The sequence below is a fragment of the Pseudomonas fragi genome, from assembly GCF_025426255.1.
Classification (GTDB): domain Bacteria; phylum Pseudomonadota; class Gammaproteobacteria; order Pseudomonadales; family Pseudomonadaceae; genus Aquipseudomonas; species Aquipseudomonas kulmbachensis.
Genome location: NZ_CP104861.1, coordinates 4,460,266 through 4,575,608, shown reverse-complemented (window position 1 = coordinate 4,575,608; position 115,343 = coordinate 4,460,266). Strand labels below are relative to the sequence as shown.

The window sequence follows — 115,343 nt, the reverse complement described above, 5'->3', positions numbered from 1 at the left end:
AGGCTTGAGCCCGGAGTAGGCACCGGTGATGGTGCCGTAGTTGATTACAGTGCCATCACCGTCCGAGCCGAAGCCCGAGCCGTTACGCCCGGTCACTTCGCCATGGTTGATCAGCGTTGCACCCAGGTCGGTGGTGATCCCGTGGCGCCCGCCCGTAATGGTGCCGTAGTTGGTCACCGTCACGCCGGTGGCCGAGTCGATGTCGATGCCGTCGAATTTGTTGTCGTCGCTCAGTGCATCGCCCGATGAGATCTCGCCGTAGTTGACAATCGTGGCGTTGGAGCCGGTTTTCATACCGTCGCTGAACTCGCCGCGAATCAACCCGCCTGCACGGTTGATCAGGGAGATGTTGACGTCATCGTTGCGCACCGCGTCGAGGTCGATGGCCTGGCCGCTGTCGGTTGAGCGAATGGTGCCGCTGTTGTCGATCAGCACACTGCCACTGCTGAAGTGGGTGTCGATGCGCAGGGCATCGTTGCTGCCCTGGATCGTCGCGCCGCTGCGGTTAAGAATGCTGTAGTTACGCTCGCCAGTTGCGCTGCCACTGCTGTCGATAGCGCGCCCGCCCGTCGAGATCAGGCTGCCCGCGTTGTCGATCACCACGCCTGTACCGCTGGTACTGCCCTTGAGCGTGACAGCCACTTTGGCAGTGGTCAGGCTCCCGGCTGGGGTCACGGTCAACGAGTCGCTGGCGCCCAGGTTGAGGGCGCTGGTGCTGGGAGCGCTCAAAATGGTGTCACTGGCGAGTGCCAACGGGGTAAACCCGTTTGAGCTTAAAAGCGCGATGGCAAGTGCGAGGCGTTGGGGAGAGGGGGGCATGGGGAGCGACCTTATCGGGAATATCCGGGCCGTCTTTTATAGCGAGAAGTTTTTACAGAATGATGTATCTGAATACCACCTGAACCTCTGTATTGTGTCGGCCATTGTAGGATTTTTCGCTTTCTTCCGGCGCCTTCAGGCTTTCTCGATGCGCCCCCTTATCAAAGTGGTTCAGCTCAAACATGGATACATTACGCGCACGTCTCGCTGGTCTGATTGAATTTGTAAAACAGACGGCACTCATGCAAAAGCGGCCCGCGTTGACCGTCAGCCAGCACAACGCATTCAGCGCCAGCGAAGAAAAGCTGCGCGCATTGCCAGGTGTCGGCCTGGATGTACTGGAAGGCGACGATGATGAAATCTGGCTGCGGCTTGAGCGTTTGCACGAGACCCGTCCGCCCGCGCCATTGAGCCCGCTGCTGGCGCTGTGGATCGAGCTTAAAGGCACCCCGCAAACCGAGCCGGCGCTAAAACTGCGGGTAGCGCGTGAAGCGCTGATCAACAGCGGCGTACTGTCCGAGGCCGAGCTTGCGCGCCTGACCCTGGTGGGGATCAATGTCAGCGAAGACGCACCGGTCGATGAGTGGGTGAATCTGGAAGACTGCCTGGATGCAGGCGAGATCAAGGCCCAGTTCAAGTCCTACAGCCAGACTGCCTGGCGCCTGTGGGCGGTAGAGGAAAAGCAGCGGCGCAAAAGTATCGAGCTGTATGCCGAGCTGTTTCTGCTGGTGCAGCAGATGCAGGGCAATCTGGGGGATGCGCAGCTGGAACTGGTCTGGGGGCTAGGGGTTTCGACGTGGGAACATCCCGTGGTCGGTGTCATCCATTACCCGTTGATTAGCCAGTTGGTCGAGATCGCCATCAACCCGGACACCATGGCGCTGGAAGTACGTCCGCGTGCCGCTGAGCCGCGGTTGGAAGTGGATGCTTATGTCGCGGCAGATATTGCCGGTGTCGGGCCATTGGCGACGCTGGCCAAGGATTTTTTCAACAAGGACCAAGGTGGGATCAGCCCGTTCAATCCGGGCAGTCATGAGCCGGTGATTCGCTCGGCGTCGTCATTGCTCGATGCCCAGGGGCAGTTTGTGCCGGTGACGGTTGCCGAAGGCGATCGCAGCGTGCCCAAGGCCGGTGAGCACCTGTGCGTGACAGATACCTGGTGCCTGTTTGCCCGTGTTCGCGACAGCAACATGTTTATTGAAGACCTGGCCCGTTTTGAAGGCGAGATAGAGGCAATCGGCGATTTGCCGCCAGCCTTGCAGTCGATCTTGACCGAGCCTTCCAGCGTGTTGGAAGACGTAGTCCTGCCACCGTTTCGCGGTTTGTCCTACGTCAGTGGCTCCCAAGGCGGTGATGCGCCAGCGGCTAAAGTCCACGAACTGTATTTCCCCAAGCCCTACAACGACGAGCAGGTGCAAATCATCCAACTGCTGGAAGTGCACGATGGTGTGGTGGTGCAGGGCCCGCCCGGCACCGGCAAGACCCACACCATTGCCAACGTCATCAGCCATTACCTGGCCAATGGCAAGCGGGTGCTGGTGACGTCGATGAAAGACCCGGCGCTGGCTGTGTTGCAGGAAAAACTCCCGGAAGACATCCGCCCGCTGGCGATCAGCCTGCTGAGCAGCGAAGCGGACGGCATGAAGCAGTTCGAATTTGCCATTCAAAAGATTTCATCTGAGGTCCAGCGCATTGATCGGGCGCTGTACAAGCGCGAAATCGGCCAGATCGACGACGAAATCAATACGCTCCACGGTCAGATGGCCAGCGCCGACCGTGAAATCACGCAGTGGGCCGAGCGTAACCTGTCGGACCTGGAAATCGACGGTGAACGCCTCAGCCCCACCCATGCCGCATTGCAGGTCGCCGCGGCGCAAGATGAAATCAACGGCTTTGCCGATCAGATCGGTATTGGCGAGGAGCACCGCCCGCGCTTCACCCTGCAAGACATTATTGCCTTGCGCGAGGCACGGCTTGAACTCAAGGACTCGCTGTCTTATTTGGGCCTGAAAGTCCCGCAACTGGACGACTTTCCGGATGCGCAGACGCTGATTCAGGTCCATCAGGATCTGGCTCAGGAAAGCCAGTTGCAGCACAAGGAAAGCACCGGCGAGGTGCCGCGGTTGCTCGACGCCAGCGCGCAGACCCTTGAGCAGGCGCAGACGCTGGTCGAGCACCTGGGGCAATTGCAGGCACTGCGTACGCAGCTCAAAAGCGCGGAGCACAGCTGGGTGCCGGCCATGCAGGCCTATTTGATGCGTAACCCCAATGCCGATGTGCTGGCGCTTTTCGACAGCCTCAAGGGCGAAATCGAAGAGGCACTGGCCGGTCGCAAGGCGTTTGTCGCCCGGCCGGTGAGTTTGGCCTTCGAGCTGCAGGCACAGCCCGAGGTGGTCGCCGCCATCGATAACCTGGCCCAGGGGCGGCGCCCGTTCGGCTTGTCCGGCCTGATCGGCAAGGGCAGCCAGAAGCAGTTGCTGGACAACATTGTGGTGCTGGGCAGCAAGCCGCAAAGTGATCAGGACTGGGCCCACGTGCAGGCGTTTGTGCGCTTTCAGCAACTGGGCCGCACCCTGTTGTTGCGCTGGAATGCACTGGCCGCCGAGATGCCGTTGCCGACCCTTGAAACCGACGCCGAGCAACTGCTGGCGGCGGCCAGGGCGATTGAACAATACGGCGATATCATCCGCGCCGAACAGGGTGAAGTCCGCGCTCAAACCGAACTCAAACACCTGCTTCCGGACTGGGCTGAAGTCGCACAGTTGCGCAGTGACGAGGCGGTGATGGGCAAGGGTGAGGGCATTTTGCGCCATTACCTGATACGCCACCGATTGGCGGCCACCTGGGCGCTCAAGGAAGCCTTCAACAAGGCGTTGGCCGGTTGTAGCGGCGCAGTGAGCGAGCGCCTGCAAGGGTTTCTGGATTTGAGTCTGGGCCAGCCGCAGGTGACCACCGCCGAGGTTCAGGCGCAGTGGTCCGAGTTGATGGACGAGTTGCGCCGGGTGTTGGCGCTGACGAGTGCGCTGGCCACGGTGCAGCGGGTGACAGAGGTGATCGCGCAGAGTGGCGGCTTGCTCTGGGCTGCACGTTTACGCGACGAGCCGAGCACCGGCCCGGTGGATGGCCTGCTGGCGGACAACTGTCTGGACGTGTGGCGTCTGAGCCGTCTGGCACGCTACCTGGACAGCATCGACGGGCGCGAAGATCTCAAGCGTTTGTTCACATTGCGCGGAGAACTGGAACTGAGTCTATCGCGCCTTTATCAGGATGCTGTGGTCAAGCGAACCTGGCTGCGCCTTTCGGAAAACGCCACGCCAAGTGTCAGGGCGGCCCTTGAGCTGTATCGCACCGCGATCCGCAAGATCGGCAAGGGCACCGGCGTGCGTGCCGGGCGTTATCGACAGGATGCGCGACTGGCCGCCGATGTGGCGATTTCGGCGATCCCGTGCTGGATCATGCCGCATTACCGTATCTGCGAGAGCCTGCCGGCCCAGTACGGGGCCTTTGACCTGGTGATCATCGACGAAGCGTCACAGTCCGATCTGAGCGCCTTGCCTGCCTTGCTGCGCGCGAAAAAAGTGCTGGTGGTGGGCGATGACAAACAGGTTTCGCCGGACGGTATCGGCATGGAAGAAGAGCGCGTACAGAACATGATGGCGCGCTATCTGGGTAATCAGGTGGGGCTGTATCGGCCATTGATGTCTCCTGAGCGCTCGCTGTATGACCTGTTCAAAGTAGTGTTTGCCAAGAGCGGCACCATGTTGCGCGAGCATTTCCGCTGTGTGGCGCCGATCATCGAGTACTCCAAACGCGAGTTCTATAACCACGAACTCAAGCCGCTGCGCCTGCCGATGATGACCGAGCGCCTGGACCCGCCGCTGGTGGATCTGCTGGTGATGGACGGGGAGAAAAAGGGCAAGTTCAACCTCGGCGAAGCCAATGTGATTGTCGAGGAAATCCGTCGCCTGATCGCCCTGCCGCAGATTGCCGGGCGCAGCATCGGTGTGGTTTCGCTGCTGGGGGCGGAGCAGGCGCAAAAAGTCATGCAAATGCTGACTAAAGAGCTGGGCGAAGAGGTGATCACCCAATTCCAGATCAGCTGTGGTGATGCGCGCACGTTCCAGGGCAAGGAGCGGGACATCATGTTCCTGTCGATGGTCGCCAGCCCCGGTGATTGTTTTGCCAACAGCCGCGACTCGATAGCCCAGCGCTTCAACGTGGCCGCGTCCCGGGCGCGGGATCGCATGTACCTGGTGCGCAGCGTCGAACTGACCGACCTCAGTGCGGTCGATGGTTTGCGCCGTGGCTTGATCGAGCACTTTGAAACGCCCTTTACTCAGGATGCAGCGCAGGTCAGCGATCTGCGCGAGTTATGCGAGTCGGGCTTTGAACGCGATATGTACGATGAACTGACCCGGCGCGGCTATCGGGTGATCCCGCAGGTCGGTGTAGGGGCCTATCGCATCGATATGGTGGTTGAAGGTGACAATGACAGTCGCTTGGCAATCGAGTGTGACGGCGACCGTTTCCACGGGCCGGACCGCTGGGACAGCGACATGCGCCGCCAACGTATTCTGGAACGTGCCGGTTGGCGCTTCTGGCGCTGCTTTGCCTCGGCGTTCACTCTCAATCGACAGCAGATCATTGATGATTTGTTGGCGACTTTGAAGGCAATGAACATTGAACCTGCCAGTGGCGAAGGTGCGGCACCGAGCATTCATGTCGAGCGGCGCCAGGTATATGGCTTTCGACGCGCCGGTGCCGTGGATGAGGAGGGCCGTGTGCGGCCCTATGACAACCGTCCGGCCAAGGACCCGTTTTTGTTCTGGGTCCCTGACGACACGTTTGCCGTGAGCGATGTTGAGGAAGGTCAGTCTTCAGAACTCGAACTGATACTGCGCTGACACGCTGCGCTCGCGCGCGCGTTCACCGCGCTGATCACTCAGGTTCATGCTCAAGGCGCTGCTGTGGGTGAGCCGTGCAACAGCGCCAAGGTTCAGTTGCAGCGCCGTGCTGTTCAGCGGCGCTCCTGCGACGCGCATGCTGCTTGCGCCTTGCCAGGCGACATCGGTGGTTGGGCTCAGGTCGCCGCTGGCGCGGGTATAGGCCGCGCTGCCGTTGAGGCTGAGCCAGGAAGGCCCGGCTGAGGTTTTGTGCAAATCGACCTTGAAGCGCACGCCGCCGGTGGTCAGGTTAACCGCGCTGCTGGCAGCGCGTCCGCTCAGGGCACTCTTGGCGCCGCGTTCGCTGAACCCGTCAGTCTGGCTGCGCACGCTGGCCAGTTGCACAAAGGGTTGCCAGTCCCACGCGCCCTGACTCAAACGATAGTTGCCTTCAACAAATACCTGTTGGGTCCGGCTGCGGTAGTTGGCGGAAAGGTTTTCATCGATCCCGGCAATATTGATGTGGCGCTTGGTTTGTATCCTGTTGTGGCCATAGGCGAGCCCGCCGTAAAGCCCGAAGGCATCCCAGGCGTGCCCCGCATGCAGGCCGAACTGGTAACCGTCGAGGGTGGCCCGGTCTCCACCTGCGGTTTTTACGCGGGTTTGACCGCTGGAAAGCAGCAGCCCGGCGCTAGTGCCCTGTTCGAAGTCATGGTCAGCACCGACCAGTATGCCGCTGAGTTTGTGACTGGCAGACGCAGCATTGCCGTCACCGTTCAGGCGCCCGCCTTGCAGAAGCGACTGCACCCAGACGCCCTGACGGGAGGGGCTGTCGAGGACCTCACCCGCACGAACCAGCGCGGCGTTACGCAGCACCTGGGTGTTTTCGAGCAGTATTGATTGGGTGCTGGCGTGCAGTTCGCCGCTGAGCTGGCCCAGTGCGTGCCTCGCCTCGTCAGGGAACAGCGAGGTCAGGCGCTGGGCCAGCGGCTCGGACATGGCCAGGTTGTCGGCGGCGCTGGCCGTGGCGCGTTGGTTGGCGGTGCTGGCGGCCGAGAGCAGTGGCAACCCACGGGCGACATCAACCCCGATGGAGTGTGTGTCCTGGGTCTGGGTGAAGCTTAAAAATGGCGAGAACGCCCGGTGATCAAACGAGGTGAAATGGCCCTTGATTCCCGCATCGGCCTGCAACACGCGGTAGTGCTTACCAAGCGCAAATACACCGGGATTGCGGGCCAAACGCAGCGTGCTCGCTTCCAGTTCGGCCAGGCCTGTGACCTGCAGCGCCGGTACAGCGCCAAGTTGCCCCGCAGTGGCGATCAAAGCCGAACCTGCGCCCTGTAGATAATTACCGTTGACCGTCAATGGCCGGTGTTCGCTGCCGGGGGCAATGGTGCCCAGTACTTGGGTGTCAGCCAGTGTGCCGTCGCCACTGAGCCAACCGCCTGCACCTACTCGGGTAATGGCGCCGGTTTGTTGGCCGTTGATATGAGCGATGCCGCCGTTCACATTGAGCTCAGTGCCCTGCAAGGTGCCGTTAAGGCGTAGCAATCCGCCTGCAACGTTGATGTCGCTGGCCAAGCGGTTATTGCCATCGAGTTCGAGGATGCCGCCGCTGAGGGTCACACCGGCAAAACTGTTGTTGCCACTGAGCCGCAGCCAGCCATCACCGGTCTTGCCCAAGCGCCCAGGGCCACTTATGTCGTTACGCCAGTCATCCCAGGCGCCGCCTTGCCAGATCACGGCGCCACCGGCGCGGCGGTCCATTGCCACGGTGGTATCGACACGCAGCTGGCCTGGCCCGTCGATGGCTTTTTTCAGGTCGATCAGGCCCCAGCCGTACACGTCATCCACGCCGGGTGCACCCAGGTCTTGGGTCGTGGTCAGCAGTACATCGCGTACTTGCGGGTTGCTCAGATACGGGAAACGTTCCATCAAAAGCGCCAGCGCACCGGTTACATGGGGGGCGGCCATTGACGTGCCGGTATAGGTTGCATAGCCAAAGCGGGGACGGTCGGCGATGACATCAACGCCGTTGACTTCGCCATCCTCGGCATAGCGTTTTTTAACGTCGATCTCACCATCGACGACGGAGGAGGTGATTACGGTTCCCGGAGCGGCCACGCACCAATTCATGCTGTAGCCGCAGCGAAACGAATCCGAGTTCAGCAGCAGATTTTTATTCACATTGACCACGCTCAACCAGTACGGCTCAAGCTCTGGCATGGCGCGGGGCAAGGAGGCCAGCGTATCCGCGAAAGGGGACAGTTCGGGGGTAGGGTTGTTCTCGGAATTGCCGGCCGCCCACACCTGTAGTAAACCGCTGTCTTGGGACATTTTGGCAAACACATCGATCAGGCCCGAGCGATGCTTTTGCAGGGCTGCATCCAGTTGTTCAACGGTGGACAAGTCCTCGGGGATACCCCAGCTGTGATTGATGGCTCGCACGTTCTGTGCACGCAGTTGCTCATACGCCGGCAGATAGGCCTCGAGGGCAGGCATGACGGTCTTGTCTTGCCCCTGTGATTCGGGAGCATCGTTATAGACGTTACCGAACAAGCGTATCGAGCTCAGATTGGCCGCATAGGCCACGCCGTGCATGCCTTTGCCATCACGGTTGGCGAGCATCGTTCCCGCTACGTGAGTGCCATGGGGTTCGTATGCTGCGCCCAGCATGGCTTTGTACTCATCAAGCTCGTCTCTGGACAGTTCGCGGTTGGCGATCAATTGTTCCAGTCGGGCCAAGGTTTCTGGCGGTAAGTCGTTGTACTCGATGTTCGCGCGATCACCCTCGGAGAAGAAGCAGCCCCGATTGCCCTTTGTAGGTAGCATTTCTTTCTCGCATCCGAAGTCCGCGATGCGCACAGGGCGATTATCTTTTGCAGCGAATTCACTGTGACGTAAATCAACACCGGTATCGCCAAGGCTCAGGCGTACACCGTTGCCACTCAGCCCGCGGGCATAGGCCACATCCGCGCCAATTGCGGCCAACCCCCAATCCAGTTTGAACTCCGCGCTGTGCCAGCTGGCGGCGTCGTGCAAGCGTCCCTGTTCGCTATACGCCAATGCTTGAGTGGGGATCGTCCACATACCTGCAAGCAGGCTCAGGGTCAGGGGGGATACGCGTAATGAGGGATGGAAAGTGCAGGAAGCGAGCTGCCTGTCGCGTTTTTTTGAGTTGAGCATGCTTGAAAGTTCTTTGTCTGAAATGAGCTGTGAAGCGTGGGCAATTACCCACAGGCTGCGAATCAGACGTGGCGGGGTTATGTGCGAGAGGGCTCCGCTTAGGATGTAGGCAAATGCAATTTGTTGAGCAGCGTCTGTAGTGAACCCGCAGCAGGTGATCGTACAACCGGCTTAAGCTATGATGCGCCTATACGGGGGCGGGACAACACAGTGTCCAGATCCGCCAAGGCGATGGTTCAGCTGCTTTAATGATCAAAGTCCCCGATCCTTTTGATTTCGAGAAAAATGTTCACCATGGAAAACCAGAACGACGTACCCCGCCTCCCTCGCAAGCGCCGCAGCCTGGCGCAAGAGTTGGTGACGGTGCTGTCCGAGCAGATCCGCGACGGCATGCTCAAGCGTGGCGACAAGCTGCCTACCGAGTCAGCGATCATGGAGGCCCACGGCGTTAGCCGCACGGTGGTGCGCGAAGCGATTTCCCGGTTGCAGGCGGCAGGGCAGGTCGAGACCCGGCACGGCATCGGTACTTTTGTGCTGGACACGCCGAGCCCAAGCGGTTTTCGGATCGATCCGGCAACCGTCATTACTTTGCGCGATGTACTGGCGATTCTGGAACTGCGTATCAGCCTTGAAGTGGAGTCTGCCGGGTTGGCCGCTCAACGCCGCAGTGCCGAGCAATTGGCTGCAATGCGGGCGGCGCTGGATGCCCTGAACGAAAACACGGCCCGTAACGGTGATGCCGTGGCTTCGGATTTTCAGTTCCATTTGCAGATCGCGCTGTCGACTGGCAACCGTTACTTCACAGACATCATGACCCACCTGGGCACCAGCATCATTCCGCGTACCCGGCTGAATTCGGCGCGCCTGGCCCATGATGACCAGCAGCAATACATGAACCGACTGAACCGCGAGCACGAAGAAATCTACCAGGCCATTGCCCGCCAGGATTCCGAAGCGGCTCGTGCGGCCATGCGCCTGCACCTGACTAACAGCCGCGAACGCCTGCGCCATGCCCATGAAGAAGCCGAGGCGCAGCGCGGGTAGGGCACTGACGGACCGGTGTTGATTCTCTGTTCCAGGTCAAGCCCCCCAGTGGGAGCGAGCCTGCTCGCGAATGTTCTTCGCGAGCAGGCTCGCTCCCACGCTTGAAGTATCGCAGCCTTCGTTCCTCGTCAGCGGCTACAGTTTTGTACAGTTCTCAGACAACCTATGTCTATTCTGAAATTAAATTCTGATCTGGCTTAACACCATAAAGCCCGTCCTAGACGGTTTTTATGGTTTTTGCTGAGTGGAATTTGTCCCCTGGCAAGCACCGATTGAAGAAATGAGATTGACGTTACTTTTTTAAGTTGTACGATGACGTACGACGCAAAGAAGCATTAACTTACTTTTCATCACAACGTGCTCCCAGGGTGTTCGAATAATGAATCCACAAGAACTGAAGTCCATCCTCTCTTCCGGTCTGTTGTCCTTCCCGATAACCGACTTCAATGCTCAAGGTGATTTCCACCGTGAGGGCTACATCAAGCGGCTGGAATGGCTGGCCCCGTACGGCGCCTCGGCCCTGTTCGCCGCTGGCGGCACTGGTGAGTTCTTCTCCCTGGCGGCCAGCGAATATTCGCAAGTGATTAAAACCGCGGTCGATACCTGCGTTAACAGCGTGCCGATCCTCGCCGGTGTCGGCGGTTCGACTCGCCAGGCCATCGAATACGCTCAAGAAGCCGAGCGTCTGGGTGCCAAAGGTTTGCTGCTGCTGCCTCACTACCTGACCGAAGCCAGCCAGGACGGCGTTGCCGCCCACGTTGAGGCCGTGTGCAAGTCGGTGAAAATTGGCGTGATCGTCTACAACCGCAACGTCTGCCGTTTGACCGCACCACTGCTGGAACGTCTGGCCGAGCGCTGTCCGAACCTGATTGGTTACAAGGATGGCCTGGGTGACATCGAGTTGATGGTGTCGATCCGTCGCCGCCTTGGTGATCGGTTCAGCTACCTGGGCGGCTTGCCGACCGCAGAAGTCTACGCCGCCGCCTACAAGGCGCTGGGCGTGCCGGTTTATTCTTCGGCAGTGTTCAACTTCATCCCGAAAACGGCGATGGATTTTTACCAGGCCGTGGCCCGCGAAGATCACGCCACCGTGGGCAAGATCATTGATGATTTCTTCCTGCCGTACCTGGACATCCGCAACCGCAAAGCCGGTTACGCGGTAAGTATCGTCAAGGCCGGGGCAACCATTTCCGGTCACAGCGCAGGCCCGGTACGCACTCCGTTGACCGATCTGTTGCCAGAAGAATACGAAGCACTGGCCGCTTTGATCGACAAGCAAGGCCCGCAGTAAGTAAGCACCAAGGCCGCTGAGAAATCAGCGGCCTTTTGCGTAAGGGAATATGCTCGGCGGCTGTAAAAATTCTCCCAAGGAATCACACACAGCGTCACCCGTAAGTCCGCCACACCTAAAAATATTCACCCGCGCATAAAAATAATCAGTGGGAGTAGTACGACATGCAAGCGACCCAGCCTACGCGCGTCCGCTATTTGATTTTGCTCATGCTTTTTCTGGTGACAACGATCAACTATGCCGACCGTGCCACCATCGCCATCGCAGGCTCCAGCCTGCAAAAAGACCTCGGCATCGACGCTGTTACCTTGGGTTATATCTTCTCTGCATTTGGCTGGGCCTATGTGGCCGGACAAATCCCCGGTGGCTGGCTGCTCGACCGTTTCGGTTCGAAAAAAGTTTACGCCCTGAGTATCTTTACCTGGTCATTGTTCACCGTGCTGCAAGGCTTTGTCGGCGACTTCGGTATGTCTACAGCCGTGGTTGCGCTGTTTATGCTGCGCTTTCTGGTGGGTCTGGCCGAGGCTCCGTCCTTTCCCGGTAATGCCCGCATCGTAGCCGCCTGGTTTCCGACGGCAGAGCGTGGCACTGCATCGGCCATTTTCAACTCGGCGCAGTACTTCGCCACGGTACTGTTCGCGCCATTGATGGGCTGGATCGTCTATTCCTACGGCTGGGAACATGTGTTCATTGTTATGGGCCTGTTCGGCGTGGTGTTTTCGGGCATCTGGCTAAAAGTTATCTACAGCCCTCGCGAACACCCGAGCATTAACGAAGCCGAGTTCAAGTACATCGCTGAAAACGGCGGCATGGTCGACATGGACCAGAAAGGTAAAAAGGCTGATGGCCCTAAGTGGGATTACATACGTCAACTGTTGACCAATCGCATGATGCTCGGCGTTTATCTGGGCCAGTACTGCATCAACGGCATTACCTACTTTTTCCTGACCTGGTTTCCGGTGTATCTGGTGCAGGAACGCGGCATGACCATCCTCAAGGCCGGTTTTATCGCTTCGTTGCCCGCCATCTGCGGGTTTATCGGCGGGGTGCTGGGCGGGGTGATTTCTGATTACCTGCTGCGTAAAGGCCATTCCCTGACGTTCGCGCGCAAGGCGCCGATCATCGTTGGCCTGCTGGTATCGAGCAGTATCGTGGCGTGCAACTATGTGGATGTTGAATGGATGGTGGTTGGCTTTATGGCCCTGGCATTCTTCGGTAAAGGGGTGGGTGCACTGGGCTGGGCCGTTGTCTCCGACACGTCGCCCAAGCAGATCGCCGGGCTGAGCGGTGGCCTGTTCAATACCTTCGGCAACATCGCTTCGATCACTACCCCCATCGTCATCGGGTACATCATCAGCTCCACCGGTTCGTTCAAATGGGCGCTGGTGTTTGTCGGCTGCAATGCACTGGTAGCGGTATTCAGCTATCTGGTGATCGTAGGGCCGATCAAGCGAGTGGTACTCAAAGAGCCACCCACCAGCGGTCCTGAAACCGTTGAACTTTCACCTGCCCATCTTTGAGGAGCGGTGCCATGACGTTGATTGAACATTCCGATTCGCCGCGCTCGATCCGCTTGCACCCGCTGGATAACGTTGCGGTGGTGGTTAACGATCAAGGTGTGCCGGCCGGTACTGTCTTCGCGGACGGTCTGGTGACCCTGGACTTCGTGCCGCAGAGCCATAAAGTCACCCTGGAGGATATTCCTGAGGGGGGCGAAGTGATTCGCTACGGCCAGACCATCGGGTATGCCTTGCAAGCCATTCCACGGGGCAGTTGGGTCAACGAAGACCAACTGCGCATGCCCACGGCCCCGCCGCTGGACAGTCTGCCGCTGGCCACCGAAGTTCCGCCAGCGCAGGCGCCGCTTGAGGGTTATACCTTCGAGGGTTACCGCAACGCCGACGGTACCGTGGGTACGCGCAACATCCTGGGCATCACCACCACGGTGCAGTGCGTGACCGGGGTGCTGGACCATGCGGTCAAACGGATCAAGGATGAACTGCTGCCCCGTTACCCGCATGTTGATGATGTGGTGGCACTGACTCACAGCTACGGCTGCGGCGTGGCGATCAGCGCCACCGATGCATACATCCCGATCCGCACCGTGCGCAATCTGGCGCGCAACCCGAACCTGGGGGGCGAAGCACTGGTGGTTGGTTTGGGCTGCGAAAAATTGCAGGCCGGGCAAGTGATGCACGAGAACGACAGCTCGGTGGATCTGAGCGAGCCGTGGATGTACCGCTTGCAGGACTCCAGCCACGGCTTTACCGAGATGATCGAGCAGATCATGGCACTGGCTGAAATTCGCCTGAAGAAGCTCGATCAGCGCCGCCGCGAAACCGTGCCTGCGTCCGAGCTGATCCTGGGCATGCAATGCGGCGGCAGTGATGCGTTTTCCGGGATCACCGCCAACCCGGCCTTGGGTTACGCTTCGGACTTGCTGCTGCGCGCGGGAGCAACGGTGATGTTTTCCGAAGTGACTGAAGTGCGCGATGCGATTTACTTGCTGACCTCCCGTGCCGAGAGCGAAGCCGTTGCTCAAGAACTGGTGCGCGAAATGGACTGGTACGACCGCTATCTGGCCAAAGGCGAAGCGGACCGTAGCGCCAACACCACGCCGGGGAACAAGAAGGGCGGGTTGTCGAATATCGTCGAGAAATCCCTGGGTTCCATCGTCAAATCCGGCAGCAGCGCGATCAATGGCGTGCTTGGCCCTGGTGAACGCTTCAAGCGCAAAGGCCTGATTTTTTGTGCGACGCCCGCCAGTGACTTCGTCTGCGGCACTTTGCAACTGGCCGCCGGAATGAACCTGCACGTGTTCACCACCGGGCGCGGCACGCCGTATGGCTTGGCGATGGCCCCAGTGGTGAAAGTCTCGACCCGTACCGAACTGGCCCAGCGCTGGCCGGACCTGATCGATATCGATGCCGGGCGCATCGCCACCGGGCGGGCGACCATCGAAGACCTGGGCTGGGAACTGTTCCACTACTACCTGGATGTGGCCAGCGGCAAAAAACACACCTGGGCCGAGCAGCACAAACTGCACAACGACATCACCCTGTTCAACCCGGCGCCGATTACCTGATCGGCCATATTGTGAGAGCGAGCCTGCTCGCGAAGGTCTCAAGAGCGTCGCGCTATTGGTAACGACTTTCGCGAGCCGGCTCGCTCCCATGTTGGCTCTGCTCCTCCAGGTTCTGCTGCGCATGGGCCGCCACCCGGCCAATCACCAAAATCGCCGGGCTTTTCAGTTGGAAGGCTTCGGCATCGTGTTCCATCGCGCTCAGTTGGCTGCGGCATTCGCGCTGGTGGGGCAGGGAGGCATTTTCGATCATGGCCACCGGCATATCCGCCGCCATGCCCCCGGCCAGCAATTGCTCGCGGATCTCACTCAGCTTCGCCACACCCATATACACCACCAACGTGGTGCCGCTTTGCGCCAGTGCCGGCCAATTTACCTGGCTGTCATCCTGAGTGTGCGCCGTCACCAGCGTCACGCCCCGGGCGACGCCGCGCAGGGTCAGCGGGATAGCGCATTGCGTCGCCCCGGCCAGCCCGGCAGTAATGCCATTGACCAGTTCCACCTCAACCCCGTGCTCGCGTAACCACTGCGCTTCTTCACCGCCCCGGCCGAAGATGCACGGGTCGCCGCCCTTGAGCCGCACCACGCATTTGCCGTGACGGGCATAACGCAGCATCAGGCGATGAATAAACGCCTGCGGAGTCGAGCGACAGCCGCCGCGCTTGCCCACCGAAATTACCCGGGCAGCGGGGCAATGCTCCAGCACTGCGTCATTGACCAGATCGTCGATCATCACCACATCCGCTTCGCGCAGGGCGCGCACGGCCTTGAGCGTCAGCAGTTCCGGGTCACCCGGGCCAGCACCCACCAGCCAGACTTTTGCACTCATAGTGTTTTCCTCACGCGATAACGGCGATCGGCTGCGCTTGGGCAGCCAGCAAACGCTTGATTTCCGGGACGCAGGAACCGCATTGCGTCCCGCAGCCCAATGTATTTTTCAGCCCCTGCAAGTCCAGTCCCTGGCTGATACCGGTGCAGACCGCGCTTTGGCTGACGTTCTTGCAGTTGCACACAATTTTGTTGCCACCGGCCGGGGTGTCGACGTTGCCCGGCGGCACACTCAGCGGCGCCAGTAACCAGCGCCGCAGTTGTTCATCGGCCCGGCCTTCCAGCCACAGGCTTTGCAGCCAGTGCTGGGCGAGGGTTTCGCCAGCCAAGCGAATGGCGGTAATGCGCCCGCTTTCGATACGCACCCGCTTGCCAATGGAGCGGCGCGGGTCGTCGTAAGCCAGCACCGGCCCCTGGTTAAGGCCCAGGCATTGGTCGATATCACGCAGCAACTGCGGGTCCGGTGCGCTGGCGCTGGCCGCACGAATCAGCAGCGCAGGGCGCTCGCGGCCGGTCAGGCTGAAACTAACGTAAGAAAAGGCTTCGCAGAGTGGGCGCAGTGTCTCGAAGCTTTGTTGAACATCACCCTCAATCAGGGCGAAGAGATGCCAGGGCAATTGCACCGGCTCTAGCCGTACGGCGCTGTGTTTGAGTTCCGGCTGTTTGGACAGCGGGTCGAACGCTGGCAGGGTGAGGGTATTGACCCCGCCCTTGAGGAAGCGGTCGCCCCAGTGCATCGGTAAAAACGCCTGCCCAGGGCGCACGCTGTCGTCGCTGCTGACCGGCAGGATCACCGCTCCGCGCCGACTCTTGAGGCTGATCAGATCTCCGGGCTGCAGAAGATGGCGGCGCAGTTCGTCCGGGTGCAGGCTCAATACCGCTTCGCTGACATGACCGAACAACTGCGAGGCGGTACCGGTGCGGCTCATGCCATGCCATTGGTCACGCAGGCGGCCGGTGATCAGGGTCAGCGGGAAGCGTGCATCACGTTGCTCCTTGGCTGCCCGATAAGGGTCGGCCACAAACTGCGCCCGGCCGCTGGCAGTTGGGAAAATCCGGTCCAGATACAGCCGCGCAGTGCCTTTACGGGCACCCACCGGGAACGGCCATTGCTGCGGGCCGATGGCATCGAGCACGGCATGGCTGATACCCGACAAGTCCAGATCACGGCCTTGGGTCAGGTGCTTATATTCGTCGAACACCTGCGCTGCGCTTTGAAACGCAAACAGGCTGCTGTGCGCCGGGCGTAGTTGCTTCTCCAGTCGTTGTGCAAAATCAACCGTAATCGCCCAGTCGGAGCGCGCCTCACCCGGTGCAGCGATGGCTTTGCGCACGTGGGAAATACGCCGTTCGGAATTGGTCACCGTTCCGTCCTTTTCCCCCCAACTGGCGGCGGGCAACAGCAGGTCGGCGAAGGCGGCTGTTTCGGTGGTATGAAACGCCTCTTGCAGCACCACAAACGGGCAGGCCCGCAACGCGGCCCGCACAGCTGTCTGATCCGGCATGGACTGTGCGGGGTTGGTGCAGGCGATCCACACTGCTTTGATCTTGCCGTTGGCCATCTGCTCAAAAAGCTCGATAGCGCTCAGGCCGGTGTTCTGCGGCAGTTGCTCAACGCCCCAGTAGGTGGCGACCTCATCTCGATGCTCAGCATTGGCGGCGTCGCGATGGCCGGGCAACAAGTTGGATAGGCTGCCGGTTTCGCGCCCGCCCATGGCATTGGGCTGACCAGTCAGGGAGAACGGCCCGGCACCTGGACGGCCGATCTGCCCGGTGGCCAGATGCAGATTGATCAGCGCACTGTTTTTCGCGCTACCGGCAGTGGACTGGTTCAGGCCCATGCACCACAACGACAGAAAACTCGGCGACGTGCCGACCCATTCGGCGCATTGCTGCAGTTGCTCGAGGCTGATGCCGCACAACTGCGACACCATTTGCGGGGTGTAATCGCGCACCAGGTTTTTCAGTTCGGGCAGGCCCTGGGTATGGGCCTGGATAAAGTCGCGGTCGACCCAGTCTTCCCACAACAGCAAGTGCAATATCCCGTGAAACAATGCGACGTCGGTGCCGGGCAGAATCGCCAGATGCAGGTCGGCCAGATCGCAGGTATCGGTACGGCGCGGGTCGATCACAATGACTTTCATCTGCGGGCGCTGGGCTTTTGCCTCTTCCAACCGACGAAACAGCACCGGGTGGGCGTAGGCCATATTGCTGCCGACAATCATCACGCAGTCGCTCAGCTCCAGATCCTCATAGCTGCATGGTGGTGCATCGGCGCCCAGGCTGCGCTTGTAGCCGACCACGGCCGAAGACATGCACAGCCGCGAATTGCTGTCGATATTGTTGGTGCCCACCAGTGCCCGCGCCAGTTTGTTGAAGACGTAGTAGTCCTCGGTCAGCAACTGCCCGGAGATGTAAAACGCCACGCTGTCGGGTCCGTGTTCGGCGATGGTGGCGGCGAACACATTGGCGGCGTGATCGAGGGCGCTGTCCCAGTCAGTGCGGCCACGGGCCAGCTCCTTGCCCAGGCGCAGTTGTGGGTACAGCGCACGGGCGTTGAGGTCGCCGGTCAGATGCAGCGTCGAGCCCTTGCTGCACAGTTTGCCGAAGTTGGCCGGGTGCGCCGGATCGCCGCTGACGCCGAGAATGCGCTCGCCGTCATGCTCGATCAGCACGCCGCAGCCGACCCCGCAGTAGCAGCAGGTGGAGGCGGTGATCTGGCGGTTCATCAGCCTGCGTCCCGCAGGGCCAGCTGCACCCGGCCATTTTCGACCCGCGCCGGGTGGTGATGGGCGCAGCCGATGTCCGGGGCCAGAGCTTCGCCGCTTTGCAGGTCGATCTGCCAGTTGTGCAGCGGGCACGACACGCGCTTACCGTAGATCAAGCCCTGGGACAGCGGGCCGCCCTTGTGCGGGCAGCGGTCATCGAGGGCGAACACTTCGTCGTCGCTGGTGCGAAAAATCGCGATGTCACCCTTTGGCCCACTAATGATCCGCGAGCCCAGGGCGTTGATTTCCTCAAGTGAGCAGATATCCAGCCAGTTCATGCCAGCACCTCCAGGTTTTTCAGGGGGATAACGTCGAACTCTTTTTTCAGCTGGGGCTGAGCCAGACGCTCCTTCCACGGGTCCTGCTCGAACGACAGGGAGAATTGCAGGCGGTCATTGAGCGCCTTGCGCCGCTGCGGGTCCTCAAGCACGGCCTTTTTGATGTGCTCCATACCGACCCGCTGCAGGTAATGCACGGTGCGTTCGAGGTAGAAGGCTTCTTCGCGATACAGCTGCAAAAAGGCGCCGTTGTACTCGCGCACCTCTTCAGCGGTTTTGACTTTGACGAAGAACTCGGCAACCTCGGTCTTGATCCCGCCGTTACCGCCGATATACATCTCCCAACCGGAGTCCACACCGATAATCCCTACGTCCTTGATACCTGCTTCCGAGCAGTTACGCGGGCAACCGGATACCGCCAGTTTCACCTTGTGTGGCGACCACATATTGAACAGGTCGTGCTCCAGCTCAATGCCCAGTTGCGTCGAATTTTGCGTACCGAAGCGACAGAACTCGCTGCCCACGCAGGTCTTCACCGTGCGGATTGATTTGCCGTAGGCGTGGCCGGAAGGCATGTCCAGATCCTTCCATACGCCGGGCAGGTCGTGTTTCTTGATCCCCAGCAAGTCGATGCGCTGCCCGCCGGTGACCTTGACCATCGGCACGTTGTACTTGTCGGCCACGTCGGCAATGCGCCGCAGCTCTGACGGGTTGGTGACACCGCCCCACATCCGCGGGACCACCGAATAGGTACCGTCTTTTTGAATGTTGGCGTGGGCGCGCTCGTTGATCAGGCGCGATTGCGGGTCATCTTTTGCTTCGCCCGGCCAGGTGGAAATCAGGTAGTAGTTGAGTGCCGGGCGGCAGGTGGCGCAGCCGTTGGGCGTGCGCCAGTTCAGGTAGCTCTGGGTGCCGGCGATGGTCAGCAAGTGTTGATCGCGGATGGCCTGGCGGATTTGTCCGTGGTTCAGGTCGCTGCAACCGCAGATGGCTTTTTCGCTTTTGGGTTTGACGTCTGCCGCGCCGCCCACGGTGTTGATCAGAATCTGTTCCACCAAGCCTGCGCAGGAGCCGCAGGAGCTGGCGGCCTTGGTGTGTTTTTTGACATCGTCGACGCTGAACAGCCCGTGCTCCTGGATCGCCTTGACGATGGTGCCCTTGCACACCCCATTGCAGCCGCAGACTTCGGCGGTGTCGGCCATGCTCATGGCCTTGTCTTGGCCCTGATGGCCTACGTCGCCGATGGCATTTTCACCAAACATCAAATGATCGCGGATCTCACCGATGGCGTGATTCTCACGGATCTGCCGGAAATACCATCCGCCGTCGGCAGTGTCGCCGTACAGGCAAGCACCGACCAAAATATCGTCCTTGATCACCAGTTTTTTGTAGACCCCGCCAATCGGGTCGCTGAGGGTGATGGTTTCGGTGCCTTCGCCGCCCATAAAGTCGCCAGCGGAGAACAGGTCGATGCCGGTGACCTTCAACTTGGTCGAAGTCACCGAACCTTGATAACGGGCAAAGCCCAGTTGCGCGAGATGGTTGGCGCAGACCTTGGCCTGCTCGAACAATGGTGCCACCAGGCCGTAAGCGATGCCGCGATGGCTGGCGCACTCACCGATGGCGTAAATACGCGGGTCGTAGGTTTGCAGGGTGTCGTTGACCAGAATCCCGCGATTGCACGGGATGCCTGCCTGCTCGGCGAGTTCGGTATTGGGGCGAATGCCCGCGGCCATCACCACCAGGTCGGCGGGGATGATCTCGCCGTTCTTGAACTCGACCGAGCCGACCCGGCCATTACCCGCGTCATGCAGGGCGTTGGTCTGTTCGCGCAGGCGAAAATGCAGGCCGCGTGCTTCAAGGGCGGTTTGCAGCAATTGGCCGCTGATCGGGTCCAACTGGCGATCAAGCAGCCATTCACCGATATGCACCACGGTCACATGCATACCGCGCAGCATCAGGCCGTTGGCCGCCTCCAGACCGAGCAGGCCGCCACCGATAACCACCGCGTGCTTATGGGTTTTGGCGGTGTCGATCATTGCCTGGGTGTCGGCAATGTCGCGATAGCCGATAACACCGTTCAGGGTGTTGCCCGCAATTGGCAATATAAATGGGGTTGAGCCGGTGGCGATCAGCAGACGGTCGTATTCGGCTTCAGTGCCGTCTTCGGCGATGACTCGGCGCTTGACCCGGTCGATCTTCACTACTTTGCGGTTGAGCAGCAGCTTGATGTTGTTGTCCAGATACCAGTCCAGATCGTTGAGCACGATCTCTTCGAACGTCTGTTCACCGGCCAGCACTGGCGAGAGCAGAATGCGGTTGTAGTTGGCATGGGGTTCGGCGCCGAAGACCGTGATGTCGTACAGCTCATTGCTCAGCTTGAGCAATTCTTCCAGGGTGCGAACCCCGGCCATGCCGTTGCCGATCATCACCAACTTTAGTTTTTTCATCAGGTTCTCCGGGAGCTGGGGCCTGCCTTATGTGGGGCATTGCGGCCTTGCTCGACAAATTGTGCGCAAACAAAAAAAGGCGTCCCGCCAGTTACCTGGCGAGGACACCTTTGTCCTTGTCCCGTTCTCTCGGGAAACCCGTTCTTCGTCGTTGAAGGCCGGGTTTTATGATTGATGATTCAGCTAATGCAGCGGTTGTGCCAAGTCGTCAAAAGCCCATGTTTAAAGGGGGGGAGCTTTTTAGGGGCGGAGTTTTGTGCACCGAATAAAAGCGCCGCGCCCGATATTGGAGCGTTATTCCCGTAACCGCTGAGGAGCGTATTACCCTGATCGCAGCCTTCGTTCCTCCTCAGCGGCTACAGAGATACTTCAAGCGTGGGAGCGAGCCTGCTCGCGAAGATCATTCGCGAGCAGGCTCGCTCCCACTGGGGCTTGACCTGGAACAGAGTATCTACAGAGGTTTTCGAGCGTATGTCATGTGTGAAGCAGCAAAAACATCAGCACCAGATTGATCACCAACGACACCAAAGCCACCCCTCGCCACACCTTCAGCGGCTCTCGCTCCAGCAAAGGTCTGGGGCGGATGTTCAGGCTCTGGCGCTCGCCCTGTTCCAGTTGCAGCAACCACTCTTCGGCCGTTTCAAAACGCTGCTCGGGGTCGGCTGCAACGCCGCGCTCCAGGCTGTGGGCAATCCATTCCGGCAGGTCGGGCCGATAACGACTGGCACTCACCGGCACGCCAAACCGCGGGCGTTGGAAGGCTTCGATTTCACCGTAGGGATAATGCCCGGTCAGCAGGAAATACAAGGTCACACCCACTGCGTAAATATCCTGCTTAGGGCCAGGTTTTTCGCCTCGAAAGGCTTCCGGGGCGATGTAACTGGGTGTGCCGGGCAGCGCTGATGGCAGGTCTTCCGAGAGGCCCGGGCAGTAGGCTAGCCCGAAGTCCAGCAAGCGCAGTTCGCCGTCGTCACCCAACAACACATTGTGCGGCTTGATATCGCGGTGAAAGATCTGTCGTCGATGCAGCAGGCCCACGGCCCCCAGCAGACGCTCGGCCAGTTCCAGCCATTGCGCCAGAGGCAGCGGCCCGCCCTTGGCGTAGAGTTTTTCCAGGGTTGAACCTGAGTATTCACGCATCACGTAATACAGATGCTGACGCAGGTTGGCGGGGTGTACTTCAGGAAAATGTCGCCCGGCCACGCGCTTGAGAAACCACTCTTCCGATAGCAACGCTTGCCCGGCCAGATGATCGTCGTGCAGGCGGGCGGGAAGGGTTTTCAGCAGCCAAGGCTGTTGTTGCGCGTCGTGTACCCGGTAGAGCAACGACTGCTGACTCTGGCCAAGATGGCTTTCGACCTGCCAGCCCTCAAAGTGCTGCCCCGGCCTTAGCACGGGCGGCAGTGGCCATTGCTGCAACTGCATCAATGCATCGCCGATGCCGCTCTCGCCCAGGGCATCGACCCGTACCAGCAGGGCGCTGGCGTTGTCCTGGCTGCCTGCCCGGTGCGCGGCATTGACCAGTGTGCTGGCGGCGTCTTGCAGGTCGGGCAGGTCACGCAAAAGGGCGGCGATAGCGCTATCGCCCAAGGTCGACCAGACGCCATCGCTGAGCAGCACAAAGGTCTCGTCCTGGTGCATTTCACCGTCGAGAAAATCCACCACCAGATGCTGATCAAGCCCAAGCGCCCGTTTAAGCACATGCTGCATGCCCGGCTGATCCCAGACATGATCTTCGCTGATGCGCTGCAAGGCCCCGGCGTACCAGCGGTACACCCGGCAATCGCCGACATGGGCCAGGGTAAATCGCTTGCCACGCAGCACCAGTGCACTGACCGTGGTCAATAGCGGTTGCCCGCCGCCATTGGCCTGGAGCCAGCGGTTCTGCGCGAGTAATAAGCGCTCCAAGGCCTGCGCAACGCTCCAGGTTTCGGGCGTGGCGTAGTAGTCCAGCGCCAGAGCCTGCAAGGTCGAGCGGGCGGCCAGACCGCCGTCGGCGCATTGGCTGACACCGTCGGCGATGGCGAACAGATACCCCTTGCTCGCCGCCAGCATTGGCACTGGCGTGACTTCGCGCAGTGCGTCTTGATTCTCCGGGCGTGGCCCGGTCGCGCTGGCGTGGGCAAAGCTCAGTTGCAGGCTCATCGCGGCCTCACACTCGGGCAGCGGTCACGGCAGCGGAGCCCCAGGTGGTTCTCCAGCGACGTTTGACCCCATGCAGGCCGAACCAGGCCAGAACCCCAAGGCTGGCGAACAACCATAAGGCCAGTTGATAACTGCCGGTGCTTTGCTTGATTGCGCCCATACCTGCCGCCAAGGCGAAGCCGCCGATACCGCCAGCCATGCCGATCAGGCCGGTCATTACCCCGATTTCACGTCGAAAACGCTGCGGCACCAATTGGAAAACCGCACCGTTGCCAGCGCCCAGTCCCAGCATGGTGCAGACGAAAAGTGCCAATGCAGCGTAGGAACTTGGCAGGTTGAAACCTACGGCGGCGATGCTGATGGTCGCCACGGCATACATCCCCAGCAGTGTGCGAATCCCGCCGAAGCGATCCGCCAGTGCGCCGCCCAAAGGCCGCATCAAACTGCCGCCAAACACGCAGGCTGCGGTGTAGTAGCCCGCAGTCACCGGGCTCAGTCCGTATTGATCGTTGAAGTAGCCGGGCAGGGCGCTGGCCAGGCCGATAAAACCACCGAAGGTTACGCTGTAGAAAAACATGAACCACCAGCTGTCGCGATCACCCAGGGCCTTGAAATAGTCGCCCATGGATTTGGCTTTTGGTCGCTCGGGGGCATTTTTGGCCAGCCAGGCAAATACGAAAATGCACAGCACCAGCGGGATCAGGGCAAAGCCGAATACATTGCTCCAGCCATAGGCCGCAGCCAGCACCGGGGCCAGCAGGGCGGCGAATACCGTTCCCGAGTTGCCAGCACCGGCGATGCCCATCGCCTTGCCTTGGTGCTGCGGCGGATACCATTGCGAGGCCAGCGGCAGGGCCACCGCGAACGATGCACCGGCCATGCCCAGAAACAGCCCCAGCAGCAGGGCCTGTTCGTAGCTGTGAATCCCGTGTTTCCAGGCGACAAACAGCGCGCAGATCACAATGACCTGGCCGATCAGCCCGGCGGTTTTTGGTGACAGGCGATCCGCCAGCAGGCCCATCACAAAGCGCAGCAGGGCCCCGGCCAGAATCGGCGTGGCCACCACCAGCCCGCGCTGTTGGGTGGTCAGGTGCAGGTCGGCGGCGATTTGCACAGCCAGTGGGCCGAGCAGATACCAGACCATAAAGCTGAGGTCGAAATAGAGAAACGCCGCGAACAGGGTCGGGGTATGGCCGGATTTCCAGAAGCTTGAATTCATCGCGCACCTCAACGGTTAATCGTTTCGAGAAGGAGTCATGAGCGTGGATCTGTTGCCAAAACGAAAAAACGCCGCTACCTGATCCGCCATGGGCGAATGAGGTGAGCGACGTCTTTGTCGTAAGTAGGGCAACCGCCGTTGGTTACCGGTAGTGAGTGCTTAGCGAGAAGTGTGCCAACAGGTGAATAACTCACCTCTTGTGGGAGCGAGCCTGCTCGCTCCCACAGTTGAAGTATTTACAGGGAAGGGTGTCAGCCCAGCAACTCACTCATGGCTATGATCTGTTCCGCCACTTGAATCAACTTCTGCTGGCGGCTCATGGCTTGGCGTCGCATCAGGGTGTAGGCCTCTTCTTCGTTGCAGGTTTTCATTTTCATCAACAGGCCCTTGGCCAGTTCTATGCGCTTGCGCTCGGCCAGTTGCTGGTCGCGGGCGTGCAGTTGGGCGCGCAGAGCCTGGTCGCTTTCAAAGCGGGCCATGGCCACATCGAGAATCGGTTGCAGGCGCTGGGCATGAATACCTTCGACGATGTAAGCACTGACCCCGGACTTGATCGCCTGGCGCATCACGCCGGGGTCGTGCTCGTCGGTGAACATCACGATCGGCCGTGGCTGGTCCCGTGAGACCAGTACCACTTGCTCCATCACATCGCGGCTGGGTGACTCGGTATCGATCAGGATGACATCCGGGCGCACCGTTTCGACGCGCCCGGGCAGGTCGATGGTCAGGCCCGACTCGTCGATGACTTCAAATCCGGCTTCGGTCAGCGCAGCTTTAAGGCGGCCGACTTTTTTCGCCGTGTCGTTGATCAGCAAGATACGCAGCATGGGGCAGGTTCCAGTCAACGACGGGCGAGAAGAGGAGTGTTGGCGCTCATGGCATGCAGCGCAAAGCTTCGTGCATAAGCTGCAGGGTCCGTGCCGTCCCACACCTTGCCGTCGATCAGTTGGCTGCTGCGCATGTCCGTTGTACCAGCGGTCACGCCAACGGCGCTGGCGGCGTCGCGGTAAAGGGCCAGTTGCTGAACCTGCCGGGCTATGCCCAGGTAGTCCGGGTCTTCGCGCAACAAGCCCCAGCGGCGGAACTGGGTCATAAACCACATGCCGTCGGACAGGTACGGCAGGTTGACCGCGCCGTCGCCATGAAAGCGCAGCGCGTGGGGGTCTTGCCAGTGATTGCCCAGCCCGTCGTGGTAGTCGCCGAGCAGGCGCGGTTCAATGCACTCAACGGGGGCATTCAGGTACTCGGGGGCGCTCAACAACTGCGCGGTGCTGCGCCGGTTTTCGGCGCTTTGCTCGATAAAGCGGCTGGCTTCGAGAATCGCCATTACCAGCGCCCTGGCGGTATTGGGGTACTGCTCGACAAAAGCCTTGGTGCAGCCGAGGACTTTTTCCGGGTGGTCGGGCCACAGCGCTTGGGTGGTGCTCAGGGTGAAGCCCATGTTCTGTTTTACCGCACTGGCGGCCCACGGTTCGCCCACGCAGAACCCGTCAATCCGTCCTGCCTGCAAGTGCGCGACCATCTGTTGCGGTGGCACCACCACGCTGTCGACGTCTTGCAGCGGGTGGATACCCTGGCTCGCCAGCCAGTAATACAGCCACATGGCGTGGGTGCCGGTGGGAAAAGTCTGGGCGAAGGTCAGTTTTGAGCGACTTTGGTGCACGTGTTGTTGCAGCGCCTCAGGACGGGTCACGCCCAGGGCTTGCAAACCGTGGGAGAGGTTGATGCTCTGGCCATTCTGATTGAGCCCCATCAGCACGGCCATATCAGTGGCCGCCACGCCCCCAATGCCCAAGTGCACGGCGTAGATCAGGCCGTACAGGCTGTGGGCGGCGTCGATCTGGCCACTGACCAGGTTGTCCCGCAGGCTGGCCCAGGACGACTGGCGCTTGAGGTTCAGAGTCAGGCCATAAGGCTGGGCGAACCCTTGCGTGGCGGCGACCACCACCGAGGCGCAATCACTGAGGGCCATAAAACCGAGGTTGATTTCGGTTTTTTCCGGGGCATCGCTGCCGTTGACCCAGGCCAGAGGGCCTGTGTGTGGTTCGATCATGGGAGTTGCACCTTGGCGAAAAGCATACAGCGAGGGTGCAAGGCATATGCCAGGGGTAAACCCAGTTGAAATTCCGCTGTTAAAGGGCTTTGGATTAGCCGTTGCCTTTGATGGGCTGGTCTACTTCAAGCGGTCTTGCGCCTTGCGATACGCGGCCTGATGTTCGCGCTTGTCAACGGCGACGACGAACACCACAACCTCTTGATCAATGACCTGATAGATCAAGCGGTAACCCGCGCTGCGCAACTTGATTTTGTAACAATCGGGCAGCTTGCGCAGCCGGTTGGCTTCAACGCGGGGGTTGAGCAACACCTCTGACAATTTGCTCTTGAATTGCAGCCTGACCGTGTCAGCGAGTTTGTGCCATTCCTTGAGGGCGCGCTGGTCAAACTCAAGATCAAAGGTCATCCAGTGTCAACTTGACCCTTTGCGGCGCTGCCAGGCGTTCGCGCACGGTGTTGATGAGTGCTTCGTCTTCTTCTGTCACCAGCATGGGGCGAAAGGGCAGTTGACCGCGTTCGGCTACGTACTGCAATGCCTGGCGGACCAGTTCCGAGGGGGTGACACCCAAACGCTCAAGTTCCTTGTAGGCGCGGGCTTTGAGTTCATCGTCGATGCGGATATTGATGGAGGCCATGGTTTTGACTCGTGTAATGACATTTGTCATTACGTTGGCATCTGCTCGTTTCTTATTCAAGTGCCATTGGGCGGTTGAATGTTCTGCATTGTTCATATGTGCTCCTGAGTTTAAGCCGCCAAACCAAAGAAGGGCGGTCAGCTCTGTGAGCCTAGCTAGAGATAATCAGGTGATTCGTACGACGATTCGCTTTCATTCCCGTGAAACATCCGAGAAAATCCCGTTCGCTTGCGCCTGTCCAAATCGGGGAATAGTCTCGCTCCACCGCTGCAAAACAGCGGTCGGGTTTAGTCGCCCGGTGTTACTAGGCGCAATGCGCCACCTTAGCGAGGCGCTTTTTTTCGGCCTGCGTTTTATGGTGGCCGTGCGCAGGGCGCCTTCGGGTGCGCCGGGTTCCTAGTACACCGGTCGACTAACCTGCGCACGGCTGCCACCCATTCGTTTAGTCGCGATAAGTGACAGCTCCTTTTGATGTACTAGGAGTCTTCACGATGAAAAAAATCACTCCCGATCCCCCTGTTTCTCCCCTCGATGCTGCTGACAGTCACGACCCGTTGCTGGACCGTATCGCCACCGAGCGTGCGCTCAATTATTACCTGCAAAACCATAAGCCTTTTCGCCCTGTGGGCACGGCCCTGTATGCCATCCCGGACAGCGTCAATTCAGAAGCGGCTTTGGCCCAGGCGTCAGACTTGTTGCGCTGTGCGGGTGCCTGCGCGAATGAGGCGGGGAATGGCTTGAGCGGGCCCGCGCGCGACTTGGTGTTGTCGACCGTGCACTTGGTGGAGCTGGCCAAGGGTTATGTCGATAAATCGCTGGACACGCTGGCAACGCACTGAGGCAGCACGCGCCTGATTGGCGACAGGCGCGTTATATATTTATCAAAAGTACGATGGGCTAAATCCGTACCGGCACAAACCAGCCAACAAACCAGTCTACGGGTGCAATGTTGTTCACTTAAGAGCAACGCTCCCACAAGAGGCAGAAATCGCTTCAGAGAACAGCCTCTAGCTAATGGCGCTGGCCAGTCGCGCCATGGCGGTCTCGATTTCATGGGCGGTCAGGGATGAATAACCCAACAGCCAGCCTTGTTGCTTCTCTTTGCCTGCGTAAAGGCGGCTCAGGCCGGGCAGTTGGATACCGGCAGCGGCAGCTTGGCGAATGGTTGTTTGTTCTGACAGGCCTTCGGCCAGAAAACAGGGGATCTGTAACCCGCCTTGCGGACGCAGGGCGGTGACGATGCCCGGCAAATGTCGGTCGATAGCGTCGAGCATCGTGGCCCGACGCCCGGCGTAGAGTTTGCGCATGGCACGCACGTGGGCGTTGTAGTGACCATCTTCCATAAAGCGCGCCAGGGTCAGTTGCAGGACTTGGGGCGTGTGGCCGTCCATGATGCTGCGCGCATAGGTGAAAGGTTTGACCAACTCGTCAGGCAGCACCATGTAGGCCATGCGCAAGCCCGGATAGAGCGTCTTGCTGAAAGTGCCGATATAGAGCGTGCGTTGGTGTTTATCCAGCCCCTGCACGCAGGCGGTGGGCAAACCGTCGTAGTGGAATTCGCTGTCGTAGTCGTCCTCGATGATCCACTTGCTCTGCTCGAGCGCCCAGTTGATCAACTCCAGACGGCGCTGCAGTGGCAAGGTCGCCCCGGTGGGGTATTGATGAGACGGCGTGACATACACACAGTTTGCGCCGCTGCGGTCGGCGCGCAGCAGGTCGGTGCGGATGCCCAGGGCATCAACGTCTATCGGCACAATCTGGGCCTCGGCACTCTCAAAAGCTTTTTTTGCACCGAAGTAGCCGGGGTTTTCGAGCAGGATCGGTTTACCGGCGTCGACCAGTAACTGGGCACACAGGAACAGGGCCTGACGGGTGCTGCTCAGCACCAGAATCTGTTCGGGGACGCACTTGGCCCCGCGCTCAAGGTTCAAGTACGTTGCAATGGCTTTGCGCAGCGGCTCGGCGCCTTGCGGGTCGCCGTGCAACAAAATATGGGCGCGGTGTTCCTTCATGACCTGGCGCTGAAGGCGTTCCCAGACCGCTACGGGAAAAGAGCGGGTTTCCGGTAGGCCGGTGGCAAACGCCCTGATCATCTGTTGATCGTTTACGCCGCCGCTGTCGAGGATCATTTGCCCGCGTCGACTCAAGCCCGAACCGGGCAGCGCCTGGCTGCGCCGGGCCGCAGGTCGTTGATTGCGACTGCGCCTTACCCCGTGCAATTGGCTGCCGACACTCTGGCAGACATAACTGCCCGAACCTTCGCGGCGCACAATAAAACCGTCACGCTGCAATTGCACATAGGCGTTCTCCACCGTGTCGCGAGCTACCCCGAGCGACCGGGCCAGCACTCGCGTGGCGGGCAGTTTCAGGCCGGGGTCCAGAGCACCGTCGAGGATCAGGCTGCGCAGGGCTCGCTGAATTCGCTGGTGCAAATCCAACGGTTGAAACTCGACATCGTTGAGCCGGATTTTCAGGGTTTCAAGCTCAAAGGTTTTGCCCATGTGGTCTGCTCTGGATGGGTAAATTGGCCTGCAATGGCGGGCCATTCTATCCGTACACTTTGCCCGTCGCCACTTGCACGGAGCATCGCCATGTCATCCACCGCCTCAACTTCAACCCTGCGTTTACGCGATCTGCTTCACCCGGTTATCGCGGGTTTAATCTCGGTGATCGTCAATTATGGCGGTACGTTCATTCTGGTCTTTCAGGCGGCCAAGGTCGCCGGGTTGAGCCCTGAACTGACCGCCTCGTGGGTGTGGTCGGTATCGATTGGGGTAGGGGTGAGCGGGTTGTTTCTCAGTTGGAAATACCGTGCGCCGATCATCACTGCCTGGTCGACACCGGCTGCGGCGTTTCTGGTTGTGGCGCTGGCCACCACGCCCTATGCCGAAGCGATAGGTGCGTACATGATCTCGGCTGCGGCCTTCGTGCTGCTGGGTTTGTCCGGCTATTTCGAAAAGCTCATTCGCTTGATCCCGCCGGGTATAGCTGCCGGGTTGCTGGGCGGGATCCTGTTGCAGTTCGGTATCGGCGCGTTTGCCGGCATGAGCATTGACCCGCTGCTGGTCGGGCTGTTGATCGCCGCCTATCTGGTACTCAAACGCTTTAGTGCGCGCTACGCCGTGGTGGGCATTCTGGTGTTGGGGCTGGTATTTCTGCTGAGTCAGGGGCGTGTTGACCTGACGGGCCTGTCACTGCAATTGGCGACGCCGGTCTTCACCCGGCCCGAGTTCTCACTCAATGCTCTGCTCAGCGTGGCGCTGCCATTGTTTCTGATCACCCTGACCGGGCAGTACATGCCCGGCATGCTGGTGCTGCGTAACGACGGGTATAAAACCAGCGCCAATCCGATAGTCACGCTCACCGGGCTCGGTTCTTTGCTGATGGCGCCTTTTGGCTCCCACGCGTTCAACATCGCGGCGATCACAGCGGCTATTTGTACGGGCAAGGAAGCCTCGCAGGATCCGTCCAAACGCTGGGTCGCAGGCATTGCGGCGGGGGTGTTTTACATTCTGGTGGGGATTTTCGGCGTGACCCTGGCGGCAGTATTCATGGCATTCCCAGCCACTTTTATCACGACTCTGGCCGGGCTTGCGTTACTCGGCACCATCGGTGGCAGCCTGGCCAGCGCGATGGTAGACGCCAAATCCCGGGAAGCGGCGCTGATCACCTTTCTGGCATCCGCCGCCAACATCACGTTGCTGGGTATTGGCGGGGCATTCTGGGGGCTACTGATCGGGTTGGTGGCCTACGCGGTGCTCAATGGCCGCTTGCCAGGGCGTTCAGCGGTGGTGCAGGCGGCCAAGTAAACAGGTAAATAATTAAATTGGTTATTAACTTACAACCCTAGGATTTATAACTGTTTTTCGGCGTTCAAATAGTCTTTGTTCTATTAAAATGCCCATCTATCTTTAGATTAAATAGTGATTAGTCAGCGCTGCTTTTATGCCTTTATGATCTGTCCACAACAACTCGTGAGGCAGGAGTGGCGTAATGACTATTCAAGTAAAACCCGTGGCGGGTCGAATTGGTGCACAACTTGAAGGCGTTAAACTGGGCGGTGATATCAGTGCCCAAGCGTTCGAGTTTATTAATCAGGCCTTGTTGAAATATAAAGTCCTGTTCTTCCGTGACCAGCATCTGGATGACGCTGAGCACGAAGCGTTTTCCCGACGTTTCGGCGATCAAGTACCCCATCCAACCGTACGCTCTGCCGAGCAAAGTGCTGCCATCCTGAATCTGGATGCCAAGGAAACCCGAGCCAACTCCTGGCACACCGATGTGACCTTTGTTGCCAATTATCCAAAAATTTCGATCTTGCGCGGTGTGGTCATTCCCCCTTATGGCGGCGACACCGTGTGGGCCAATACGGCGTCAGCCTATGCCGACTTGCCACAACCTCTAAAGCAACTTGCCGACAGCCTGCGCGCCTTGCATACCAATGTTTATGACTATGCCGCGCCGCGCAATACCGATGAGTCTGGCCTTAAGCGTTATCGCGAACAATTCACCGCCCAAGTTTATGAAACCGAACATCCGTTAGTTCGCGTTCATCCGGAGTCTGGCGAAAGAAGTTTGTTGCTGGGGCACTTTGTCAAAGAGATCCAGGGTGTCAGCAGCAGCGACTCGAAGCAGCTGATTCGCCTGTTCCACGACCGCATTACCCATGTCGACAACACCGTGCGTTGGCGCTGGCAGGAAGGCGATGTGGTGATCTGGGACAACCGCGCCACCCAGCATATAGCGATCAACGACTACGGCGATGCCCAGCGCATCGTGCGCCGCACCACCATCGACGGCGATGTGCCGGTGGGTGTGGACGGCCGCCTGAGCCAGGCGCTCAAGCCGACCCCGGACACCCGCTCGCCGAAAACCGAAGCCGACAAAAAACACCTCGCCGCCTGACGGGCCGCACCTCATCGCTCCAAGGAAGATCTGCCCATGGCCTCATTCAAAGTAAATACCCTGCTGCGCAAGACCCGCATCGCTGCCGTGCTGGCTGTGGTCATGGCTGTACCGCTGGCCGAGGCCGATGTGTTGCGCATCGGCGTGGCGAGCGCCGGTGGCGGTGATCCGGTCACGTTCAGCGGCTCGCCCCTGGGCATAGTGCGCAACCAGCAACTGCTGGAAAAAGCCTTCGCCGGAACGGGCACCGAGGTGCAGTGGTTCTTCTTCAAAGGGGCTGGCCCTGCGGTTAACGAAGCCTTGTCCAATCAGCAGCTGGACTTCGCCTACCAGGGCGACTTGCCCGCAGTGGTCGGGCGCTCCAATGGGCTGGACACCAGGCTGCTGGCAGCACTGGGTGTGCGAGCCAATCTGTATCTGGCGGTGCCAAAAGGCTCTGAGATCAAGACTATCGAAGACCTTAAAGGCAAGAAGGTCGCAGTGTTTCGCGGTACCAACGGCCATCTGGTGTCGATCAACCTGTTGGCCGAGCACGGTCTGACCGAGCGCGATATCAAGGTCATCAACCTCGATACCGGCAGCACTCAGGCAGCGCTGGTTTCCAACGGTGTGGATGCCGCCTTTGGCGGTCGTGAACTGTTCAAGCTGCGTGACAAGGGCCTGATCGACATCGTTTACGACAACCCGGATCAGGATGTGCGCTATACCCGTCAAACCGCATTGGTGGTGCGTGGTGCTTATGAAAAAGAGCATCCGGCCAATGTGCAAAAAGTGGTCGATACGCTGGTGGATGCCGCGCATTGGACCTCTGAAGACAGCCACCGTGATGAGGTCTTCACCGAGTGGGCCAAAAGCAATGACCCTGTGGACTCACTGCGCGCCGATTTCACTGGGGTCAGCCTGCGGGACAGGGCTTCGCCGCTGATCGACACCTTTTTGGTCAGCCGCTATCAGGCGGTGGCGGATCAGGCCAAGGACGAAAAATTGATCCGCCGTCCGGTCAGCATCGATGGCTGGTTTGAGCCCGGCTACCTGCAGACCGCGCTCAAGGCCAAAGGCCTGGAGAACTTCTGGACGGCCTATGGCACGGATGGCAAGCAGCCTGAAGGCAATGCGGTAGCGGGCAAGTAACTGCATACCCCTATGGGAGCGGGCTTGCTCGCGATTGAATCGACGCGGTTATCCAGACAGACCATGTCGTCTGCATCGCGAGCAAGCCCGCTCCCACAAGGTCGCCAACAGGAACTCCGTTTTTTGTAGTAGCTAAGGAACCACGCATATGGCCAGGGCACAGACAGTTGCACCAGAGCAGTACGTACCGGCGCTACCGAAGGGCAACGTCCAGCGCTTGCCGCCAGCACCGACGCGCCCGGTACGCAAGGTCGAGGTGCCGCGCACTTGGGCCTGGTCTTCGCAGTTGGGTGACAGAGCCTTGCCTTGGCTGTTGCCGCTGGCCGTGTTGGGCCTGTGGTTTCTGGGGGTGGAGCAGGGCTGGCTGTCAGAGCAGGTCTTGCCGCCACCCGCCTATGTTTACGAAACCCTTTCGGACCTCTTTGCCTCCGGCGACCTGTGGATAAATGCCGCCGCCAGCCTGCAGCGGGTGGTGGTCGGTTTTGCTCTCGGGGCCTCCATTGGTGTGGTGTTGGGGCTGGCCATGGGGCTGTCGAAAACCATCGAGGATTATCTGCTGCCCACCTTCAACGCCATTGTGCAAATTCCGGTACTGGCCTGGCTGCCGTTTGCCTTGTTGCTGTTCGGCATCGGTGAGCCGCTCAAGTATGTGCTGATTGCCAAGGCGGCCCTGGTGCCGATCACGCTGTGTACCTTGCAGGCTTTCCATCAAGCGCCCAAGGGCTTGCTGGAAGCCGGGCGGGCATACGGTTTCAGTCGTTGGCAGAGCGTGATTTTTATCGTCTTGCCTGCGGCTGTTCCAACCCTGTTTACCGGCCTGCGTCTGGGCTTCACCAAGGCCTGGCTATCGCTGGTGGTGGTTGAGCTGGTGGCGTCGAGCGAAGGGCTGGGTTACCTGATTGTTTATGGTCGCCAACTGTTCCAGCTGGATCTGGTGATGGCTGCCGTGGTGGTGGTCGGCGGGATCGGCCTGTTGATCGATCGCGGTTTCGATTACGCCGAGCGGCGTCTCAATCGTGGTCGCACACCCGCAGCGGGGCGCCTGTCATGAGTAGCGCACTGGCAATCAGTCATGGCAGCAGCCGTCGCTATCGCGGTTGGGTGTTGCCGATTGGCGCCGTCGCCCTGTGGTGGCTGGCCTCGCACATGGGCTGGAGCCAGTCCGGTCTGCTGGTTTCACCGGAAAAAGTCGCAGCCACGGCCTGGGACCAGATTGCATCAGGCAAATTCTGGCGGGCCATCAGCGCCAGTCTGGCGCGCAACCTCAGTGGTTTTTTTATCGGCACCACGCTTGGGCTGGTGCTGGGCTGCCTGCTTGGCCTGTCGCACTACTTCGAGCGTCTGGTGGGCCCAAGTTTCAATACGTTCAAGCAGATTTCGCTGTTCGCCTGGATCCCGCTGATCTCGGTGTGGTTCGGCCTGGGGGATGTGGCCAAGGTGGTGTTTCTGTCGCTGGCGGCATTGGTGCCGGTGGTGGTCAACACCTGCGACGGGCTGCGCAACGTCCCGCCCAATCTGCTGGAAGTGGCGCGGGTATACCGCTTCAGCCGCTGGCAAACCATCGTCGGGGTCATGCTGCCCGCCGCCTTGCCGTCGATTTTCACCGGGCTGTATCTGGCGCTGGTGTACTCGTGGCTGGCAACTATCGGTGCCGAATACCTGCTCGTATCGGGGGAGGGCATTGGCAACACGCTGATCGATGGCAGTGAGCATTTCATGATGGACCTGGTGCTGTTCGGCATGGTGGTCATCGGCCTGGTGGGCTGGAGCCTCAATGCCCTGGCCCGGATTTTTGAGCGACGGATGCAGCGCCTGTACGGCATTGACCCGCGTTGATCGGCACTTTCAGAAGGATTGCAGCATGCTCAATAACAGCCTGACCCTGGAAAACATCAGCAAGCGCTTTGCTTCCCGACCGGGCAGCACCAGCCAATTGCAGGTCCTGGACAATATTCAGCTCAACATCGCCCCCGGCGAATTCATCAGCATCGTCGGCGCCAGCGGTTGCGGCAAATCCACCTTGTTGCGGTTGATCCTGGGACTGGACGAGGAATACGACGGGCGCATCCTGCTCGACGGCAAGCCCATCGACGGCACCGGTCTTGAGCGCGGCATCGTGTTTCAGGATCACCGTTTGTTCCCTTGGCTCAATGTTGAGCAGAACGTTGCAGTTGCCCTCAAGAATTCGCCGCTGAGCGCAAAGGAAAAGCGCGACACCGTGCGCGAGCACATTGAACTGGTGGGCCTGCAAGACTTTATCGATGCCTACCCGCACCAGATCTCCGGCGGCATGGCCCAGCGGGTGGCTATCGCTCGCGGCCTGGTCAATCGCCCCAGCGTGCTGTTGCTGGACGAGCCGCTGGGGGCCCTCGATGCCTTGACCCGTGCCCGCCTGCAAGGCGAGCTGCAAAACATCTGGGCCAAGGAAAAAATCACCATGATCCTGGTCACCCACGATGTGGATGAAGCGGTATTTCTGGGCGACCGCGTGGTCGTTATGCAGCCCAATCCAGGGCGTATCCGCCGCATCCTCGATATCGATTTGCCGCGCCCGCGCAACCGTAGTGACAGCCGCTTTATCGCCCTGCGCGACGATGTGCTGAGCGACTTCGCCGAATTGCACTGAACCCTTGCTACCTAAAATTCAGAGAACGGAAAATGTCCGAACGTCAGCTCAGCCTCAATCTGTTTATCTACCCCAATGGTCATCACGAAGCCGCCTGGCGCCACCCGCAGTCGGTGCCGGAATCGTCGATGGACATCGGTTATTACCAGCAGCTTGCATTGCGCGCTGAACGGGAAAAGCTCGATGCGATCTTCTTTGCCGACTCACCGTCACTGGCCGAAAGCGGCCGTGAAGGCCTGCGGATCCGCTTTGAACCGGTGACCTGGCTGGCGGCCATTGCTGCAGTTACCCAGCGCATTGGCCTGATCGCTACGGCCAGTACCACCTACAGCGAACCCTACAACCTGGCCCGCTCATTCAGCGCGCTCGACCACTTGAGTAAAGGTCGCGCCGGTTGGAATATCGTCACTACTTCAATGGCCGCCGCCGCTGCCAATTTTGGCCTCGACGCACACCCTTCGGCCCATGATCGTTACGCCCAGGCCGAAGAGTTCGTGCAAGTGGTCGGGGATTTATGGGACAGCTGGGAAGATGATGCACTGGTGCTGGACAAGAGCGCCGGAGTGTTTGCCGACAGTGGCAAGGTGCATGCGATCAACCATGTTGGCGCCTACTACAAGGTCAAGGGACCGCTGAATTCGCCGCGTTCGCCCCAGGGGCGGCCGGTGCAGGTGCAGGCCGGTTCTTCCGAGGATGGCCGTGATTTCGCCGCCAGGCATGCCGAAGCGATTTTTACTGCGCACCAGACCCTGCAAAGCGCCACCGAATTTGCCAATAACATTCGGGCCCGGGCCAAGGCCGTGGGCCGCGACCCGCGCCAGTTGAAAATCCTTCCGGGCATCAGTCCGTATATCGCGAGTACCGAAGCCGAGGCTCAGCGTAAATTCGACGAGCTCAACGAACTGGTGCTGCCCCACGTTTCCCTGGGCCAACTGCGGCGCATGTTGGGCGTGGACCTGACTGGACATGACCTGGATGCGCCATTCCCGCGCCACCTGATCGACTTTAGCGGTACTGAAAGCCAGTCCAGCCGTTTCAAATTGATCATCGATATCGTCGACCGTGAAAACGCCACCTTGCGCCAGTTGATCAACCGCCTGGCTGGAGCGCGTGGGCACTGGGTGCCGGTGGGTACCCCGGTGCAGATTGCCGATTTGATCGAGCAGTGGTTCCGCAGCGGCGCGGCCGATGGTTTCAACGTGATGCCTCCGGCATTTCCCGATGGCTTTGAAGTATTCCTGGATGAAGTGCTGCCGATTTTGCGCAAGCGCGGTTTGTTCCGCACCGAGTACGCGGGCAGCACCTTGCGCGAGCACTACGGCCTGACGCGCCCGGAGTCGCGCTACGCCCTTAAAACAGCCTGAGCATTAACTGATTACCTGTAGCAGCTGACGAGCTCCGAGAGGCTGCGTTCGAGGGCGCCGCCCTCGTAAACCCTCTGATCGCGGTGTATCTGATTAACAGTGGTGCATGGATTTGCGACTGCTTCGCAGCCGAACGCAGCCTCGCGGAGCTCGTCAGCTGCTACGGGGCTACTACAAGACCATAAGGAGCGGGCATGAACCCGATCAATAACAGAAGAGCTTTTCTCAGAAGTTGCGCCGTACTGGGCGCAGTTGGCGCTGCCGGCATTCTGCTGCCCGGCTGCGAAAAAAAGGACGCGGGCGCCGGTAAAAGCGCCGCCGTGATCAAGAGCCGCGCCGATCAAGTCGTGGACTTCAAGTACCCGGACAACCCGTCATTCGATCTGGTCTACGTCGCTGACTCCCTCGGCTATTTCGAGGGCACCCGCGCACGGCCCAAGTACATCGGGCGCATCGCCGCACCGCAGATCATTCCGTTGACCGGCACCGGCGAAATCGACTTCGGTGCGCGCATGGTGCCCCTGGTGATTTCAGCCATCGCCAGTGGCCTGGATCTCAAGGTGGTCGCCGCCGGTGGCAGGACGCTGCAGGAAGCCCCGCACATGAAATACTTCGTGCGCGACAATTCGGGCATCGTCAAACCCAAGGACCTTGAAGGTAAAACCGTCGGCTTCAACAGCTTCGGTGCGTGCGCCGAGTTCGTCACCAAGAAGTACCTGCGCGAGCAGGGCGTCAATGTCGACAAGATCAACTGGGTCGTGGTGCCGGACAATCAGGGCGAACAAACCCTGGCCACCGGCAATATCGACGTTGCCATCATCCACCCGCCATCGTCCGGTGGTGCCGAGAACAACCCGGCGCTGCGCAAGTTGTGGAGCGATTTCGACCTGGACGGCGGGCTGGGTGGCATGGCGCCGTACAGCGTGTATGGCAAGTTCAGTCGCGAGCACCCGGAGGCGACCCGCGACGTGGTCAACGCCATCGCCCGGGCGGCGAACTGGGTCAATGCCAACCCCGATGATGCGCGCAAGATCACCTCCGAGCGCATCGGCATGAAGCTTGAACTGGTGGAGCGCTTTGCCTATGTCGACGACCTGGTCGTCACCGAACCGCCGATTCAGTACTACATCGATATTTTGGAGAACGAAGGCAAGATCAAAAAAGGCTCGATTGCGGTCAAGGACGTCTACACCAACGAATTTAATCCGTTCGCCCAGGGGCACGCCTGATGACGGCCCACAAGATCGTCGCCCGAGACCTGAGCATGGAATTCCAGGCCCGCGATGAATCCGGGCGTGAGGAGCGGGTGCCCGTGCTGGAGGGGTTCGACCTGCAGGTACGCGAGGGCGAATTTCTCTCCATTCTCGGGCCGTCGGGCTGCGGCAAGTCGACCTTTATGAACATCCTCGCCGGGCTTGCGCACAAGACCGGCGGTGACCTGCTGGTGGACGGCAAACCCCTGCAAGGCATCAACCGCAATCAGGGGGTGGTGTTTCAGGGGTATGCACTCTTGCCCTGGCGCACGGTGCTCGACAACATCGCCGTGGGCCTGGAGATCCGCGGCGTGGGCAAGGCACAGCGACTGGAAACCGCCCGCGAATACCTAGAGCTGGTGGGACTCAACGGCTTTGCCTCGCGCTACCCCCACGAGTTGTCCGGCGGCATGCGCCAGCGCGTGGCCATTGCCCGTTCGCTGGCCTACGACCCGGACGTGCTGTTGATGGACGAGCCCTTCGCGGCCCTGGACGCGCAAACTCGCGAGACCTTGCAGAGCGAGTTACTGCGCATCTGGGACACCCATAAAAAAACCATCGTGTTCATCACCCACAGCCTGGACGAAGCGATCTTCCTGTCGGATCGGGTGGCGGTGATGACTCAGCGTCCGGGGAGGATCAAAGAGATTTTCGATATCGACCTGGCCCGCCCCCGACTTCCTGAACTGCGCAATACCCAAACCTTTGTTCACTATCGCCAGCGCGCCTGGGAGGCCCTGCGCGATGAAGTGAGCGACATAACCCGTGAGCCAGCAGCAGCGGCGACGCATCAGAACTGGCAGAGCATTGCGACTCTGGGTGGTTATCGGATTGGAGTATGACCATGGGCTTTAAATTGACTTCACGCCGGGTGTTCGACAGCACCGTGGGCATTGTGGCGTTCCTGGCCCTTTGGGAGGCGTTGCCGCAATTGGGGATCGTCAACCCCGGCTACCTGAGCCCGCCGTCGGCGGTGTTGGGTGCGGTGCTGGACCTGGCCAGCAGCGGTGACTTGCTCAAGCACGTGCAGGCCAGCCTGTTTCGCTCTTTTGCCGGGTTGCTGCTGGCCATCGCCTCGGGTGTCAGCCTGGGGTTGATGATGGGCTGGTTTGCACGGGTCGAAAGCGTGCTTGATCCGTTGTTGCAGTTCTTTCGCCAGACCTCGGCGCTGGCATTGTTCCCGGTGTTTATTCTGTTTTTGGGCATTGGTGAATTGTCCAAGATCGCGATCATTTTCTGGGCGTCGTTCTGGCCGATTCTGTTGAGTACCATCAGCGGGGTGAAGCAGGTCGATGGGTTGCTGATCAACTCGGCGCTGTCGATGGGGGCGAACCGCTGGTTTCTGTTTACCAAAATCGTACTGCCAGCGGCGTCGCCTTCGATCTTTACCGGGATTCGTCTGGCGGGTGCGTATTGCATCACCGCACTGGTGGCCGCCGAGATGATCGGTGCTCATTCCGGGTTGGGTTTTCTGACGCTCAATTCCCAGGAGGTGTTCCAGATCCCCAGCATGTACGCAGGCATTCTGCTGTTGGCGGTGGTGGGTTTGCTGCTGAACTTTTTGCTGGCCTTGTTGGAGCGACGTTTTACCTATTGGCGCCGGGGCTTGCGCCACGGTGGTTAGGTGGTTGGCGGCAGCGGTGATTGGCGCAGCGGCGCTGGTTGCCTGGCACTGGCCTGCGGCACCGGGCGATATGCCCCGGGGGCCGCTGTTGCAGGCAGCCGAACAGCGCCAGGTGTTGCGCGTGGGTGTACGCAGTTATCCGCGCCCGACCCTGGGACAGGAAGCGCTGGTTGCCGAGCCGGATGAACTGGACAGTCAGTTGGCCGAAGCCCTGGGGTCTTACCTTGGCTTGAAGGTGCAACTGCAGGCGTTGCCCGATATGACCAACTTGAACGATGGCAGCGTCGATCTGGTGATAGCCGGGAGCTTGAAGCTGCCTGTGACGGCTGATCGGGTGGCGAGTTTGCGCAAGTTGCCGGTGCAGTACCGGGAGGGGGCTTTGATTGGCTTGCGTAATGCACCTCGGCGCCCGATACAGGGGCAAAGCGTGTGCATTGCCGTTGGCAGTCCCTGGGCGCAAACCTTGACGCAACAGGGCGCCGAGTTGCGAACCTATGTGTCGTCGATTCGTGCCGCGGTGGCGTTTATGGCGGGCGAGTGCAACCTGTTGGCTGAAGAACGCAACAGCTTGCAGGCGCTTGCACAGGCGCCGGACTGGCGTTTCTACACGTTGTTGCCGCAGACATTAAAGGCGAGCAGTGATGTACGGGTTTACCTGAGCCGCACCGATAAACAGAGCCGGGCGCTGATCAATGCGGCGTTGCATGACTGGCAGGCCCGTGGCGGCCAGACCCGTGCCTGGGATTTGCGCAGTAATGCCTTGTTGGTGGACAGCCTGAAGATTGGGGATGGGCAGGTGTGTCATTGAGTCCAATGGCCTGCCCCTGTAGTCGCTGCCGAAGGAACGAGGCTGCGTCCGATTGCTAAGAAATCGTAAAACCTGAGTTTGCGGTCTAACTGATAAATCGTGATCTCAGGTTTTACGACGGCTGCGCCGGAGTGCCGCCCCACACCAACGCAGCCTCGTTCCTTCGGCAGCGACTACAGGTTTTTCGTGATTTTTATCCTACGCCACGCCAATGCGCCATTGCGCAGGCGGCGGTGTGCCGTTGACCGCGAAGTCACCCACGATGCGGCTCTTGTAGATACGCGGATTGTGGGACGACAACGTCCGCGCATTACGCCAGAAACGGTCCAGCCCCAATGGCTTGAGGGTGGCCGACGCACTCAGCGCATCGAACAAATCGCCACTGGCCTTGATGATCAGGTCCGAAACGATGGTTTGTGATTGCGCCACTTCCAGTTCCGCGATGTTCACCGCCAGGGTCAGGGCCTGTTCGTCGTCGCTCAAACTCGCTTCATGGGCGCGTTGCAGGGCCTGTGCGTTCAGTGCCGTGATGGCTCCCGCGGTGTAGGCCGCGCTGCGCAGGTTGCCCACGACTTGCAGCACTTGTGGGTCCTGAGCCACGCGCGGGGCATTGCCGCTGCTGAAGCTGCGGGTGCGCCTGGCCACGTGCCCGGCCGTCTCTGCGGCCAGCGCCCGGCCAATTCCGGCCAGGGTCGCGGTGTGCACGGTCTGGTAAAAAGCCGGTGAATAGCGAAAGCGGTTTTCAGCCAGGATGACGTTGATCGGATCGACCGGCACTTCGCGAAAATGGGTCGTGCCGCTGGCGGTCAGGGTCTGGCCGAAACCGTTCCAGTCATCAATGATTTCAACCCCGGGGTCGCTGGTGCGTACAGTCACCGAGACCCGCTGTTCATCAGGGTTGTTGGCGCTGACATCGACCCAGTCGGCATACAGCGCCCCCGTGGTGTAGAACTTGCTGCCGCTGAGTTGCCAATGGCCGCCGTGCAGGCTCAGGCGGGTGCCGAATTCAAGCTGTTTGGCGTTGCCCACTTCGCCGGACGCCGGGCTGACGGTCTCGCCACGGCCCAGTCGCTCCAGCCAAATGCCCTGATACTCACGGTCGCGGCTGTTGAGCAGGTTTTCGCAAAAACCAAAGTGCCCGCGCAATGACTGCACCAGATTCGAATCGGCCTCGGCCAGCTCGATCAGCAGGTTGAACAGCTCGGGCAGGCTGGCGCCCGCGCCGCCGTATGCCTTGGGTACGCGAACCGTGGTGAAACCTGCTTCCTTGAGCCATTGCAGTTCCTGGATCGGCAAGCGCCGCTCCAGTTCGCGATCCACTGCACCCTCGCGAATCCGGGCGAACAGGGGGCGAAAACGTTGCGCCAGGTCTTCGTATCCGGCCGACGGGACGGCGCCCCAGGCTGAGTCTATTTGCGACATGTGATGCTCCTTGGAATTACCAGCCAACGGCAAAGCGCAGGCCTGATACAGGCAGGGGTGGGGGGCTCGGCGCCGCAGCGCCCGGTATCGCCGCCAACAGGCGACGGGTGTAAGGGTGCTGGGGTGAGTGCCAGAGGGTGTGCGGGGTGGCTTGCTCGACAATCTGCCCTTGTTCCATCACCAGGATCCGGTCGGCGAAATAGCGCACCACCGACAGGTCGTGGGAGATAAACAGGTAGGACAGGCCCAGCTCTTCGCGCAGTTCCACCAGCAGGTTGAGAATCTGGGCCTGGGTCGAGACATCCAGTGCCGACACCGGCTCGTCGCAGATCACCAGCCGGGGCTTGAGGATCAGCGCTCGGGCAATGCCGATGCGCTGGCGCTGACCACCGGAGAACTGGTGGGGCAGACGCGCCAGACTGCTGCGCGCCAGGCCGACGGAGTCGAGCATTGCCAGGCGTGCCTGTTGGCGCTGCCCTGGGTCGTTCTGCCCGTGCAGGCGCTGCACGCGGTCGAGAATGGTCTCCACGCTGTGGCGCGGATTGAGCGCGGCATAGGGGTCCTGGAAAATCATTTGCACCTGACGTCGCCAGCCCAGCAGCTCCTCACCGGCGAGGCTGGCGATGTCGCGCCCGTCGAACTCGACAGTACCGCCGCGTGCAGGCAGCAAGCGCAGCAGGGTGCGGCTGAGGGTCGACTTGCCGCAGCCCGATTCGCCGACCAGCCCCACGCTTTCGCGCTCGCCCACTTCCAGGCTGATGCGGTTGAGCACAGTGCTGTCGCCGTAGCCTGTGGTCAGGTCGCTGACCTTGAGCAGCGCCGGGTTGCCCGCGGGTGCCCGTGGCTTGCGCCCCGGCCCGTAGTGGCTGCTGTTGACGCTGTAGCGCGTGGCCTGGCCGGGCTGGCGCTCGATGTTGATTTCGGCCAGGCGGTTGTTCAGGTAGTGCTGGTCATGTTCCGCTCCCAGCGAAGCCTGAAGCAGGCCGCGACTGTAGGGGTGTTGCGGGTGATCGATCAGGGCGCGGGTCGGTTGGCTTTCCAGCGCGTAACCGTCATGCATCACGATCACCCGGTCGGCGTGCTGGCCAACCACGCCCAGATCATGAGTGATCAACAGCAGGCCCATGCCCAGTTCACCGCGCAATCGCGCCAGCAATTCGAGGATCTGCGCTTGCACGCTCACATCCAGCGCGGTGGTCGGCTCGTCGGCGATCAACAGGCGCGGCTGGCAAGCAATCGCCATGGCAATCACAACCCGCTGGCGCTGGCCGCCGGACAAATGTTGCGGGTACTCGCGCAGGTGCGCCGCGGGGCGGGGCAGTTGCACCAGCGCAAAGAGTTCTTCGGCGCGCTTCCAGGCCTGGCGACGGGTGAGGTCGGTGTGCGCCAGCAGGTTTTCGGCCACCTGTTCGCCCAGGGTCAATACCGGGTTGAGGCTGGACAGCGGGTCCTGAAAAATCATCCCCAGCGCGTTGCCTTGCAACTGGCGCATCTGCCGGGGCGCGATGCTCAGCAGGTCCTGGCCTTCAAATAAGACCTCGCCGCCCAGCCGGGCGTTGTCCGGCAGCAGGCCCATCAGCGCCAGGGCCGTGGTGGACTTTCCGCAGCCGGATTCACCCACCAGTGCCAGGGTCTCGCCAGCCTGCAACGTGAAACTCAGGTCTTTTACCGCATCGGCGTTGTCGTAGCTCACGCGCAAACCGCGTACGTCCAGAAGGCTCATGGGATATACCGTCGCAGGCGAGGGTTGAGGGCGTCGTTAAGACCGTCGCCCAGAAGGTTGAGGGCCAGCACCACGAAGATGATTGCCAGCCCCGGCAGGGCGGTCAGGTACCAGCCGCTGGCGATCTGTTCGCGACCACTGCCGAGCATGGCGCCCCAGCTGGCTTGGTTCGGATCGCTCATGCCCAGAAAGGCCAGTCCGGCCTCCACCAGAATCGCCTGGGCGATCAGGATCGAGGTGGTGACCACCAGCGGCGCGAGGGCGTTGGGCAGAATTTCGCGCAGGATGATGGCTCTATCGCTGAAGCCCAGGCTGCGGGCGGCGGTGACGAAGTCGGCTTCGCGCAAGGTACGGAATTCGGCGCGCACCAGCCGTGCGACCGTTGGCCATGAGGAGATGCCGATCGCCAGCGCGATGATCCCCAGTGTCGGGTTGCCGATGGCCACGATGACGATCACCAGCAAAAACGACGGCACGGTCTGGAACACTTCGCAGATGCGCATCAGCACATCCCCCAGCTTGCCGCCGTGGTAGCCGGCCAAGGCACCGACCAGCCCGCCGATCAACACGCTGATCAGGGTGGCGCTGGCGGCAATCAATAAGGAGCCCCGGGCGCCGTGGGCGATACCGGCAGCCACGTCGCGGCCCAGTGAATCGCTGCCCAGAAAGTAGCCAGGATCGTCGCCGGGCCAGAGCATCGGCATGGCCACCATGTCCAGCGGATCGCCGGGGTAGAGCGTGCCGGCCAACAGCGCCAGGATGAGCACCAGCGCCAGCATCGTCGCGCCGATCAGTGCCGAGGGGTTACGCAGCAGGGCCGTCCAGACGCTTTCGCTGTATCCGGTTGGAGCGGTTTGCAGCACGGCAGAAGTCATGTGGCAGCTCCTTATCAGTCGGCCTGGAGACGGGGGTCGAGCCAGGCTTGCAGCAGGTCCACGGCGATGTTGATCAGCACCACCAGCATCGATGACAACAACAGGATGCCCAGCAGCAGGTTGTAGTCGCGGGACATCACCGCCTCCAGGGTGAGGCGGCCCAGCCCGGGCCAGCCAAACAGGGTTTCGGTGACGGCAGCACCGCCAAGCAGGGCGGCAAAATGCAGCCCGGCCAGGGTCGAGACGGGCAACAGGGCGTTGCGCAACACGTGCCGCGACACCACCCGCCAGGGCGTGAGCCCCTTGGCGCGAGCGGTGCGCACGTAGTCCTGACGTTGCACTTCAAGCATCGCGGCGCGGGTCAGGCGGGCATACAGGGCGATATAAAACGTGGCCAGGGCCAGTACGGGCAGCACAGCGTGTTGCAGCCGGTCGAGCAGCCAGGCCGGGCCATTGAGGTTCAGGCCCAGGGTCTGGAAACCGTTGTTGGGTAGCCAGCCCAGTTTGACCGAGAACAGCAGCACCGCCATGAGGCCGATCCAGAATCCCGGGGTGGAGTAGAGCAACAACACCGCCAGTGACAACACGCGGTCAGGCCAGCGCCCGACCCAGGTCGCCATTGCGGTCCCGGCAGCAATCCCGATAGCCAGTGCCAGCCCCAGTGCCCCGACCATCAGCAGCAGGGTGTTGGGCAGTCGATCCAGCACCAGTTGGCTGACCGGCAGGTTGAAGCGCGGCGACAGGCCCAGGTCCAGATGGGCCAGTTGGACGAGGTAGCGCTGCAGTTGGTCCATCAGGCTCAAGTCCAGGCCGAAATGGCTGCGCCACTGGATCAGCGTCTCGGCGCTGGCGCCCCCGGATTCACCGGCCAGCACGTCTACCGCGTCGCCAGGGATCAGCCGCAGCAGCAGAAAATTAAGTACCAGGATGCCGATCACGGTGGGGATGGCCTGCCACAAGGTACGCCGTGACAGGCGCCACATTCTGCGTCGCTCAAGCATGCTCGCCACCGCTGGCGGCCAGGCTGATATTGGCCAGGCTGCTGTCCAGACCGTTGGCGTCGTCTTCGAAGCCGCTGACCCGCGAGTTGTACACCGAGACCTGCTGCTGCATCACCAGGGTGATGGACGGCACCTCTTCGATAACGATTTTTTGGAACGCCTTGAACAGATCGCCGCGTTTTTGTTCATCGGTCTCCACGGCAGCGCTTTCCAGCAGGCGGTCGACTTCAGGGTTGTTGTAGTGGGTGCCGTTGGAGAAGGGCACGCCTTTGCGAAAGTTCTTTGACCAGTACAGGCGTTGAACACCGACGGTAGGGTCATACAGGGTGCCCATGCCGACCACGGCGAAATCAAAGTCGCGGTCGGTATAGATGCGCTTGATGTAGGTGGGGAAGTCCTGGGCGCGCAGCTTAACTTCGATGCCAATACGCGCCAGAGCGCTGCGCACATAGGTGGCGGTGCGGCTGTAGCTGTCGCCGTAGGGCAGCGGGTCGAGGGTCAGGCTGAAGCGCCAGGGGCCTTTTTTTGTCAGCCCGGCCTTGTCCAGCAGTGCGTTGGCGGCCTCGGTGTCGAACGGGTACGGGTTGGGGCCTTCGTAGACATAATTGGTGAAGCTTTTCGGGATAGGCGAGTAGCTGGCTTCGGCGTAGCCGTAGTACACCACTTTGCGGATGACTTCGCGGTCCAGTGCATGGGCAATCGCCTGGCGAACGTCGAGGCGTGACAGCAGCGGGTGGTCAAGGTTGAACTCAAGAATGGTCGGGGTAATGGTGTAGCGGTAGCCCCGGGTTGTGGCCTTCAGTCGGCCGGATTTGGTCAGGCGGTCCAGCTCGCTGAGGGGGACCGGGCTTTGCCCGCCGGCATCCAGCGTGCCGTTTTCGAAGGCTGCCATGCGTGCGGCGCCGTCCGGGATGACCTTGAGGATCAGGGTATCTACCACAGTTGCCGCCGGGTCCCAGTACTGCGGGTTGCGTTCGTATTCGATAAAGCTGCCACGTTCCCAACGCTTGAAACGGAAGGGGCCGGTGCCGACCGGGGCGTTGTTGTGCAGGTTGCTCAGAGGATCGCCTGAGGCGTAGAGATGCTTGGGCAGGATCGGCGTTTCTCCGCCGGCAAAGCCTCGGATCAGATAGGGCGCAGGCTTGCTCAAGTGGACGATGGCGGTGTGATCGTCGGGAGTGTCGACCCGTTCAAGGTTGGCAAAGGTGCTGGAACCACGAGGGTGGAAGCGTTTGATCAGGTCCAGGGAAAAGGCCACGTCGGCCGAGGTGAAGGGCTCGCCGTCATGCCATTTGACGCCTTCGCGCAGGGTGAAACGGTAGCTCAAGCCATCGGGTGCAGCCTCCCAGGCGGTCGCCAGTGCAGGGCGGGCGTTGAGGTTTTCGTCATAGGTGAGCAAACCCTCCAGCACCTTGCTGCTGGCCGTGACGCTGGTGCCCGCGGTGGTGTTGAACGAGCTCAGTGACGGTGGTTCAGGATTGATCAACAGGTTGAACACCCGTCGCCCGCTGACGGCTTCGCCCGTCGCGTCGGCCAGGGCTGAGGGCAGGAACGGAATGCTGGCGCCGAGTGCGGACAGGGCAGACAAGCCAACAATGAATTGACGACGGGTAAAGGGCATGGCGGTCATCCTGGGAGTGGGTTAGCGGCGCAAGCCGGCCTGGCGCAAAAGGGGCAACACTCGCTCTCCAAACTGCTCAAGGTCGGGGGCGAAATCGAAGAAACTCAGTTGCAGGCCATCGATGCCTGCTTCTTTCAGGCGAATGATGTCGCGCACCACAGTCTCGGGGCTGCCGACCAGCTGGATATTGCCGCCGACATAACGCTCTGCTGGTTGGTGGCCGCGCCAGGCATGGGCATCGCTGGCTTCACGGGCATGGCCTTCCAGCGCGCCAGGGTCGCCTGCGGCGGTAATCGCGGCGTGGACTTCCCAGGCTTCGGCATCGCTGTCGCGGCAAATCACCAGAGGGTTGATCAGGGTGCGCACCTGACGGCCATAGCCGCGGGCCGCATGTTTTATCCGCTGTAAATGCTCGGGCAGCTTGTCCAGCGCGTTCTCGATTTCGGCACTGCCGGGGCTGGTGGTAAACACGATGTCGGAGTGGCGGGCAGCGAAATCGATACCTGCGGGTGAGCCGGTGGCGTTGACCAGCACCGGGCGGCCGAAGCTCGGTTTGACGCTGATGTAGGCCTCTTCCAGGTTGTAATGATCGCCGCTGAAATCGACGTTGTCCTGACTGTGCCAAAGCTCCTGCACTACGCGGATAAACTCATCGGCCTGGCGATAACGCTGATCATGTTCGATGGGTGCCTGCCCAAAACGCCGGTGCTCGCGATGCCGGTGGCCGGTCACCAGGTTCAGGCCCCAACGGCCTTTGCTGATGTGGTCCAGGGTGGCGCCGAACTTGGCCAGATGCAGCGGATGCCAAGGGCCGTAAAGTACGTGCAGGGTGGAGATCAGCAGGATTCGTTCGGTCACCGACGCCAGTGCTGCCTGGGTGATAAAGGCGTCCAGCGACTCATCGTGATAACGAATATCGCCACCGTAGCCGCCCTTGCCCAACCATTCGGCCAGGGCGAACACCAGATCGAAACCCAGCGCTTCGGCGCGCAGGGTCAGCTGGCGGTTGTAGTCGAATGTCCAGGTGGTGCTGCGCGGCAGAGCCGAAGGGCTCCAGCCACCCGACTGCACCGGCAGGAACAGGCCCAGAAACAACGGTTGTTCGAAGGCACGGGACAGAGGGCTTTCAGGGAAATCCAGAGGGGATAGGTGACGTGACAAGGCGAACGCTCCTGGCAGTGGGTAGGCAAAAACGGGCTATTCCTGCACTTGCGCAGGGCTGGTCACCAGATAGGCGACGGCTTCGCTGTCTCTCGGGTTGTGGCAGGTGGGGGGCTGTTCGGTGTGGAACAGAATTGAATCGCCAGTGTTCAGGACGAAGTGTTCGTCATTGATGGTCAGCTCCACAGTGCCTTGAGCGACCACCAGGTTTTTTTGCCCGCTGTGCGGTTTGCCGGGCACGTTTTGCCTGGCCTGCGGGCTCAGGCGCAGCTCATGGAACTCCACCTTCGTTTCACCGTGCTCGGGGGGCAGGGCGCGGCGGACAATGGTGCCGGGGTCGAGAAACTCGGCGATCGATACCTTGAGTGCGCCAGCCACCTTGCACAGCACTTTGACCGAGGGAAAGCTGCGGCCTGCCTCTATTTGCGCAATCATCGAGCGGCGCACGCCGCTGGCATGCGCCAGTGCTTCCAGCGATACCTGGCGCTTGTCGCGCAGGCGCCGCAGGTTCAGGCTGATACGCTGGGCGATGGGGTCGTCGCCCTGGTGGTCGCGCTCGGGCAGGCTAAAAGGAATGCTGCCGCTGCTGTCGAGAAAACCGGTAGGGATATTCATGGGCGCGAGCCTGCAACGTGAGTGAGTGCAGGTGAATAGTCAGGGCCATGGGGGCGACGGCTCATGATGATTCCTTTTCATGCGGTCCGAAAAGTCATGAGATTACCGATGGTTTTTTAGATCCATAAATAATTAATTCCGACGTTTAAAGATCGTTTACGAATAAGAGAAATCCCGACAAAACCGCTCTATGGTTATGCCTCGTTGGGCGTTGACCGCCCTAGCCACGCTGACTAATGTTTGCGCCATTCGATTTCACGATCACCACGCAGGGAGTCATCATGAGCGACATTCAGTACCGCAACCTGGGCCGCAACGGTGTGAAGGTTTCGCCCATCACCCTGGGCACCATGATGTTCGGCGGGCAGACCCCGGACGACGTTGCGCGGCGTATCACCGACCGCGCGTTTGAGCAGGGCATCAACTCCATCGACACCGCCAACGGCTACAACGGCGGTGCTTCGGAAGAGGTGGTCGGCCGCTTGATCGGCGAGCGCCGTCAGCAATGGGTGCTGGCGACCAAGTTCGTCAATCCCGACCCGGGTGGTAGCGGGCCGAACAACAGCGGCGCATCGCGTCAGAACGTTATCGCCTCGGCCGAGGCCAGCCTCAAACGCCTGAACACCGACTATATCGACCTGTTTTACCTGCACCGCGAAGACCACGACACACCGGTAGATGAAACCCTGCGAGCCCTTGATGACCTGATCCGGGCAGGCAAGATTCGCGGTTACGGGTTGTCCAACCATCGCGGCTGGAAGCTTGCCGAATTCAGCCGCAGCGCCGACCTGTTGGGCATCCAGCGGCCCAGCGTGAGCCAGCCGCTGTACAACCTGGCCAACCGCCAGATCGAAGTCGAGCACCTGCCGGCTGCCGAGCACTATGGTATTGGCGTGATCTCTTACAGCCCGCTGGCGCGCGGCGTACTGACGGGCAAATACGACCCCGATCAGGCACCCGGCGAGGATACCCGTGCAGGCCGTAACGACCCGCGCCTGCAACAGACCGAATGGCGCCCCGAGTCTCTGAACCTGGCCCAGCGCATACGTGAATACGCCGAGGGGCAAGGCATCACCGCAGGCCAGTTCGCCTTGTCCTGGGTGCTGAACAACGCCCTGATCACCTCGGCCATTGCCGGTCCCCGTACCGAACAGCAATGGGAAGACTACGTACCGGCGTTGAACTACAGGTTCACTGCGCAGGACGAAGCGTTTATCAATGATCTGGTGGTGACCGGGCACTCATCGACACCGGGCTACAACGACCCGAGCCATCCGTTTTTTGGGCGCAGGTCGCGGGTGTAAATGAGCGACCGCGTCGCCTGCATCGCAGGCAAGCCAGCTCCCACAGGTCATGTGTTGAACACAAATCTTGGTGTGTCTGTGGGAGCGGACTTACTCGCGATGGCAACACCGCGAGTTACCTGGCAGACGGGGTAGTCAGGATCAGAAGTTGGCCGGTGTGTTGGCGCTGATGATCTCTGCCTCATCCGCGCCGATATTGCGAAACCGGTGCGGCAGGGTGGTCGGGAAGTAATAGCCGTCCCCGGCATTCAACACGCTGATTTGTCCGTCTACGGTGAGTTCAACCGTGCCCCTGGCAACCAGCCCGCATTCTTCGCCTTCGGCGTGCACAATCGGCTCTTCCCCGGAGCTGGCGCCCGGCGCGTATTGCTCGCGCAATAAGCGCATTTGCCGGCCCGGCACCGAAGCGCCAATCAACAGCAACCGCAAGCCATCACGTCCGAGGTCCGGCTGTTCATTCGCACGGAAGACGTACTGGTGTTCGCGGGGAGGCTGGTCGAAGGTAAAAAAATCAGCCAGAGACATGGGAATGCCTTCAAGCAATTTCTTGAGGGAACTGACAGAAGGACTGACGCGATTCTGTTCGATCAGGGAGATGGTGGCATTGGTGACGCCGCTACGCCGGGCCAGCTCGCGCTGGGACATTTTGTAGCTTTCGCGTACTAATTTGAGTCGTGAGCCCGTGTCCATGACAGCCTTATGTGAGAACTACTTAAGGGTGATGGGGGGAGATGGCGGTCGACGGATGCTGCAAATCACACCGTACCCCTGTCCCAGAAACGTGTAAGGCGACTATTAAATCACGTTTGTTCGTGTTGCTCAGCAGGTTCGGTAAATAGCGCTGGCCAACCCTGATTGCCTGATACCGGTCAGTCAAGGAGAGCGGTGGGAGCGAGCTTGCTCGCGATGCAGGCGCCGCGGTCAGCGGGTTAAACCGCGCTGCTCCAATCGCGAGCAAGCTCACTCCCACAAGGGTTACACAGCTAGATCCCGAAACGGTCGCGCATTGCGTAGTACGCAGCGCCCATGGCGGTAAGTGGTGCCTGGAAGGTCCGGCCACCGATCATGGGCATGTGCGGCAAGGACGCAAACGCATTAAAACGCTCGGCGTCACCGCGGATCATTTCCGAAATCAGTTTGCCAGCCAGGTGCGAGCAGGTGACTCCGTGGCCGCTGTAGCCTTGCATGTAATAGGCGTTTTTCTCGATGCGGCCAAATTGCGGCATGCGCGACATGGTCAGCAGGAAGTTGCCGGTCCAGCGGTAGTCGATTTTCACGTCCTTCAGTTGCGGGAAGGTTTTGAGAATTTTTGGTTTGATCAGTTGCTCGATGTCATCCGGCTCGCGGGCACCGTAAACCACACCGCCACCGTAGAGCAGGCGGTTATCGGCAGTCAGGCGGTAGTAGTCGAGCAGGTAGTTGCAGTCTTCAACGCAGTAGTTGTTGGTGATCAGGCTGCGGGCGACTTTTTCAGGCAGTTGCTCTGTCACGACAATTTGCGAACCGCAGGGCATGCTTTTGCTGGTCACGCGATTGTCCAGGCCCTGGGGCAGGTAGGCATTACCGGCGATCAGCAGGTATTTGGCCCGAACCACACCTTTGGCGGTACGCACGGTAATCGGCTCGCCGTAAGTGATTTCAACGGCGGCCGACTGTTCGAAAATCTTGCCCCCCAGGCCGATGATCGCCGAGGCTTCGCCGAGTGCCAGGTTCAGCGGGTGGATGTGTCCGCCCTGCATGTCTAACAGGCCGCCGACGTAGTTGTCGCACCCCACTTCACGCTTGATGTCTGTCGCATCGAGCATTCTCAGGTTCTTGTTGCCGTAACGCTCCCAGCTGTTTTTTTGCTCGGTCAGGCCTTTGAGCTGCTTCTTGTTCAGCGCCGCAAAGATGCCGCCCGGACGGTAATCACACTGGATATCGTAGTGTTGGATGCGCTGACGGATGATGTCGGCGCCTTCGAAAATCATGCTGCCAAGGACTTCGGCAGTTTTGTCGCCGTAGCGTGCTTCGATGACGTCAACGTCACGGCTGTAGGAGTTGACCAGTTGACCGCCGTTGCGACCGCTGGCCCCGAAGCCGACTTTGGCGGCTTCGAGCACGGTTACGCTGTAGCCTGCTTCGGCGAGGAACAGGGCTGAGGACAGGCCTGTGTAGCCAGCGCCGATCACGCAGACATCGCACTCCACCAGTTCTTCAAGTGTTGGGAAGTCGCCGGTGTGGTTGCGGGTTGCGGCGTAGTAACTGTCTATATGGGTTTGTTTCATAAATTTCTCCGATGGCTGTCGACACGTGCTGGCGACAGCCGTCGTAAAGGTGTTAGAGCTTGATCCAGGTGGCTTTGAGCTCGGTGTATTTGTCGAACGCATGCAGCGATTTGTCCCGACCGTTACCCGACTGTTTGAAGCCGCCAAACGGCGCAGTCATGTCGCCGCCGTCGTACTGGTTGACCCAGACGCTGCCAGCGCGCAAGCCGCGGGCAAAGGTATGCGCCTTGCTCAGGTTGCTGGTCCACACGCCTGCGGCCAGGCCGTAGATACAGTCATTGGCAATCGCCAGCGCTTCTTGTTCGGTATCGAAGGTGATCAGCGACAGCACCGAGCCGAAGATCTCTTCCCGAGCGATGGTCATGGCGTTGGTCACGCCGTCAAAAATGGTCGGCTCAACGTACAGGCCACCGGTGTCTTCGAGGGTGCGGTTGCCGCCAGTGATCAGCTGTGCGCCTTCGTCTTTGCCGATCTGGATGTAACGCAGGACCGACTCCAGCTGGCGCTGATCGACCACTGCGCCAACGGTGGTCGCCGGGTCCAGGGCATGCCCGGGTTTCCAGGCCTGCAGTGCTTCTACCAGGAGTGGGATGAATTGCTCGCGAATCGAGCGCTCCACCAGCAGGCGCGAGCCAGCAGTGCAGACTTCGCCTTGGTTAAAGGCAATGGCGCTGGCGGCTGCTTGCGCGGCCGCACGCAAATCAGGCGCGTCGGCAAACACCACGTTAGGGCTCTTGCCGCCAGCTTCGAGCCACACCCGTTTCATGTTGCTTTGACCTGCGTAGATCAGGAGTTGCTTGGCAATTGCCGTCGAGCCTGTGAAGGCCAGAACGTCGACGTCCATGTGCAAGGCAAGTGCTTTGCCGACGGTATGACCGAACCCTGGCAGCACGTTGAACACACCTTTCGGGATACCGGCATCCAGCGCCAATTGAGCGATGCGGATCGCCGTGAGTGGTGATTTCTCCGAAGGTTTGAGGATGAACGAGTTGCCTGCCGCCAAGGCCGGGGCGAATTTCCAGCTGGCCATGATCAGCGGGAAATTCCACGGCACGATGGCCGCCACAACCCCTGCAGGCTCACGGGTGATGAGGCCCAGTTGATCGTGTGGCGTGGGCGCAACTTCGTCGTAGAGCTTGTCGATGGCTTCGGCGCTCCAGCGGATCGCGTTGGCGGTCGCCGGGATATCGATGGTCATGGCGTTGCTGATGGGCTTGCCCATGTCCAGGGTTTCCAGCAACGCCAGTTCTTCCTGGTTTGCCAGAATCAAATCGGAAAAGCGAATCAGGATGCGCTTGCGCTCAGCCGGAGCGAGCCTGGCCCAGATGCCTGACTCGAATGCCTGGCGGGCGATGATCACCGCCGCATTGGCGTCGGCTTCGTCGGTGCTGGCGACGTTCGCCAGAAAGCGACCGTCTACCGGGCTTGTGCATTCGAAGGTTTCACCGCTGAGTGCCGAGCGGTATTGGCCATCAATAAATGCTCGGCCTTCTAGTGTCAAAGACTGAAAGCGTTGCTCCCAGTCACTGCGAGTGTTTGCCATTGAAGTGACTCGATGCAGGGGGAAATTGGGTCGCCGGATTTGAAGTCGATCCATTAACGATTCGAAAAACACAGGCACTGTGGGAGCGCGGTTGTCCGCGAAAGTGGTGTGTCAGGCGGCATCGATAGTGGATGGCTCCCACAGGGGGAGGTGGTGTACGCGCAACTGCGTACACCACTTGGCCAATCAGACGGTGTGCAAGTACCAGTTGTACTCAAGGTCCGAGATGGAGTTTTCAAACTCGGCGAGCTCGCTTTCCTTGCAGGCGACAAATACGTCGATGTACAGCGGGTCGATGTATTTGGCCATGACTTCGCTGTCGTCCAGCTCGCGCAGTGCGTCGCGCAGGTTGTTCGGCAGGCTCTGTTCGTTCTGCTCGTAGCTGTTGCCTTCCACCGGTGGGCCCGGTTCGATTTCGTTGGTCAGACCGTGGTGAATACCGGCCAGAACCGACGCCATCAGCAGGTAAGGGTTGGCATCGGCACCCGCGACGCGGTGTTCAATGCGCACGGAATCGGCAGAGCCGGTCGGTACACGCACCGCTACCGTACGGTTGTCGATACCCCAGCTCGGCGAGTTCGGCACGTAGAACTGTGCGCCGAAACGACGGTACGAGTTAACGTTGGGGCAAAGGAAGGCCATTTGCGCTGGCAGGGTCTCGAGCACACCGCCGATCGCGTGACGCAATGCGGCGTTCTGCTCGGGATCCTCGCTGGCAAAGATGTTGTTGCCTTCCTTGTCGAGAATCGAAATGTGCACATGCAGCCCGTTGCCCGCCTGGCCCGGATATGGCTTGGCCATGAACGTGGTGTCCATCTCATGGTCGTAGGCGATGTTTTTCACCAGGCGCTTGAGCAGCACGGCGTAATCGCAGGCTTTGATCGGATCGGCAACGTGATGCAGGTTGACTTCGAACTGTGCTGGGGCGCTTTCCTTGACGATCGCGTCAGCCGGGATGCCTTGCTCTTTGGCACCTTCGAGGATGTCTTGCAGGCAGTCGACATATTCGTCGAGGTCATCGATCAGATACACCTGAGTCGACATCGGACGTTTACCAGACACCGGCGACCGCGGCGATTGCGGGCGACCGTTCACGTTGTCCTGGTCGATCAGATAGAACTCGAGTTCAAAGGCTGCGCAAATGGTCAGGCCCATGTCGTCGAACTTGGAAACGACCTGGCGCAACACTTCCCGTGGGTCAGCGAAGAACGGCTGGCCTTCAAGTTCGTGCATGGTCATCAACAATTGCGCAGTCGGGCGTTTCTGCCAAGGCTCGATGCACAGGGTGTTGGGGATGGGGTAGCAGATTCGGTCCGAGTCACCGATATCCAGACCCAGGCCGGTGCTTTCCACCGTAGAACCATTGATATCCAGTGCAAATAGAGAAGCCGGCAGGTTGATGCCTTTCTCGTAAACCTTGTGCAGGCTGGTGCGTTCGATGCGCTTGCCGCGCACCACGCCGTTCATATCCGCAATAAGAAGGTCGACGTACAAAACCTCAGGATATTTCTTAAGGAATGCGTTCGCTTCATTGAGCTGAACTGCGCGCAGTGGAACCGACATGATGCACCTATTATGTTAATTATTATGTTCATTGCCCTTTCGCAAGCTCAGTCAATCCGAAAGGCGATGTGAAGTCAATAGCGAACACTTGGCCTGAAATTGTTAATTTAAAGGCTTTTATAGGGTCTTTTGGTCTCGTGTCGGTAGTCATGCGCGCTTTGATCATGAAGATTACTGAAAAGTGTTTTAGATTTTTTACATTGGAGTTGTTAATTAAAATCAACAAGACTAAGCTCCGGAAAAGCTCGCTCACATCGATTTTGCTGCCTGCGTAACGCTGGCGGGCGTGTCTTTGCGTCACACAACAAGCTGCGATAACAACAAGTACTACCAGGCTGCCGGGACGTCGGCGCCGAATAAACCCGTCGCTGCGGGTTTGCGATCAACTATTAAGTCGGGCCGTGTTGGCCTGGCGACTGAAGCTGTTGGGAGTTTCATATGGCAAACGCCTCCAGTACTTACAGGAAGGCTCTTGAAGGTCATCAGGCACCGAAAAAGGTGTTGGTAAAAGTCGACCGAGTCAGCAAAAAATTCGACGAAACCATTGCTGTTGACGATGTATCCCTGGAGATCCATCAAGGCGAAATCTTCGCCCTGCTCGGAGGTTCCGGCTCCGGCAAATCGACCCTTCTGCGCATGCTGGCAGGCTTTGAGCGTCCAACAGAGGGCCGTATTTTTCTCGATGGTGTAGACATCACTGATATGCCGCCCTACGAGCGGCCGATCAATATGATGTTCCAGTCATACGCGCTGTTCCCGCACATGACGGTGGCGCAGAACATCGCCTTTGGCTTGAAACAGGATCGTTTGTCCGCCAGTGATATCGACGCCCGCGTAGAGGAAATGCTGCGGTTGGTGCACATGACCCAGTACGCCAAACGCAAGCCGCATCAGTTGTCTGGTGGTCAGCGTCAGCGTGTGGCCCTGGCCCGTTCGTTGGCCAAGCGTCCGAAATTGCTGTTGCTCGACGAGCCGATGGGTGCGCTGGACAAAAAACTGCGTTCGCAGATGCAGCTCGAACTGGTACAGATCATCGAGCGCGTAGGCGTGACCTGCGTGATGGTGACTCACGACCAGGAAGAAGCCATGACCATGGCTGAGCGTATCGCCATCATGCACCTGGGCTGGATCGCGCAAATCGGCAGCCCGGTAGACATCTATGAAGCACCCGTCAGCCGTATGGTCTGCGAGTTTATCGGCAATGTGAATTCCTTTGACGGCACGGTCATAGACGACGAGGAAGGCTACGCAATCATTCACAGCCCGGAATTGGAGCGCAAGATCTACGTCGGCCATGGGGTGACAACGTCACTGCAGGACAAGTCGATTACCTACGCCATCCGCCCGGAAAAAATGCTGGTCAGTACTATCAAGCCCGAGTCCGCCTATAACTGGTCGCAGGGCAAGGTGCATGACATCGCCTACCTCGGCGGGCACTCGGTATTTTATGTGGAGTTGCCTGGCGGCAAGATTGTCCAGTCGTTCATGGCCAATGCCGAACGCCGTGGCGCCCGCCCGACCTGGGACGACGAAGTCTACGTCTGGTGGGAAGACGACAGCGGCGTGGTACTGCGCTCATGAACATGCGAAAACTCAAACGCCGACTGCAACGAATAACCCCCGGTGGCCGTCAAGTGGTCATCGGGATTCCATTCCTGTGGCTGTTTCTGTTCTTCATGCTGCCGTTCTTTATCGTACTGAAGATCAGTTTTGCTGAGGCTGACGTCGCCATTCCGCCGTACACCGAGATCTACGGCTACGTTGATCAAAAAATCCAGATGCTGCTGAACCTGGGCAACTACGCCATGCTGGGCGACGACGAGTTGTACCTCGCCGCCTACCTGGGCTCGTTGAAGATGGCCTTTTTCAGCACGGCGTTGTGCCTGCTGATCGGTTATCCGATGGCCTACGCCATCGCCAATGCGCGCAAAGAGATGCAGACCGTACTGGTGCTGCTGATCATGATGCCGACCTGGACCGCGATCCTGATTCGTGTGTATGCCTGGATGGGTATCCTCAGCAACAACGGCCTGCTCAATGGCTTCCTGATGTCGATGGGCTGGATCAACGAACCGTTGCAGATCCTCAACACCAATATCGCGGTGTATATCGGCATCGTGTATTCGTACTTGCCGTTTATGATCCTGCCGCTGTACGCCAACCTCGTGAAACATGACAACAGCTTGCTGGAAGCTGCGTCCGACCTGGGTTCGAGCACTTTCAACAGCTTCTGGAAAATCACCGTTCCGCTGTCCAAAAACGGCATTATCGCCGGCTGCATGCTGGTGTTTATCCCGGTGGTAGGCGAGTTCGTGATCCCGGAACTGCTGGGCGGGCCGGAAACCCTGATGATCGGTAAAGTGTTGTGGCAAGAGTTCTTCAACAACCGTGACTGGCCGGTAGCCTCCGCGCTTGCTGTGGTCATGCTGGCGATCCTGATCGTGCCCATCATTCTGTTCAACCGCAGCCAGGCTAAAGAGCTGGAGGGCAAGATATGAATCGCTTCCGTTTTTCTAGCTTTATGTTGGTCGCGGGGTTGTTGTTCATCTACCTGCCGATGCTGATCCTGGTGCTCTACTCGTTCAACGCCTCCAAGCTGGTGACGGTATGGGGCGGTTGGTCGCTGAAGTGGTACGTGGGCCTGCTGGACAACACCCAGCTGATGGGCTCGGTCATGCGTTCGCTGGAAATCGCCTTGTACACGGCGGTTGCAGCGGTGGCGCTGGGTACCTTGGCGGCGTTTGTACTGACCCGTATCAGCCACTTCAAGGGCCGCACGCTGTTTGGCGGCTTGGTGACTGCGCCGTTGGTAATGCCGGAAGTGATCACCGGTCTGTCGCTGTTGCTGCTGTTCGTGGCCATGGCGCAGATGATTGGCTGGCCGCAAGAACGCGGTATCGTCACCATCTGGATCGCCCACACCACGTTCTGCTCGGCCTATGTGGCCGTGGTGGTGTCGTCGCGTCTGCGTGAGCTGGACCTGTCGATCGAAGAAGCGGCCATGGACCTGGGTGCCAAACCGTGGAAAGTGTTCTTTCTGATCACCATCCCAATGATCGCGCCTTCATTGGCGGCGGGAGCCATGATGTCCTTTGCCCTGTCGCTGGACGACCTGGTATTGGCCAGCTTCGTGTCTGGTCCGGGGTCTACGACCCTGCCGATGGAAGTGTTCTCGGCGGTGCGTCTGGGGGTTAAACCCGAGATCAACGCCGTGGCCAGCCTGATTCTGCTGGCGGTGTCGCTGGTGACATTTATGGTGTGGTTCTTCAGCCGCCGCGCTGAGGAACACCGCAAAAAGGCCATTCAGCAAGCTATCGACGAGTCGATGGCCGAGTCCTGGAAACAGCCTGACGTGCGTCGGCCGCAGTCGACAAACGCGGTTTAAGTCTCGCGTGATAAAAAACCTCGCCTACTGTGAAAGGTCGGCGAGGTTTTTTTATGGGGGCAGGAAACACGGCAATTTTTTGTAGCCGCTGCCGCAGGCGACGATGGAGTGCTCAGCAGTCCATCAGAAGGACCTGCGGCCCTTATCGCCGCCTGCGGCAGCGGCTACAAAATCACCTTGTTGTTCAAGGACAGTTCTTTGGGGAAATACCGACTGGGCACCTCGCCCAATACCCTGCGAAAAACACTGGTGAAGGCACTTGGGCTGCTATAGCCCAGATCGGTCGCCACTCGCGTGATCGGCTCTGCGTTACCCAAACGCACCACCGCGGCCAACAGGCATGCCTGCTGGCGCCACTCAACAAAGCTGATGCCGGTCTGTTGGCGAAACAGTCGGGTGAATGTGCGACGGCTCATGCCAACCTGGCGGCTCATATCATCAATCCCGATATCCAGTGACGGCTGCGCCAGCAGGTTGCGGCAAGCCTCTGCCAGCCGTGGCTCGGTTGGAAGTGGCGCATTGAGTGACAGGGGCGACATTTCGGCAATCTCGTGAAGCAGCAAGCTCATCACCAGACCTTCCCGCTGGGCCTCGTCATACAGCGCCGGAATATCCATGGCCTGGATCAACAACTGGCGAAGCAATGCCGACACGTCGAAGACCTGGCAGTGCTCGGTCAGGCCAAGCCGGGTGGCAACGGGGTTGCGGATGTAAGTGTTAAGCATGGTCACCGGCCCGGCCATGCTCATTTCGTGAGGTATTCCCGCGGGAACCCAGATAGCCCTTTGTGGCGGCACCACCCAGTTGCCCTGGCTGGTGAACACCGTGATCACACCGCAAGCTGCATAGGCAAATTGCCCGCGCTGATGGGTATGCAGGGCAAAGTGCTGCCCGTCTCGATAGTTATTGGCCGTGACTACCGCGTCGCGGGGGATATTTTCGTAGGTGTCTATGTCAGTTTCGCGCATGGCCCGAATTTAATGATCTATGACCTGATAGTGCAAGCGGGCCGATGCTGAAATTGTTCATAGTGTTGTTCTGGTTGGCGCATACAGCCGTCAGCCCTGCCTTGCGGAATTAGCACACTATGCAAAAGAAACACCTGATTTTAGCTGTACTGGTGACAGCGATCTGGGGCCTGAACTTCCCCATTACCAAGCTGGGCCTGGCGGCGATTGATCCACTGCTGCTGACGGCGCTTCGATTCACCCTCGCGGCACTGCCGTGGGTGTTTTTCGTCAAGCGCCCCCCGATCGCCATCAAGTGGCTGGCTGCTTATGGGCTGATTTTCGGGGTTGCGATGTGGGCGCTGATCAACCTTGGCATCGAAGCGGGCGTGCCGCCCGGAACCGCCGCGCTGCTGATCCAGTTCAGTGCTTTTTTCACCATGGGCTGGGGCGTGTTGCTGTTTCGCGAACACCTGAGCCTTGGGCAAATGCTCGGAATCGGGCTGGCAGTGCTGGGTCTGGCCAACATTATCCTCGCCAGCCCCGGTCATGGCACGACCGTAGGCTATGGCTTGTTACTGGTTAGTGCATTCAGTTGGAGTGTCGGCAACGTCATCATCAAGCAGTCAAAAGTGCGGGAAATGTTCGCCTTTGTGGTCTGGGCCAGCCTGTTTGCGCCGATCCCCTTGTTGCTGCTCACCTGGCTTGCGCATGGGCCTGCGCCGTTTACCGCACTGCTCACGCACTTTGAGTGGGTGGCGCTGCTCTCGCTGTTGTTTCAGGTCTACGCGGCGACGCATTTCTGTTATTGGGGCTGGAATTTATTGCTGCGTGAGTACCCGGTATCGAGGGTCGCACCGCTGTCCTTGCTGATTCCGGTGTTCGGGATCGCAGGTTCGATGCTGATGCTGGGGCATCAGATTGATTTCAATGAAGGGGTATCGATTGTGCTGATTCTTTCGTCGCTGGTTGTGGGTTTGATTAAAGGGCGGCGGGGTGTGCGTCTGGCGCGACCTGACGGGGCCGTGTGACTTCAACTGGAGGAGCGAGCCAGCTCGCGAAGGTCTCAAGAACATCGCGATTATCCTGTAGGCACACGGTATCGTTAGCGGCCTTCGCGAGCGGACTCGCTTCCACAGCGCCAGCGCTCGCGTAAGGTTATTCGTATTCATGGAGGATTTAATTGATGGCTCGCGTGGGTTTGGTACTGACACCTGGTTTTGCAGATTGGGAATACGCATTTATTGCAGGGACCGCATTTCCGTTTTACGGGATCGACGTCAGGTTTTTCGCGCCTGTAACGGGACAGTTCTGCTCGCAGGGTGGATTGGTTGTCACGGTGGAAAGCAGCTTGCAGCAGTGCCTTGACTGGAAGCCAGACGTTGTCGTCGTGATTGGTGGGATGATCTGGGAGCGTGCGGATGCACCGGATATACGTGGCTTCCTGGATACCAGTCGTTCAAATGGAGCGGCAATTGCCGGGATCTGTGGAGGGACACTTGCGCTTGCAAGGGCGGGTCTTCTGGACAAGGTTGCGCATACCTCAAACAGTGCTGACTTCCTGCTGCAGAATGCCTTGGGTTATCAGGGCGCTTCGCTTTATCAAAGTAGCCAAGGCGCTGTAGTTAGCGAGCGCATCATCACTGCTCCAGGTCCAGCTCCTGTCAGCTTTACCTGCGCTGTGTTCGAAGCTGCGGGGCTGTCTGCCGAGATTGCTTCCCAGTTCAGGGCCTTATTGGCGGCAGAGCATGGATAACTGTTTCGTCTTAGAGGAAGCATTTCAAAAAATAGTCGCGCAATATTTAGGATGCAAAGTGGGATACAGCAACGGTTAGAGCGCATAAAGCATATTTTGCCCTGCGTGAGGCTCAACGCCTCGGTTCTGCTGGATTTCAGGCGCAAAAAAGACGTCTGTGGGCGTCTTTAGAGCCGGGGTAAGTTGAACAGGATTGTTAATTTGTTGATTTTGATAGGTAAATTTCTTTTATGGGTGTGTGTGGAATACCTTTTGGAATACCAGAGGTTTCCGCAGGTTGTTGGGATTCTTCGCGATATCTCTGCCAATTGTCTTGACTAAGCTGAAGCGCTTCCACTCACAGCGCTAAGGCCTCCGTAGTTTCGACATGCTGGCCTCCTATTCAATGATATCCAGTACACTTGCCCCATCTCTAGCCTGCCAGCGGAGCAGGCTACCCGACCAGCTGCTCAAGATTTTTTCGAGTAAAAATGACCCTGATTAACTTAAAAGACCTTGAAGCCCACCTATGGCACGCCGCGCACATCATCACCGGCCCCATCGACGCCTCCGACTACAAAACCTACATATTCCCGATCCTGTTCTTCAAACGGATCTGCGATGTATATGACGAAGAGTTTGAAGAGGTGCTGGCCAAGGTCGGCAGCGCGGAGCTGGCGCGCGAGAAAATCTTCCATCGTATCCAGGTTCCTGTTGGCAGCCACTGGGATGACGTGTTTGCCCAGTCCCACGATATCGGCAAGGCACTCAAAAATGCTTTTCTAGGCATAGAGCAAGCCAACCCCCAGTTGCATGGGATCTTCGGCGATGCCAGTTGGACCAATAAAGAACGCTTGCCGGATGAGCTTCTGGCCACGTTGCTCAACCACTTCAACAAAGTTGATCTCGGGGTTGCCAGCGTTCGTAACGACGATATGGGGCGTGCCTATGAATACTTGATCAAGCGCTTTGCCGACAAAGCCAACAAGAAAGCCGGCGAGTTCTACACCCCGCGCACCATTGTGCGGCTGATGGTCAACATTCTTGACCCCAAAGCGGGTGAAAGCGTTTATGACCCGGCCTGCGGCACGGGCGGCATGTTGCTGGAGACCATTCATCACGTTCGAGAAAACGCGGGTGATCCCCGGCTGCTGAAGCTCAAAGGTCAGGAAAAGAATCTGACCACTGAAGCCATTGCCCGCATGAACCTGTTTCTCCATGGCCAGGAAGACTTTGAGATTGTTCGCGGCGATACCCTGCGTGAGCCCAAGTTTCTGATCTATGACAGGCTCGAAACCTTTGATTGCGTGATCGCCAATCCACCGTTCAGCCTCAGCGAGTGGGGACATGAAAAGTGGGCGGCGGACGCCTACAGTCGCAACAGTCACGGCCTGGCCCCGAAAACCAACGGGGACTTTGCCTGGGTACAGCACATGTTCGCCTCCCTCAATGCCGATGGGCGCATGGCGGTTGTGCTGCCCCATGGCGTGCTGTTCCGTGGTGCGGCAGAGGGCCGAATCCGCACCAGCCTGCTCCAAGAAAACCGCATCGAAGCCATTATCGGCGTAGCCCCCAACCTGTTTTACGGCACCGCTATCCCGGCTTGCATCCTGTTGCTGCGCAAGCAGCGCCCTGACGAGCATCGTGATCATGTATTGATTATCAATGCCGAGGAGATTTTCACCAAAGGCCGCGCGCAAAACACCCTGAGCAATGCCCAGGCGGATCAGATTTACCAGATCTACCTGGAGCAGTATCAGCAAGGCCCCTCTGCCACAGCATTGGAGGGCGTAGCGCGCTGGGTGTCGCTGTGTGAAATTGCCGAAAACGACTTCAACCTGAACATTGCCCGCTATGTGCAAAAGCCACTGGAAGAAGAAACCATCACCGTCGAAGAGGCGCTGAAAGACTTTCAGCAGAAACTAGCCGCACTGGAGCAGGCCGAGCAGGAGCTGGAAGAGCTGCTGATCAAGGAAGGGTTTGAGCTATGAGCACGGATAGCGCCGACAGCAACACCTCGCAGTTCATCAAGCAACACACGGAGTCGCAGTACGAGCAGTTTCACCAGCAGCGCCAACATGAAAGAGCAGCCGGCGCAGACAAACGCCTCGCCGACCTGAGCCAGCTTGCTCATCAGCTATCAGACAAGACTCGTAAGAATGATTGAGTACCAGAAAAACCAAGCCTCCCAACTTGGCAAAAAGAAACTCGAAGACCTCCTTTGGGGAGCGGCCGAGTTTCTTCGCGGGCAAATCGACGCCTCCGACTACAAGCAGTACATCTTCCCGCTACTGTTCTATAAACGCCTGTCAGACGTTTACCTTGAAGAGTATGTCGAGGCCATGGAAGTCAACGAGGGCGATGCCGACTATGCCGTCATGCCCATGTTTCACCGCTTCCATATTCCCCAGGAGGCGCGCTGGGAAAAGGTGCGCCACACTAGCAAGAACATCGGCGAAGCCATCCAGAATGCCCTGCGCCTGATCGAGACTCACAACGAACGCCTGCACGGCGTATTCGGCGATGCCCAGTGGACCAACAAAGAGCGTCTACCCGACCACCTGCTGGCCGACCTGATTGAGCACTTCAGCAAGATCCCCCTGGGCATCAAGTCGGTGGCGCAGGACGATCTGGGCGAAGCGTACGAATACCTGATCAAGAAGTTCGCCGACGATTCCGGCCACACCGCTGCCGAGTTTTATACCAATCGCACCGTGGTGCACCTGATGACCCGCATCATGGGTCTCAAACCCGGTGAAACTGCCTACGACCCCACTTGCGGCACCGGCGGTATGCTGCTCAACGCGGTGATGGACCTACGGGACGAAGGTAAGGAATGGCGCAGCGTCAAACTCTATGGCCAGGAAGTGAATCTGCTCACATCCGCCATCGCCCGTATGAACATGTTTCTGCATGAAATCGAAGAGTTCGAAGTGCTGCGCGGCGACACACTTGCAGAGCCCAAATTTATCGAGGGCGACCAGCTCAAGCAGTTCGACGTGATCTTCGCCAACCCGCCGTACTCCATCAAAAAATGGAACCGCGACAAGTTTGCTGCCGACCCCTATGGCCGCAACCTATACGGCGTACCGCCGCAGGGCTGCGCTGACTATGGTTTTTACACCCATATCATCAAAAGCCTGAAGCCCGGCACAGGCCGTGCCGCCATGCTCTGGCCCCATGGCGTGTTATTCCGCGACTCGGAGCAGGCCATCCGCAAGCAGGTCATCGAGTCAGACATTATCGAAGCGGTGATCGGTCTTGGCCCTAATCTGTTCTATAACTCTCCGATGGAATCCTGCGTGGTGGTGCTCAACTGCAACAAAGCCACTGAGCGCAAAGGCAAGGTTCTATTTATCAATGGCATCCAGCATGTCACCCGCAAGCGTACCCATAGTCGGCTCTCGGATGACGACCTGGCTGTAATGACCGAAGCCTACTTTGAACCGGACAAGCAGCCGGCCATTACAGCAGTGGTAGATGTCGAGACGATACGCGAGAACCAGCACAATCTATCAATTCCGCTCTATGTGGAGGCCCGCAGCAATGAGGAAGTGCATGATGTCGAACATGCCATTGAGGCCTGGAAAGTTGGCAGAATTCAGTTAAAAAAGCAGTCCGCAAAGTTATTTAGAAGCCTCGCAGGGCTAGGGTATGAGGTGAGCGACAAATGACAGGGCAGCAGTTACCCGAAGGCTGGCGAATGGTGAAATTTGGCGATATTGCCAAGCATGTCTCAAAACGCGTAGAACCCAGCGAAACCGAGCTCGATATTTATGTAGGTCTGGAACACTTGGACCCGGATAGCTTGAAAATCACGCGCTATGGCGTGCCCAGTGATGTGGCCGGACAAAAACTCTTGGTAAAAAAAGGCCAGATTATCTTTGGTAAGCGTCGGGCATATCAACGTAAGGTTGCTGTAGCCGATTGGGATTGTATTTGCTCTGCTCACGCAATGGTTTTGGAAGCGAATCCGGATAGCGTGATTCCCGGCTTTTTACCATTTTTTATGCAGTCCGATATATTTATGAATCGTGCTGTGGCTATATCAGAAGGATCGTTGTCGCCCACAATTAAATGGAAGGTTTTAGCAAGTCAAGAATTTTGTATTCCGAATGTTGATAAACAACTTTTGTTGCTTCGGTTGTTTTTGAAGCTTGACGGGCTGGAAGCTTTGTATAGCTCCGCTCTAAGGGCCGGAGAAAAGCTTTTGAGTTCGATTTTTAAGGGTGAAGTTAAACTTTCGCTCGGCGATCTTAATGGCCTGCGTGAAAGTAATGTGATGTTAAAGAAAGGCTGGAGTGTTTTAGAGTTGTCTTCGGTATGTGATATATTTTCTGGTGGCACACCCTCTAGGAAAAATCCAGACTTTTGGAATGGAGATATTCCATGGATAAAGACTGCGGAAATTGACTATAAAGATATTTATAGTGCGGAAGAAAAAATTACCAGCTTAGGGCTTAGGTCCAGCTCTGCTAAAGTCGCACCAGCAGGAAGCGTGCTTCTTGCGATGTATGGTCAAGGTGTTACGAGAGGGCGAGTGGCCATCTTAAAAACTGATGCAGCAATGAATCAGGCTTGTCTATGTATTAATGCTTCGTCAAAAGAAAAAAACCGGTACATCTATCATTACCTTAAACACTGCTATTATGATCTAAGAGAATTCGGTAATGAAACTACTCAGAAAAATCTGAGTTCGGGGATTGTTAAGAAGTTGAAGATTCCCTTTCCGGTGGCGGAGCAGTTAGCAGGTATAGTTGATGCTTTGGATGATTTTGAGAGAAATACAAATGCTCTTCAATTTTCAATTGAAAGGCACAAGGAGCTGAAGGCTGTCGTACTGTCACAGGAGTTTTGTAAGTCCTATGTTTAACGAAAAAACCGTCACCGAAAATGGAATTATCGCCCGCTTAAAAAATTTAAGCGGGGTAAAGTGGACTTACTGCCACGGCGAGAACCTGCCAAAGAAGGCGCAGGATATCTTTGTCGATGAGTGGCTAAAAGACGCGTTATGTTCGTTAAACCCTGCCATCGGGCAACAGCCGGATTATGCCGATGAGGTAATCCATAAGCTGCGCGGTGTGCTATTGGAGGCCCCGCACAGTGGCCTGGTCCGGGCCAACGAAAATTTCCAGGCGTGGCTGCTGGCCGAAAAAACCCTGGCCTTTGGCGAGAACGGCGAGCACGTCACTATCAACCTGATCGACTTCGACAACCTCGACAACAACCACTTCGTGGTGGCCCAGCAGGTGCACTATGTGGCGGCTGGCGAGGTGTTCTTCGATATCGTGCTGTATGTAAACGGTATCCCGCTGGTGGTGGGTGAAGTGAAAAGCGCCACTCGCCCCAGTGTTAGTTGGCAAGACGGTGCTGCTGACTTTATGGGTGGCAAGAAGCACTATTGGCGGCATGTGCAGGCCTTCTTCGTGCCCAACCTGCTGTGCTTCGCCAGCGAGGGCAAAACCTTTGCCTACGGCGCGATCAATGCTCGGGTCAAGGATTGGGGCCCCTGGCACCATACTGATCAGCGCGAGGATATTCCTGCCACGCTGGCATCCGTGCTGGCGAGCGCCGAAGGGCTACTGAACCCGCAAACCCTGCTGCAACTGCTGGCCTCATTCGCGCTGTTCTCTACCCATAAAACCGGTAAAGACACGCCGCCCAGGCGCATCAAATTGCTGCCGCGTTACCCGCAGTTCGAGACGGCCAAACTGATTGTCGAGCGGGTCAAACAGGGTTACCCGAAAAAAGGCCTGATCTGGCACTTCCAGGGTTCAGGTAAATCTCTGCTGATGCTCTACGCGGCCAAGATGCTGCGTGCCGACAACGACCTGAAAAATCCCACCGTGCTGATCGTGGTCGACCGCCGTGACCTGGACAGCCAGATTAGCGAGACTTTCGGCGGCGCCGATGTGAAAAACCTGATCAAGGTGCAGAGCTGTAAAAAGCTCGGTGAACATATCGAACAGGACAGTCGAGGTATCCTCATCACCACCATTTTCAAGTTCAAAGATGTTGAGATCGATGAGCACAACCTGGCTGGCCTGAACAATCGCGACAATATCATCGTGTTGGTGGATGAAGCCCACCGCACCCAGGAAGGCGGCTTGGGCGAGAAGATGCGCTGGGCGCTGCCCAATGCTCACTTCTACGGCCTGACCGGTACGCCGATCTCCGGCATCGAACGCAACACTTTCAAGCTGTTCGGCGCCAATGAAGACCCCGGCCGCTATATGAACCGCTACAGCTACAAACAGTCGATCCGCGACGGTGCCACTAACCCGGTTAAGTTCGAGCCCCGTTTGGCCGAATTGCGGGTCGACCGTGAGGCGATCAACGAAGAGTTCGAGCAACTGGTCAAAAACAACAACCTGGACGAGGACGAAAAAGCCGTCCTGTCCAAACGCGCCGGTAAGCTGGCCGTTATGCTCAAGGCACCGAAACGCATGGAGGCCATCAGCGCCGACATTGCCGAACACTTCACCAGCCATGTGCAGCCGAAAAAAATGAAGGCCATGGTGGTGGTCTATGACCGCGATGCCTGCGTTCAGATGTATTACCTATTGGGAAACAAGCTGGGTTTCGACGCAGTGGAGGTGGTCATGAACATCGATCAGGCTCCGGTGAAGGATGAGAATGGCAAGTTCAACAAAGACTGGAGCAAGTGGAAGGAAGAGCTCAATCTACCGATCAAGCAAACCGACTTTGAGCGCTGGCAGAAATTCGATGATGACGAGCAGGCGCAGAAAAACCTGCTGGAAACCTATAAAGACCCGAAACAACCCCTGCAACTGCTGATTGTGACCGCCAAGCTGCTGACCGGTTTCGATGCGCCCATTTGCTATTGCATGTACCTGGATAAACCGCTGCGCGACCACACTTTGCTGCAGGCCATGTGCCGCACCAATCGTCTGTATGAAGCGGACGGGGTGGTCAAGCGTATGGGCCTGATCATCGACTATCTGGGCGTATTCGAAAACCTGCGCACGGCGCTGGCCTATAACCCGGAAGAGATCGACGGGATTGTCGAAGGCATCGAGAAATTCAAGGAGTTGCTGCCAGAGCAGTTGAAGCTGTGTCTGGCCTTCTTCCCGAACGTGGACCGCACCCTGACAGGCTTCGACGGCATACTGGCCGCACAGGAATGTTTGCCGGACAATAAAAGCCGCGATGAGTTTGCCGCAGCCTTTGGTGTGCTGGCCAAACTCTGGTCTGCCATCAATCCCGACCCTTTCCTGACGCCCTACCGCCAGGATTACAAATGGTTGGCGCAAATCTATGAGTCAGTACGCCCGGTTGGTCAAACGGGGGCGCTAGTCTGGGCCGCGTTAGGGCCTGAGACCATTAAGATGATTCACGAGCACACCGATATCAGTCGCATACGCGATGATATCGATGAGCTAATCATGGATGAACACGCCATCTTCACCCTGACCGAGAAAGAGCAGGAGAAACGTGCCCGCCGGCTGGAAATAGACTTGATGGGACGTCTGCGCGGCCATGGCGAGGCTGTGTTCGTCGAGCTCGGCGAGCGCCTGGAGAAATTGCGCCGAGAATATGAAGCAGGCGTAATCAAGGCCATCGATTGGCTCAAGGGCCTACTGGATGCCGCCAAAGATACGGTGCAGGCCGAGCGTGAAACCGGTGACCCGGTGGTAACGGAGGCTGACAACAAGCAGGCGCTGACCAAACTCTTCCTGGAAACCCGCCCGGAAACCACGCCGAAGCTGATTGGTGATGTGGTCGAGCAGATCGACAAAATTGTGAACGCTACCCGCTTTGAGGGCTGGCAGAACTCCAACAGTGGCCCACGCGAAATCCAGAAAGCACTCATGCTGACCCTGGCGCAGTTTGGCCTAAGCAAAGACAAGGACCTGTTTGAGAAGGCATACGCCTATATTGAAGAACATTACTAGTCGATGGTGACGTACCGCCGTGCGATGAAGCGAGGTGAAATCGGCATGCAGTTCCATGGCAACAGGACTTCGTAATCTTCAACTGAAGTTGCCAAGGGCAGTCGATCCTATGCGTGGCGCAGCCACACATAGGATCACGCTTCGGCCTGCGAGCGTATAGGCCGAATGTTCTCGATTGGCTGATTGTGATTGGCTCGTGCTGCTGCCGAAGGCGGCGTTGGGTCGACTGCGGGATGAATCGGTCGGGGACATCTCTCAAGTACAATGCAGTCCTGTGCGGTGTACACAGATCTAGGATTGTCCTCGAATGAGTCTCGTCATTTCCCAGACAAGGCATTGAGGCTTCGCCCATGAAGTCCAGCTGTAGTCTGAGGCAATGGAGCTGTAGTTAATGGGCCAGGGCGAGACATCGGCTCAAGGCTGGTCGCTGCGGTTGCTGCGTATTGCTGAGTCAATGTCGAGCTTACGCTTCTAGCCGACTGCAGCCCGTTGATACCGGCGATGTCACATATACCGGTAGGGCCAGTCTAAATGCCAAGCGGGCGGTTACATAGCCGCTTCCAGATCAGCAGGGCGGTAAGTTGATAGTAATATCGGGTAGCCTCGGAGCGATCCCTTAGATAATGAGCCAGAAACCAACGAACATGCTTGAGTTGCCAAGTCCAGGGGTTATCCCGTTGCCATCGCTGTTGAATGGCTGCTTGCATTATTCGGGCTTGCCGTAGGTGGCGTTGTTGCGTGGCCTGCGAGCCGGTCAGTACGCCGCTCAGGAACAGCGCCATATCGAAGGGTTTGGTCACGCTCGACCTCCAATGTAGGCCGAAACCACATCGATCCGGTTATGCCCGAGCTCAAAGCTGATCTGTTGGCGCGCCTGTCGATCCAGTTCCCGGTCAATACGATGGCAGTGACCACCATTAACCGGTGCGGCGTGGCCAGTGAGCTGTTCGTAACGCTCGCAGGCGTAGGCTGCTCGCAGTTCATGAAAACACTTCAGACCGTGTGCATGCAGCGTTTCGCGGGCGGGAAGCACGGTCTGTTGCAGGAACACGGCGTAGCTTTCGTCTCGGGCCAGCAAGTTGCGGCTACGGGGCGGCGAGGCATGATCAGCCAACTGCAGTGCCGCCTTCACCGCTTCATTTGCCACGACCCATCGCGGCGCTGAAGCCCCTGAGCGACCACCTTTGGTGCCGTCCTGGATGTTGATGCGGCCTAAATGTTCGGCTTCGCGGTGCAAGCGTGGCAGGTCCGCCAGGATCGCCTCGCGCAGGCGCATGCCGGTTGCCCGGGCCAACAGGACAATCGCGGCCACCCGAGCGTGTTGCTGTTTGCCAAGTGCCTCAAGTACTCGCCGCACCTGTTGGTGATCTTGGCCATCCGGCGCGCGAGTGCGTACGCTCGAGCGCTGCAGTCCTAACGCCTGGCTCGGACTGGCGATCCTAACGTCCTGATCACCGCGCAGCGCCGCGAGGGTGCGGTTGACGCTGCTCAGGCGGTTTTGCGCGGTCGCGATGCCGAGTTCACCTTGCTGGATCTGCTGGCGCAGATACATGGCGTAGTCTTGTAGTGTCTGTCGATCGATCTGGCGTGCATCGTTGTAACCGGGACCGTCCTCTGACCGACACCAACGCACGAACGCTTGCCAGCGATCGCTATGCGCTTTGACCGTGGCGAAGTGACCGCCGGCAAACAAATCCTTGAGCGCTTGCGGACCGGCGTAACTTAGCTGGCGACCGTAGCCAAAGTTGCGACCCTCACGCCGACCGACCAGTGCCATCGTCATCACCGTTCTCGTTTGTTTGCAGAAAAAGCAGCAGGGCTTTCCAGTGGGGGCTGAGCCTGTCCACCTGCTGCCAATGCGTCGGGCGGACCAGAAGGGCGTTCTCCTGGTGTTGCAGCAGTGCTCCTTCCTCACGCAATTGCTCGATCAGCCGGGCGAGGTGGGCAGGCTCAATTGATGGTGTGGCGACAGCGGCGACAGCGGCGACAGTGGCGACAACCCCTGTCGTTGCTGGCCTGGAGCGTGGCGACAGGATGGCGACAGAAGCGGCGACACGCCGCAATTCTGGCCGTGGTTGATGTTGCGCTTGGTAGCGGCGCACCGCGTCATTGAGGCGAAACATGGCGGACCTCGAACGTTTTTCCATCGCGGCTGTTCAGCCAGCGATGCGTGATCAACTCGACGAATAAAGAGGCGGTATGGTCAGCGCTCTTGCGGGCAAAACGAGGACCGTTGCGATTGACGTCGCGGACGGTGAAGTGGGTCCAGCCTTTCTGCGCCAGCCAGCGCAGCAGCCGATCCGCTTCCTCGCGTCGGCTATTGACCGGCTCCTGTTCGGTCAGGCGCTGGATCTCGGCCAGGTAGTAATCCATCAACGTGGAGGCGCGCTGGATGTGTGCTTCGTCCAACGCACTGGCCTCTTCAACCATGGCCAGCACGCCCGCGATACGCAGTACATTCGCCGCAGCCTTGCTCGCGACAGGCTGGACGCCGGCCAGCTCGCCGAACTCGCCAGACTGGCACTCGATGGTGTCGTGAATATTGATCCAGGCCCGGCGGGCACGGGCAGTCAGCTGCAGCGTGGCGAGATTGAGTGATCCATCCTTGTGAAGTGACCAGGGCTTTTGCAGCAAGGCCGTGATCCGTTGTTGGTAGCGCTGGACTCGGGCATCCCGGGTCAGGTCGATCGCCTTGTAGAGTCGCTGGCCGGCCAGGCGCTCGGGCCAACTGATCAGGCAACGGCCGAGGATGCCTTGGCCATTGATCACCGGGTCTTTGAACAGCTGATTGGCCAGGTAGGGCTGCAGCATCAGGTGCAGGCTGAGGCGGCGATCATAGGCCCGCAGGCTTTCCCCTGTCATGGAGCGCGCCCGGTCGATCGGGCTGCCATCCCACAGTGTCGACAAGGTGGTGATCGCCTTAAGCAGATTCTCTTTGCTCATGGTGCTGCTGCCCAAGAACTGGCCACCTTCGTCATTGAACAAGCCCATGCTGGGCAAGCCATGGCACAGGCTTTTGACCAGGGCCTCAATGGTGGGTTCGGCAATGATCAGTCTCGGCGGTATCGGCTCGGATAGTTCGCTGCCTTCCGCCTCTGCATGGTTCTTTGAGGTTTTGGGTTTGGCCATGATGCTGGTAGCGGCGCGATAGGCTTTGAGCTTTTCCGCATGCAGGGTCCACTGCTGTCGTTCCCAGTCGCGCGCCGCCTTCAGGGCCAGGTGATCCACCGCGCTTTTGCGATCACCCGAGGACGCAACCGTCAGTAGGTAAAGGGACAACGGATAGGATCGGCCATCGAGTTGGGCATTGGCATGACCCTGGCTTACTAGGGCAGCGCTGGCGAGCACTGATTGTGCCGCCATAGCGCAGGGCACGCCGATCACCTCGGCCAGTCGTTCGACCGCAGGGCCCAACAGATCCCCGAGTGCTTCGACCGGGTAGGGCAGTGGCGCCTGCTGGTATTCCAGCAATGGTTGTGGTGGCTCGAACGCTTCGCACAGTTGCATCGCACTTCTCCTGAAATTATCGACTTCGTCCTCACTCATCCCGCCACGGTTGTTGAGTGTTATCAGGGATCAAGGCCCCTGCGGCCTGTGAGGGTTGTCCACTAACGCGGGACTGACGACTCCTTACGACCGGGAGCTTGGGCATCTCATGATCTGGCCTCCTGAACACCGATAGTGGTGGGCGGGTGGAGGTTGCACTGGCTGACGAGACCGGTGCCGCGAGATCCTGAGTCGGGAGAAGGCAGGGATGCGATGACCGGGGCATGCCTGACTGTCAGTCAGGTGCAGTCCATTCCGTGGGCTGCGGCACCATCATCGGCATCGCTGTGGCGAGTGATCGTTCGGTGTTTGTCACGCCGATTGTCACGAGGGGGAAAGCCGCAAAGGCCTGTGCGAGCAGGGCTGCAGTAGTGTGAGATGCGCCCGTCTCTTTAGGGGGCAAAGAGACGGGCAACAGGTTGGCGCAAAAAATGGCCAAGCGGATAAGTTGCTGCAGAGCAGCCAGGAGGAGGCATGAGTTGCCGCAGTGGGCATTCTGGAAGAGTGGGCATCCATCACGTCGCTGTGACCGTGCGAGCCGCCGGACGCTAATCGCACTTGGGGGTGAACCACCACGGTGTGGCGTAGCCTCAAAGGTTCGGGCCACCTGGGAACTGCCAAGGGCAGTGTTTTGAGGCTTCTTTCTATCGTCCGCGTATGGTTGGGTCAACAGGATTGCGCTCAGTCGACTGTGCCAACCAGCGGTGTTGGAAGGCTTTGGTCGTGGGTGGTGTTGGATGGATGATTGGCCGTTCGTCGAATTTTAAATGTGAGCCCCTGAGCATGGGAATGCGGAGCCTTCCCATGCTCAGGGGCTTGGCCGGAGGAGCGCAGGCATGCAGGAGGTTTGGCGACAGTCGCCACTTCTGTCGCCATGCCGCACACCACGGATTACGCGGGTTGTCGCCTGTGTCGCCGCTGTCGCCAAGGGAAGAGAATATTCGCCCCATATTAATGAGGTTTTGGTGATTGAAGAGCTTGTGCAGGTTGGAAATAAGTAATTCCTAAAGCACGGTTCCCACACCCGGTGGTGTCATCTCATGCCGTCCATCAATCCCGTATCGACGGCAACCTCACTAATAAAATTTCCAGGTTTATTAATTAAGGTCAGACTGCTGCTAAACATTTGGCAGCAGTCTGATCTTACGCTTAAACTTGGCGTAGGTGATTCAGGTGTGGAGCAGCTAAGTCGATAAAGATATTACGCCAGCGCTCCGGCAAGTCACCAAATGCGGCGGGCCAGTTTTCTTGGATGTGTTTGTAAGCCTTAAATGGTTTTTCAGATGCCGGGGAAGCGTAACCCAATATATCCTCGACGCATTCCTCTAACATGATCCTCCGATCTGCTCCACATGCAGCCAAAATGGGTTCGTTCATGATCACCGCTCCGGGAGTGTCCGCATCCCTGTCGTGCATGATGATGTAGTTCATGCCTAGAGCATTCATATACTTCGCTATGGAGATTAAAACAGGCTTGCCACGAGCGCGGAGGACCTCACAGTTTCCTATGAATCTTGATTTGTCAATCATCCCTAGTCTTTTAACTGTTTCCCTTACGATAACCTCTTCCGTATCACCCTCGACAAATATGCATTTCTTAGTAAAGAAGATACGAGAGATATAATCGTCCGTTTTTAAAAGCATCTTCAGGTTTTGTTTTTCATCAGCGGCCAATTCTTCGAATGCTTGCTCTAAATTGAAGGAGCTGCATGTTGTAAATTCGTCGTTGGTAAACGAGAATTTTGTTAGGCTCATGCTTTTCTCTGAGCCCAGATTTATCATGAAGGGAGAATGGGTTGTGGCTACTATCTGGAAGTTGGGACCGGCTAATTCATAAAGTATATCTCGCATCTGGTTGGCAGCAGCAGGGTGCAGATATATTTCCGGCTCTTCAAAGCAGAAGATTGTAGCTCTAGGAGTATCAGTTCGACGATTTACAAAACCCTGCACATATCTGAGCAGTTGGAACGCCGTAGCGCGTATCATTCCATGCCCTTGGTACGCAACGGTGGTTCGTACGTTGCTTTTCATTTCAATATTGAATTGAGGTTTTATAGCTTTTTCAGGCTGATCGAGAGACGCGCTAAGATGGATGGATGACTCAGGGAAAAGGCTATGTGTCATAGTATTAAGGTCAGTGATAAGCCTACCAAAATCAGTATCGCTATCGTTCGGGTTTAACTCCTTGGCTAACTCGGTCAAAAAGGTTTGAGCTTGGTTGTAATTTTCAGAGCCCTGACGCACTGTGTCAAACAGCTCTCCAAGCGTCTTGAAAAGCGCTCCCGAAGGATGGGTGAGTTGGGTGATGCACGACTCTGCTGGAATGATTACAATTTTTGGAAGCTTTGATAAGACATTGCCGGGTATTCCTCCAGGGTTCTCCACCCAAACAGGTTCTTGAGCTGTATCAGCGTCCCAGTAACTAGGTAAGTCAGTGAGGAGATTCTTAACAGCTGCATGGCTTAGCAGCTTGCTTAAGTTCGCCTCTCCAAAATGGTCACGAAGAAAAATATCAGTAAAATCCTCTCCGACAAGATCCTCTACTTTTCTGCAGTCGACGTAACGTACATTGACAGTGCGGGGGTATTCCATGAGGAAAACTTTAGGCTTGGAGTGTTCGATGCTCCACTTTTTCTTATAGATGATTTTCTTGTTTGTTTCTCCGGGCAAAGGAGCTTCGTGGGTGATAACGCGCCCTTTGAAGCCAAGCCACCCATCAGAATCCTCTGGAAGATTTCGATACTCGGCTACAATTTCAATTTCGGTTTCCCGCCGATAGTCTTCAGTTTCAGGGATAAACGTTTTCGAATAATCGTCGAGGGACACATCACTAGTTTTGTGTAGGTAATCAAGCGCTGCAAACACGCTGGATTTCCCGGCATTATTTGGCCCTATCAGAAAGGTAGTATCTCGAAATTTGATTTTACAGTCTTTGAGCTTGCGGAAATTTTTGATATCGACTTCATGTAAACGCATGTACAGCTTCCTTGTCTAACGTTTAATAGCAGGTGATGAATCTGCGTACGACTGAATGCTCCGACGTTGATGCGAAAGCAAAAAACCTTACGTTCCGCAAGCCTAGTACTGAATTCTGGGTTTTCCACGTTCTCTAGACATCTTCGGACGGTGCTTTGGCGGACCCAGTCGAGAGTGTCCAGTCCGCTCCGTTCCCAGCGCGTTGGTCGGGCTCGACACTTTTAAATATTGATGAATGCTCACCGTATCGGCACGACGTTGTGGTCCCTAGTTTGATTGATCGCAGATGCCGACAGGTTGCCAGTGGCCGCTTTCTGGATGTGCTCACTCCACCAAGCCATCATCGGGCGCCGGCGCTCGATGTAGTCAGCTCGGTTGTAAGCACTTCGGACTTCGTCCTTGTCGACATGCGCCAGCGCGACTTCGATCAGCTCCGGATCCCACCCATGCTCGTTCAGGATGGTGCTGGCCATGGAGCGCATGCCGTGGCTGACCAAGCGGTCCTGGAAGCCCATGCGTTTCAACGCCATGTTGGCGGTCTGGCTATTGGCGTGGGTGCGCGGATTTCTATCTGCCGGGAACACGTATTCCCTGTGGCCGCTGTGGGGCTTGAGCGTCTCCAGTAACGCGAGTGCCTGTTCGGTCAGCGGGATGGTGTGCGGACGACGCTTTTTCATGCGCTCCGGCGGAATGGTCCAGATGCGTTTGTCGAAGTCGATGTCTGCCCATCGGGTGGTAGCCGCTTCGGCAGGACGGGTCATGGTGTGCAGTTGCCATTCGATCAGGCAGCGGGTGATCCGCTTGATGCTGGCGTTCGCGATTTCCACCATGAGCTCGGATAGCTCTTCGGGTCGTAGCGCGGCCATGTTCTCTTTCATGGGCTTCTTGAAGACCGCCCGAATGCCACTGAGCGGGTTAGCGAAAATCAGCCCGGAGTTTACCCCGTAGGTCATGATCTCGTTGAGCCGTTGGCTCAGTCGCTTCACTGTCTCGAGACTGCCTTTGGCTTCGATTGGGCGAAGGAGCTTGATGACCATCGGGGCGCTGACTTCCGAGAGGGGTGTCGATTTCATGCTCGGAAAAATATGCAGCGTAAGTGAGCGCCAGATGTCCTCGGCATATGCCGGTGTGACGGAATATTTCTTCAGTTCGAACCAGGCAGTGGCCACGTTCTCGAACGTGTGTTCTGTCTCCGCTCGTTTGGCTTGCACCAGCTCGTTGCGTTGAGCTTTGGGGTCGATGCCTTGCGCCAACAGCTCTCGGGCCTCAACCGCTTTCTTTCTGGCTTGCGCAAGAGAAAGCTCGGGATAGGTGCCGAGTGCCATGTTGATTCGGTTCTTCGTTACTGGATGCCTGTAGTTGAAATTCCACTGCATCGAGCGATTGACCCTGACTCGCAGCTGAAGCCCGTCACCATCGGTGAGGACGTAGTCCTTGTCTTTGGGTTTGACAGCCTTGAGCTGACGGTCCGAGAGGCGGGCAGTTTGAGCGCACATGAGAAGTACTCCATGTCACCTTTTGGTATTCCCAAGATTAGCGCTGGGTAGCCGGGAATACCAATGGGAATACCAAATCGTCTGGAACTCAAAAAACCTCTGCGGAGCCCAGTAGCGCTTAAACCCTTGATTTCACTGGATTTCAAGCACAAAAAAAGACGTCCGTGGACGTCTTTAGATGATGAAGTGGTGGAGCCGGGGGGATTTGAACCCCCGTCCGCCAGTACTCCGCTGTCGGTACTACATGCTTAGCCGTATCTATTAAGTTAACCCTCAGCGACCCGAAGGGCAGGGTGCTTTGGGCGAGTTGTGTAAGTTTTAGCCGATTCGTCCACAACGTACTGCACGGCGATCCTGTTCTATATGACAATCACTTCAGGTTTACAGGCATCCCCTAGTGATTGCTGGACCCGAAGGTACCAGGAGGATGGCTAAGGCAGCTTACGCTGCGAGAGCTTGACCCTCGTAGGTTTCGTCATTGGCAACTATAAGTAGTTGCAACAGTGGATTTACGAGTTCTGTTACCAACTCGGCATGCACCTAGAGTTTCGCAACCGGCGTCGAATCCTAAACGGCCCCGATGCTTGCTGTGTGTAACCAGCAAGCTTGCGGAGTCTACGCCTTTCTGGCGCAGAAGGCCAACCTAAAGGGGCTACTCACCACCTTTGTTGTTATCGGCAATATCCTGAAGCGTCTGGGTCGTCAGTGAAATGCAGCTATCGAGGCCTTCTTTCGTGCCTTTGGCTTGCTCGGCCTTGGCATCAGCGACTCGGCTATCGATGCTGTCTTGTAAATCTGAGCTCATTTCTCCGGAGCTGACCACAGCGTCCTTGATTTTCTGCAGGTTGATTTGGCAAAGGTCTTCTGCCGCAAACACCGGTGAGGCCAACATCACAGCGGAAATAAACAAACCAGCAAGAGCGGTACGCTTCATGGGGAAAACTCCTTGTGCTCATGATAGGCCCGGTGGCTCCAGGCTCGGTTTTATGCCCCAAACATTGGGGCCTTAAGCCAATTCACTATAGCCACGCTCAGGAGTTTTGCTTGTGGCAGGCCATTAATTTCAGTTTTTTTTTGCGCTCGAACACAGAGATTGATGCTGATCACTTTTGGTGAGGTCAGGCCGGATTTTGTAGCCGCTGCCTCGCTGCCTCTCGGCAGCGGCTACAGAGTTATAGCGTACTGGAGGTTGTCACCCGATCCACCAGATACACCAGGCCGTGGTAGTCAATCCCGCCATGTTGGCTCAGGCCAATTTCACACGTTCGGCTGGTCGATATTCCTTCGCTGCAATGCTGGACCGCGTCTTTTAAGGTGCGCAGTGAGTGGGCATTCAGCTCGGGGGTGGTAAAGCCTTTGTCGCCTGCAAAACCGCAGCAGTGAATGCCTTCCGGGATGACGACTTCGGTGCTGCACAGGCGGGCGATATCGATCAGCGCCTGGCTTTCGCCCAAGTGCTGGGTGCTGCAGGTGACATGCACGGCTATCGGCGCGGTTTGTGGGGTGAAGTTCAACTTATCCACAAGGTGGGTGCGGATGAATCGTACCGGGTCGTACAGGTCGAGGCGGCTTTCGCCCAGGTCCTGCACCAGGCGCAAGGTACACGGGCTGGTGTCGCAGTAGATCGGGTCAAGCCCGCCACGGCTGGCATGCAGCAATGCGCTGATCAGTTCCTGGCGCTTGTGTTCGGCCTGTTCGCTGTAGCCCTTGGAGGCAAACGGCTGGCCGCAGCACAGGCTGTCCATATTGTCGGGGAACACGACCTGATAACCGGCTTTTTCCAGCAGCCCGCGGGTTTTATCCAGCAGTGACATTTGTTCTTGGTCACCTGCCGCAGGGCCCATGACCCGCGATACGCAGGCCGCCAGATAGACCACCCGTGGTCGGGCATCCGTGAGGGGCGGGGTGAAGCGAATCGCCCGCTCCGGCTGGGGCATGGCGTTGGTCCACAGCGGGACGCGGCCCTTGCTGGCTCTGGTCAGTGCAGACGAGATTTTTGCCATACGCGGCGCGCCCAGTAGCATGCGCGCGCCATTGGCCACATGCAGGGTGAAGCGTGCACCTTGCAGCGTGGTTGCAAAATGATTGCCCAGCCAGTCGGCGGTTTTCACGCTGTGAGCGCTGCGGGCACGCAGTTTTTTCACCAGTTCGCCAGTGTTGATGCCAACCGGGCAGCGTTGCGCGCATAAGCCGGTTGCCGCGCAGGTATCGATGCCTTGATAGGCGTAGGCTTTTTCCAGTTCAGTGGTGTCGATACCGGCGCTTTTTTTGGCCTGAATATCACGCCAGATCACAATCCGCTGGCGCGGGCTGAGGGTCAGCCCTTTGGACGGACACACCGGTTCGCAGAAGCCGCACTCGATGCACTTATCCACAATCTCGTCAGCGGCTGGCATCGGTTTCAGGTGTTTGAGGTGGATATGCGGGTCTTCGCTGAGTACCACGTCGGGGTTGAGAATGCCCTGTGGGTCGAGCAAACGTTTGAGTGTCCACATCAGTTGGTAGGCGTCGCTGCCCCATTCCAGTTCGACAAAGGGCGCCATATTGCGCCCGGTGCCGTGTTCGGCCTTGAGCGAGCCGCCGAACTCCACGGCCACCAGTTGTGCGACGTCATCCATAAAGGCTTGGTAGCGCGCGACTTCTTCGGGGTTGTTGAAGCCCTGGGTGAAGACGAAGTGCAGGTTGCCCTCCAGCGCGTGGCCGAACAGGATCGCCTCGTCGTAGTGGTGCTTGTCAAACAGCTCGATCAGGCGGTTGACGCCGATGGCCAGTTGTTCGACCGGGAACGTCACGTCTTCGATGATCACCGTGGTGCCGGTTTTGCGTACCGCGCCAACGGCGGGGAAGGTGTCTTTACGGATCGCCCACAGCTTGGCGTTTTCTTTTGGGTCTTCGGTGAAATCGATTTGTTTCTCGACCGCAAAAGCCGACAGCGAGGCCATGATTTGCGCCAGTTGCTCGTGCAGCAAGGTTTGGGACGCGGCGCGAGATTCGATCAGCAGAGCGCAGGCATTGGCCGACAGTTGTTGTACGAAAGCTGGCATGCCGGGTTTGTCCTGTACCGAGCGCAGGCTGCGGCGGTCCAGCAGTTCTACAGCGGAAACAGGCTGGCTTTTGAGCACGGTTACGGCGTTACAGCAGGTTTCAACATCCGGGAACACGATCAGCGCCGAGGCTTTGTTCGGATGGTCGATCACGGTGTCGTAGGTTACTGCGCTGATAAAGCCCAAAATACCTTCGCTGCCCACCAACAAGTGGCTGAGGATATCCAGCGGGTCGTCGAAATCCACCAAGGCGTTAAGCGACAGGCCGGTAGTGTTTTTCAGTCGGTATTTGTGGCGAATTCGGGCAGCCAGTTCGGTATTGGCGCGGGTCTCGCGGGCCAATGTCGCCAGCTGTTCGAGTAATGTGCCGTGGCTTTGACGAAAGGCGGCAATATTGGCTGCGTCTTCGGTGTCGACCCGGGTGCCATCGGCCAGCACTACGCGTAGGCCTGCCAAGGTGTGGTAAGTGTTTTGCGCGGTGCCGCAGCACATGCCGCTGGCGTTATTGGCGACAATGCCGCCAATTTTGCAGGCGTTGATCGATGCCGGGTCGGGGCCGATCTTGCGTCCGTACGGGGCCAGCCAAGCGTTGGCCTGAGCGCCGATTACGCCGGGTTGCAGGCGGATCTGCATGCCCTGGCCGCGTATTTCCTTAGCATTCCAGTTATCACCCAGTACGATCAGTACCGAGTCGCTGATGGCTTGGCCAGACAGACTGGTGCCCGCTGCGCGGAAGGTCACCGACACTTGATCGCGACGGGCCAGGCGCAGCAGTTCGACCACTTCGTCTTCGGACTCAACGCGAATCACCAGCTTGGGAATCAGCCGATAAAAGCTCGCGTCAGTGCCAAAGGCCAGGGTTGATAGCGGGTCGCTGAAGCGACGGTCTTGCGGGATCAGCCGTTGGGCATCTTGCACAAAGGCGGCGGGCAGACTCATGCGTCCTCCAGAATCAGCACGATCAGGTCTTTCGGACCGTGGGCGCCGTAGGCGAGGATTTGTTCGATATCGGCGGTTTTCGACGGGCCGGACACCAGCAATGCGTTGGTCGGCATACCCGCCGCCCAGTTCATCTCACGCTGTACTTGATAGAAGTTGTCGCGGATTTCGCTGGCCTTGAGCAGGGCGAAATGCACCGGTGGTACCAGGCTCATGAGGCGTGGCTCTTCCGGTGTCGGCCACATGATCAGGCTACCGGTGGCAGCAATCGCGCCCAAGGTGGTGGTCAGGCTGGCCGGGGTGTCGTTGAACAGCTCGGTTTTCCATTCTTCTACCGGGCGGTCGTAGGCCTTGAGTGCTGGTAGCGCAGGGTTTTGTGCCCAGTGGTCGGTCACTTTTTGCCCGTGGGGTGTAGTTGGCGCGATCAGCAGGCTTGGCAGTTGACGGTCGGTGACCAATTGCGCCAGCAGCGCGGGCCAGTCTTGCTCGGTGCTGAGGTGGATTTCGGTGTGTACGGCTTCCATCAACTTACGCAGTTGCGGGATGCGTTGCTCCGGGGCGTAGGTCCATGGCTCTGTCACCAGCACTTCATCGAAGTTGTCAGGCACGGGCGTGGTGCCAGTAAGGCTTTTGCGCAGTTTGTTGAGGATGTTTTGTTTAGCGCTCATTACTGGTCTCCCGACTTTTTCGCCAAATGCTCGCGGGCCATATCGTGCAGCGAACGGGCAGCGGGTTTGGGGGCGCTGTGGTTTTGTGTCCACGGGCCGACATTGTTCGGCGTGAGCCCGCGCAGGCGGGTCGCGGCTTTGAGGAAAACGCGGTATAGGGCAGGGGAGCTGTTGAGCTTGGCCCACATATTCCAGATCAGGCGTTCCTTGCGTGAGTACTTGCTGCCCTGACCGCGCATGATGCGGGGCGAGGTGCCGGGGGCTTTGACGTTCTCTTCGCGCAAGCGCCGCAGCAGGGCCGGGATCGGAATTTTTACCGGGCACACTTCGCCACAGGCGCCGCACAGTGACGAGGCGCTCGGGTGGTCCGGGACTTTGGCCAGACCGACCATGTGCGGTGTGATGATTGCGCCAATCGGACCCGGATACACCTCGCCGTAGGCGTGACCGCCAATGCGGGTGTAAACCGGACAGTGGTTCATGCAGGCACCGCAGCGAATGCAGTTCAGAGTCTGGCGCAGTTCGCTGTCGGCAAATGCCTGGCTGCGGCCGTTATCGAGCAACACCAGATGCACTTCTTCAGGGCCGTCCAGCTCGCCGGGCTTGCGTGGGCCGGAGATCATGTTGACGTAGGTGGTAATTGGCTGGCCAAGGGCCGAGCGGGTCAGCAACGACACCAGTGGTACAACGTCACGCAGGTTTTCGACGACTTTCTCGATGCCGGTGACGGCAATATGCACAGGCGGCACGGTGGTCGACATACGGCCGTTGCCTTCGTTTTCTACCAGCAACAGGGTGCCGGTTTCGGCAACGGCGAAGTTGACCCCGGAGACACCGATATCGGCTTCAAAGAATTTTTGTCGCAATACGCGACGGCCGATCTGGATCAGTTGGTCGACGTCCTTGGTGTATTCAACGCCGAGTTTTTCGTGAAACAGGTCGGCCACTTGCCCTGCGTTCTTGTGGATCGCGGGCATGATGATGTGGGACGGTTTTTCATTGTCGAGCTGAACGATGTACTCGCCCATGTCGGACTCAAGGCATTCAATGCCCTGGGCGCCAAGCACGTGGTTCATCTCCATCTCTTCACTGACCATCGACTTGCCTTTGATCACCTGTTTGGCGGCGCGGCGGCGAGCAATGGATATAACGATTTCGTTGGCTTCGTCGACGGTTTCAGCCCAGTGCACCTGCACGCCGTTGCGGGTCAGGTTGGCTTCCAGTCGTTCCAGCAGGTCGGGCAGTTTGGACAGTGCGCGGGCGCGGATCGCGTTGCCGAGGGCGCGCAAGTGTTCGCGCTCATGGGCGTCGCTGAAGGCCACGGCGCGTTTGGTCATTAGCGAATCCATGGCGCTGCGGAAGTTGTTTCGCAGTTGCACATCACCCAGGGCTTCGTGGGCGCGTTCGCGGAAGTCTTCTTCCACGGTGACGGTAGGGATCAGCGTGCTTGCGTTCATTGTTCACCTCCGGTGCGCTGCCACAGAAAACTGGCCAGATGCTGGCCGCGTAGAGCTTGTTTCTGCTTTTCCAGCGAGCCGTTGATGTTCATCAGGCAGCCGCAGTCGGCGGTGAGTACTTGGTGCGCGCCGGTATCAATCAGCGAGCGGGTTTTGTCCGCGACCATTGCGCCGGAAATGTCCGGCATACGGACGCTGAATGTCCCACCAAAACCGCAGCATTCACTTTCGTGGCTGTGGTCGATGCGTTCCACATTGCTCAGTTGCGCGAGCATTTCGCGGCCGTGCAGGTGAGTATTCATTTCGCGGCGTGCGGAGCATGAGGTGTGCAATGCGACCTTGACCGGGGCGCCGTGGTCCTTGAATTGGACCTTGCATACAAACAGCAAAAACTCGGTCAGCTCGAAGGTGCGCTCGGCCAAGGCGTGGACCTTTTTCAGGGTCTCGGGCTCGTCCTTGAACAGGTCTTCGTAGTGTTCGCGCAGCATGCCGGCGCAGGAGCCGGACGGTACGACCACCGGGTAGTCTTCAGCAAACAGGGCAAGCTGTGAACGTGCGACTTCTCGCGCCTGATCGGTGTAACCCGAGGTGTAGGCCGGTTGTCCGCAGCAGCTTTGACCTTGCGGGTAATCAACGTCGATGCCTTCGCGCTCGATCAGGTGAATGGCGTCCATCCCTGCTTCGGGGAAGAACAGGTCGACTACGCAGGTGCCGAACAGGTAGACCTTGCGCGGCTTGTGCGCAGGGTACTGGCGGGGAGTCGGAAGGGGCGGGGCGACGCGGGTCGCATTTGGCACGGCATTATAGAAAAGCTCGCTCATCAGGCGTCTCCGGGTGGTCCCGGTTATGTGTCCACCGAGGTGGACCGGGTAGTGAATTATTGACGCCGGGGCAGTACCCCGGCGCCATTAATGTGCTGTAACCATAGCGCGTATTAGTGCACCAGCATGCCAGTGAACCAGTACGCCTGAGCCAGTGTGATCAGGCCGACGATGGTGGCGAAGAACAGGCTGTGCTTGAGGGTGAAGCGGAACAAGTCGGATTCTTTACCCACCAGACCGGTTGCCGCACAGGCCACGGCGATCGATTGCGGTGAAATCATTTTGCCGGTCACGCCACCGCTGGTGTTGGCCGCCACCATGAGTACGTCGCTGACGCCAATTTGGTGTGCCGTGGTGGCTTGCAGCGAGCTGAACAGGGCGTTGGAAGAGGTGTCGGAACCGGTCAGGAACACGCCCAGCCAGCCGAGGAACGGCGAGAAGAACGGGAATGCTGCGCCTGTGCCTGCCAGTACCAGAGCCATGGTGGAAGACATGCCCGAGTAGTTGGTGACGAAGGCGAACGCCAGCACCATACCGATGGACAGAATCGGCCAGCGCAGTTCGAAAAAGGTATCTTTTAAAGTGGTCAGACCAGTCTTGATGTTGATTTTCAGGATCAGCATCGAAATCAGCGCGGAGAAGAAAATCGCGGTGCCGGTGGCCGAAATCGGATCAAGCTTGAATACGGCAGCAATGGCGGTCGGGGCATTGACGATCGGTGCAGTCTTGATCACCAGTTGATCCAGGTGCGGGATCGCGAAGTTGAATACCCAGCCGTACATCGAGCCACCGGCGGAGAACATGGCCTTGAACGGTTTGAGGGTCCAGATGGTGACCAGTACGGTCAGGATCAGGAACGGTGACCAGGCTTTCAAGATTTGCAGCAGGCTGTAAGGCGACGCCATCAGGTTGGTCGGCTTGCCGAAACCACCTGCGCTTGCGGTGACGATTACGTCAGAGGTAACACCTGCAATCTGCGCACCAGCGGTACGTTTTGGCTGCCAGACTTTAAGGAACAGAGTCAGGCTGATCAGGCTGGCCAGCGCCGAGGTGATGTCTGGCAGCTCCGGGCCAATGTAGTTCGAGGTGAAGTACTGAGTGATGGCGAAGCTCAGCCCAGCGACCAGTGCCGCAGGCCAGGTTTCGCGAACGCCGCGCAGGCCGTCCATCATGAACACCAGCCAGAACGGTACGAACAGCGACAGCAGGGGCAACTGGCGGCCCGCCATGGCGCCGATCTTGAATGAGTCGATGCCGGTCACTTGGCCGGCCACGATGATCGGGATGCCGAGTGCGCCGAATGCAACCGGGGCGGTGTTGGCGATCAGGCACAGGCCTGCTGCGTAGAGTGGGTTGAAACCCAGGCCTACGAGCAACGCGGCAGTAATCGCTACCGGTGCACCGAAACCGGCTGCACCTTCAAGGAATGCACCGAAGCAGAAGCCGATCAGCAGTACTTGCAGGCGCTGGTCGTCGGTGATCGACAGTACCGAGCTGCGGATGATTTCGAACTGGCCGCTTTTGACGGTCAGTTTGTAGAGGAACACCGCGGCAACGATGATCCAGGCAATCGGCCACAGGCCGTAGGCAAAGCCGTAGCCCGCTGCTGCGAAGGCCATGTCGACAGGCATCTGGAAGGCAAAGATGGCTACCAGAATCGACAGTCCAAGGGTAATGCTGCCAGCGACGTGACCTTTGAGGCGGAACACGGCCAAGGCCAGGAAGAAGAATACGATTGGGATTACGGCCGCGAGAGCGGACAGGCCGAGGCTGCCGAGCGGACTGTAGAGCTGTTGCCAGGTTTGCATATGGGGTGGCCCCTAATTGTTATTGGTCGATGCTGTCGATTGCTCTTGGTAAATTGGTATTACCAATTTACAATCGCTGTTGGCTAGGTTAAAAGCCTTATGTGGCATGTGTCAATTTGCCGCCTCTAAATCTTTCGTCGAGGTGTTCGTTGTCGGAGCATCTGATGGGGTTTCAAGCGGTGTTTCTGATGGGTGTATGAGTTGCGCCAATCGGCGAGAATAGCGGCCCCCGGCGCGTGGTCGGGAGGGTGGAGAGCAGTTATGGGGTTTGATCAGATCCGTCAGCGCCGTTTGTCGGACGACATTGTCGAGCAACTTGAAGGGATGATCCTTGAGGGCACGTTGAAGTCGGGTGAGCGCTTGCCCGCGGAGCGTGCACTGGCCGAGCAGTTTGGTGTATCACGCCCGTCGTTGCGTGAGGCGATCCAGAAATTGTCGGCCAAGGGCTTGCTGGTCAGTCGCCAGGGTGGTGGCAATTACGTGGCGGCATCGCTGGGTTCGACGTTCAGTGACCCCTTGCTGCAGTTGCTCGAAAGCAACCCCGAGGCACAGCGCGACTTGCTTGAGTTTCGTCACACCCTTGAGGCCTCGTGCGCTTTTTACGCGGCATCGCGGGCCACCGAGATGGATCGCGAGCGGCTGCGGCTAGCCTTTGAGCGGCTACAGGATTGCTATGCGCGGGTTGATGAGGTCAGTCGCGCCGAAGAGGGGGAGGCGGATGCGAACTTCCACTTGGCTATCGCTGAAGCGAGTCATAACGCCGTGTTGTTGCACACGATTCGCGGGTTATTCGACCTGCTCAAGCGCAACGTGGTGACCAATATCGGTGGCATGTACAAGCAGCGCAGCGAAACGCGCGACATGCTGATCAGTCAGCATCGCGAGTTGTATCTGGCGATTATTGAGGGGCGGGCGGAGGATGCTCGCGAAGTGGCGAGCCGACATCTGGTGTATGTGCAGGAAGTGCTGGAAGAGGTGCGCCAAGAGGTGCAGCGCGTGGCACGGGCTGAGCGGCGCAATGGGTTGTGATTATTTTTTGTAGCCGCTGCCGCAGGCTGCGATAAACCTCGAAGAGGTTTTCGGGCATCGCAAATTGCGGCTGCTGCGCGGCCGATCGCGGCCTGCGGCAGCGGCTACAAGACCATCGGGCTTGGTCTAGTCTTCCTTGCCCTTGTTGCGCACCGCTCGCTGCAGCTCTCGATCGGAATCGCGCTCGCGCTCGGTATGACGCTTGTCGTATTCCTTCTTCCCTTTACCGAGGGCAATTTCGCACTTGATCAAGTGCTTGCTCCAGTAAATCGAGAGGCACACGCAGGCGTAACCCTTCTGCTGCACCGCTGAAAACAGCTTTTCCAGCTCGCGCTGGTTAAGCAGCAGCTTGCGGGTGCGCGTAGGGTCGGCAATAACGTGGGTGCTGGCAGTCGTCAGAGGCGCAATATGGCTGCCGAGCAACCATGCTTCACCATCCTTGAGCAGCACGTAGCTGTCGACCAGCTGTGCCTTGCCTGCACGCAGACTTTTTACTTCCCAGCCGGCCAGGACCAGACCAGCCTCGAACCGATGTTCGATGAAGTAATCGTGTCGCGCTTTTTTATTCTGCGCGATGGTCCCTGTAGGGTGTTTCTTCTGTTTAGCCATAGGGGCGGCATTATAGGCAGTTGCGAGCGTGTCGGCTACGGGCACCTGCGTGCTTGAGCACCTAGGTTGATTCCCGGACAATGCGCCCTCTTTTTTTAGTGGTTGGGCGTAGTAACGATGTCGACAGACAAGGTTTCTGTCCACGGCAGTTGGGCAAGCCGTTGGGTCTTTATTCTCGCTGCGACCGGTTCTGCCGTGGGTTTGGGCAGTATCTGGAAATTCCCTTACATGGTTGGCGTCTATGGCGGCGGCGCTTTTGTGTTGGTGTTTCTGGCCTGTATCGCGCTGATCGGTGTGCCGGTGATGCTGGCTGAAACCCTGATCGGGCGGCGTGCGCGGCTCAGTCCGGCGAATGCCTTGAAGGTGTTGGCGGTTGAGGCGGGGCATTCGGGGCGTTGGTCGTGGGGAGCTTTTGCCGGGATGATCACGGCGCTGCTGATTTTGTCTTTCTATAGCGTGGTGGGCGGTTGGTCGCTGGATTACATCATCAATATGGGCAAGGGCGATTTTCAGGGGGCGACTGCCGATCAGGTCGGTGCGTACTTTGGCGGCGTGATTTCCAATCCCTGGCGCCTCACGTTTTGGCACACGGCATTTATGTTGCTGTCTGCTTATGTGATTGCCAAGGGCGTGGTTGCAGGGCTTGAGCGCAGCCTGCGGATCATGATGCCCATTCTATTTGTGCTGCTGTTGGTGTTGCTGGGTTACAGCATGACCACCGGGCACTTTATGGAAGGCGTGCATTTCATGTTCGACTTTAACCCCGACCGCGTGCTTGACGGCTTGCTGGCAGCGATGGGCCATGCGTTCTTTTCGCTGAGCGTTGGCGTGGGTTCGATCATGATCTACGGCGCGTATATGCCCAAGAATGCATCGATCTCCGGAACGGTAGTCGGCGTGGCGTTGATCGACACTTTTGTCTCATTGCTCGCCGGGCTGGCATTGTTTCCAATTGTCTTTGCGTCGGGGCTAAACCCCAGTGAAGGGCCGGGTTTGATGTTTGTGACCTTGCCATTTGCGTTCGGCAATGTGGCATTCGGCCAGTTGATGGGCGTGGTGTTTTTCGTTCTGGTAGCGGTGGCGGCCTGGAGTTCGGCCATTTCGTTGCTTGAACCGATGGTGGCGTATCTGGTGGAACGGACCAAAGTGCGACGGTTGTGGGTCACGTTCTGGCTGGCGTTTAGCTGCTGGTTTGTTGGCCTGGGCACGGTGTTTTCGTTCAATATCTGGAAGCAGGCCAAATTTTTCGTGAGTGAAGAGTCGGGTTTTCATCTCTATCAGTGGGGTGCGGCTAGTGGCCTGGACTTCTTTGGTGTCGTCGATTTCTTCACCTCGCGTATCATGTTGCCTTTGGGTGGCCTGTGCTTTGTGGTCTTTGCAGGCTGGATCATGGGGCGCGGTGCGGTTCGTGACGAGTTGTCGATGCGTAGCCCGATGTTGTTCGCCCTGACTCTTTTTTTGATGCGCTATGTGGCGCCACTCGGCATTCTGATTGTGTTTGCCGCCCAGCTGTGGAAGTAACGCTGACATGACTACCCATATCCAACGCTCCGCCTTGTTGCCTTATCCAGCCCAGGCGCTTTATGACCTGGTGAATGATGTTGCGCATTACCCGGAATTTTTGCCGTGGTGCTCATCTGCCCAAATCCTGGAAAGCACTGAGGTGCTGATGCGTGCCAGCCTGGGCGTGGCCAAAGGTGGCTTGAGCCAGCACTTTGTAACGCGCAATACGCTGGTGCCGGGGCAATCCATTGAAATGAACCTTGAAGAAGGGCCATTTACCAAGCTGCACGGTCTATGGGTGTTCAAGCCACTCGGTGAGAAGGCTTGCAAGATCAGCCTGGACATGACGTTTGATTACGCCGGTGCCATTGTCAAAGCGACCTTGGGCCCCTTGTTCAATCAGGCGGCCAATACGCTGGTGGATGCATTCTGCCAGCGCGCCAAACAATTGTATGGCTGAGCCTGTGATTGAGGTTGAAGTGGTTTATGCCGCAGTCGATCGCCAGTGCCTGCTGACCGTGGTTGTGCCGCAAGGCACGACTGTGCGCGCGGCGGTATTGGCATCGGGTATGGGGCGGGAGTTCCCCGAGCTGGACCTGGCGAGTTGTCCGGTGGGGATTTTCGGCAAGCAGGTGGCTGATCCTGAAACTCGGCTATTGCAGGCGGGTGACCGGATCGAGATGTATCGCCCGTTGCTGGCTGACCCTAAAGAGATTCGACGCCAGCGTGCGGCTAAAGCGGCAGAGGCCAAACGACTGAGTCAGCTCTGATTGCTATATTGCAGACAACAAAAAGCCCGGCATGCCGGGCTTTTTTGTGCCGAACGCTTATTGTTCGGTGGTATCCAGAGGCTGTGGCGTAGGAACCGGTACGGCTTCAACGCCGTCTACGTCCTTCTGGATCTGGTCAAGCAACGAACCAGGTTTGGCTGGTACATCACTCTTCTCGACTGGGGCTTGAGTTGCCGGTTCGGTCACGTTTGTGCCGCCGGTTTTGCCGAGAATGGCTTCGTCGCGGCTTACACCAGGCTTGAAATCGCCTGACAAGCTAACGAGCTGGTCGTTTTGGTTGAAGAACACGCTGACGCGTTCCTGTTGGCGTTCACCGCCACCGGGCTGCAGGCTATACAGGTAATCCCAGCGATCAGGGTGGAATGTATCAGTCAGCAGGGCGTTGCCCATGATAAACCGCACTTGCCGACGGGTCATTCCCGGGCGTAACTGGTTTATCATGTCCTGCGTGACGACATTGCCCTGTTGGATGTCGATTTTGTAAACCCCGGGGAATGAACAACCGGCGAGTGCGAGCAGTCCCACAAAGGTGAAACTGGTTAGCAAGAGCTTGGTGTTTTGCATCGGTGGGCGACTTCCACTATCTTGGCTGGGACAACGTAAACGCCGATCATACCCGTATTAAGAGAAGCTGCGAAGCGGCTTCCGCGAGAAAGCTAACCATGGTTGAAAATAGCGAACTACGTAAGGCCGGACTTAAGGTGACTCTGCCACGAGTCAAAATTCTACAGATGCTTGACTCTGCAGAGCAGCGTCACATGAGCGCCGAGGATGTTTACAAGGCACTTATGCAAGCTGGCGAAGACGTCGGTCTGGCCACGGTTTACCGTGTACTGACCCAGTTTGAGTCAGCGGGGCTGGTGATTCGCCATAATTTCGATGGCGGTCATGCGGTCTTTGAATTGGCTGATGCCGATGGCGGCCACCACGACCATATGGTCAACGTGGACAGCGGTGAAGTGATCGAGTTTTTCGACGAAGACATCGAAAAACTGCAGCACGCCATTGCAGCCAAGCACGGTGTTGAGTTGGTGGATCACAACTTGGTGCTGTACGTGCGCAAGAAGTCCAAGTAAGCATGTCACGCGAATTACGGTTCGCGAAACGATCGAAGGCGGCCCAAGGGCCGCCTTCGTGCTTTCTGATGTTGGTTTTTTTATGACCGTTCGTCGTTAAGCTGCCAGGTTTTTTGCAGTGACGACCATTTTTTTTGCGTGGGCCAACGATTCCTTGGTCAGATCAACACCGCCGAGCATGCGTGCGACTTCTTCCACGCGTTCTTTTTTACTCAGTTTGGCCACGGCAGTGCGGGTGGTATCGCTCTCGCGAACCTTATGCACGAAAAGGTGCTGGTGGCATTGAGCAGCCACCTGCGGCAGGTGAGTGACCGTCAGCACTTGACCGCGCTCGCCAAGACGGCGCAGCAGTTGCCCCACGATTTCTGCAGTCGGGCCACCGATACCCACATCCACTTCGTCGAACACCAGAGTCGGTACGCGGGAAGTTTGTGCGGTGATCACCTGAATGGCCAAGCTGATCCGCGACAGTTCACCGCCAGAAGCAACCTTGGCCAGGGCCTTGAGTGGCTGGCCAGGGTTGGCGCTCACGAGCAACTCGACCTGCTCCAGGCCGTGAGGCATCGGGTCGCTGCTGCTTTGTGGGCGCAGTTCGATCACAAAGCGGCCGCCGGGCATGCCCAGACGCTGGATTTCTTCTTCTACCGCGCTGCTCAGGCGTGTAGCCGCTTGGCTGCGCAGGTTACTGAGTTCGCGTGCGCATTCGTGATAGTGGCGGGCATAGGACGTCAGCTCATTGGCCAGGCGTTCGATGTTTTCATCGTTGGCGTTGAGGGTTTCGAGCTCATCCAGCAGTTTTTGCAGCAGTGCGGCTACTTCAGTCGGGTGAACCCGGTGTTTGCGCGCCAGGGTGTAGATGGTGTCGAGGCGTTCTTCCAGGTACTGCAGGCGGCCTGGGTCAGCGTCAAAATGGTCGATAAAGCGATTGAGTTCACCTACGGCTTCCTCGACCTGAATCTGTGCGCTGGCCAGCAGGTCGGTTGCTTCACCCAGTGAGCCCGAATTGTTGTTGATGCTCGACAGGCGATTGAGGCTAGCGGTCAGCGCATTGAGCACATTGCCTGAGTCACTTTCGCTGCACTGTTCAACCACTTGGCGGCAAATGGTCAGCAGGGTTTCGGCGTTGGTCAGATTTTTGTGTTCCTGCTCCAGCTCTTCGAGTTCGTTTTCACCCAGTGAAAGTGTTTCAAGCTCTTCGAGCTGGTAGCTCAGTAATTGATGGCGCGCGCGTTGTTCATCGCCGGAGTTGGACAGGTGCTCAAGCTCTTGTCGGGTCTGGCGCCAGCGCTGCGCGGCCAGTTGCACCTGGCGGGCCAGGTCGGTGGCACCGGCGAACTCGTCGAGCAGGCGACGGTGGGTGTCGGGTTTGAGCAGCGACTGGTGTTCGTGCTGGCTGTGGATATCGATCAGCAACTCGCCCAAGGCTTTCAAGTCGCCTTGAGGGCAGGGCGTGCCATTGATATAGCTGCGTGAGCGGCCTTCAGCAGTGATGACCCGGCGCAGGATGCACGGGCCGTCGCCTTCCAGATCGCGCTCGGCAAGCCAGGCCCGGGCTTCGGGAATATCCTGCAGGTCGAAAGTGGCCAGAATATCGGCCTTGTCGGCTCCCGGACGGACTACGCCGCTGTCGGCGCGGTCACCCAGGGTCAGCCCCAGGGCGTCGAGCATGATCGATTTGCCGGCACCGGTCTCACCAGTGATTACACTCATCCCGCGATCCAGTTCGAGATCGAGATGTTCAACGATGGCGTAGTTGTGTACGGACAGGTGCACCAGCATAGGAGCCGCTCCAAAACGTAATGTCTGGTTATTTATACAGTGTTTTGTTTCGTGCTGACAATGGTTGTGCTTAGTTCGATTTGCTTGTTTTTTTCGGTTTTTTAGCGCGATCCGTTTTTTTTGCGAGTGGGGCGAGGGAGGGCAAACATGTCTTTTCTGGTTTTTTGGCTCTTGAACCTGAGAATTGCGACCCCATATACCTTGGCACAAGCGCGAGTCGAGCTCGCGGACGAAGTTTGAAAGGAGAAATCTATGGCAGACGAACAGACTATGGATACGCAGAACCAGGAAGCCGATGTAGCCGGTGAAGATCTGGCAACCCGCGTGCAGGTGCTTGAAGAGCAGCTGGCAGCCGCTAATGATCAGGCTCTGCGCGTAGCTGCCGATCTGCAGAACGTTCGCCGTCGCGCCGAGCAGGATGTTGAGAAGGCACACAAGTTTGCACTGGAGAAATTCGCCGGTGACCTGTTGCCGGTGATCGACAGCCTGGAACGCGGTCTTGAACTGTCCAGCCCGGACGATGAAAACATCCGTCCAATGCGCGAAGGGATCGAACTGACCCTGAAAATGTTCCAGGACACCCTGAAGCGTTATCAGCTGGAAGCTATCGACCCGCATGGCGAACCTTTCAATGCCGAGCAGCATCAAGCGATGGCAATGCAGGAAAGCGCTGAGCTTGAGCCAAACAGCGTGCTCAAGGTGTTTCAAAAAGGTTATCAGCTCAATGGTCGCTTGCTGCGCCCGGCTATGGTCGTAGTCAGCAAGGCGCCAGCGCCGGTTTCGCCATCGATTGACGAGCAGGCTTGAAATCGGCCGCAAGGCCCCCATTTAGAAGTCAAGCGTTAAGTAATGCCGCAGTTGGTCATTACTGCTGCGGCAAAAAAATTCAAATTTAGGGAGAGTAAACATGGGCAGAATTATCGGTATTGACCTCGGGACCACTAACTCGTGTGTTTCGGTTCTGGAAAACGGTAAGGCAAAAGTTATCGAAAACGCAGAAGGCGCGCGTACTACGCCGTCGATCGTTGCGTACGCTAACGATGGTGAAATTCTGGTTGGCCAATCGGCCAAGCGTCAGGCAGTGACCAATCCGCATAACACCCTGTACGCGGTGAAGCGTCTGATCGGTCGTCGTTTTGACGAAGAAGTTGTACAGAAAGACATTCAGATGGTTCCGTACAAGATCGCCAAGGCTGACAACGGCGACGCTTGGGTTGAAGTGAACGGCCAGAAAATGGCTCCGCCACAAATCTCGGCTGAAATTCTGAAGAAAATGAAGAAAACCGCCGAAGATTACCTCGGCGAGCCAGTGACTGAGGCGGTAATCACCGTTCCGGCCTACTTCAACGACAGCCAGCGTCAGGCGACCAAAGACGCCGGCCGTATCGCGGGTCTGGACGTAAAACGCATCATCAACGAACCAACCGCAGCTGCTCTGGCTTACGGTATGGACAAAGCGAAAGGCGACCACACTGTCATCGTTTATGACCTGGGTGGCGGTACTTTCGACGTATCGGTTATTGAAATTGCCGAAGTTGATGGCGAGCACCAGTTTGAAGTGCTGGCAACCAACGGTGACACGTTCCTGGGTGGTGAAGACTTTGACATCCGTCTGATCGACTACCTGGTTGACGAGTTCAAGAAAGAAAGCGGCATGAACCTTAAGGGTGACCCGCTGGCGATGCAGCGTCTGAAAGAAGCCGCTGAAAAAGCCAAGATCGAACTGTCTTCGAGCCAGTCGACTGACGTGAATCTGCCTTACATCACTGCAGATGCCACCGGTCCTAAGCACTTGAACGTGAAAATTTCGCGCGCCAAGCTGGAATCGCTGGTTGAAGACCTGGTTCAGCGCACCATCGAGCCTTGCCGTATCGCTCTGAAAGACGCCGGTATCGACATTGGCGCGATCAACGACGTAATTCTGGTCGGTGGTCAGACTCGTATGCCGCTGGTACAGAAGCTGGTAACCGAGTTCTTCGGCAAGGAAGCACGTAAAGACGTGAACCCGGACGAAGCTGTTGCAATGGGTGCTGCTATCCAGGGCGCGGTACTGTCGGGTGATGTTAAAGACGTTCTGTTGCTGGACGTGAGCCCGCTGACTTTGGGTATCGAAACCATGGGCGGCGTAATGACTGCTCTGATCGAGAAAAACACCACGATTCCTACCAAGAAATCGCAAGTGTTCTCGACTGCTGACGATAACCAGGGCGCTGTGACCATTCACGTTCTGCAAGGTGAGCGTAAGCAAGCCACACAGAACAAGTCGTTGGGCAAGTTCGACCTGGCTGACATTCCACCTGCTCCACGTGGCGTGCCTCAGATCGAAGTGACCTTCGACATCGATGCCAACGGCATCCTGCACGTAAGTGCAAAAGACAAGGCGACTGGCAAGTCTCAGTCGATCGTGATCAAGGCTAACTCGGGTCTGTCCGAGGAAGAAATCGCTCAGATGGTTCGCGATGCCGAGATCAACGCTGAAGAAGACCGCAAGTTCGAAGAACTGGCAGCTGCACGTAACCAGGGCGACGCACTGGTTCACTCGACGCGTAAAATGATCGTCGATGCTGGCGATAAAGTGACTGCGGAAGAGAAAACTGCAATCGAAGCTGCTGTAGTTGCACTTGAAGCCGCTGTTAAAGGCGACGACAAGGCTGCTATCGAAGCCAAGGTTGAAGAGCTGTCCAAGGTGTCTGCACCGGTTGCACAGAAAATGTACGCCGAGCAGGCGAACCCGGCAGACGCAGCGGCCAAGCCAGCTGATTCGGCTGAAAAAGCGGACGACGTTGTCGACGCTGAGTTCGAAGAAGTAAAAGACAACAAGTAAGACGCTTGTTTGTCGCCCAGTTGACCGCGCTTGAGCGGTGACTGGTAGGATGTCGCCGCGCGGGAGCTTGCTCCCGCGTTGGCGTGTCTGGAGTATCAGAATTTTTACAGCATGCGACAAGGTCGAATGCTGGCGGTTTGGACTGGATCTTTCTTGTTTTCCAGCCAGAGGTAACCGCTCCTGTCGGCCAATGCATTGGCTGTTAAACACAAACCAATATCGTTGAAAAGACGTGAGTCGGGTCTGATCCTTTTCGGGCTTGGCGGGTTTGGCGAGGCTCGGGAGGGTTTTGTCGAACGTCCTTGAGAGTGCAAAGAATTATGGCAAAGCGCGATTATTACGAAATATTGGGTGTTGAACGCACTACGACCGAGGTCGAGCTGAAAAAAGCTTATCGTCGCCTGGCGATGAAGCATCACCCGGACCGTAATCCGGATGACAAAGCCTCGGAAGATCTGTTCAAAGAAGCCAACGAAGCTTACGAAGTTCTGTCGGACTCCAGCAAGCGTGCGGCCTACGATCAATACGGCCATGCCGGTGTTGATCCGCAAATGGGCGGCGGCGGTGCCGGTTTTGGCGGTCAGAACTTCTCCGATATTTTCGGTGATGTGTTCAGTGATTTCTTTGGCGGTGGTCGTGGCGGCTCCCGGGGCGGCGCTCAGCGTGGTAGCGATTTGCGCTATACGCTGGAGCTGGATCTGGAAGAGGCTGTGCGCGGTACCACGGTCAATATCCGTGTTCCGACACTGGTCAACTGCAAGCCATGTGACGGTTCGGGTGCCAAGAAGGGTTCTTCGCCTGTTACCTGTACCACCTGCGGCGGTATTGGCCAGGTGCGCATGCAGCAAGGTTTCTTTGCTGTTCAGCAGACGTGTCCGCGTTGCCACGGTCAAGGCAAGGTCATCTCTGATCCGTGCGACAGCTGCCGTGGCGAAGGTCGCGTAGAAGAGTACAAAACCCTTTCCGTCAAAGTGCCTGCCGGTGTTGATACCGGTGATCGTATTCGCCTGTCCGGCGAAGGCGAGGCGGGCGTGCAAGGTGGCCCGACTGGCGATCTGTACGTGGTGATCGATGTGCGCGAGCACGCGATTTTCCAGCGCGACGGCAAGCATCTGTTCTGTGAAGTGCCGATCAGCGTGGCTGATGCTGCTTTGGGTGCTGAGCTTGAAGTGCCGACCCTGGATGGTCGGGTCAAGTTGAAAATCCCTGAGGGCACCCAGACCGGCAAGCAGTTCCGCTTGCGTGGCAAGGGCGTTGCTCCGGTGCGTGGCGGTGGTGCAGGCGACCTGATGTGTCGTGTTGTGGTTGAAACTCCGGTCAAGCTGAGCCGTCGTCAGCGTGAGCTGATGGAAGAGTTCCGCACTACGCTGGAAGGCGATAGCTGTCATTCGCCAAACGCCACTGGCTGGTTCGAAGGCGTGAAGCGTTTTTTCGGCGACCTGTAAGGAGCAGTAAATGCGACGTATAGCTGTGATGGGCGCTGCCGGGCGCATGGGCAAGGCATTGATTGATGCGGTTCAACAGCGCTCGCCTCTGTGCGGGTTGAAGGCGGCAATCGTGCGTCCGGGAAGCTCGCTGGTGGGGGCTGATGCCGGTGAGCTGGCTTCTATCGGGCGTATCGGGGTTCTGTTGTCGGACAGTCTGCAAGCGGTCGAAGCTGATTTTGATGTACTGATCGACTTCACTCTGCCCGAAGTGATGCTGGGCAATCTGGCTGTGTGTCGCGAGCTGGGCAAAGCAATGGTGATTGGCACTACGGGGCTGACGGCTGAGCAAAAGCAGCAGTTGGTCGAGGCGGGTCAGGATATCCCGATTGTCTTTGCTTCCAACTTCAGTGTCGGGGTCAATCTGTCGTTCAAGCTGCTCGACATGGCTGCGCGGGTGATGGGCGATGATGCGGATATCGAAATCATCGAGGCTCATCACCGGCACAAGGTCGATGCACCTTCCGGTACGGCGATGCGCATGGGTGAAGTGATTGCTGATGCGCTGGGTCGTGATCTGCAGAAGGTCGCGGTTTATGGTCGTGAAGGCCATACCGGTGCCCGTGAGCGTGAAACCATTGGTTTCGCCACTGTGCGCGGCGGTGATGTGGTGGGTGATCATACGGTGCTGTTCGCCACTGAAGGCGAGCGGCTCGAGATTACCCACAAGGCATCCAGTCGCATGACCTTCGCCAAGGGTGCCGTTCGTGCTGCCTTGTGGCTGCAAGGGCGTGAGCCAGGGCTGTATGACATGCAGGATGTGCTCGACCTGCGTTGAGTAAACTCTGTAAAATCGGGCTGTTGGCGCGCCAGTAGCCCGATTTTTAACCGCTAAGCGATGTTCTGTCGCATTCTCCTGTCTTTTAGACTCTTTAGCGGTAGACCAAAAAAGCCTTTTTCTGTAAGCTACAGCTTTAGTGTGTCCACTAAAAGCGCGCAGATAATTCGATGAAGAAGCGGGGTGACGTGTCCATACGTCTCTCCGCTTTTTTACAACCTGCGATCGCCCTTTCAGGCTTTATTTACGGGAGGTCTTCTTGACTAAGCAAGCCATACTCGCCCTCGCTGATGGCAGCATTTTTCGCGGCGAAGCCATTGGGGCCGACGGTCAAACCGTTGGTGAGGTGGTGTTTAACACCGCAATGACTGGCTACCAGGAGATCCTGACGGATCCTTCCTACGCTCAGCAAATCGTGACCCTGACTTACCCGCATGTTGGCAATACCGGTACTACCCCGGAAGACGCCGAGTCTGATCGTGTCTGGTCCGCAGGTTTGGTAATCCGTGATCTGCCACTGGTTGCCAGCAACTGGCGCAACACGATGTCGCTGGCCGACTACCTGAAAGCCAACAACGTTGTGGCTATCGCCGGTATCGACACCCGCCGTCTGACACGCATCCTGCGTGAAAAAGGCGCGCAGAACGGCTGCATCATGGCCGGTGACAACATCTCCGAAGAGGCTGCAATTGCTGCCGCACGCGGCTTCCCGGGCCTGAAAGGCATGGATCTGGCGAAAGTTGTCAGCACCGAAAAAACCTACGAGTGGCGCTCCAGCGTCTGGAACCTGGCCACCGACAGTCACCCGACTATCGAAGCCAGCGAACTGCCTTACCACGTAGTTGCATACGACTACGGCGTGAAGTGGAACATCCTGCGCATGCTGGTTGAGCGTGGCTGCCGCGTTACCGTGGTTCCAGCTCAGACTCCAGCCAGTGACGTATTGGCTCTCAACCCGGATGGCGTGTTCCTGTCCAACGGCCCGGGTGACCCTGAGCCTTGCGACTACGCAATCACCGCGATCAAGGAAGTTCTGAATACCGAGATTCCGGTGTTCGGCATCTGCCTGGGTCACCAGCTGCTGGCTCTGGCCGCCGGCGCCAAGACCGTGAAAATGGGTCATGGCCATCACGGCGCCAACCACCCGGTTCAGGATCTGGACACGGGCGTTGTGATGATCACCAGCCAGAACCACGGTTTTGCGGTAGACGAAGCGACCTTGCCAGCCAACGTGCGCGCCATCCACAAGTCGCTGTTCGACGGCACTCTGCAAGGCATCGAACTGACCGACAAGAGCGCTTTCAGCTTCCAGGGCCACCCTGAAGCAAGCCCGGGCCCGAACGACGTTGCACCGCTGTTCGATCGCTTCATCAATGAGATGGCCAAGCGCCGCTGATCAGCCCCTGCTGCAGCGCCCGGTGGCGGCCCCGAACTTCGGTGGCCCCCAGGGCGCTTCAGGAACCTGATTGACAGCTTGCCGACTGACCTGCGGATTTGAGTGACAAACCCATGCCAAAACGTACAGACATAAAAAGCATCCTGATTCTCGGCGCTGGCCCGATCGTTATCGGCCAGGCCTGTGAATTCGACTACTCCGGCGCCCAGGCTTGTAAAGCCCTGCGCGAAGAGGGTTACCGCGTCATCCTGGTGAACTCCAACCCGGCCACCATCATGACCGACCCGGACATGGCCGACGCGACCTACATCGAGCCGATCAAGTGGCAGACCGTTGCCAAGATCATCGAGAAAGAGCGCCCGGACGCACTGTTGCCAACCATGGGCGGCCAGACTGCACTGAACTGCGCACTGGACCTGGAGCGCGAAGGCGTTCTTGAGAAGTTCGGCGTAGAGATGATCGGCGCTAACGCTGACACCATCGACAAGGCTGAAGACCGTTCGCGTTTCGACAAGGCGATGAAGTCCATCGGCCTTGACTGCCCACGTTCCGGTATCGCCCACAGCATGGAAGAGGCCAATGCGGTCCTCGAAAAGCTGGGTTTCCCGTGCATCATCCGTCCGTCCTTCACTATGGGCGGCACCGGTGGCGGTATTGCTTACAACCGTGAAGAATTCGAAGAAATCTGCGCTCGTGGTCTGGATCTGTCGCCAACCAAAGAGCTGCTGATCGACGAATCCCTGATCGGCTGGAAAGAGTACGAGATGGAGGTTGTCCGCGATAAGAAGGACAACTGCATCATCGTTTGCTCGATTGAAAACTTCGACCCGATGGGCGTGCACACCGGTGACTCGATCACCGTTGCTCCGGCACAGACCCTGACGGACAAGGAATACCAGATCATGCGTAACGCCTCTTTGGCGGTACTGCGTGAGATCGGCGTTGAAACCGGCGGTTCCAACGTTCAGTTCGGTATCTGCCCGGACACCGGTCGTATGGTCGTGATCGAGATGAACCCGCGTGTATCGCGTTCCTCGGCGCTGGCATCGAAAGCTACCGGTTTCCCGATTGCGCGTATCGCTGCCAAATTGGCGATCGGTTACACCTTGGATGAACTGCAAAACGAAATCACCGGCGGCGCCACGCCTGCGTCCTTCGAGCCGTCCATCGACTACGTTGTGACCAAGCTGCCGCGCTTTGCTTTCGAAAAATTCCCGAAGGCAGATGCGCGCCTGACGACTCAGATGAAGTCGGTAGGTGAAGTCATGGCCATTGGCCGGACTTTCCAGGAATCCCTGCAAAAGGCCCTTCGCGGTCTGGAAGTGGGTGTAAGCGGTCTTGATCCAAAGCTGGACCTGAGCAACCCGGAAAGCATGGCCGTGCTCAAGCGCGAGCTGACCGTGCCGGGCGCCGAGCGTATCTGGTACGTGGCTGACGCGTTCCGCGCCGGCATGACCGTTGAAGATATCTTCGGCATGAACATGATTGACCCTTGGTTCCTGGTACAGATCGAAGATCTGATCAAGGACGAAGAAAAAATCAAGACCATGGCGCTGTCCTCGATTGATCGCGATGCCATGTATCGCCTCAAGCGCAAAGGTTTCTCTGACGCACGTCTGGCCGTACTGCTGGGTGTGACCGAGAAAAACCTGCGTCGCCACCGTCACAAGCTGGAAGTGTTCCCGGTCTACAAGCGTGTTGACACCTGCGCGGCCGAGTTTGCAACCGACACTGCTTACATGTACTCCACCTATGAGGAAGAGTGCGAAGCCAACCCTTCGGATCGTGACAAGATCATGATTCTGGGTGGTGGCCCGAACCGTATCGGCCAAGGTATCGAGTTCGACTATTGCTGTGTACACGCCGCTCTGGCGCTGCGTGCCGACGGTTACGAGACCATCATGGTCAACTGCAACCCGGAAACCGTTTCCACCGACTACGACACTTCGGATCGTCTGTACTTCGAATCCGTAACCCTGGAAGACGTGCTGGAAATCGTACGTGTCGAGAAGCCAAAAGGCGTGATCGTCCAGTACGGCGGCCAAACTCCGCTGAAGCTGGCTCGTGCCCTGGAAGAAGCTGGCGTGCCGATCATCGGTACCAGCCCTGACGCCATCGACCGTGCAGAAGACCGTGAGCGCTTCCAGCAGATGGTTGAGCGTCTGAACCTGCGTCAGCCGCCTAACGCCACTGTGCGCAGCGAAGACGAAGCTATTCGTGCTGCTGGCAAGATTGGTTACCCGCTGGTTGTTCGTCCTTCCTACGTGTTGGGCGGCCGTGCGATGGAAATCGTCTACGAAGAAGAAGAGCTCAAGCGCTACCTGCGTGACGCGGTGAAAGTGTCCAACGACAGCCCGGTGCTGCTGGACCACTTCCTTAACTGCGCCATCGAAATGGACGTGGATGCTGTCTGCGACGGTACAGATGTGGTGATCGGCGCGATCATGCAGCACATCGAACAGGCGGGCGTTCACTCCGGTGACTCCGCATGCTCGCTGCCGCCGTACTCGCTGCCGCTGCACATCCAGGACGAGATGCGCGAACAGGTCAAGAAAATGGCTCTGGAATTGGGCGTTGTCGGCCTGATGAACGTGCAGTTGGCTCTGCAAGGCGAAGATATCTACGTGATCGAAGTGAACCCGCGTGCTTCGCGTACCGTTCCTTTCGTATCCAAGTGCATCGGTGTTTCCCTGGCAATGATCGCTGCCCGCGTGATGGCCGGTAAAACTCTGAAAGAAATCGGCTTCACCAAGGAAATCATTCCTAACTTCTACAGCGTGAAAGAGGCGGTCTTCCCGTTCGCCAAATTCCCGGGTGTTGACCCGATTCTCGGCCCTGAGATGAAGTCCACCGGTGAAGTGATGGGTGTGGGCGATACCTTCGGCGAAGCGTTTGCCAAGGCTCAGATGGGTGCAAGCGAAGTGCTGCCAACAGGCGGTACTGCTTTCATCAGCGTGCGTGACGACGACAAGCCTTTGGTGGCCGGTGTTGCTCGCGACCTGATCAACCTGGGTTTTGAGATTGTTTCGACTGCTGGTACTGCCAAGTTCATCGAAGCAGCAGGCTTGAAAGTACGCCGCGTGAACAAGGTGACCGAAGGTCGTCCGCACGTTGTCGACATGATCAAGAACGACGAAGTTACCTTGATCATCAACACCACCGAAGGTCGTCAGTCGATTGCTGACTCCTACTCCATTCGCCGCAACGCGCTGCAGCACAAGATCTACTGCACCACGACCATTGCTGCTGGCGAAGCGATCTGTGAAGCGCTTAAATTCGGTCCTGAAAAAACCGTACGTCGCTTGCAGGATCTACACGCAGGATTGAAGTCATGATCAAGTACCCGATGACTGTCCAGGGCCATAAAGCCCTGGAAGAAGAGCTTGCACACCTGACCAAGGTTGTTCGGCCAAAGCTGAGCAAGGAAATTGGTACGGCGCGTGAGTTGGGCGACCTCAAGGAAAATGCTGAATACCATGCTGCTCGTGAGCTGCAGGGTATGTCTGAGGCTCGTATCCGTGATATCGAAGGCCGCCTGCAGAATGCAGTGGTGATTGATGTGGCGGCGATTCCTCATACCGGCAAGGTGATTTTCGGCACGACGGTTGAGATCGCTAACGTTGAAACTGACGAAAGCGTGATCTATCAGATCGTGGGTGAAGACGAAGCTGACTTCAAACTCGGAAAAATCTCCGTTGGCTCGCCATTGGCTCGCGCCTTGATCGCCAAGGAAGAGGGTGACGTGGTTGCGGTGAAAACACCGGGCGGCGTCATTGAGTACGAGATTGTTAAAGTAAGTCACATCTAAGAAGTGTGCCCGTCTTGTGCGGGCGTACTTTTTTGGCGGCCGACCCGGGTGTTCCGGGTTGGTAGCTTGTGGTTGTTGCACACAGAATTTTTGCCGGTGCTGGCCTGAACACGGCTGGCAGCGTTGCTGTTTGAAAAGGCAGGTAGCGGGTGGGGAGGTCGTGCGTTGGGCGTCTCTGGCTGCCTGATGCGTTGCGCGGGCAGTTCTTGCATAACTCTCGGGTTTAACCCCGGAAGAGTTTCAGGGCGCGCCAGGCGCACCCTTGACCCTTGTCGACATCACTTGAAGCGATGGATGTTCGACAGTTGCTTGTTTACATTGACGTTCTTACGGTACAGAAGCGCCATTTTGCCGATAACCTGTACCTGTTCCGCTTTGCCGGCCTTGCACATTTGTGCGACGGCCTCCAGGCGGGATTCGCGATCCAGAATGTTGACTTTGATTTTAATCAGCTCGTGATCGCCCAATGCGCGTTCGAGTTCGGCTAAAACACCTTCAGTCAAACCATTATCAGCCACAGTCAAAACTGGTTTCAGATGGTGGCCAATGGATTTGTACTGTTTCTTCTGCTCTTGAGTGAGCGGCATAATCTGACCCCTGTGTCTGATCTTGTAAAAAGCGGCGGCCAGTTTACCCGAGCGAGTCCGAGACCGCCCGGTTAATCACAACCCGTTTAAAATTTTTGAGGTGGCCCGTGGCCCGTTCCAAGACTAGCCTTAACTGGCTGAAAGAGCATTTCAACGATCCATACGTCAAAATGGCGCAAAAAGACGGGTATCGCTCGCGTGCCAGCTACAAATTGCTGGAGATCCAGGAGCGTGATCGTCTGATTCGTCCAGGCATGACGGTTATTGACCTGGGTGCTGCCCCGGGTGGCTGGTCACAGGTAACCAGTCGTCTGATCGGTGGCCAAGGTCGCTTGATCGCTTCCGACATCCTGGACATGGACAGCATCCCTGATGTGACCTTCATCAAGGGCGATTTTACCGAGGACGCAGTGCTTGCGCAGATCCTCGAGGCTGTCGGAAATACACAAGTAGACCTTGTGATTTCAGATATGGCCCCCAATATGAGTGGATTGGCAGCTGTGGACATGCCTCGGGCGATGTTCCTGTGCGAGTTGGCACTGGATCTTGCCGGTCGCGTCCTACGTCCTGGTGGTGATTTTCTGATTAAAGTTTTCCAAGGTGAAGGCTTCGATCAATACCACAAAGACATTCGCAAGCTGTTTGACAAGGTACAGATGCGCAAGCCGTCGTCGTCACGAGACAGGTCCCGCGAGCAGTATTTGCTGGGGCGCGGCTTCCGTGGAGTTGATGGTTCTGCCAGTGATGAGCGTCTTTGACCGGGGCGATAGTTTTTTTGAATCGCTTTACAGATCTGGCATAACGAATATTGTGTAGTCAAAGTTTCACAAAGGGTTACAGACGGAGCCTGCAAGGGTTGTAGGCAATGTAGTAAGTTATGCCGGTGAATATCATGCGAAGCACGCTTCAGTAGCGGGGCTTGTGCTTCAGAGGGTAGCTAATTGAACGATATGGCAAAGAATCTGATCCTGTGGTTGATCATCGCTGCTGTCCTGGTGACAGTGATGAACAACTTCTCCAGTCCAAACGAGCCACAAACCCTCAACTATTCCGACTTCATCCAGCAAGTTAAGGATGGCAAGGTCGAGCGCGTTGCCGTGGATGGCTACGTGATTACCGGCAAACGCAGCGATGGGGATACCTTCAAAACCATCCGTCCGGCTATTCAGGACAACGGTTTGATCGGTGACCTGGTGGATAACCATGTGACCGTTGAAGGCAAATTGCCTGAGCAACAAAGCATCTGGACTCAACTGCTGGTTGCGAGCTTCCCGATTCTGGTGATCATCGCAGTCTTCATGTTCTTCATGCGTCAAATGCAGGGCGGTGCCGGCGGTAAGGGCGGACCGATGAGCTTTGGCAAGAGCAAGGCGCGGCTGTTATCGGAAGACCAGGTCAAAACGACTCTGGCTGACGTAGCGGGTTGCGACGAAGCCAAGGAAGAAGTGGGTGAGCTGGTTGAGTTCCTGCGTGATCCGGGCAAGTTCCAGCGCCTGGGTGGTCGTATTCCTCGTGGCGTGCTGATGGTTGGCCCGCCAGGTACCGGTAAAACCCTGATCGCCAAGGCGATTGCGGGCGAAGCCAAGGTGCCGTTCTTCACGATTTCCGGTTCCGACTTTGTTGAAATGTTCGTGGGCGTCGGTGCAAGCCGTGTTCGTGACATGTTTGAACAAGCCAAGAAGCATGCTCCTTGCATCATCTTCATCGATGAAATCGATGCTGTCGGTCGCCACCGTGGTAACGGTATGGGCGGCGGTCATGATGAGCGTGAGCAGACACTTAACCAGTTGCTGGTTGAGATGGACGGCTTTGAGATGAACGACGGCATCATTGTGATTGCCGCCACTAACCGTCCTGACGTACTTGACCCTGCGCTGCTGCGTCCAGGCCGTTTTGACCGTCAGGTTGTGGTTGGTTTGCCGGACATTCGTGGCCGCGAGCAGATCCTCAAGGTTCACATGCGTAAAGTGCCAATGGGCGATGATGTCCAGCCGGGCGTTATTGCACGTGGTACTCCGGGCTTCTCGGGTGCTGATCTGGCCAACCTGGTGAACGAAGCTTCCTTGTTCGCAGCGCGCACCGGTAAGCGTGTTGTTGAAATGAAAGAGTTCGAGCTGGCCAAGGACAAGATCATGATGGGCGCCGAGCGCAAATCGATGGTCATGTCGGATAAGGAAAAGCGCAACACGGCGTATCACGAAGCGGGTCACGCTATCGTTGGTCGCGTAGTGCCTGAGCATGATCCGGTCTACAAGGTTTCGATCATCCCGCGTGGTCGTGCGCTGGGTGTGACCATGTTCCTGCCGGAAGAGGATCGTTACAGCCTGTCCAAGCGTGCGCTGATCAGCCAGATCTGCTCGCTGTATGGCGGTCGTATCGCTGAAGAGATGACCTTGGGCTTTGACGGTGTTACCACTGGCGCGTCCAATGACATCATGCGTGCGAGCCAGATTGCGCGGAACATGGTTACCAAGTGGGGTTTGTCCGAGAAGCTCGGCCCACTGATGTATGCCGAAGATGAAGAGTCTTATCTGGGACGTGGCGGTGGTCAGTCGGCAAGTGTGTCCGGCGACACAGCCAAGCTGATCGACTCCGAAGTGCGCAGCATCATTGACCAGTGCTACAACACTGCCAAGCAGATACTGACTGAAAACCGTGACAAGCTCGATGCAATGGCTGATGCGCTGATGAAGTACGAGACGATCGATGCTGATCAGATCGACGACATCATGGCGGGTCGTCCGCCGCGTGAGCCGCGTGACTGGGAAGGCGGCAACTCGGGTACCCCGACTGCCCCAACGCTGGATAAAACCGAGCGCCCGGAAACACCAATCGGCGGCCCTGCTGCTGATCAATAAGGCTTGAAATGACTTCTGTTCAGTCCTCAACCCGGTTGCCTTGCGGCAACCGGGTTCTTGATTTGGCCCATACGCATGTTATGGGTATTCTTAATGTCACCCCTGATTCCTTCTCCGATGGCGGCCGCTTTGCTGCATTGGATGCGGCTTTGCGCCATGCGCAGTCGATGGTTCTGGCCGGTGCAACTCTGATTGATGTTGGCGGTGAATCAACGCGCCCCGGCGCTCCTGTGGTTTCGCCGCAGGAAGAGCTGGATCGGGTTGCGCCTGTTGTCGAGCGCATAAGTCGGGAACTGGACGTCATTATTTCGGTCGATACATCCGCGCCAATGGTCATGACCGAGGTTGCGCGTTTGGGTGCGGGGCTGATCAATGATGTGCGCTCGCTGCGCCGTGAAGGCGCCTTGCAGGCGGCTGCGGCCACGGGATTGCCGGTATGTCTGATGCATATGCTCGGTGAGCCGGGCGATATGCAGGACAATCCGCATTACGATGACCTGGTGGGCGAAGTCTCTGCGTTTCTGGTCGATAGCATGGCGCGCTGTGCCACTGCCGGTATTGGCCCTGAGCGCATCGTGCTGGATCCGGGGTTCGGCTTTGCCAAAACATTGCAGCATAACCTTAGCCTGTTCAAACATATGGAAGCCCTGCATTTGCTTGGGCGGCCTTTGCTGGTGGGTGTGTCACGTAAAAGTATGGTCGGGCAGACGTTGAGCCGGCCAGTTGCAGAGCGGCTGTATGGCAGTCTGGCTCTTGCAGCCTTGGCGATGACCAAGGGGGCGCGTATTTTGCGTGTCCATGATGTTGCCGAAACAGTTGATGTGGTACGGATGATCGCAGCGGTAGATTCCGCAGACTAAGAATGATGGAGCACTTATGACAAAGAAGTATTTTGGCACCGACGGTATTCGTGGTCGGGTCGGCGTTTATCCGATTACCCCTGATTTCATGCTCAAGTTGGGTTGGGCGGCGGGCATGGCGTTTCGCAGCAAGGGCGCTTGCCGGATTCTGGTAGGTAAGGACACCCGTATTTCGGGTTACATGTTCGAGTCTGCGCTTGAAGCGGGTTTGTCGGCTGCCGGGGCTGATGTGATGTTGCTGGGGCCTATGCCTACACCGGCTATCGCCTACCTGACGCGCACCTTCCATGCGGAAGCGGGCATCGTGATCAGTGCTTCGCACAATCCCCATGACGATAACGGCATCAAGTTTTTTTCCGGTGATGGCACCAAGTTGCCTGATGACGTCGAGTTGATGATCGAGGAGTTGCTTGACGCTCCGATGACGGTTGTTGAATCCGACAAGCTCGGCAAGGTGTCGCGTATCAATGACGCTCCGGGTCGTTATATCGAATTCTGCAAAAGCAGTGTGCCAAGCAGTACCAAATTCGGTGGCCTCAAGATTGTTCTCGATTGTGCTCATGGTGCTACCTACAAGGTTGCTCCGAGCGTTTTCAAAGAGCTGGGCGCGGAAGTTATTGTGCTGTCGGCTCAGCCCAATGGCCTGAACATCAACGACAACTGCGGCTCGACTCATATGGGTCAACTGCAGGCTGCCGTGGTGGCTGAAGGCGCGGACCTGGGTATTGCCTTCGATGGCGACGGCGATCGTGTTCTTATGGTTGACCATACCGGTGCCGTGGTTGATGGCGATGAATTGCTGTTTATCATTGCGCGTGATTTGCACGAGCGTGGCAAGTTGCAGGGTGGTGTTGTCGGTACGCTGATGAGTAACCTCGGGCTTGAGCTGGCATTGGCTGACCTGGGCATTCCGTTCGTGCGCGCCAATGTAGGTGACCGTTACGTTATCGCTGAATTGCTGGAGCGTAACTGGCTGGTGGGCGGGGAAAATTCCGGGCATATCGTGTGCTTCCAGCACACTACAACCGGCGATGCGATCATTGCTGCACTTCAGGTGCTGCTGGCTTTGCGTCGTCGCGATGAAAGCCTTGCACAGTCGCGCCAGGCGTTGCGCAAGTGTCCGCAAGTTCTGCTGAACGTACGGTTTGCGGGTGGGGTTAATCCTGTCGAGCATCCGGCTGTTAAAGACGCTTGCGCGCGCGTCACCGAGGCCATGAACGGTCGCGGCCGTGTCTTGTTGCGCAAGTCGGGAACAGAGCCTTTGGTGCGTGTAATGGTCGAAGGCGACGACGAAAACATGGTTCGCGGCTACGCCGAAGAGCTGGCAAAACTGGTAAGTGAAGTTTGTGCCTGAATTCGGCTTGCCAGCGCGGATGTGGTTGGGTAACATCTGCGCCCACTTTGACCGACGAGGTAAAGCATGCGTCGCACTATGGTAGCTGGTAACTGGAAGATGCACGGTACCCGCGCCAGCGTCGCTGAGCTGATCGACGGTCTGCGTGGTCTGGTCTTGCCGAACGATGTTGATGTTGCAGTATTTCCGCCTCAGCTGTTTATTGATCGTGTTATCAATGGCTTGCAAGGCGCAGCGATTTCGGTCGGTGCTCAGGATGCTGCAGTGGAGTCGGGGCAGGGCGCTCTGACTGGCGAGATTTCATCGAGCCAGTTGGTAGACGCAGGTTGCAAGCTGGTGCTTGTGGGGCACTCCGAACGTCGCCTGATTCTGGGTGAGCAGGACGAGACACTCAATCGCAAGTTTGCAGCGGCTCAAGCCTCTGGTTTGACGCCAGTGTTGTGTATAGGGGAAACCCTGGAGCAGCGCGAAGCGGGGCAAACGCTTGAAGTGGTAGAGCGTCAGCTGAATGCCGTGATTGACGAGTTTGGCATTGATGCTTTTGTAAATGCTGTGATTGCATACGAGCCGGTCTGGGCCATTGGTACCGGACTGACCGCATCACCACAGCAAGCGCAAGATGTGCATGCGGCCATTCGCGCACAGCTGGCGCAAAAGAATTCTGAAGTGGCACAAGGTGTGCGGCTTCTATACGGCGGCAGCGTGAAGGCGGCCAATGCGGTCGAACTGTTCAGCATGCCGGATATCGATGGGGGACTCATTGGCGGGGCTTCCCTGAATGCAGATGAGTTCGGTGCGATCATTCGTGCCGCAGGAAACTGAAAATGCTGGATAACGTCGTAACTGTGTTTCATCTGCTGACAGCATTGGGTGTAATTGCCCTGGTTTTGCTGCAACAGGGCAAGGGAGCGGATGCTGGAGCATCTTTCGGCGCAGGTGCATCAAATACTGTGTTCGGAAGCCAAGGTTCCTCTACCTTTCTTAGTAAGTTTACTGCTATACTTGCCGCAGGTTTTTTCATAACCAGCTTAGGGTTAGGTTACTTTGCTAAAGAGAAAGCTGAACAGCTGACTCAAGTAGGTTTGCCAAATCCAGCGGTGTTGGAAGTTCCAGTGCAAAAGCCGGCTTCAGATGATGTTCCGGTGCTTCATGAGCAAAAGTCGGCAACTCCTGCGACTGACGTACCTCCAGCTCAAGAGCAAAAGTAAAACGGGTTTCATGATGTAACGTAGTATTGCCGAGGTGGTGGAATTGGTAGACACGCAACCTTGAGGTGGTTGTGCCCATAGGGTGTAGGGGTTCGAGTCCCCTTCTCGGTACCAATTATCAAGAATGCCCGCAGTAGCGGGCTTTCTTGTATGTGGAAGGTTGGATTGACCCTGAAAAGGATCAACCGTATACTTCCGCTCCAGCTTTGTCGCGGGATGGAGCAGTCTGGTAGCTCGTCGGGCTCATAACCCGAAGGTCGTCGGTTCAAATCCGGCTCCCGCAACCAGTTTTAGCGGAGCCCCTTCTTAGGGGCTTTTTGTTAACTGGACACTTTATAGCGTCGGTATTCAACGACGTTTCAGAGATGGGCGCTTCGCCCATTTTTTCATTTTGCACAGCATGCACAAACATGCACAGGGGGTTCAGGTGTCGAGCAAGCTAGAACAGTTGCAGGACTTGTTGGCCCCGGTGATCGTGGCCCTTGGCTATGAATGCTGGGGTATTGAATTTTCGGCTCAAGGCCGCCATTCAATGTTGCGTGTCTATATCGACAAGGAAGGCGGCGTACTGGTAGATGACTGCGCAATTGTCAGTCGTCAGATCAGCGGCGTTTTGGATGTCGAAGATCCTATCGCTGTTGAGTACACGCTTGAAGTTTCTTCTCCTGGCATGGAACGCCCTCTGTTCACTATTGAGCAGTTCGCGAAATTTGCCGGTGAGCAAGTGAGGATCAAGCTGCGTTCCCCGTTCGAAGGGCGACGCAACTTTCAGGGCCTTCTGCGCGGCGTAGAGGAGCAGGACATTGTGGTGCAAGTTGAAGACCATGAATTCCTGTTGCCGATCGATATGATCGACAAGGCCAACATTATTCCCAGTTTTGACTGAGACGCGGATCCCGCGGATCCAATGGCTTGCGAAAGGCGAGGCGTACGATGAGCAAAGAAGTACTGCTGGTTGTTGAGTCGGTGTCCAATGAAAAGGGCGTACCGGCAAACGTTATTTTTGAAGCGCTGGAGCTGGCTCTGGCCACCGCGACTAAAAAGCGTTTTGAAGACGAAGTCGAACTGCGTGTGGAAATCAATCGCCACACCGGTAACTATGAGACTTTCCGTCGCTGGACTGTGGTCGAAGACGAAGATCTGGATGATCCAGCATACGAGTTGGCTGTAGACCAGGCCCAGGCGAAACAGCCAGGCGCTGTAGCTGGCGATATTATCGAAGAGAAAATCGATTCTATCGAATTCGGTCGGATTGCTGCACAAACGGCCAAACAGGTCATTGTGCAAAAGGTCCGCGAAGCCGAGCGCGCTCAAGTAGTCGATGCTTATCGCGAGCGTCTGGGTGAAATCATTTCGGGCACCGTGAAAAAGGTGACACGTGACAATGTGATCGTCGATCTGGGCAATAACGCTGAAGCGTTGCTGGCCCGTGAAGACATCATCTCGCGTGAAACCTTCCGTGTTGGCGTACGCCTTCGCGCACTGCTCAAGGAAATCCGCACCGAGAACCGCGGCCCTCAGTTGATTCTGTCGCGTACCGCGCCAGAGATGCTGATCGAGCTGTTCCGCATTGAAGTGCCAGAGATCTCCGAAGGCCTGATCGAAGTGATGGCGGCCTCCCGCGATCCAGGATCACGCGCTAAAATAGCCGTTCGCTCCAAAGACAAACGCATTGATCCGCAAGGTGCCTGCATTGGTATGCGCGGTTCGCGCGTCCAGGCAGTGTCCGGCGAATTGGGCGGAGAGCGAGTGGATATCGTCCTTTGGGATGACAACCCGGCGCAGTTCGTGATCAACGCAATGTCGCCAGCTGAAGTGGCGGCAATTATCGTCGACGAAGATGCCCATGCAATGGACATCGCCGTTGGCGCAGACAATCTGGCCCAGGCGATTGGTCGCGGCGGTCAGAACGTACGTTTGGCCAGCCAGTTGACCGGCTGGACCTTGAACGTGATGACCGAATCGGACATCCAGGCTAAGCAGCAAGCAGAAACCGGCGATATCCTGCGCAACTTCATCGAAGAGCTGGAAGTTGATGAAGACCTGGCGCAGGTTCTGGTAGATGAAGGCTTTACTAGCCTGGAAGAGATTGCCTACGTACCGGTGGAGGAAATGCTCAACATCGATGGCTTTGACGAAGATACCGTCAACGAGCTTCGCGCTCGGGCCAAAGATCGACTGTTGACTAAAGCCATCGCTACTGAGGAAAAGCTGGCAGACGCCCATCCGGCCGAAGACCTGCTCTCGCTTGAGGGTATGGACAAGGATTTGGCGATGGAACTGGCGGTGCGCGGCGTAATTACCCGCGAAGACCTGGCCGAGCAGTCTATTGACGACCTGCTCGACATCGACGGCATTGACGATGATCGTGCCGGCAAGTTGATCATGGCCGCCCGAGCCCATTGGTTCGAGTAATTAGGCGCGGCCTGAGGAGAGAAATGCATGACGCAAGTCACGGTGAAACAACTGGCCGATGAGGTCAAAACACCGGTTGAGCGCCTGTTGCAGCAGATGCGTGAGGCAGGTCTGCCGCACAACGCCGCCGAGCAGAATGTGACCGACAGTGAGAAGCAAGCTCTGCTGACTCACCTGAAAAGCAGCCACAAGGCTAAAGTGGAAGAACCGCGCAAGATCACTTTGCAGCGTAAAACCACCAGTACCCTGCGTGTTGCTGGCAGCAAAAGCATTAGCGTTGAAGTACGCAAGAAGAAAGTCTTCGTACAGCAAAGCCCGGAAGAAATTGAAGCCGAGCGCAAACGTGAGATGGATGAACGTCGTGCAGTAGAAAATGCCGCACGTCAAAAGGCTGAAGAAGAGTCCAAGCGTCGCGCCGAAGAAGACGCGCGCCGTCAGCCTGCATCTACTCCTGCTGCTGCTCCAGCTGTTGCCGCGCCTGCACCTGTGCAAGCCGCAGCACCAGCCGCACCGGCTCCAGCAGTTGATGCACGCAAGCGTGACGAACAGCGTCGCCCGGACAAGCCACGTGCTGACGATAACAATCGTCGCGGTAGTGGTGACGGCGATCGCAAAAACGCTCCGCATCGTGCCTCGGTTAAAGAAAAAGCACCGACTCCACGTGTTGCTCCGCGTACTTCCGACGAAGAAAGCGACAGCTTCCGTCGCGGCGGTCGTGGCAAGGGCAAGCTGAAGAAGCGTAACGCTCACGGTTTCCAGAGCCCAACCGGCCCTGTAGTTCGTGACGTTCAGATTGGCGAGACCATCACTGTCGGCGATTTGGCTGCACAGATGTCGGTCAAGGCTGCTGAAGTCATCAAGTTCATGTTCAAGCTGGGTACTCCAGCGACCATCAACCAGGTACTTGATCAGGAAACTGCTCAACTGGTTGCTGAAGAACTGGGCCACAAAGTGACTCTGGTCAGCGACAACGCCCTGGAAGATTCCCTGGCCGAGTCCCTGAAGTTCGAAGGCGAGTCGTTCTCCCGTGCACCGGTTGTGACCGTAATGGGCCACGTTGACCACGGTAAAACGTCCCTGCTCGACTACATCCGTCGTGCCAAGGTAGCTGCTGGCGAAGCCGGTGGTATTACTCAGCACATCGGTGCATACCACGTTGAAACCGAACGCGGCATGGTCACTTTCCTCGATACCCCGGGTCACGCTGCGTTTACCGCAATGCGTGCACGTGGTGCCAAGGCGACTGACATCGTGATTCTGGTTGTTGCTGCAGACGACGGTGTAATGCCGCAAACCATCGAAGCTGTTCAGCATGCGAAAGCGGCTGGTGTGCCTCTGGTTGTTGCAGTGAACAAAATCGACAAGCCAGGTGCTGATCTCGATCGCATCCGCAGCGAGTTGTCCGTTCACGGCGTGACGTCGGAAGAATGGGGTGGTGACACTCCGTTTGTTTCGGTCTCGGCGAAAATGGGTACCGGCGTTGACGAATTGCTCGAAGCCGTACTGCTGCAAGCTGAAGTTCTGGAACTCAAGGCAACTCCATCGGCTCCTGGCCGTGGCGTAGTGGTTGAGTCCCGTCTGGACAAAGGCCGTGGCCCTGTTGCAACTGTTCTGGTTCAAGACGGTACCCTGCGCCAAGGCGACATGGTTCTGGTCGGCTCCAACTACGGTCGCATCCGTGCCATGCTCGATGAGAACGGCAAGTCCATCAAGGAAGCCGGTCCATCCATCCCTGTCGAGATTCTCGGCCTGGACGGAACGCCAGATGCTGGCGACGAGATGAGCGTAATGACTGACGAGAAGAAGGCGCGTGAAGTTGCCCTGTTCCGTCAAGGCAAGTTCCGCGAAGTGAAACTGGCGCGTGCTCACGCAGGCAAGCTGGAAAACATCTTCGAGAACATGGGTCAGGAAGAGAAGAAGACGCTTAACATCGTCCTCAAATCTGACGTCCGTGGTTCGTTGGAAGCTCTGCAGGGCGCCCTTGGCGGCCTGGGTAACGACGAAGTGCAAGTGCGCGTAGTGGGCGGCGGTGTCGGTGGTATCACCGAGAGCGACGCTAACCTGGCACTGGCCTCCAACGCTGTACTGTTTGGCTTCAACGTGCGTGCCGATGCCGGCGCTCGCAAGATTGTCGAGCAGGAAGGCCTGGACATGCGTTACTACAACGTCATCTACGACATCATCGAAGACGTCAAGAAAGCCCTTACCGGCATGCTTGGCAGCGACGTTCGGGAGAACATCCTGGGTATCGCCGAAGTCCGTGACGTGTTCCGTTCGCCTAAGTTCGGCGCGGTTGCAGGTTGCATGGTGCTTGAAGGTGTTGTTCACCGTAACCGTCCAATCCGCGTACTGCGTGAAGACATCGTTATCTACGAAGGCGAGCTGGAATCCCTGCGTCGCTTTAAAGATGACATGTCCGAAGTGCGTGCCGGCATGGAATGCGGTATCGGCGTCAAGAGCTACAACGACGTTAAAGTCGGTGACAAGATCGAAGTGTTCGAGAAGGTCCAGGTTGCTCGCAGCCTCTAACTCGCGAGCCTCAAGAGCGAGGACGAGCCGCGGCATGCAAATGACCGTCGCTCGGCCTGGACTCTAAACGCAACGCCCGGTCCGGCTTCTGTCTGGCCGGGCGTTTGCCGCTTTCAGACCGCATGGGTTTCCCATGGGTGAGTAACAGGTAACAAGACATGGCAAAAGAATATAGCCGTACCCAACGTATTGGCGATCAGATGCAGCGCGAGCTGGCACAGCTGATCC

Annotated in this window: 91 protein-coding genes, 2 tRNA genes and 1 other RNA gene (2 of these 94 only partly in view); 52 read left to right on the top strand and 42 right to left on the bottom strand. The window is 58.0% G+C overall.

Features of this window, described 5'->3' with window-relative positions:
• A protein-coding gene (locus N7D90_RS21180; protein ID WP_261739810.1) for an autotransporter domain-containing protein crosses the window boundary here: on the bottom strand, positions 1-819 show its beginning. It extends 2,151 nt beyond the left edge of the window; the window shows 819 of its 2,970 coding nt (coding positions 1-819); its start codon is at positions 817-819; its stop codon lies off the left edge, out of view.
• A gap of 242 nt (positions 820-1,061) precedes the next feature.
• Here N7D90_RS21180 and N7D90_RS21175 point away from each other — a divergent pair, with 242 nt between their 5' ends.
• Complete coding sequence (locus N7D90_RS21175) at positions 1,062-5,723, top strand: AAA domain-containing protein (protein WP_261739809.1); 4,662 nt, start codon at positions 1,062-1,064, stop codon at positions 5,721-5,723.
• On the opposite strand, the gene N7D90_RS21170 is transcribed toward N7D90_RS21175, so the two are convergent.
• Positions 5,697-8,888, bottom strand: a complete 3,192-nt coding sequence (locus tag N7D90_RS21170; RefSeq protein WP_261739808.1) for an autotransporter domain-containing protein — start codon at positions 8,886-8,888, stop codon at positions 5,697-5,699. The genes N7D90_RS21175 and N7D90_RS21170 overlap by 27 nt on opposite strands.
• Positions 8,889-9,182: 294 nt before the next feature.
• On the opposite strand from N7D90_RS21170, the gene N7D90_RS21165 reads away from it, so the two are divergent.
• The 4 genes from N7D90_RS21165 to garD all read left to right on the top strand — a co-directional run bounded on the left by N7D90_RS21165 (position 9,183) and on the right by garD (position 14,308).
• On the top strand, positions 9,183-9,932 hold the full coding sequence (locus tag N7D90_RS21165) for a FadR/GntR family transcriptional regulator (protein WP_261739807.1): 750 nt from the start codon (positions 9,183-9,185) through the stop codon (positions 9,930-9,932).
• A 379-nt stretch (positions 9,933-10,311) separates the two neighbouring features.
• Positions 10,312-11,223 (top strand): 5-dehydro-4-deoxyglucarate dehydratase, encoded by a 912-nt coding sequence (gene kdgD, locus N7D90_RS21160; protein ID WP_261739806.1) that lies wholly within the window; start codon positions 10,312-10,314, stop codon positions 11,221-11,223.
• Positions 11,224-11,387: 164 nt separating this feature from the next.
• Positions 11,388-12,743 (top strand): MFS transporter, encoded by a 1,356-nt coding sequence (locus tag N7D90_RS21155; RefSeq protein ID WP_261739805.1) that lies wholly within the window; start codon positions 11,388-11,390, stop codon positions 12,741-12,743.
• Between the two features lie 11 nt (positions 12,744-12,754).
• On the top strand, positions 12,755-14,308 hold the full coding sequence (gene garD / locus N7D90_RS21150; protein ID WP_261739804.1) for a galactarate dehydratase: 1,554 nt from the start codon (positions 12,755-12,757) through the stop codon (positions 14,306-14,308).
• 52 nt (positions 14,309-14,360) lie between these two features.
• Here garD and cobA read toward each other — a convergent pair whose 3' ends face one another.
• The 10 genes from cobA to N7D90_RS21100 form a co-directional block, all read right to left on the bottom strand.
• Positions 14,361-15,134 carry a uroporphyrinogen-III C-methyltransferase gene (gene cobA / locus N7D90_RS21145; protein WP_261739803.1) on the bottom strand — a complete coding sequence of 258 codons (774 nt, stop codon included), beginning with the start codon at positions 15,132-15,134 and terminating at the stop codon, positions 14,361-14,363.
• A 10-nt stretch (positions 15,135-15,144) separates the two neighbouring features.
• Complete coding sequence (locus N7D90_RS21140) at positions 15,145-17,862, bottom strand: nitrate reductase (RefSeq protein WP_261739802.1); 2,718 nt, start codon at positions 17,860-17,862, stop codon at positions 15,145-15,147.
• Complete coding sequence (gene nirD / locus N7D90_RS21135; protein ID WP_261739801.1) at positions 17,862-18,179, bottom strand: nitrite reductase small subunit NirD; 318 nt, start codon at positions 18,177-18,179, stop codon at positions 17,862-17,864. The genes N7D90_RS21140 and nirD overlap by 1 nt, the downstream gene beginning before the upstream one ends.
• A complete protein-coding gene (gene nirB / locus N7D90_RS21130; protein ID WP_261739800.1) occupies positions 18,176-20,629 on the bottom strand; it encodes a nitrite reductase large subunit NirB in 2,454 nt (817 codons plus the stop codon). The genes nirD and nirB overlap by 4 nt, the downstream gene beginning before the upstream one ends.
• Before the next feature lie 474 nt (positions 20,630-21,103).
• Positions 21,104-22,774: a bifunctional protein-serine/threonine kinase/phosphatase gene (locus tag N7D90_RS21125; RefSeq protein ID WP_261739799.1), complete on the bottom strand. Its 1,671-nt coding sequence runs from the start codon at positions 22,772-22,774 to the stop codon at positions 21,104-21,106.
• A gap of 7 nt (positions 22,775-22,781) precedes the next feature.
• Complete coding sequence (locus N7D90_RS21120) at positions 22,782-23,993, bottom strand: nitrate/nitrite transporter (protein WP_261739798.1); 1,212 nt, start codon at positions 23,991-23,993, stop codon at positions 22,782-22,784.
• 251 nt (positions 23,994-24,244) lie between these two features.
• A complete protein-coding gene (locus N7D90_RS21115; protein ID WP_261739797.1) occupies positions 24,245-24,820 on the bottom strand; it encodes an ANTAR domain-containing response regulator in 576 nt (191 codons plus the stop codon).
• Positions 24,821-24,834: 14 nt separating this feature from the next.
• The gene (locus tag N7D90_RS21110; protein WP_261739796.1) at positions 24,835-26,046 is read right to left on the bottom strand and encodes a CmpA/NrtA family ABC transporter substrate-binding protein; all 1,212 of its coding nucleotides are present in this window, start codon (positions 26,044-26,046) and stop codon (positions 24,835-24,837) included.
• Positions 26,047-26,166: 120 nt separating this feature from the next.
• Positions 26,167-26,454: a type II toxin-antitoxin system RelE family toxin gene (locus N7D90_RS21105; protein ID WP_019827368.1), complete on the bottom strand. Its 288-nt coding sequence runs from the start codon at positions 26,452-26,454 to the stop codon at positions 26,167-26,169.
• Complete coding sequence (locus tag N7D90_RS21100) at positions 26,444-26,683, bottom strand: type II toxin-antitoxin system RelB/DinJ family antitoxin (protein WP_261739795.1); 240 nt, start codon at positions 26,681-26,683, stop codon at positions 26,444-26,446. Before N7D90_RS21100 ends, N7D90_RS21105 begins: the two co-directional genes overlap by 11 nt.
• 491 nt (positions 26,684-27,174) lie before the next feature.
• Between N7D90_RS21100 and N7D90_RS21095 the strand changes: the two genes are divergently transcribed.
• Positions 27,175-27,522 (top strand): DUF6124 family protein, encoded by a 348-nt coding sequence (locus N7D90_RS21095; RefSeq protein ID WP_261739794.1) that lies wholly within the window; start codon positions 27,175-27,177, stop codon positions 27,520-27,522.
• A gap of 168 nt (positions 27,523-27,690) precedes the next feature.
• Here the strand turns inward: N7D90_RS21095 and N7D90_RS21090 are convergent, their stop codons facing one another.
• Positions 27,691-29,184, bottom strand: a complete 1,494-nt coding sequence (locus N7D90_RS21090; protein WP_261739793.1) for a PLP-dependent aminotransferase family protein — start codon at positions 29,182-29,184, stop codon at positions 27,691-27,693.
• Between the two features lie 90 nt (positions 29,185-29,274).
• Here N7D90_RS21090 and N7D90_RS21085 point away from each other — a divergent pair, with 90 nt between their 5' ends.
• From N7D90_RS21085 to N7D90_RS21035, 11 genes are all read left to right on the top strand, one after another.
• The gene (locus N7D90_RS21085; protein ID WP_261739792.1) at positions 29,275-30,492 is read left to right on the top strand and encodes a benzoate/H(+) symporter BenE family transporter; all 1,218 of its coding nucleotides are present in this window, start codon (positions 29,275-29,277) and stop codon (positions 30,490-30,492) included.
• A 184-nt stretch (positions 30,493-30,676) separates the two neighbouring features.
• Positions 30,677-31,588, top strand: coding sequence for a TauD/TfdA dioxygenase family protein (locus N7D90_RS21080; RefSeq protein WP_261739791.1), 912 nt, complete (start codon positions 30,677-30,679; stop codon positions 31,586-31,588).
• A gap of 36 nt (positions 31,589-31,624) precedes the next feature.
• Complete coding sequence (locus N7D90_RS21075) at positions 31,625-32,719, top strand: ABC transporter substrate-binding protein (protein WP_261739790.1); 1,095 nt, start codon at positions 31,625-31,627, stop codon at positions 32,717-32,719.
• A gap of 148 nt (positions 32,720-32,867) precedes the next feature.
• Positions 32,868-33,770, top strand: a complete 903-nt coding sequence (locus tag N7D90_RS21070) for an ABC transporter permease (RefSeq protein WP_261739789.1) — start codon at positions 32,868-32,870, stop codon at positions 33,768-33,770.
• Positions 33,767-34,555 carry an ABC transporter permease gene (locus tag N7D90_RS21065; RefSeq protein WP_261739788.1) on the top strand — a complete coding sequence of 263 codons (789 nt, stop codon included), beginning with the start codon at positions 33,767-33,769 and terminating at the stop codon, positions 34,553-34,555. Before N7D90_RS21070 ends, N7D90_RS21065 begins: the two co-directional genes overlap by 4 nt.
• A gap of 25 nt (positions 34,556-34,580) precedes the next feature.
• Positions 34,581-35,345 carry an ABC transporter ATP-binding protein gene (locus tag N7D90_RS21060; RefSeq protein WP_261739787.1) on the top strand — a complete coding sequence of 255 codons (765 nt, stop codon included), beginning with the start codon at positions 34,581-34,583 and terminating at the stop codon, positions 35,343-35,345.
• Between the two features lie 32 nt (positions 35,346-35,377).
• Positions 35,378-36,709, top strand: a complete 1,332-nt coding sequence (locus tag N7D90_RS21055; RefSeq protein ID WP_261739786.1) for an LLM class flavin-dependent oxidoreductase — start codon at positions 35,378-35,380, stop codon at positions 36,707-36,709.
• A gap of 194 nt (positions 36,710-36,903) precedes the next feature.
• Positions 36,904-37,938, top strand: coding sequence for an ABC transporter substrate-binding protein (locus N7D90_RS21050; RefSeq protein ID WP_261739785.1), 1,035 nt, complete (start codon positions 36,904-36,906; stop codon positions 37,936-37,938).
• On the top strand, positions 37,938-38,804 hold the full coding sequence (locus N7D90_RS21045) for an ABC transporter ATP-binding protein (protein ID WP_261739784.1): 867 nt from the start codon (positions 37,938-37,940) through the stop codon (positions 38,802-38,804). The genes N7D90_RS21050 and N7D90_RS21045 overlap by 1 nt, the downstream gene beginning before the upstream one ends.
• Before the next feature lie 2 nt (positions 38,805-38,806).
• Entirely contained in the window at positions 38,807-39,586 is a 780-nt protein-coding gene (locus tag N7D90_RS21040; RefSeq protein ID WP_048352525.1) for an ABC transporter permease, read from the top strand.
• Positions 39,579-40,394 (top strand): transporter substrate-binding domain-containing protein, encoded by an 816-nt coding sequence (locus tag N7D90_RS21035; RefSeq protein WP_261739783.1) that lies wholly within the window; start codon positions 39,579-39,581, stop codon positions 40,392-40,394. The genes N7D90_RS21040 and N7D90_RS21035 overlap by 8 nt, the downstream gene beginning before the upstream one ends.
• Positions 40,395-40,592: 198 nt before the next feature.
• Here the strand turns inward: N7D90_RS21035 and N7D90_RS21030 are convergent, their stop codons facing one another.
• Genes N7D90_RS21030 through N7D90_RS21000 form a run of 7 tightly spaced genes read right to left on the bottom strand, consistent with a single transcriptional unit; the run spans position 40,593 to position 48,812 of the window.
• Positions 40,593-41,816 (bottom strand): acyl-CoA dehydrogenase family protein, encoded by a 1,224-nt coding sequence (locus N7D90_RS21030; RefSeq protein ID WP_019827382.1) that lies wholly within the window; start codon positions 41,814-41,816, stop codon positions 40,593-40,595.
• Between the two features lie 16 nt (positions 41,817-41,832).
• Positions 41,833-43,539 (bottom strand): dipeptide ABC transporter ATP-binding protein, encoded by a 1,707-nt coding sequence (locus N7D90_RS21025; RefSeq protein WP_261739782.1) that lies wholly within the window; start codon positions 43,537-43,539, stop codon positions 41,833-41,835.
• Positions 43,536-44,414: an ABC transporter permease gene (locus N7D90_RS21020; protein ID WP_261739781.1), complete on the bottom strand. Its 879-nt coding sequence runs from the start codon at positions 44,412-44,414 to the stop codon at positions 43,536-43,538. The genes N7D90_RS21025 and N7D90_RS21020 overlap by 4 nt, the downstream gene beginning before the upstream one ends.
• Before the next feature lie 14 nt (positions 44,415-44,428).
• The gene (locus N7D90_RS21015) at positions 44,429-45,415 is read right to left on the bottom strand and encodes an ABC transporter permease (RefSeq protein ID WP_261739780.1); all 987 of its coding nucleotides are present in this window, start codon (positions 45,413-45,415) and stop codon (positions 44,429-44,431) included.
• Positions 45,408-47,036, bottom strand: a complete 1,629-nt coding sequence (locus N7D90_RS21010) for an ABC transporter substrate-binding protein (protein WP_261739779.1) — start codon at positions 47,034-47,036, stop codon at positions 45,408-45,410. The genes N7D90_RS21015 and N7D90_RS21010 overlap by 8 nt, the downstream gene beginning before the upstream one ends.
• Positions 47,037-47,057: 21 nt before the next feature.
• Positions 47,058-48,197: an LLM class flavin-dependent oxidoreductase gene (locus N7D90_RS21005; RefSeq protein ID WP_261739778.1), complete on the bottom strand. Its 1,140-nt coding sequence runs from the start codon at positions 48,195-48,197 to the stop codon at positions 47,058-47,060.
• Positions 48,198-48,233: 36 nt separating this feature from the next.
• A complete protein-coding gene (locus N7D90_RS21000; RefSeq protein ID WP_261739777.1) occupies positions 48,234-48,812 on the bottom strand; it encodes a helix-turn-helix domain-containing protein in 579 nt (192 codons plus the stop codon).
• 281 nt (positions 48,813-49,093) lie between these two features.
• Between N7D90_RS21000 and N7D90_RS20995 the strand changes: the two genes are divergently transcribed.
• The gene (locus N7D90_RS20995; RefSeq protein WP_261739776.1) at positions 49,094-50,116 is read left to right on the top strand and encodes an aldo/keto reductase; all 1,023 of its coding nucleotides are present in this window, start codon (positions 49,094-49,096) and stop codon (positions 50,114-50,116) included.
• A 141-nt stretch (positions 50,117-50,257) separates the two neighbouring features.
• Here N7D90_RS20995 and N7D90_RS20990 read toward each other — a convergent pair whose 3' ends face one another.
• The 4 genes from N7D90_RS20990 to N7D90_RS20975 all read right to left on the bottom strand — a co-directional run bounded on the left by N7D90_RS20990 (position 50,258) and on the right by N7D90_RS20975 (position 55,489).
• Positions 50,258-50,806 carry a cupin domain-containing protein gene (locus tag N7D90_RS20990; RefSeq protein WP_261739775.1) on the bottom strand — a complete coding sequence of 183 codons (549 nt, stop codon included), beginning with the start codon at positions 50,804-50,806 and terminating at the stop codon, positions 50,258-50,260.
• 293 nt (positions 50,807-51,099) lie between these two features.
• A complete protein-coding gene (locus N7D90_RS20985; protein ID WP_261739774.1) occupies positions 51,100-52,383 on the bottom strand; it encodes an NAD(P)/FAD-dependent oxidoreductase in 1,284 nt (427 codons plus the stop codon).
• Between the two features lie 52 nt (positions 52,384-52,435).
• Positions 52,436-53,926 (bottom strand): aldehyde dehydrogenase, encoded by a 1,491-nt coding sequence (locus N7D90_RS20980; RefSeq protein ID WP_261739773.1) that lies wholly within the window; start codon positions 53,924-53,926, stop codon positions 52,436-52,438.
• Positions 53,927-54,112: 186 nt separating this feature from the next.
• Positions 54,113-55,489 carry a glutamine synthetase family protein gene (locus N7D90_RS20975; RefSeq protein WP_261739772.1) on the bottom strand — a complete coding sequence of 459 codons (1,377 nt, stop codon included), beginning with the start codon at positions 55,487-55,489 and terminating at the stop codon, positions 54,113-54,115.
• Between the two features lie 438 nt (positions 55,490-55,927).
• Between N7D90_RS20975 and N7D90_RS20970 the strand changes: the two genes are divergently transcribed.
• The 3 genes from N7D90_RS20970 to N7D90_RS20960 are packed head-to-tail and all read left to right on the top strand — an operon-like array spanning position 55,928 to position 58,874.
• Positions 55,928-57,070: an ABC transporter ATP-binding protein gene (locus N7D90_RS20970; RefSeq protein WP_261739771.1), complete on the top strand. Its 1,143-nt coding sequence runs from the start codon at positions 55,928-55,930 to the stop codon at positions 57,068-57,070.
• A complete protein-coding gene (locus N7D90_RS20965; protein ID WP_261739770.1) occupies positions 57,067-57,987 on the top strand; it encodes an ABC transporter permease subunit in 921 nt (306 codons plus the stop codon). Before N7D90_RS20970 ends, N7D90_RS20965 begins: the two co-directional genes overlap by 4 nt.
• A complete protein-coding gene (locus tag N7D90_RS20960; protein WP_261739769.1) occupies positions 57,984-58,874 on the top strand; it encodes an ABC transporter permease subunit in 891 nt (296 codons plus the stop codon). The genes N7D90_RS20965 and N7D90_RS20960 overlap by 4 nt, the downstream gene beginning before the upstream one ends.
• A 164-nt stretch (positions 58,875-59,038) precedes the next feature.
• Here N7D90_RS20960 and N7D90_RS20955 read toward each other — a convergent pair whose 3' ends face one another.
• Entirely contained in the window at positions 59,039-59,842 is an 804-nt protein-coding gene (locus N7D90_RS20955) for an AraC family transcriptional regulator (RefSeq protein ID WP_261739768.1), read from the bottom strand.
• A 119-nt stretch (positions 59,843-59,961) separates the two neighbouring features.
• Between N7D90_RS20955 and N7D90_RS20950 the strand changes: the two genes are divergently transcribed.
• From N7D90_RS20950 to N7D90_RS20920, 7 genes are all read left to right on the top strand, one after another.
• Complete coding sequence (locus N7D90_RS20950; RefSeq protein ID WP_261739767.1) at positions 59,962-60,852, top strand: EamA family transporter; 891 nt, start codon at positions 59,962-59,964, stop codon at positions 60,850-60,852.
• Positions 60,853-61,007: 155 nt separating this feature from the next.
• On the top strand, positions 61,008-61,577 hold the full coding sequence (locus N7D90_RS20945; RefSeq protein WP_261742501.1) for a DJ-1/PfpI family protein: 570 nt from the start codon (positions 61,008-61,010) through the stop codon (positions 61,575-61,577).
• A gap of 470 nt (positions 61,578-62,047) precedes the next feature.
• Positions 62,048-63,547, top strand: a complete 1,500-nt coding sequence (locus tag N7D90_RS20940) for a class I SAM-dependent DNA methyltransferase (protein WP_261739766.1) — start codon at positions 62,048-62,050, stop codon at positions 63,545-63,547.
• The gene (locus N7D90_RS20935; RefSeq protein ID WP_261739765.1) at positions 63,544-63,723 is read left to right on the top strand and encodes a hypothetical protein; all 180 of its coding nucleotides are present in this window, start codon (positions 63,544-63,546) and stop codon (positions 63,721-63,723) included. The genes N7D90_RS20940 and N7D90_RS20935 overlap by 4 nt, the downstream gene beginning before the upstream one ends.
• On the top strand, positions 63,683-65,230 hold the full coding sequence (locus tag N7D90_RS20930) for an N-6 DNA methylase (RefSeq protein ID WP_410011892.1): 1,548 nt from the start codon (positions 63,683-63,685) through the stop codon (positions 65,228-65,230). Before N7D90_RS20935 ends, N7D90_RS20930 begins: the two co-directional genes overlap by 41 nt.
• Positions 65,227-66,429 carry a restriction endonuclease subunit S gene (locus N7D90_RS20925; protein WP_261739764.1) on the top strand — a complete coding sequence of 401 codons (1,203 nt, stop codon included), beginning with the start codon at positions 65,227-65,229 and terminating at the stop codon, positions 66,427-66,429. Before N7D90_RS20930 ends, N7D90_RS20925 begins: the two co-directional genes overlap by 4 nt.
• A complete protein-coding gene (locus N7D90_RS20920) occupies positions 66,422-69,472 on the top strand; it encodes a type I restriction endonuclease subunit R (RefSeq protein WP_261739763.1) in 3,051 nt (1,016 codons plus the stop codon). Before N7D90_RS20925 ends, N7D90_RS20920 begins: the two co-directional genes overlap by 8 nt.
• A 527-nt stretch (positions 69,473-69,999) precedes the next feature.
• Here the strand turns inward: N7D90_RS20920 and N7D90_RS20910 are convergent.
• The 13 genes from N7D90_RS20910 to N7D90_RS20850 form a co-directional block, all read right to left on the bottom strand.
• A complete protein-coding gene (locus tag N7D90_RS20910) occupies positions 70,000-70,272 on the bottom strand; it encodes a hypothetical protein (protein ID WP_261739762.1) in 273 nt (90 codons plus the stop codon).
• Positions 70,269-71,249 carry an integrase domain-containing protein gene (locus N7D90_RS20905; protein WP_261742499.1) on the bottom strand — a complete coding sequence of 327 codons (981 nt, stop codon included), beginning with the start codon at positions 71,247-71,249 and terminating at the stop codon, positions 70,269-70,271. Before N7D90_RS20905 ends, N7D90_RS20910 begins: the two co-directional genes overlap by 4 nt.
• Positions 71,227-71,595 (bottom strand): hypothetical protein, encoded by a 369-nt coding sequence (locus N7D90_RS20900; RefSeq protein ID WP_261739761.1) that lies wholly within the window; start codon positions 71,593-71,595, stop codon positions 71,227-71,229. The genes N7D90_RS20905 and N7D90_RS20900 overlap by 23 nt, the downstream gene beginning before the upstream one ends.
• On the bottom strand, positions 71,579-72,979 hold the full coding sequence (locus tag N7D90_RS20895) for a YfjI family protein (RefSeq protein WP_261739760.1): 1,401 nt from the start codon (positions 72,977-72,979) through the stop codon (positions 71,579-71,581). The genes N7D90_RS20900 and N7D90_RS20895 overlap by 17 nt, the downstream gene beginning before the upstream one ends.
• A gap of 1,188 nt (positions 72,980-74,167) precedes the next feature.
• A complete protein-coding gene (locus N7D90_RS20890) occupies positions 74,168-75,994 on the bottom strand; it encodes an ATP-dependent nuclease (RefSeq protein ID WP_261739759.1) in 1,827 nt (608 codons plus the stop codon).
• A 239-nt stretch (positions 75,995-76,233) separates the two neighbouring features.
• Complete coding sequence (locus N7D90_RS20885; protein ID WP_122749159.1) at positions 76,234-77,490, bottom strand: integrase domain-containing protein; 1,257 nt, start codon at positions 77,488-77,490, stop codon at positions 76,234-76,236.
• A gap of 187 nt (positions 77,491-77,677) precedes the next feature.
• Positions 77,678-78,069, bottom strand: a transfer-messenger RNA (tmRNA) gene (gene ssrA, locus N7D90_RS20880).
• 73 nt (positions 78,070-78,142) lie between these two features.
• Positions 78,143-78,424 carry a hypothetical protein gene (locus N7D90_RS20875; RefSeq protein WP_261739758.1) on the bottom strand — a complete coding sequence of 94 codons (282 nt, stop codon included), beginning with the start codon at positions 78,422-78,424 and terminating at the stop codon, positions 78,143-78,145.
• Positions 78,425-78,662: 238 nt separating this feature from the next.
• On the bottom strand, positions 78,663-81,473 hold the full coding sequence (locus tag N7D90_RS20870) for an FAD-binding and (Fe-S)-binding domain-containing protein (protein WP_261739757.1): 2,811 nt from the start codon (positions 81,471-81,473) through the stop codon (positions 78,663-78,665).
• The gene (locus tag N7D90_RS20865) at positions 81,470-82,141 is read right to left on the bottom strand and encodes a lactate utilization protein C (RefSeq protein WP_261739756.1); all 672 of its coding nucleotides are present in this window, start codon (positions 82,139-82,141) and stop codon (positions 81,470-81,472) included. The genes N7D90_RS20870 and N7D90_RS20865 overlap by 4 nt, the downstream gene beginning before the upstream one ends.
• Positions 82,141-83,598, bottom strand: coding sequence for a LutB/LldF family L-lactate oxidation iron-sulfur protein (locus N7D90_RS20860; protein ID WP_261739755.1), 1,458 nt, complete (start codon positions 83,596-83,598; stop codon positions 82,141-82,143). Before N7D90_RS20860 ends, N7D90_RS20865 begins: the two co-directional genes overlap by 1 nt.
• The gene (locus tag N7D90_RS20855; protein WP_261739754.1) at positions 83,595-84,419 is read right to left on the bottom strand and encodes a (Fe-S)-binding protein; all 825 of its coding nucleotides are present in this window, start codon (positions 84,417-84,419) and stop codon (positions 83,595-83,597) included. Before N7D90_RS20855 ends, N7D90_RS20860 begins: the two co-directional genes overlap by 4 nt.
• Before the next feature lie 113 nt (positions 84,420-84,532).
• Complete coding sequence (locus tag N7D90_RS20850) at positions 84,533-86,227, bottom strand: lactate permease LctP family transporter (RefSeq protein ID WP_261739753.1); 1,695 nt, start codon at positions 86,225-86,227, stop codon at positions 84,533-84,535.
• Between the two features lie 261 nt (positions 86,228-86,488).
• Here N7D90_RS20850 and N7D90_RS20845 point away from each other — a divergent pair, with 261 nt between their 5' ends.
• Positions 86,489-87,256 carry a GntR family transcriptional regulator gene (locus N7D90_RS20845; protein ID WP_261739752.1) on the top strand — a complete coding sequence of 256 codons (768 nt, stop codon included), beginning with the start codon at positions 86,489-86,491 and terminating at the stop codon, positions 87,254-87,256.
• 126 nt (positions 87,257-87,382) lie between these two features.
• Here N7D90_RS20845 and smpB read toward each other — a convergent pair whose 3' ends face one another.
• Positions 87,383-87,865 (bottom strand): SsrA-binding protein SmpB, encoded by a 483-nt coding sequence (gene smpB / locus N7D90_RS20840; protein WP_261739751.1) that lies wholly within the window; start codon positions 87,863-87,865, stop codon positions 87,383-87,385.
• A gap of 117 nt (positions 87,866-87,982) precedes the next feature.
• On the opposite strand from smpB, the gene N7D90_RS20835 reads away from it, so the two are divergent.
• From N7D90_RS20835 to N7D90_RS20825, 3 genes are read left to right on the top strand one after another with little or no spacing between them, the layout of a single operon-like run.
• Positions 87,983-89,386 (top strand): sodium-dependent transporter, encoded by a 1,404-nt coding sequence (locus N7D90_RS20835; protein WP_261739750.1) that lies wholly within the window; start codon positions 87,983-87,985, stop codon positions 89,384-89,386.
• 7 nt (positions 89,387-89,393) lie between these two features.
• Entirely contained in the window at positions 89,394-89,828 is a 435-nt protein-coding gene (locus N7D90_RS20830) for a type II toxin-antitoxin system RatA family toxin (protein WP_261739749.1), read from the top strand.
• Complete coding sequence (locus N7D90_RS20825) at positions 89,821-90,138, top strand: RnfH family protein (protein ID WP_261739748.1); 318 nt, start codon at positions 89,821-89,823, stop codon at positions 90,136-90,138. Before N7D90_RS20830 ends, N7D90_RS20825 begins: the two co-directional genes overlap by 8 nt.
• 57 nt (positions 90,139-90,195) lie before the next feature.
• Here N7D90_RS20825 and N7D90_RS20820 read toward each other — a convergent pair whose 3' ends face one another.
• Positions 90,196-90,723, bottom strand: coding sequence for an outer membrane protein assembly factor BamE (locus N7D90_RS20820; RefSeq protein ID WP_261739747.1), 528 nt, complete (start codon positions 90,721-90,723; stop codon positions 90,196-90,198).
• A gap of 98 nt (positions 90,724-90,821) precedes the next feature.
• On the opposite strand from N7D90_RS20820, the gene fur reads away from it, so the two are divergent.
• Positions 90,822-91,235 (top strand): ferric iron uptake transcriptional regulator, encoded by a 414-nt coding sequence (gene fur, locus N7D90_RS20815; protein WP_019825889.1) that lies wholly within the window; start codon positions 90,822-90,824, stop codon positions 91,233-91,235.
• Between the two features lie 96 nt (positions 91,236-91,331).
• On the opposite strand, the gene recN is transcribed toward fur, so the two are convergent.
• The gene (recN, locus tag N7D90_RS20810) at positions 91,332-93,014 is read right to left on the bottom strand and encodes a DNA repair protein RecN (RefSeq protein WP_261739746.1); all 1,683 of its coding nucleotides are present in this window, start codon (positions 93,012-93,014) and stop codon (positions 91,332-91,334) included.
• Positions 93,015-93,266: 252 nt separating this feature from the next.
• Here recN and grpE point away from each other — a divergent pair, with 252 nt between their 5' ends.
• From grpE to greA, 7 genes are all read left to right on the top strand, one after another.
• The gene (gene grpE, locus N7D90_RS20805; protein ID WP_261739745.1) at positions 93,267-93,821 is read left to right on the top strand and encodes a nucleotide exchange factor GrpE; all 555 of its coding nucleotides are present in this window, start codon (positions 93,267-93,269) and stop codon (positions 93,819-93,821) included.
• Positions 93,822-93,921: 100 nt separating this feature from the next.
• A complete protein-coding gene (gene dnaK, locus N7D90_RS20800) occupies positions 93,922-95,838 on the top strand; it encodes a molecular chaperone DnaK (protein ID WP_261739744.1) in 1,917 nt (638 codons plus the stop codon).
• A 320-nt stretch (positions 95,839-96,158) separates the two neighbouring features.
• Positions 96,159-97,283, top strand: coding sequence for a molecular chaperone DnaJ (gene dnaJ / locus N7D90_RS20795; protein WP_261739743.1), 1,125 nt, complete (start codon positions 96,159-96,161; stop codon positions 97,281-97,283).
• Between the two features lie 10 nt (positions 97,284-97,293).
• A complete protein-coding gene (gene dapB, locus N7D90_RS20790) occupies positions 97,294-98,100 on the top strand; it encodes a 4-hydroxy-tetrahydrodipicolinate reductase (RefSeq protein ID WP_261739742.1) in 807 nt (268 codons plus the stop codon).
• Positions 98,101-98,359: 259 nt separating this feature from the next.
• Entirely contained in the window at positions 98,360-99,496 is a 1,137-nt protein-coding gene (gene carA, locus N7D90_RS20785) for a glutamine-hydrolyzing carbamoyl-phosphate synthase small subunit (protein ID WP_261739741.1), read from the top strand.
• A gap of 113 nt (positions 99,497-99,609) precedes the next feature.
• Positions 99,610-102,831 (top strand): carbamoyl-phosphate synthase large subunit, encoded by a 3,222-nt coding sequence (carB, locus tag N7D90_RS20780; protein ID WP_261739740.1) that lies wholly within the window; start codon positions 99,610-99,612, stop codon positions 102,829-102,831.
• A complete protein-coding gene (greA, locus tag N7D90_RS20775) occupies positions 102,828-103,304 on the top strand; it encodes a transcription elongation factor GreA (RefSeq protein WP_261739739.1) in 477 nt (158 codons plus the stop codon). The genes carB and greA overlap by 4 nt, the downstream gene beginning before the upstream one ends.
• Before the next feature lie 278 nt (positions 103,305-103,582).
• On the opposite strand, the gene yhbY is transcribed toward greA, so the two are convergent.
• Positions 103,583-103,891: a ribosome assembly RNA-binding protein YhbY gene (yhbY, locus tag N7D90_RS20770; protein WP_261739738.1), complete on the bottom strand. Its 309-nt coding sequence runs from the start codon at positions 103,889-103,891 to the stop codon at positions 103,583-103,585.
• 107 nt (positions 103,892-103,998) lie between these two features.
• Here yhbY and rlmE point away from each other — a divergent pair, with 107 nt between their 5' ends.
• The 12 genes from rlmE to rbfA all read left to right on the top strand — a co-directional run.
• The gene (gene rlmE, locus N7D90_RS20765) at positions 103,999-104,649 is read left to right on the top strand and encodes a 23S rRNA (uridine(2552)-2'-O)-methyltransferase RlmE (protein WP_261739737.1); all 651 of its coding nucleotides are present in this window, start codon (positions 103,999-104,001) and stop codon (positions 104,647-104,649) included.
• Positions 104,650-104,841: 192 nt separating this feature from the next.
• A complete protein-coding gene (ftsH, locus tag N7D90_RS20760) occupies positions 104,842-106,749 on the top strand; it encodes an ATP-dependent zinc metalloprotease FtsH (protein ID WP_261739736.1) in 1,908 nt (635 codons plus the stop codon).
• A gap of 8 nt (positions 106,750-106,757) precedes the next feature.
• Complete coding sequence (folP, locus tag N7D90_RS20755; RefSeq protein ID WP_261739735.1) at positions 106,758-107,609, top strand: dihydropteroate synthase; 852 nt, start codon at positions 106,758-106,760, stop codon at positions 107,607-107,609.
• Positions 107,610-107,625: 16 nt separating this feature from the next.
• On the top strand, positions 107,626-108,963 hold the full coding sequence (glmM, locus tag N7D90_RS20750) for a phosphoglucosamine mutase (protein WP_261739734.1): 1,338 nt from the start codon (positions 107,626-107,628) through the stop codon (positions 108,961-108,963).
• Between the two features lie 66 nt (positions 108,964-109,029).
• Complete coding sequence (gene tpiA, locus N7D90_RS20745) at positions 109,030-109,785, top strand: triose-phosphate isomerase (protein WP_261739733.1); 756 nt, start codon at positions 109,030-109,032, stop codon at positions 109,783-109,785.
• A gap of 2 nt (positions 109,786-109,787) precedes the next feature.
• A complete protein-coding gene (gene secG, locus N7D90_RS20740; protein ID WP_261739732.1) occupies positions 109,788-110,171 on the top strand; it encodes a preprotein translocase subunit SecG in 384 nt (127 codons plus the stop codon).
• 28 nt (positions 110,172-110,199) lie between these two features.
• Positions 110,200-110,285 (top strand) — tRNA-Leu (locus tag N7D90_RS20735).
• A 96-nt stretch (positions 110,286-110,381) separates the two neighbouring features.
• Positions 110,382-110,458: transfer RNA gene (locus N7D90_RS20730), tRNA-Met, on the top strand.
• A 140-nt stretch (positions 110,459-110,598) separates the two neighbouring features.
• A complete protein-coding gene (gene rimP, locus N7D90_RS20725; protein ID WP_019825918.1) occupies positions 110,599-111,057 on the top strand; it encodes a ribosome maturation factor RimP in 459 nt (152 codons plus the stop codon).
• A 47-nt stretch (positions 111,058-111,104) separates the two neighbouring features.
• The gene (gene nusA, locus N7D90_RS20720) at positions 111,105-112,586 is read left to right on the top strand and encodes a transcription termination factor NusA (RefSeq protein ID WP_019825920.1); all 1,482 of its coding nucleotides are present in this window, start codon (positions 111,105-111,107) and stop codon (positions 112,584-112,586) included.
• 27 nt (positions 112,587-112,613) lie between these two features.
• The gene (gene infB, locus N7D90_RS20715) at positions 112,614-115,115 is read left to right on the top strand and encodes a translation initiation factor IF-2 (protein WP_261739731.1); all 2,502 of its coding nucleotides are present in this window, start codon (positions 112,614-112,616) and stop codon (positions 115,113-115,115) included.
• 158 nt (positions 115,116-115,273) lie between these two features.
• Positions 115,274-115,343 carry the beginning of a 30S ribosome-binding factor RbfA gene (gene rbfA, locus N7D90_RS20710; RefSeq protein ID WP_261739730.1) on the top strand. Its footprint extends 332 nt past the window's final position, so only the first 70 of its 402 coding nucleotides appear in the window; it begins with the start codon at positions 115,274-115,276; its stop codon lies off the right edge, out of view.

What these genes read in the sequence shown, in the direction of transcription:
- N7D90_RS21175 (WP_261739809.1), top strand. Translation starts at nt 1,062, where the DNA reads ATGCAAAAGCGGCCCGCGTTGACCGTCAGCCAGCACAACGCATTCAGC.
- N7D90_RS21170 (WP_261739808.1), bottom strand. Translation starts at nt 8,888, where the DNA reads ATGCTCAACTCAAAAAAACGCGACAGGCAGCTCGCTTCCTGCACTTTC.
- N7D90_RS21165 (WP_261739807.1), top strand. Translation starts at nt 9,183, where the DNA reads ATGGAAAACCAGAACGACGTACCCCGCCTCCCTCGCAAGCGCCGCAGC.
- kdgD (WP_261739806.1), top strand. Translation starts at nt 10,312, where the DNA reads ATGAATCCACAAGAACTGAAGTCCATCCTCTCTTCCGGTCTGTTGTCC.
- N7D90_RS21155 (WP_261739805.1), top strand. Translation starts at nt 11,388, where the DNA reads ATGCAAGCGACCCAGCCTACGCGCGTCCGCTATTTGATTTTGCTCATG.
- garD (WP_261739804.1), top strand. Translation starts at nt 12,755, where the DNA reads ATGACGTTGATTGAACATTCCGATTCGCCGCGCTCGATCCGCTTGCAC.
- cobA (WP_261739803.1), bottom strand. Translation starts at nt 15,134, where the DNA reads ATGAGTGCAAAAGTCTGGCTGGTGGGTGCTGGCCCGGGTGACCCGGAA.
- N7D90_RS21140 (WP_261739802.1), bottom strand. Translation starts at nt 17,862, where the DNA reads ATGAACCGCCAGATCACCGCCTCCACCTGCTGCTACTGCGGGGTCGGC.
- nirD (WP_261739801.1), bottom strand. Translation starts at nt 18,179, where the DNA reads ATGAACTGGCTGGATATCTGCTCACTTGAGGAAATCAACGCCCTGGGC.
- nirB (WP_261739800.1), bottom strand. Translation starts at nt 20,629, where the DNA reads ATGAAAAAACTAAAGTTGGTGATGATCGGCAACGGCATGGCCGGGGTT.
- N7D90_RS21125 (WP_261739799.1), bottom strand. Translation starts at nt 22,774, where the DNA reads ATGAGCCTGCAACTGAGCTTTGCCCACGCCAGCGCGACCGGGCCACGC.
- N7D90_RS21120 (WP_261739798.1), bottom strand. Translation starts at nt 23,993, where the DNA reads ATGAATTCAAGCTTCTGGAAATCCGGCCATACCCCGACCCTGTTCGCG.
- N7D90_RS21115 (WP_261739797.1), bottom strand. Translation starts at nt 24,820, where the DNA reads ATGCTGCGTATCTTGCTGATCAACGACACGGCGAAAAAAGTCGGCCGC.
- N7D90_RS21110 (WP_261739796.1), bottom strand. Translation starts at nt 26,046, where the DNA reads ATGATCGAACCACACACAGGCCCTCTGGCCTGGGTCAACGGCAGCGAT.
- N7D90_RS21105 (WP_019827368.1), bottom strand. Translation starts at nt 26,454, where the DNA reads ATGACCTTTGATCTTGAGTTTGACCAGCGCGCCCTCAAGGAATGGCAC.
- N7D90_RS21100 (WP_261739795.1), bottom strand. Translation starts at nt 26,683, where the DNA reads ATGGCCTCCATCAATATCCGCATCGACGATGAACTCAAAGCCCGCGCC.
- N7D90_RS21095 (WP_261739794.1), top strand. Translation starts at nt 27,175, where the DNA reads ATGAAAAAAATCACTCCCGATCCCCCTGTTTCTCCCCTCGATGCTGCT.
- N7D90_RS21090 (WP_261739793.1), bottom strand. Translation starts at nt 29,184, where the DNA reads ATGGGCAAAACCTTTGAGCTTGAAACCCTGAAAATCCGGCTCAACGAT.
- N7D90_RS21085 (WP_261739792.1), top strand. Translation starts at nt 29,275, where the DNA reads ATGTCATCCACCGCCTCAACTTCAACCCTGCGTTTACGCGATCTGCTT.
- N7D90_RS21080 (WP_261739791.1), top strand. Translation starts at nt 30,677, where the DNA reads ATGACTATTCAAGTAAAACCCGTGGCGGGTCGAATTGGTGCACAACTT.
- N7D90_RS21075 (WP_261739790.1), top strand. Translation starts at nt 31,625, where the DNA reads ATGGCCTCATTCAAAGTAAATACCCTGCTGCGCAAGACCCGCATCGCT.
- N7D90_RS21070 (WP_261739789.1), top strand. Translation starts at nt 32,868, where the DNA reads ATGGCCAGGGCACAGACAGTTGCACCAGAGCAGTACGTACCGGCGCTA.
- N7D90_RS21065 (WP_261739788.1), top strand. Translation starts at nt 33,767, where the DNA reads ATGAGTAGCGCACTGGCAATCAGTCATGGCAGCAGCCGTCGCTATCGC.
- N7D90_RS21060 (WP_261739787.1), top strand. Translation starts at nt 34,581, where the DNA reads ATGCTCAATAACAGCCTGACCCTGGAAAACATCAGCAAGCGCTTTGCT.
- N7D90_RS21055 (WP_261739786.1), top strand. Translation starts at nt 35,378, where the DNA reads ATGTCCGAACGTCAGCTCAGCCTCAATCTGTTTATCTACCCCAATGGT.
- N7D90_RS21050 (WP_261739785.1), top strand. Translation starts at nt 36,904, where the DNA reads ATGAACCCGATCAATAACAGAAGAGCTTTTCTCAGAAGTTGCGCCGTA.
- N7D90_RS21045 (WP_261739784.1), top strand. Translation starts at nt 37,938, where the DNA reads ATGACGGCCCACAAGATCGTCGCCCGAGACCTGAGCATGGAATTCCAG.
- N7D90_RS21040 (WP_048352525.1), top strand. Translation starts at nt 38,807, where the DNA reads ATGGGCTTTAAATTGACTTCACGCCGGGTGTTCGACAGCACCGTGGGC.
- N7D90_RS21030 (WP_019827382.1), bottom strand. Translation starts at nt 41,816, where the DNA reads ATGTCGCAAATAGACTCAGCCTGGGGCGCCGTCCCGTCGGCCGGATAC.
- N7D90_RS21025 (WP_261739782.1), bottom strand. Translation starts at nt 43,539, where the DNA reads ATGAGCCTTCTGGACGTACGCGGTTTGCGCGTGAGCTACGACAACGCC.
- N7D90_RS21020 (WP_261739781.1), bottom strand. Translation starts at nt 44,414, where the DNA reads ATGACTTCTGCCGTGCTGCAAACCGCTCCAACCGGATACAGCGAAAGC.
- N7D90_RS21015 (WP_261739780.1), bottom strand. Translation starts at nt 45,415, where the DNA reads ATGCTTGAGCGACGCAGAATGTGGCGCCTGTCACGGCGTACCTTGTGG.
- N7D90_RS21010 (WP_261739779.1), bottom strand. Translation starts at nt 47,036, where the DNA reads ATGCCCTTTACCCGTCGTCAATTCATTGTTGGCTTGTCTGCCCTGTCC.
- N7D90_RS21000 (WP_261739777.1), bottom strand. Translation starts at nt 48,812, where the DNA reads ATGAATATCCCTACCGGTTTTCTCGACAGCAGCGGCAGCATTCCTTTT.
- N7D90_RS20995 (WP_261739776.1), top strand. Translation starts at nt 49,094, where the DNA reads ATGAGCGACATTCAGTACCGCAACCTGGGCCGCAACGGTGTGAAGGTT.
- N7D90_RS20990 (WP_261739775.1), bottom strand. Translation starts at nt 50,806, where the DNA reads ATGGACACGGGCTCACGACTCAAATTAGTACGCGAAAGCTACAAAATG.
- N7D90_RS20985 (WP_261739774.1), bottom strand. Translation starts at nt 52,383, where the DNA reads ATGAAACAAACCCATATAGACAGTTACTACGCCGCAACCCGCAACCAC.
- N7D90_RS20980 (WP_261739773.1), bottom strand. Translation starts at nt 53,926, where the DNA reads ATGGCAAACACTCGCAGTGACTGGGAGCAACGCTTTCAGTCTTTGACA.
- N7D90_RS20975 (WP_261739772.1), bottom strand. Translation starts at nt 55,489, where the DNA reads ATGTCGGTTCCACTGCGCGCAGTTCAGCTCAATGAAGCGAACGCATTC.
- N7D90_RS20970 (WP_261739771.1), top strand. Translation starts at nt 55,928, where the DNA reads ATGGCAAACGCCTCCAGTACTTACAGGAAGGCTCTTGAAGGTCATCAG.
- N7D90_RS20965 (WP_261739770.1), top strand. Translation starts at nt 57,067, where the DNA reads ATGAACATGCGAAAACTCAAACGCCGACTGCAACGAATAACCCCCGGT.
- N7D90_RS20960 (WP_261739769.1), top strand. Translation starts at nt 57,984, where the DNA reads ATGAATCGCTTCCGTTTTTCTAGCTTTATGTTGGTCGCGGGGTTGTTG.
- N7D90_RS20955 (WP_261739768.1), bottom strand. Translation starts at nt 59,842, where the DNA reads ATGCGCGAAACTGACATAGACACCTACGAAAATATCCCCCGCGACGCG.
- N7D90_RS20950 (WP_261739767.1), top strand. Translation starts at nt 59,962, where the DNA reads ATGCAAAAGAAACACCTGATTTTAGCTGTACTGGTGACAGCGATCTGG.
- N7D90_RS20945 (WP_261742501.1), top strand. Translation starts at nt 61,008, where the DNA reads ATGGCTCGCGTGGGTTTGGTACTGACACCTGGTTTTGCAGATTGGGAA.
- N7D90_RS20940 (WP_261739766.1), top strand. Translation starts at nt 62,048, where the DNA reads ATGACCCTGATTAACTTAAAAGACCTTGAAGCCCACCTATGGCACGCC.
- N7D90_RS20935 (WP_261739765.1), top strand. Translation starts at nt 63,544, where the DNA reads ATGAGCACGGATAGCGCCGACAGCAACACCTCGCAGTTCATCAAGCAA.
- N7D90_RS20925 (WP_261739764.1), top strand. Translation starts at nt 65,227, where the DNA reads ATGACAGGGCAGCAGTTACCCGAAGGCTGGCGAATGGTGAAATTTGGC.
- N7D90_RS20920 (WP_261739763.1), top strand. Translation starts at nt 66,422, where the DNA reads ATGTTTAACGAAAAAACCGTCACCGAAAATGGAATTATCGCCCGCTTA.
- N7D90_RS20905 (WP_261742499.1), bottom strand. Translation starts at nt 71,249, where the DNA reads ATGGCACTGGTCGGTCGGCGTGAGGGTCGCAACTTTGGCTACGGTCGC.
- N7D90_RS20900 (WP_261739761.1), bottom strand. Translation starts at nt 71,595, where the DNA reads ATGTTTCGCCTCAATGACGCGGTGCGCCGCTACCAAGCGCAACATCAA.
- N7D90_RS20895 (WP_261739760.1), bottom strand. Translation starts at nt 72,979, where the DNA reads ATGCAACTGTGCGAAGCGTTCGAGCCACCACAACCATTGCTGGAATAC.
- N7D90_RS20890 (WP_261739759.1), bottom strand. Translation starts at nt 75,994, where the DNA reads ATGCGTTTACATGAAGTCGATATCAAAAATTTCCGCAAGCTCAAAGAC.
- N7D90_RS20885 (WP_122749159.1), bottom strand. Translation starts at nt 77,490, where the DNA reads ATGTGCGCTCAAACTGCCCGCCTCTCGGACCGTCAGCTCAAGGCTGTC.
- N7D90_RS20875 (WP_261739758.1), bottom strand. Translation starts at nt 78,424, where the DNA reads ATGAAGCGTACCGCTCTTGCTGGTTTGTTTATTTCCGCTGTGATGTTG.
- N7D90_RS20870 (WP_261739757.1), bottom strand. Translation starts at nt 81,473, where the DNA reads ATGAGTCTGCCCGCCGCCTTTGTGCAAGATGCCCAACGGCTGATCCCG.
- N7D90_RS20865 (WP_261739756.1), bottom strand. Translation starts at nt 82,141, where the DNA reads ATGAGCGCTAAACAAAACATCCTCAACAAACTGCGCAAAAGCCTTACT.
- N7D90_RS20860 (WP_261739755.1), bottom strand. Translation starts at nt 83,598, where the DNA reads ATGAACGCAAGCACGCTGATCCCTACCGTCACCGTGGAAGAAGACTTC.
- N7D90_RS20855 (WP_261739754.1), bottom strand. Translation starts at nt 84,419, where the DNA reads ATGAGCGAGCTTTTCTATAATGCCGTGCCAAATGCGACCCGCGTCGCC.
- N7D90_RS20850 (WP_261739753.1), bottom strand. Translation starts at nt 86,227, where the DNA reads ATGCAAACCTGGCAACAGCTCTACAGTCCGCTCGGCAGCCTCGGCCTG.
- N7D90_RS20845 (WP_261739752.1), top strand. Translation starts at nt 86,489, where the DNA reads ATGGGGTTTGATCAGATCCGTCAGCGCCGTTTGTCGGACGACATTGTC.
- smpB (WP_261739751.1), bottom strand. Translation starts at nt 87,865, where the DNA reads ATGGCTAAACAGAAGAAACACCCTACAGGGACCATCGCGCAGAATAAA.
- N7D90_RS20835 (WP_261739750.1), top strand. Translation starts at nt 87,983, where the DNA reads ATGTCGACAGACAAGGTTTCTGTCCACGGCAGTTGGGCAAGCCGTTGG.
- N7D90_RS20830 (WP_261739749.1), top strand. Translation starts at nt 89,394, where the DNA reads ATGACTACCCATATCCAACGCTCCGCCTTGTTGCCTTATCCAGCCCAG.
- N7D90_RS20825 (WP_261739748.1), top strand. Translation starts at nt 89,821, where the DNA reads ATGGCTGAGCCTGTGATTGAGGTTGAAGTGGTTTATGCCGCAGTCGAT.
- N7D90_RS20820 (WP_261739747.1), bottom strand. Translation starts at nt 90,723, where the DNA reads ATGCAAAACACCAAGCTCTTGCTAACCAGTTTCACCTTTGTGGGACTG.
- fur (WP_019825889.1), top strand. Translation starts at nt 90,822, where the DNA reads ATGGTTGAAAATAGCGAACTACGTAAGGCCGGACTTAAGGTGACTCTG.
- recN (WP_261739746.1), bottom strand. Translation starts at nt 93,014, where the DNA reads ATGCTGGTGCACCTGTCCGTACACAACTACGCCATCGTTGAACATCTC.
- grpE (WP_261739745.1), top strand. Translation starts at nt 93,267, where the DNA reads ATGGCAGACGAACAGACTATGGATACGCAGAACCAGGAAGCCGATGTA.
- dnaK (WP_261739744.1), top strand. Translation starts at nt 93,922, where the DNA reads ATGGGCAGAATTATCGGTATTGACCTCGGGACCACTAACTCGTGTGTT.
- dnaJ (WP_261739743.1), top strand. Translation starts at nt 96,159, where the DNA reads ATGGCAAAGCGCGATTATTACGAAATATTGGGTGTTGAACGCACTACG.
- dapB (WP_261739742.1), top strand. Translation starts at nt 97,294, where the DNA reads ATGCGACGTATAGCTGTGATGGGCGCTGCCGGGCGCATGGGCAAGGCA.
- carB (WP_261739740.1), top strand. Translation starts at nt 99,610, where the DNA reads ATGCCAAAACGTACAGACATAAAAAGCATCCTGATTCTCGGCGCTGGC.
- greA (WP_261739739.1), top strand. Translation starts at nt 102,828, where the DNA reads ATGATCAAGTACCCGATGACTGTCCAGGGCCATAAAGCCCTGGAAGAA.
- yhbY (WP_261739738.1), bottom strand. Translation starts at nt 103,891, where the DNA reads ATGCCGCTCACTCAAGAGCAGAAGAAACAGTACAAATCCATTGGCCAC.
- ftsH (WP_261739736.1), top strand. Translation starts at nt 104,842, where the DNA reads ATGGCAAAGAATCTGATCCTGTGGTTGATCATCGCTGCTGTCCTGGTG.
- folP (WP_261739735.1), top strand. Translation starts at nt 106,758, where the DNA reads ATGACTTCTGTTCAGTCCTCAACCCGGTTGCCTTGCGGCAACCGGGTT.
- glmM (WP_261739734.1), top strand. Translation starts at nt 107,626, where the DNA reads ATGACAAAGAAGTATTTTGGCACCGACGGTATTCGTGGTCGGGTCGGC.
- tpiA (WP_261739733.1), top strand. Translation starts at nt 109,030, where the DNA reads ATGCGTCGCACTATGGTAGCTGGTAACTGGAAGATGCACGGTACCCGC.
- secG (WP_261739732.1), top strand. Translation starts at nt 109,788, where the DNA reads ATGCTGGATAACGTCGTAACTGTGTTTCATCTGCTGACAGCATTGGGT.
- nusA (WP_019825920.1), top strand. Translation starts at nt 111,105, where the DNA reads ATGAGCAAAGAAGTACTGCTGGTTGTTGAGTCGGTGTCCAATGAAAAG.
- infB (WP_261739731.1), top strand. Translation starts at nt 112,614, where the DNA reads ATGACGCAAGTCACGGTGAAACAACTGGCCGATGAGGTCAAAACACCG.